Source organism: Nocardioides marmorisolisilvae (assembly GCF_031656915.1).
Lineage (GTDB): Bacteria > Actinomycetota > Actinomycetes > Propionibacteriales > Nocardioidaceae > Marmoricola > Marmoricola terrisoli.
Genome location: NZ_CP134227.1, coordinates 568,186 through 681,358 on the forward strand (window position 1 = coordinate 568,186; position 113,173 = coordinate 681,358).

Below are 113,173 nucleotides of genomic sequence, written 5' to 3' on the forward strand. Positions count from 1 at the left end.
CAGTCGCCGAGCACCCGAGCGCTCCGGTCGACCACGTCCGGCCAGCCCATCGCCTCGTGGTCGGCGTTGTCGGACACGTGCTTGACCAGACGTACCGGGATGTTGAACGCGCGACATGTCCAGGCCACGGCGTATCCCTCCATGTCGACCAGATCGGCCACCTGGGCAAGCCGCTCACGGACCCTGACGTCGGTGACGAAGGTGTCCCCCGACGCGAGCACGGTGTCGCGCCCCAGCGGGAGGTCGATCCACTCGACCGGGTCGTAGCCGAGGACCCGCAGCGCATCGGCGGAGATCTCGTGATTGAACACCGACCCGGGTAGATGCAACCCGCTGACGCCGGGACGCAGCGCGCCGGCCGTCCCGACGTTCACGACCTCTGTCACGCCGCCCTCAGTCAGCACGCCCGCGAGACGCGCCGCGGTCGCGGTCTTGCCGACACCGCTGATCAGCACCGGCAGTCCGTCGGGGATGTAGGCCGCTTCCTCAGGCGTCGCAGCAACGATCAGCGTGGTCACGACGTAGAGGGTAGGCCGCGGCGATGGCTCGTCCGCTCACCAGCCCCCGGGAAGGGGCCGACCCTCGTTGTAGCCGGCCGCCGACTGGATCCCCACGACCGCACGGTCCGCGAACTCGGTCAGATCGCGGGCTCCGGCGTACGTGCAGGCGGAGCGGACGCCGGAGCAGATCTCGTCGACGAGGTCCTCGATGCCGGGGCGCTCCGGGTCGAGAAACATCCGCGAGGAGGAGATGCCCTCCTCGTAGAGGCCCTTGCGGGCCCGCTCGAACGTGGAGTCGGCCGAGGTGCGCTGCGCCACCGCCCGTGCCGAGGCCATCCCGAAACTCTCCTTGTAGGCACGACCGTCGGCGTTGCGCTGCAGGTCGCCTGGCGACTCGTGGGTGCCGGCGAACCAGGAGCCGACCATCACCGCGCTCGCGCCGGCGGCGAGCGCCAGGGCGACGTCGCGGGGGTGCCGCACTCCCCCGTCCGCCCAGACGTGCTTACCGTGCTCACGGGCGGCCTGCGCACACTCGAGCACGGCGCTGAACTGCGGTCGGCCGACTCCGGTCATCATCCGGGTCGTGCACATCGCACCCGGCCCGACGCCCACCTTGACGATGTCGGCTCCGGCCTCGACGAGGTCGTGCACGCCGTCGGCCGAGACCACGTTGCCGGCCACCACGGGCACCGCGGGATCGTGCGCACGTACGGCGGCCAGCGCCTCGAGCATCCGTTCCTGGTGCCCGTGCGCGGTGTCCACCACCAGGGTGTCCACGCCGAGGTCGAGCAGCCGACGCGCCTTGCCACCCACGTCGCCGTTGACGCCCAGCGCCGCAGCCACCCGCAGCCTGCCGGTCGCGTCGACGGCCGGTCGGTAGATCGTCGAGCGCAGTGCACCGACCCGGGTCAGCAGGCCGACCAGGGCCCCGCCGGCGTCGACGACCGGAGCCAGCCGGTGCCGCGACGCCGCCAGGACGTCGAAGGCACCGCGCGCGTCGATGTCCGCGGTGAGGGTGACCATCTCGCTGGTCATCACGTGCCCGACCTGGGTGAACCGGTCGACGCCCAGGCAGTCGGCCTCGGTGATGATGCCGACCGGCCGGCCTGCGTCGACCACCACGGCGGCACGGTGCGCCCGCTTCGGGAGCAGCGCCAGCGCGTCGCTGACCGTCTGCTGCGGGGACAGCGTGATCGGGGTCTCGAAGAGCGGGTGCCGCTCCTTGACCCAGCCGACGACCTCCGCCACCACGTCGAGCGGGATGTCCTGCGGCAGCACCGCCATCCCGCCGCGTCGGGCGATCGTCTCGGCCATCCGGCGCCCCGAGACCGCGGTCATGTTCGCCACCACGAGGGGCATGGTCAGCCCGGTGGCGTCCGTCACCTCGAGGTCGACGTCGTACCTCGAGGTGACGGCTGACTGCCGCGGGACCATGAAGACGTCGTCGTAGGTCAGGTCGTACGGCGGCCGAGCGTCGTTGAGGAACTGCACACCGCGAGCGTACGTGACCTCGGGGCGGCGCTCATTTGCGCCGCCTCGAGGTCGTTTGGCTGCAAATTAGCGCCGCCTCGGCCTATTTGAGCTCGCTGGAGGACAGGCCCAGGATGCGTCGGGCGACGATGAGCTGCTGGATCTGCTGAGTGCCCTCGAAGATGTCGAGGATCTTCGAGTCCCGCGCCCACTTCTCGAGCAGCTCTGCCTCGCTGTAGCCCAGGGTGCCGCACAGCTCGACACAGCTCAGCGTGACATCGGAGCCGACCCGGCCCGCCTTCGCCTTGGCCATCGAGGCCTCCAGCGAGTTCGGCTTGCGGTTGTCGGCCATCCAGGCGGCCTGCAGGGTGAGCAGCAGGCCCGCCTCCCAGTCCGCCTCGAGCTGGATGAACTTGGCCGCGGCGGCGTGCTGGGTCTGAGCCGGCCTGTCGTAGTCGATCGTGACGCCGGCCTGCTCGAGCAGCTCGCGGGTGAGGTCCAGCGATGCACGGGCGCAGCCGACTGCCATCGAGGCGACCAGCGGACGGGTGTTGTCGAAGGTCGCCATCGCCCCGGCGAACCCTTGCTTGACGTCCACCTCGGGCGAGCCGAGGAGGTTCGCGGCCGGCACCCGGCAGTCGGTGAAGGTGATCACCGCCGTGTCGGAGGCGCGGATGCCGAGCTTGTGCTCGAGCCGCTCGACCTTCATCCCCGGGGTGCCCTTGGTGACCACGAAAGACTTGATCGCCGCCCGACCGGCCGCCTTGTCCAGCGTGGCCCAGACGACCACGCTGTCGGCGCGCTCGCCGGAGGTGACGAAGATCTTCTCGCCGTTGAGGACGTACTCGTCGCCGTCCTTGGTGGCGGTGGTGCTGATCGCCGCGGAGTCCGAGCCGAACGACGGCTCCGTGATGGCCATCGCGGCCCACGTCCCCTTGAACCGCTCGAGCTGCTCGTCGTCGGCGACCGAGGCGATCGCCGAGTTGCCCAGGCCCTGCCGAGGCATGGAGAGCAGCAGGCCGGTGTCTCCCCAGCACATCTCCGCGACGGATAGCACCGAGGCCAGGTTGGCGCCGTTCTTGACCGACGGCGCATCCTTCGAGGCGGCATCGTCCCCGTTGTCGCGGCGTACGCCGGTCGCGCCGGCGCCCTCAGATGCTCCGGAGTCGGACAGCCCGTCGATCATCGCCGCGAGCATGTCGAGCTCCTTGGGATACTCGTGCTCGGCGAGGTCGTACTTCCGGGAGATCGGCCGCAGCATGTTCATCGCGACCTGATGGGCCTGGTCGATGAGCGCGCGGTGCTTCTTGGGGGTCTCGAGATTGATCATGCCGTGGTTCCTGCCGTCTTCGGTCGGGATTCGTGGTTGTTGGTGCCTACGCGGGTTCCTCGCCTCACACCAGCACCGCACCTTCCGCGAGACCGATCGCACGCAGGTCGCGGTACCACCGCTCGACCGGGTGCTCCTTGACGAATCCGTGACCACCGAGAAGCTGGACACCGTCGAGACCGATCTGCATGCCCTTGGCCGCGCACAGGTTGCGGGCCAGGCCGACCTCTCGGCTGAAGTCCTTGCCCTGGGCGGCGCGCGCGGCCGCCTTGTAGGTCAGCAGCCGCATCGACTGCAGCTCGATCGCGATGTTGGCGACCATGAACGCCACCGACTGGCGATGGCTGATCGGCTCGCCGAACGCCTCACGCTCGTTGACGTACGGCGTCACGTAGTCGAGCACCGCCTGCGCCGTACCGACCGCGAGCGCGCACCACGCAAGGCGGGACAGCCGCACGCACTCGGCGTACGTCGTCCCGTCGGCGTCACCCAGGAGCGCATCGGCCGCCACCTGGACGTCCTTGAGATGAAGTGTGGTGAGCCCGGCGGCCCGGACACCCATCGACGGGTCGGCCTCGACGGTGAGACCACTGGTCGAGGACTCCACCAGGAAGAGGGCGGGCTTGCCGTCCACCGAGGCGCCCACCACGAACAGCTCCGCGTCGGCACCCCGCGGCACCATGGACTTCACGCCGTTGAGCACGTAGCCGTCGGCATTGCGGGTGGCCGTGGTCGCCGGGGAGAGGGCATCGAACAGCACGGCCGGCTCGCTCAGTGCAAGCGCGGCGGCGGCGACGTCGTCGCCGGTGAACGCCGGGAGGTAGGTCTGCTGCTGGGCATCGGTGCCCCACAGCGAGATCGCGGTGGCGACGGCCCCGGGCGCCAGAGTGGCCACGGCCAGGCCGAGGTCGCCCTTGGCGAGGGCCTCGGCGACCAGGGTGCCGGCCATCGCCGAGCGTTCCTCGGAGATGCCACCGAGCTTCTCGGGCACGCCCAGGATCGGCAGCCCGATCTCCAGGCTCGCCTTGAGCAGCTCCTCGGGAGCCGCACAGGCGGCGTCGGCGTCCGAGGCGGCGGGCCGGACCATCTCGGAGGCGAACTCGGAGACCACGTCGACGAGCATCTGCTCGTCCTCGGTGGGGGTCAGGTCGAAGACGCCCTTGCCGCTGGCGGCAGGGACGCGGACGCCGGCCTCGGACCTCTTCCCCTGGCGGGCGAAGGTCCGGTTCGCGGCGCCGATCGCGCGGAACCCGTTGCGGGTCGTGGTGAACACGACCTGCTCGGCGGACTTGCGGAGCTTCAGCCGGTCGATGAGCTCGCTCTGGGCGAGGGTGTTGAGGGCGGCCACTGCGTAGCCGATCGGGTCGCGGCTCTCTCGGGAGGACAAGCCATGCTTGCCGCCTGGCGAGAGGGCGTCCTTCGCGTTCTTGATCACGGACATGCGATAACTGTAACTGTGAGTTACACGTAGCGCCACAGAGCACCGCCGTGTCCCGCACCACAGCCACGGCGGCGCCGCTGCGCCTCGTAGGATCCCTCCCATGCCCGCGCTACCGCCGGACGGCGAGATCCGTCCGATCACCCGCTGGGGCGAGGACGTCATGCACCGTCGCGCCCGGTCCGTGACGGAGTACGACGACGACCTCAAGGCCCTGGTCGCGGACATGGCCGCGACGATGTACGCCGCCGACGGCGTCGGCCTGGCCGCATGCCAGATCGGTGTCGACCTCGCCGTCTTCGTCTTCGACTGTCCGGACGCGGATAGCCAGCGACACCAGGGCGTGGTGTGCAACCCGGTCCTGGAGATCCCCGAGGGCAGGGACCGCCGTCTCGATGATGACGACGAGGGGTGCCTGTCCTTCCCGGGCGCGTTCGTGCCGTGCGCCCGTCCGGACCGGGCTCGGGTCACCGGACAGGACCTCGACGGCCACGATGTCGTGTTCGAGGGCACCGGTCTGCTGGCCCGGTGCCTGCAACACGAGACCGACCACACCGCCGGCACCGTCTTCGGCGACCGGCTCAGCACCCGGGCACGGAAGAAGCTGCGCAAGCAGATGGAGGCCGCGGCCGAGGACTATCCGTTGGACTGGCCCACCACTCGGACCGACTGACTCCCCGAGCCCGCGGCGAGCACCCCGGCACCGACCGCGCCGAGCGTGGCCGCCAGCCCGGCGTACCCCAGCGCGCGCAGTGCCCGCCGTCCCGGTCCTGCCGAGGGTCGTTTGAGGTAGTAGCCACGCTCCGGCCTCGCCCCCGCGGGCCCGTTGCGGCCGTGGTCGCGGGCCATCGCCATCACCTGGGCCAGGTGCAGGGCGCGGCGCCTGGTGCGGTCCTCGATCTGGGTCTTGCAGGAGAACCCGTCGGCGACGACGAGCGTGTCGTCGTCGGCCTCGCGCACCGCGGGCAGAAGTGCCTGCTCCCCGCAGTCGACCGAGATCTCGTACTTCCCCCGCTCGAAGCCCCATGCGCCTGCGAGCCCACAGCAGCCGCCCTCGACGGACTCGCTGCTCACCCCCATCCGCTCCAGCACCGACGCATCGGGGTCCACGCCGCCCGTCGCACGCTGGTGGCAGTGGCCCCACAGGATCGCCTCGCGCTCCAGCGCCGGCACCTCGACGTCGAAGGTCTCGAAGAACTCACCGAAGTGGTAGCAGTTCTTCGTCAGCCGGATCGCATCGTCGTCGTGCGGCAGCATCCTGGTCAGCTCGTCCTTGAAGACCGCCAGGCAGCTGGGCTCCATGCCCACCACGGGCGTGCCCGCGCGGATCTCCTCACGCAGCACCTCCAGCACCCGATGCAGGTAGCGCTCGGCCTGGTCGAGGAACCCGTAGTCGTAGAGAGGCCGACCGCAGCACAGGTGCCCCGACGGCATCACCACCTGCCAGCCGGCCGCTTCGAGCGCCTCCACGCAGGCCACGCCCACGTCGGTGTGCAGGTGGTTGTTGAAGGTGTCGGGGAACAGCACCACCCGCCGGCCGTTGGGGTTCCGGGTCCCCCCACGCCGCGCGAACCACTGCTGCAGCGTGACCGGCGCGAAGGTCGGCAGCTCCCGGTGTCGGTCGATGCCGCCGGCGAGCCGCGCAACGGCGCGCAGGCCCGGCGTCTGGGTGACCAGATTGACCAGGCCCGGCATCAGTGACGCCAGCCTGGAGGCCTGGTCGATGAACCCGAAGGCGTAGGCGTAACGCGGGCGTCTGCGCTTCCATGAGTCGTAGTGGTGGTACCGGAACTCCGCCTTGTAGGACGGCATGTCCACGTTGACCGGACAGTCGCTCGTGCAGCCCTTGCAGGCCAGACACAGGTCCAGCGCGTCGGCGACCTCCTCGGACTGCCAGCCGTCGGTGATCACCTCGCCCTTGAGCATCTCGAACAGCAACCTCGCCCGGCCGCGGGTGGAGTGCTTCTCCTCGTGGGTGACCTGGAAGCTCGGGCACATCGTGGTCTGTGCCTCCGGCACGCGACACTTGCCCACGCCCACACAGCGCAGCGCGGCGTGCGCGAAGTCGCCGCCGTCCTCGGCCCAGTGCATCTTCGTCGTCGGCCGCGGGGGGTTGTAGTCGACACCCAGCCGCAGGTTCTCGTCGAACCGGTAGGGGTCGACGACCTTGCCCGGGTTCATCTTCCAGTCCGGGTCCCAGATCTGCTTGAACTCGCGCATCGCCTGCACCAGGGTCGGGCCGAACTGGCGCTCCAGCAGCTCTGCGCGCTGCTGGCCGTCGCCGTGCTCACCTGAGAGCGTGCCGCCGTACGACGTCACCAGGTCGGCCGCGTCCTCCAGGAACGCCCGATAGGTGCTCAGTCCCCGCGGGCGGCGCAGGTCGAAGCTGATCCGGGAGTGAATGCAGCCCTCGCCGAAGTGGCCGTACATCGCGCCCTTGAGTCCGTGGCGCGAGTAGAGGTCCTGCAGGTCACTGAGGTAGGGGCCGAGCTTGTCCGGCGGCACCGCCGAGTCCTCCCAACCCGGCCAGTGGTCGATGTCGCCCGGTGGGAACGCGGTGCTGCCGAGCCCGCCCTCGCGAATCTCCCAGATCTTGTCGCTGCTGCCGCCTTCCTGGACGCTCTTGGTGACCTTGACGCGGTCGGCGTCGTAGCCCAGCACGTCGGTGAGGTGCTTGGCGAAGGCCTCCGCACGGGCGACGGACTCGGTCTGGCTGTCGTCGCCGAACTGCACCAGCAGCCACGCGTGCTCCGGACCCAGCTTGGGCAGCTCGTGCAGGCCCTGCGTGTGCATGTCCTGCTCGCTCTGGTCCTCGATCAGCTGCCAGTCGAGGCCCTCGAGGGCGATCGGCTTCCACTTCATGATCTCGCCGACGTGGGTGGTCGCATCGACGAGCGTCGGATACTCGACCGCCACGGTGGTGCGCTCCAGCAGCGCCGGAGTGAGCAGCAGGGTCGCGTTGAGCACCGTCGCGCAGGTGCCCTCGGTGCCGGTCAGCGCGCGGGCGACGTTGAAGCCGCGCTCGGGCAACAGCTCGTCGAGGTTGTAGCCGGACACGCGTCGGGGCAGCACGTCCACGGGCTGGAAGCCGGCGCGGATCTCGTCGGCGTACTTGTCCCTCAGGGCGCGCAGCGCCGCGTAGATCTCGCCCTTGCGGCCGCCCTCCGCGATGATGCGGTCGAGGTCCTTCTCCTCGTCGACCCCCACCCAGAACCTGCTGCCGTCGTAGGTCACCACCTCCAGGGCGTGCACGTTGTCCGACGTGCGTGGCCCGGGGCCGTAGGCCGCGGACTGAACCGAGTGCACCCCGCACGAGTTGTTGCCGACATTGCCGCCGATCGTGCAGCGCGAGTGTGACGACGGGTCGGGGCCGAAGACGAGGTTGTCCTCACCCGTGACCTTGTTCAGCTGCTCGTTGATCACACCGGGCTCGGCGGTGACCCGTTGGTTGCGGGTGTCGACCTCGCCGATGCCGGTGAGGTACTTGCTGAAGTCGATGACCACCGCGACGTTGACGGTCTCGCCGGACAGGCTGGTGCCCCCGCCCCGGCTGAGCAGCGGCGCCCCGTACTTGTGACAGGCGACCGTGGTGGCGACGACGTCGTCGAGCGTCTTGGGGATCACCACCCCGATCGGCACCTGCCGGAAGTTCGAGGCATCCGAGGCATACATCGCGCGGGTCGCGGAGTCGAAGCGCACCTCGCCCTTGACGTGGCGACGCAGGTGCTTCTCCAGACCCGCGACGTTGACGGTGTCGAGGGCCACCATCCCGGTCGAGAACCGGGGATCCGGATGCGCCGGAACTTCGATCGTCGAGGCGCCCATCAGTCGTTGCCGCCGGGAAGGGACTGCTTCACCGACTCGGTGAACTCGTGCATCTTCTGCTTGGCGCCCTTCGTCGCCATGCCGGGCATGTCAGAGTCACCCTTCTTGAGCGCCTTGGCCACCTTCTTGGCCTGCATCTTCTTGATGTGTGGCGGGATCGGTGGGACCTCCCGGTCGACCACGACCTCGAGCACCACCGGCTTGTCCGAGGCGAGCGCCTCGTCCCAGGCGTTGCCGATCTTCTTCGGGTCGTCGCATCGGATGCCGGTGAGGCCGAGCAGCCGTGCCCATTCCGCGTAGGGCGCATCCGGGATCGCCTGGGTCTCGGGGTTGCGCGGGTCGCCGGCCATCGCCCGCTGCTCCCAGGTGACCTGGTTGAGGTCCTGGTTGTTGAAGACGCAGAACACGAGCGGCGAGCCGGACAGGCGGTCGAGGTAGCGCTTGACGGTGATCATCTCGGCCAGCCCGTTCATCTGGAACACGCCGTCGCCCACCATCGCGATGACGGGCCGGTCCGGATAGGCGAGCTTGGCGCTGATGGCGTACGGCGTGCCGGGGCCCATCGTCGCCAGGTTGCCGGCCAGGGAGGCCTGCATTCCCGTGCGCAGCCGCAGGTGACGTGCCCACCAGTTCGCGGCCGTGCCGGCGTCGGTGGTGATGATCGCGTCGTCGGGGAGCCGCGCGGACAGCTCGTGGGCGACGAGCTCGGGGTTCATCGGGTCGGCCTTGTCGTGGGCCCGGTCGTCGAGCACGTCCCACCACTCACGCACCTCCGCCTCGATGTCCTCGCGCCAGGACCGGTCCTGCTTGCGCTTCAGCTTGGGGATCAGCGCCTTCAGGGTCTCCTTGGCGTCTCCGACCACGTGGGCGTCCATCGGGTAGCGGATCCCGATGTACTTGCCGTCTATGTCGATCTCCACGCCCTTGCACTGGCCCTCCTCGGGGAGCCACTCGGCGTAGGGGAAGCTGGTGCCGACCATGAACAGCGTGTCGGCGTTCATCATCATGTGGTGGCTCGCCGTCGAGTCGAGCAGACCGATCGGCCCGGTCACGTAGGGCAGGTCGTCGGGCAGCACCGCCCGTCCCAGGGATGCCTTCGCGACGCCTGCGCCGAGCAGCTCGGCGACTTCCACGAGCTCGTCGGCGGCCTTCGCGGCGCCCTGGCCGACCAGCATCGCCACCTTGTCGCCGGCGTTGAGGATCTCCGCCGCCTTGTCCAGCTCGGCGTCGTCGGGCAGCACCCGTGGCTGGGTCCATCCGACGCTGGTGTAGACGGCGCCGTGCTCGCGGGGCGGCGAGGGCACCGCCGGCGACTCGGCGACGTCGTCGGGCACGATGATGACCGCGACCGTGCGGTTGGTGAGCGCCACCTTGCACGCCCGGTCCACGAGTTGGCGCGCCTGGGCCGGCACCATGCACGTCTGCACGAAGTCGGCGCCCACGTCCTTGAACAGGGTGTTGGGGTCGATCTCCTGCTGGAAGGCCGCACCCATCGCGATCCGCTTCTGCTGGCCGACGATCGCGACCACTGGCTGGTGGTCGAGCTTTGCGTCATAGAGCCCGTTGAGCAGGTGGATCGCACCGCCTCCCGAGGTGGCGATGCAGCACCCGATCTCGCCGGTGAACTTCGCGTGCGCGGTCGCCATGAACGCGCCCATCTCCTCGTGCCGGGGCTGGATCAGCTCCGGATCGCCGTCCGCGCGGTCCAGCGCACCGAGGAACGCGTTGATGCCGTCGCCGGGATATCCGAAGATCCGGTGGATGCCCCACTCGCCGAGTCGCTGAAGGATGAAGTCGGCCGTTTGCATGCTGCGCCTTCCGATGTCGAGATGGAGGAGTGTGCGTTTGACGGGCGTACCCGAGGGCACCACCACAAAACGCGTCGTAACACGACGTATCCGTGCAGTCGGAGAAGGAGGTCCGGGTGAGCAGTCGCGTGGCGGACCAAGTGAGCATCGAGTCGCTCGAGGCGTCGGCGTACACGATCCCGACCGACGCCCCGGAGTCCGACGGCACCCTCGAGTGGGACTCGACCACCCTGGTCGTGGTCCGGGCACATGCCGGTGGCGAGACAGGTCTGGGCTACACCTATGCAGGCGCGGCTGCCGCCCAGGTCGTCGCGGGGAAGCTCGCCGACGTCGTGCAGGGGCAGGACGCGCTCACGCCGGTGGCGCGCTGGGCCGAGATGCAGCACCAGGTGCGCAACCTCGGCAAGCCCGGCCTGGTCGCGGAAGCGATCTCGGCGGTCGACGTGGCGCTGTGGGATCTGCACGCCCGACTGCTGGGTGTGTCGTTGCCGGTCGCACTCGGGGCGGTGCACGACGGTACGCCGGTCTACGGCAGCGGCGGCTTCACGTCGTACGACGACGACCAGCTGGCCGAGCAGCTCTCGAACTGGGCCACGGCCGGCATCCCGCGCGTGAAGATGAAGGTCGGTCGCGACCCGTCCCGCGACGAGCACCGGCTCGGGGTCGCCCGGGATGCGATCGGACCCGACGTCGAGCTGTTCGTCGACGCCAACGGTGCCTACAGTCGCAAACAGGCGCTCGTCTGGGCGGAGCGCTTCGCCGAGCACGACGTGCGCTGGCTCGAGGAGCCGGTGAGCTCCGACGACCTCCAGGGGCTGCGGCTGCTCCGCGACCGGGGCCCGGCCGGCATGGACGTCGCCGCCGGGGAGTACGGCTACCACCTGCCCTACTTCGAGGCGATGCTCGCCGCGGGCGCGGTCGACTGCCTCCAGGCCGACGTGACCCGCGCGCTCGGGGTCAGCGGGGTGCTGCGTGTCGCAGCACTGTGCGACGCCAGGTCGCTCGACCTCTCCTTGCACTGCGCGCCCCAGGTCAGCGCGCACGTCGGCACGGCGATCTGGCACCTGCGCCACCTGGAGTACTTCCATGACCACATCCGGATCGAGGGCCTGGCCTTCGACGGGGTGATCTCACCGGAGCCGGACGGCGTGCTCCGTCCGGACCGCTCGCGCCCGGGCCTCGGCCTGGAGCTGAAGGAGCAGGATCTCGAGCCCTATCGCGTCCGCGCGACGTAGCAGGCCACCGCCGTGGCCGCGGCGACGTTGAGCGAGTCGATCCCGGCCCCCATCGGGATGACCGCGCAGCGGTCGGCCGCGTCCGTCCAGCGTGGGGAGAGACCGTGACCCTCCGTCCCCACAACGAGCGCGAGTCGATCGACGCCGGCCAGCGCCTGCTCGACAGGCATGGCCCCCTCGGCCAGTGTGAGGGCGACGGTGGTGAAGCCCCGGCGGGACAGATCGGGAAGCGCGTCGTACCAGTCGCCGACGCGGGTCCAGGGAAGTGCGAAGACCGCTCCCATCGCCACCTTGACCGCCCGTCGGTAGAGCGGGTCCGCACACCGCGGCGCGAGCAGCACGGCGTCCACACCCAGAGCGGCCGCCGAGCGGAAGATCGCACCGACATTGGTGTGGTCCACCACGTCCTCGAGCACCACGACGGTGCGGGCGTGGGCCAGCACCTCGTCGACGGACGGCAGCGGCCGGCGATGCAGCGACGCCAGGGCGCCGCGGTGCACGTGGAACCCGGTGACCTGCTCGGCGAGCTCCTCGGAGACGACGTAGCAGGGGGCGTCGGAGCTGTCGAGGACGTCGACCAGTCCGTGTAGCCAACGACGCGCCATCAGGAAGGACCGTGCCGCGAAGCCCGCTTCGACGGCGCGCCGGACGACCTTCTCGCCCTCGGCGAGGAACAGCCCGTGCTCGGCCTCCAGGCTCTGCCGCAGCCGTACGTCGCGCAGGTCGCGATAGTCGGCCAGCCGGGGGTCTGCCGGGTCCGTGACCTCGACGAGCTCAGCCACCGACGGCGTACCGCTCCGGATGCGCAACCGCCACGACGTCGCCGATCACGATGATCGCGGGGGGCCGGACGGCATGGGCGACCAGGTCGGCCGCGAGCTCCCCCAGCGTGCTCAGCACCGTGCGCTCGGTGGGCATGCTGCCGTCGCACACGACGGCCACCGGCGTGCTCGCTGCCCGATCCCCTGCCAGCAACGCCTCGGCGATCTGCGGGGCGTTCTGCACAGCCATCATCAGCACGAGCGTGCCACGCGTCCGGGCCAGCGCGTCCCAGGCCACCAAGGAGCCGGGATCGCCCGGCGGCAGGTGGCCGGAGATCACCGTGAACTCGTGGGTGATGCCGCGATGCGTCACCGGGATACCGGCGATCGCGGGCACCGCGATGGGCGAACTGATCCCCGGGATGACCGTCACCGGGACGCCCGCCTCGCGGCAGGCGATCACCTCCTCGAAGCCCCGACCGAAGACGAAGTTGTCACCGCCCTTGAACCGGACCACCCGCTTGCCCTCCCGGGCCCGGTCGACGATCAGCCGGTTGATCTCGACCTGCTGTGCGGACCGACCCCGCGGCAACTTGGCCACGTCGATCAGCTCGACGTCCTCGGGCAGGTCGCCGAGCAGCTCGCGCGGGGCGAGCCGGTCCGCCACCACCACGTCGGCACCCATCAGCGCCCGCCGCCCGGCGACCGAGATCAGGTCGGGGTCGCCGGGGCCACCACCGACGAGGATCACCCCCGGCACCGCCTCGCCGGGTTGCAGCGTCGATCGAGTCGAGGGCGAGCTCAGCGCTCCCTCGCGCAGGCCGTGCAGCACCGCGTCCCGCAGCGCCGCCGTGCGTCGCGGGTCGATCCGCTCGCCTCCGTCACCGAGCACGGCGACGGTGACCTCGTCGTGCCGACCGACGGCCGGAGTCCACGCCGTGGCCGCTGCAGCGTCGTCGCTGCGCACGCAGAAGGTGTGCCGTGCCTCGGCGGCGTCGCCGACGGCAAGGTTCACTTCAGGTACGTCGGTCGCCGCGACGACGTACCACGCGGCGTCGAGGTCGGACTCCTCGAAGGCACGCTCCACCCAGGTCACCTCGCCCGCAAGGGCCAGGCCTTCGAGTGCCGGTCTCACGGACGGGGAGACGACATACACGTCGGCGCCGGCGGCGACCAGCGCGGGTACCCGGCGCTGTGCGACGTGGCCTCCGCCCACCACCACGACCTTGCGTCCGGCCAGCCGCAGACCCGAGGGGTACGTCGCGAAGTCAGTCACCCGCCCATCTTGGCCGACCCCGACCCATCGGCGGGTGACGGGAGTTCACCCCTCGGACTAGGTTGGCCCCATGACGCTCGATCGCCCGGTCCACCCGGACCCCTACACCCTGTTGCCGGCGGTGCCCTCGTTCACCGTGACCAGCGCCGACGTGACCGATGGACAGCCGCTGAAGGACGACCAGGTCGCCGACGCCGGGAACACGTCGCCGCAGCTGTCCTGGAGCGGCGCCCCCGAGGGCACCAAGAGCTTCACGGTCACCTGCTTCGACCCCGATGCGCCCACACCGAGCGGGTTCTGGCACTGGGCGCTCGTCGACCTGCCCGCCGATGTCACCTCGCTCGACTCCGGCGCCGGCGCGCAAGGAGCCGACCTGCCAGGCAATGCCTTCATGCTCCGCAACGACGGCGGCCAGCACGCGTTCATGGGCGCTGCTCCCCCGCCGGGCGACCAGGTCCACCGATACTTCTTCGTGGTGCACGCCGTGAACGAGGACACCCTCGGCATCGACGCGGACGCCTCGCCTGCGGTGATGTCGTTCAACCTGGCGTTCAAGACCGCCGGGCGCGCGATCATCCACGGCACCTATGCCCACTGAGCCGGCCTACCGGACCGACGTCCTCGGGGAGCCCTACCGGAGCACCACCTTCACCCTCGCCCCGGATGCGGACGGCGAGTTGACTGCCACCCTGGTGCGGCGACGAGCGGCCACCGCGACACGCAGGGCGGTGCTCTCCGTGCACGGGTTCTCGGACTACTTCTTCAACACCGCCGCCGCGGACCACTGGGTGAGCCTCGGCTACGACTTCTATGCTCTCGACCTGCGCCGCTACGGACGGTCCATGGGACCTCACCAGCGCAAGGGCTACGTCGCCGACCTGGCGGAGTACGACGAGGAGCTCGACCTCGCCTGGGAGGAGATCACCCGCGAGCACGACCACGTGGTGCTCAGCGCGCACTCCACCGGCGGGCTGACCGTGCCGCTGTGGGTGGACCGCCGACGCGAAGCGATGGCCGGAACCCTGAAGGGGATGGTGCTCAACGCGCCGTGGCTCGACCTCCAGGGCGGAGCCCTGCTCCGTCGAGTCGGTGCGCCGGCCATCGCGCTGCTCGGACGGCTCCAGCCGCTCTACGAGATCCCGCGCAAGGCCGACGGGTTCTACACTCGGGCGCTGCACCGCGACCACCAGGGCGAGTGGGAGTTCGACCTGGCGATGAAGCCGGTCGAGTCGTTCCCGATCCACGCCGGCTGGCTGCGCGCGGTCCTGCGCGGGCAGGCGCGGCTCGCGCGGGGACTTGACGTACCTGTTCCGGTACTGGTGCTGTGCTCGTCACGCAGCGGACACCCGACCTCCATCGACGACGCCTCTCTGCGCACCACCGACGTCGTGCTCGATGTCGAGCAGATCCGGCGCCGGGCCCCGCTGATCGGCCGCCACGTCACCGTGGCGATGATCGCGGGAGCCATCCACGAGGTGATGCTCTCCGCCGAGCCGGTGCGCAAGGTCGTCTTCGACGAGGTGGACCGGTTCTGCGCGGCGTACGTCGATCGGTGATCGCCCGATGCACCCGCCACGGCCGTTCGCGTAGGTTCGGGTCATGAACTCCGTCACCGGACTGTCCCTCGGCCGCATCGCCATCGGTGCGACGGCCCTCGCCTCTCCCGAGCTCGCGGCGAAGCTGTTCCGCCTCGACCTCCCGGGCAACCCGCAACTGCCGTACATGAGCCGGATGTTCGGCTCCCGCGAGGTCGCCCTCGGTCTGGCGACGGTCCTCGCGCGGGGGCGCTCCCGTCGAGCTCTCACCGCACTCGGGGTCGCCGTGGACGCCGCCGATGCCTACGCCGGTGTCGAGGCCGGGCGGTCCGGGAGCGTGACCACCTCGACGAGCGGGTTCCTCACCGCTCCGGCGGTGTTGGCGGTCGCGGCCGGCCTGGCCGGACTGCTCTCCCGCGGCGGTCGGTCCGTCGCGGCCGGCTGACCGCCGCCCCAGGATCGGACGAATGTCTCTGTCCACCTCCCAGTGCCTGACCGCCATCGAGCAGCACAGTCGTTGGCTCGCCCGGGTGGCCCGGCGCGACCTCGCCGCAGCTGTCGAGCACTGCCCGAGCTGGGACGTGGCCGATCTGGTCCGGCATGTCAGCGCGGTGCATCGCTTCTGGGGGGCGATCGCCGAGCACCGGTTGACCCGTCCGCCGGACTTCGCCGAGCCGCCTCCTGTCGACAGCGATCACCTGGTGCCCTCGTTCCTCACCGGTGTGGCCCACCTGGTCGACGTGCTGCGCTCGGCAGACCAGTCCGCCCATGTCTGGACCTGGTATCCGCCACGCCAGGACATCGGCTTCATCACCCGCCACCAGGTGCAGGAGGCGGCCGTGCACCACTGGGACGCCGCTCACGCGACGGGCGCCGCGTGGTCCATGGAGCCGGCCGCTGCTGCCGACGCCGTCGAGGAGTTCCTGACCTGCTCGCTGGCCGATGCCGACGACGCAGCCCGGATCGGCGCCACCCTCCCCGGCGCGTTCACCCTCGAAGCCCAGGACACCGGCAACTCCTGGACGGTGCGCCAGGCGGGACCAGGCGCGGCACTCCTCTGGGAGCCGGGCTCCGAGGCGCCGACGGTTCGGGCCGACGCGGCCGACCTGCTGCTGTGGATCTATCGACGGGTGGAACTGCCGGTGCGCGATGCCCGGCTGGTCGCTGCGTTCCGCGCGCTCTCCAGCACCGACTGACCAGGGTGGACACGGCCGCTCAGGCCACGAACGAGACGATCGCGACGACCCCCACCACCACGATCACGCCGCGCAGCACGACAGGTGGGAGCCGCCGCCCGACGGTGGCTCCGATCTGTCCCCCGACGACCGAGCCCACCGCGAGCAGCCCGACGGCGCGCCAGTCGACGTGCGCGACCGCGATGAACACGACCGCGGCGACGCCGTTCACGAGCGCCGCGAGCACGTTCTTCAGCGCGTTGTGGCGCTGCATGGTGTCCGCGACCCCGATGCCGAAGACGGCCATGAGCAGCACGCCCTGGGCGGCCCCGAAGTAGCCGCCGTACACGCCGGTCCCGAACACCGCCGGCCACACCCAGTGGTTGCGGCCCTCGTGCGCGTGCACGTGCCGGCCGATCCAGGGGCCCAGGACCACGAGAACCACGCCGAGCCCGATCAGAACGGGGACGATCTCCTTGAACGCCGAGGACGGCAGCACCAGCAACAGCACCGCGCCGAGGATCCCGCCCAGCGTGCTGGCCGGGATCAGCCATCGCATCCGCGACAGCTGCCCGCGCAGCTCGCGACGGTAGCCCCAGGCACCCGAGACGGAGCCGGGAACCAGACCGACGGTGTTCGACACGTTCGCGGCCACCGGGGGCAGGCCTACGGCGAGCAGCGTCGGGAACGTGACCAGGGTGCCGGACCCGACGACGGTGTTGATCGTGCCGGCTGCTGTGCCCGCCAGGAGGACAGCGACCGCCTCCCAGGCGGTGTCGATCATTCGGCGGCGTCGCTCCCGGCCGCCTCGTCCGGGGCATCGACGGCAGGCTCACGACGAGGCAGGTGCGGATCTGTCCCGGCCGACTCCTCGGCCGCGGCGATCGCCTCCTTGACCGCCTCGTTGGCGTTCGACAGCGTCGGGTCCTGCACGGTCAGGGGCTCCGTGGGGCCCATGTCCACCCGGACCCGCGGTCCACCGGTGTGCTGCGGGATCCCGGCGACCTCGTGCACCGCCGAGCCGAGACCCTCCAGTGCCTTGGTGATCTCGGAGGGCACCACCCACACCTTGTTGGCGTCCCCCTCGGCGATCTTCGGCATCATCTGGAGGTACTGGTAGGCGAGAAGGGCCTGGTCGGGCTGGCCGTCGTGGATCGCCTGGAAGACGGTCTGGATGGCCTGTCCCTCGCCCTGCGCGCGCAGGATCGCGGACTCCCGCTCCGCCTGGGCCCGGAGGATCAGCGCCTCACGGTCGCCCTCGGCGGTCAGGATCGCGGCCTGCTTGTTGCCCTCGGCGGTGAGGATCGAGGACTGCCGCTGGCCCTCCGCGGTGAGGATCGCTGCCCGCTTGTCACGGTCGGCGCGCATCTGCTTCTCCATCGAGTCCTTGATCGACGGCGGCGGGTCGATGCCCTTGAGCTCCACCCGGTTGACCCGGATGCCCCACTTCCCCGTGGCCTCGTCAAGGACGCCACGAAGCCGGTTGTTGATCTCGTCCCGGCTGGTCAGAGCCTGCTCGAGGTCCATCCCACCGACAATGTTGCGCAGCGTGGTCATGGTGAGCTGCTCCACTGCGGAGATGTAGTTGGCGATCTCGTAGGTCGCCGCCACCGAGTCGGTCACCTGGAAGTAGATCACCGTGTCGATCGACACCACCAGGTTGTCCTCGGTGATCACCGGCTGCGGCGGGAACGACACCACCTGCTCGCGCATGTCGATGACATAGCGCACCCGGTCGACGAAGGGCGTGACGATGTTGAGGCCCGGAGACAGCGTCGCGCGGTACTTGCCGAACCGTTCGACGATGCCGGCCCGTGCCTGGGGGATGATCCTGATCGTCTTCGCAAGCACGACGATCACCACCAGCGCGAGGACAGCGAAGACGATGCCTACAACCACGAGGACTCCCTAGTTACCGATGCTCTGCACACGGAGAACGTACGCCGTGGCTCCCTTGATCTGCACGACGTCGACGATCTCGCCCGCCGCGATCGTGTCGCCCTCGTCGTACGGCAGCGCGGTCCACTCCTCGCCGCCGATCTTGACCCGGCCGGGCGCGTGAGCGGTCAGCCCGCTCAGCACGGTGGCCCGGGTGCCGATCAGGGCGTCCGTGCCGGTGCGCAGGTTCGGGCCGCGGTGCAAGGACTTCACCACCCCGGGCCGAAGCACGGCCAGCAGCCCGACCGCGGTCGCCAGCGCGAGCAGCACCGCCACCGCCCCGGGGGCGTGCAGCGCGGCCGCCACCCCGCCCACCAGCGCCCCGCCGGCGAGCATGATGAAGATCAGGTCCAGGCTGACCAGTTCGAGGACGGCGAGCACACCGGCGGCGATCAGCCAGGTCTCCCACGCATGATCCCCGACCCAGCCCATGACGTGAGCCTACCCAGTCATGGGTGGTGCTTGCTGACCCGGCGTCGCGCGGCGTACCGCCCATCCTCGTGGGCCACCTGCAGGGGCATCCCGAAGGTCGCCGAGAGCAGCTCCGGGGTCATGACCTCGTCCAACGGACCCGCGGCAACGACGCCTGCCTGTCGGAGCATCAGCGCGTGCGTGAAGCCCGGCGGGATCTCCTCGACGTGATGGGAGACCAGCACCGTCGCCGGCGACATCTCATCGTTCGCGAGCACCGACAACGTGGACACCAGGTCCTCGCGCCCGCCCAGGTCGAGTCCGGCCGCCGGCTCGTCGAGGATGAGCAGCTCGGGGTCGGTCATCAGGGCACGGGCGATCTGCACACGTTTGCGCTCGCCCTCGCTGAGGGTGCCGAAGGTGCGGTCGGTCAGGTGCCCTGCGCCCACCTCCACGAGCAGCTCGCGGGCACGATCGTGGTCCAGCTCGTCATAGTGCTCGCGCCAGCGCCCCACGACGCCGTACGACGCCGAGACGACCACGTCGCCGACCCGCTCGTCGCGCGGGATCCGCTCGGCGACCGCGGCGCTGGTGTAGCCGATTCGGGGCCGGAGCTCGAAGACGTCGACCGCCCCGAGTTCCTCGCCGAGGATCGCGGCATGGCCCTCGCTGGGGTGCAGTTGCGCGGAGCAGACCTGCACCAAGGTCGTCTTGCCGGCCCCGTTCGCGCCGAGGACCACCCAGCGCTCGTCCTCCTCGACGACCCAGCTGACCCGGTCGAGCAGTGTGTTGGCGCCACGGCGGACGGTGACGTCCTCGAGCTCGAGCACTGCGATCATGCGCCCAACCTACCGGCCCGCCACCGGCCGCAGGTGCGACACAGCGGCGACTCGCCCTACCCTCGCGGGATGAGCCAGACGCTTCCTCGCGCACCGCTGCTCGCAGCATGGGCGGGCGCCTGGATCAGGGGCGAGGCCGCGCTCGACGACCTGTTGTCAGGCCTGGGCCCCGAGCACCAGGTGGTGGTCGCGATGCCCGGTACCGACGGTGCCGAGCCTCTCGGCCTCGCGCTCGGGGCGCTGCGCCGGGCCGGTGCCACCGGCTTCAGCGCAGCACTGCCGGTGCCCGGTGACCCGATCGGCCTCGGCGGACCGGTGCACTTCAACGCCGCTGCCGTCGACGCCGGTGAGGCGGTGCTCGTCGAGGCCGTCGGTCTGGGCCTGGTCCCTGTCCAGGTGGGCTCCGCCGTGGAGTGGCGCTGCTCCCCTGCTGCGGCCGCTCCGTGGGTTGACCTTGACGAGGCTGCACTGGTCCTGCGACAGACACTCCTCGACGTGACCGCCTGTCTGGTCGCCCTGGACGTGGCCACCTGGCAGCCGGAGATCCCCGATGCCCTCATGAACCTGAGACACCGGCCACCACCACCGCTGCCCAGGACGTACGACGGCCGGCGCATCGAGACTGTCGAACGCGCGCTGCTCTGCCTCGACATCGTCGACCTGGCCAGACGGGTCGAGCCCGGTGCGGTGACCGCCATGGAGGCAGACGCCCGCCGTGCCGCCCTGGTCGACCTGGACCGGGCGGCACGCCGGGCACTGGTCGCCGCCTGCCGATGACGCGTCCGGGCCGGCGCCCACCCGACCGGAAACCTGGTCGGCGACCACCTCGGGCCGTCGTCCCGATAGCCTCGCTCCGTCATGAGCCCCACCCACCAAGGCCCCAGCACGCTGCTGGTCACCCTCACCGGCAAGGACCGGCCGGGGGTGACGTCGCTCGCCTTCGACACCCTCGCGCGGTTCGGGGTCGATGTGCTCGACATCGAGCAGATCGTGCTGCGCCGCCGGCTCGTCCTGGGGCTCCTGGTCAGTGCACCGCGGGACTGGCAGCGGCTGCGTGATGCTCTCCAGGAGGTGGCCACCGCGCTCGACATGAGCCTGGAGGTGCAGCCCGGCTCGGGCGACAACCGCGCGCGTCCCCAGGGACGCAGCCACGTGACCGTGCTGGGCACCCCGCTGCCGTCGGCGGCGGTCGCCGCGATCACCGGCCGGATCGCCGACACCGGCGCCAACATCGACCGGATCGAGCGGATGGCCCGCTACCCGGTGACCGCGATCGACCTGCACGTCTCGGGCACCGACACCGACCGGCTGCGCCCACTCCTCGCTGCCGAGGCGGCGCGCCAGGGCGTCGACATCGCTGTCCAGCCCGCGAACCTGCTGCGGCGCGGGATGCGACTCATCGTGATGGACGTCGACTCCACCCTGATCCAGGGCGAGGTCATCGAGATGATCGCCGCGCACGCCGGCTGCGAGGCGGAGGTCGCCGCGGTCACCAGCGCAGCGATGAACGGCGAGCTCGACTTCGCTGAGAGCCTGCGCTCCCGGGTTGCACTGCTCGAGGGCGTTCCCGAGTCCGCCCTGGACCAGGTGTACGACGAATTGGTGCTGGCCCCGGGCGCGCGCACCACCGTGCGCACGCTGAAGCGGCTCGGCTACCGATTCGCCATCGTCTCCGGAGGGTTCACCCGGATCACGGACCGACTCGCTGCGGACCTCGGCATCCACTACGCCGCCGCCAACGAGCTCGAGGTCGTCGACGGGCGGCTCACCGGCCGGTTGGTGGGTGACATCGTCGACCGGGCCGGGAAGGCGGCGGCGCTGCGCCGCTTCGCCGAGCAGCTGGGCCTGCCACTCGCCGCCACCATCGCGATCGGCGACGGGGCGAACGACCTCGACATGCTCAACACGGCGGGCCTCGGAATCGCCTTCAATGCCAAGCCGATGGTCCAGAGGGCGGCGCCCACAGCGGTCAACGTCCCCTACCTGGACGCGATCATGTACCTGCTCGGCATCACCCGCGAGGAGATCGAGGCCGCCGATGCCGCGGCCGGGATCACGACGCCGGCACCGCCGCTCGACTGAGCCCGAACCGGCCGCCGAGCCGGCTCCCGGCTCAGGTGACCGCCGGCGTGCCGCCGTGGCCGATGTGGAAGGCAGCGATATGCGCCGTCCCCTCATCGAGGTCGGCCCACGCCACGGGCACGTCCAGCACGGTGAGCGCGGAGGTCGGATAGCCCTCGCTCATGTCGCGGAACGCGGCCGCATCGGGCTCACCGTCGTCCAGCATGTGTGCGAGATAGGCCGCCGTCGGGTTGTGGCCGACGAACACCACGCACCGCGCGTCGAGCGGCGCCGTGCGCAGCAGCTCGAGCGCCGTCTCGGGGCTCGCCGAGTACAGCCCGTCGTCGATCACCACCTCCGCCGTGCTGCGCAGCCCGTGCGCGAGGGACTCCCAGGTCCCCACCGTGCGGGCCGCCGACGACACGAACGCGTGGTCGGGCACCGTCCCGGTCGACGCCAGCCATAGCCCGGCCTCGACCGCGTCACGTCGTCCGCGCTCCGTCAGTACCCGCGCATGGTCGTCCTGCGCGAAGCCCTCCGCCTTGGCATGACGCATCACCACCAAACGCCTCTGCTCCGCCCTCACAGGGCAACTGTGACATCCCTTAGGTTGTCTGTCATGAGCAACCCAGGCGAGGCCGATCCCGAGGCTCCCCGACGGGGAGACCTGGTGGTGATCGGCGGCGCCGAGGACAAGCTCCACCGACGCACGGTGCTCCGCGAGTTCGTGTCCCGCAGTGGTGGGAGCGATGCCCGCATCGCGCTGATCCCGACCGCATCGTCGCTGGGCGACGAGGTCGTCGAGGTGTACGACGCGGTCTTCGCCAAGCTCGGCGTCGCGGAGGTGATCCCGGTTCGACCGGGCTCCCGGGATGACGCCTCGTCGCCGGCGTACGTCGACCTGCTCGAGCAGGCGACCGGCATCTTCATGACCGGCGGGAACCAGCTCAAGCTCTCCGCGGTGGTCTGCGGAACTCCCCTCGGAGAGGCGATCAAGGTGGCGCACCTGCGTGGGGTCACCGTCGGGGGCACGTCCGCGGGAGCCAGCATCCAGAGCAGCCACATGGTGGCCTTCGGTCCGGGCGGGGCGACCCCGAAGCAACGGATGACCCAGGTCGCAGCCGGCCTCGGCCTGCTCGAGGGCGTGGTGGTCGACCAGCACTTCGACCAGCGCAACCGCTACGGCCGGCTCCTGATGATCGTCAGCCAGAGCCCCCAGCTGCTCGGCATCGGGATCGACGAGGACACCGCCGCGGTGGTGACCCACTCCGCCGGCAGCCGCACGCTCACCGTCGCCGGGCGGGGCTCGGTGACCGTTCTCGACCCGGCGCGGATGGTCACCAATGCGTACGAGGCACCCGGACGCCGGCCGATCCTGGCCTCCGGCGTCGTTCTGCACGCGCTGCCGTCCGGCAGCAGCTTCGACCTCGACGCCCGCCTGCTGGTGACCGACGGCGCCGATCGCGGCGCGGGCGCGGAGGAGGCCGCCGAGCACGTCGAGGCGAGAGGCGACCTGCGTCGCCTGGTCCGTGACGTGGCCGCCGCCGACACCTCGCCCTCGGCGCTCCGCCGCCGACTCGCCCGACGCAGCAAGGGAGCCTCCTGACATGGCCGACAAGCCCGAGCCCGACCTTGAGATCGTCGAGACCCGCGTCTACCGCGGCGCGAACATCTGGTCCTACGAGCAGGCGATCCACCTCGTCGTCGATCTCGGCAGCCTGGAGTCGTTCCCGACCAACACGATTCCCGGCTTCACCGACAACCTGCTGGCCGCATTGCCCGGCCTGCGCGAGCACTCCTGCTCCCGCGGCCGCCGGGGCGGCTTCGTCGAACGGCTCAACGAGGGCACCTGGCTCGGCCACGTCGCCGAACACGCCGCCCTGGCGCTCCAGCAGGAGGTCGGCCACGACATCCGGCGCGGCAAGACTCGGCAGGTCAAGGGCCATCCCGGTCGCTACCACGTGATCTATGGGTACGTCGACGAGCAGGTCGGTCTGACCGCTGGTCGCCTCGCCGTACGCCTCGTGAACCACCTGGTCCGTCCGGATCCCGAGTTCGACTTCGAGGACGAGCGCGAGCGATTCATCCTGCGAGCCGAGCGCACCGCCTTCGGGCCGTCGACCCAGGCGATCCTCGACGAGGCGGTGTCCCGGGACATCCCATGGCTGCGGCTCAACCAGTACTCCTTGGTCCAGCTGGGCCAGGGCGTGCACGCCAAGCGGATCCGCGCCACGATGACCTCCGAGACGAGCTCGATCGCGGTCGACATCGCCAGCGACAAGGACCTCACCACCAGGCTGCTGGGTGCCGCCGGGCTCCCCGTGCCGCGCCAGGAGACGGTGCGCAGCGCCGACCAGGCGGTCCGGATGGCCGAGCGGATCGGCTACCCGGTCGTGGTCAAGCCGCTCGACGGGAACCACGGTCGCGGAGTCTGCCTGGACCTCGTCGACGCGGACGGGGTGCGCAACGCGTTCCCGATCGCCCAGGAGCAGTCCCGGCGGGGCTCGGTGGTGGTGGAGTCGTTCATCACCGGCAAGGACTACCGCTGTCTGATCATCGACGGCCGGATGGTCGCGATCGCCGAGCGGGTGCCGGCCTCGGTGACCGGTGACGGGACCAGCACCGTGCAGCAGCTGGTCGACCTGACCAACGCCGACCCGCGGCGCGGCGTCGGGCACGAGAAGGTGCTCACCCGGATCAAGGTCGACGATGCGGCCCTGGACGTGCTCGCCGGCCAGAAGCACACCCTGGAGTCAGTGCCCGCCGAGGGCGAGGTCGTCAAGCTCGCCCTCACCGGGAACATGTCCACCGGAGGCATCTCGATCGACCGCACCTTCGAGGCGCACCCCGAGAACGTGGAGGTCGCCGAGGAGGCGGCACGGATGATCGGGCTGGACATCGCCGGCATCGACTTCATCTGCCCCGACATCACCCAACCCGTCCGGGAGACCGGCGGTGCGATCTGCGAGGTCAACGCGGCCCCGGGATTCCGGATGCACACCCATCCCACGATCGGCGAGCCGCAGTTCATCGCCAAGCCCGTGGTCGACATGCTCTTCCCGCCCGGCACCCCGGCGCGGATCCCGATCGTCGCCGTCACCGGCACCAACGGGAAGACCACCACCGCACGGATGATCAGCCACATCTTCAAGGGGATGGGGCGCAAGGTCGGCATGACCTCGACCGACGGCGTGGTCATCGATGAGCGGCTGGTGATCCGTGCCGATGCGTCCGGACCGCGCAGCGCCCGGATGGTGCTGCAGAACCCTCGCGTCGACTTCGCCGTCTTCGAGGTCGCCCGCGGCGGGATCCTCCGCGAGGGCCTGGGCTACGAGCGGAACGACGTCGCGGTGGTGCTCAACGTGCAGCCCGACCACCTCGGCCTGCGTGGAATCGACACCGTCGAGCAGCTGGCCGACGTCAAGGCGGTCCTCGTCGAAGCGGTGCCACGCGACGGACACGCCGTGCTCAATGCGGACGACCCACTCGTCCGTGAGATGCGCCGGCGCTGCTCGGGGCAGGTCGTGTGGTTCTCCATGGCCCAGCGCGACACACCGGAGGGCGCCGAGGTCCGGGACCTGATCGACGCGCACTGCCGTCGCGGTGGGAAGGCGCTCGTCCTGGAGTCGACCGAGCGTGGCGAGATGATCGTCGTCCGGCACGGCCGCCGTGACATGCAGCTCGCCTGGACGCACCTGCTGCCCGCCACCTTCGGCGGCCGGGCCCGGATGAACGTGCAGAACTCGCTCGCCGCGGCAGCGGCCGCCTTCGCCTCGGGTGCCCCGCTGCACGACATCCGACAGGGGCTGCGCACGTTCTCCACGAGCTACTACCTCTCCCCCGGCCGGCTCAACGAGGTCGAGGTGAACGGCGTCAACGTGATCGTCGACTACTGCCACAACGCGCCCGGGATGCGCATGCTCGGCGATTTCGTCGACCGTGTGGGTGAGAGCCTCGACTCTGCCAGCGATCTGGGCAAGCCCTCCCGGATCGGCGTGATCGCCACGGCAGGCGACCGTCGTGACGAGGACATGCGTGAGCTGGGGGAGGTTGCCGCCCAGCACTTCGACGTCGTGGTCGTCCGCGAGGACGTCGCGCTGCGTGGCCGCGAGCGCGGCGACACAGCGGCACTTGTCGCCGAGGGCGTGCGGCTCAGGATGGACGCCGGTGGCCGGTGCAAGCAGGTCGAGGTGATCCTCGAGGAGATCGAGGCGGTGCGGCACGCCATGGCGCGCGCCAACCGAGGTGACCTCGTCGTCGTCTGCGTCGACAAGCACGCGGCAGTGATGGCGGAGCTGGAGAACTGGTCGCGGCAGGCCCACGCCGGCTCGGCGGCGTACGACGAGGCACCGGTGGGCGACCCCGACTACACACCGCGGGACTGATCAGTCCGTACGTGCGCTCGCCTTTTTGGCGGTCCTTGCACCGGCTGCCTTGGTGCCTGGCGCCTTGCTTGCCCTGCCCGCGCCGCGGCCGGTCTCTCCGGTCGCCTTGCGCCGTGCCTTGGGCCGCGCCCACAGCTGGCCGCGTCCGGGGGCGTCGCCCGACCACTTGACCTCGACGTAGCCCAGTGAGCTGACCAGGTCGCTGAGCTTGCCGAACCCGAAGCTGCGCGAGTCGAACGAGGGCTGGCTCTTGATCAGGTAGCTGCCGATCTCGCCGAGAGGCGACCAGCCGTCGTCGCGGGCGGTCTGGTTGAGCGCCTTGGTGACCAGGCTCTCCAAGGCACCGTCGGCCGCGGGAGTCGGGTCCACCGCAGCCTCGTGAGTGAGGTTCTCGAGGTAGGTGAACTGGTCGCAGGCCTCGACGAACGGCTTCGGGGTCTTGCGCTGGCCGACCCCGTAGACCTTCATCCCCGACTCCTTGAGCCGGGTCGCCAGCCGCGTGAAGTCGCTGTCGCTCGAGACGATCACGAAGCCCTCGACGTTGCCCGAGTAGAGCAGGTCCATCGCGTCGATGATCAGCGCGGAGTCCGTCGCGTTCTTTCCGGTGGTGTAGGCGAACTGCTGGATCGGCGAGATCGCGTGCGCGAGCAGGTGGTCCTTCCACCCGGCCAGCTGCTGGGTCGTCCAGTCGCCGTAGGCGCGCCGTACCGTCAGCGCGCCGTAGCGGGCGAGCTCCTCGAGCATCTCGCGGACCTGCTTGGGTGAGGTGTTGTCCGCGTCGATCAGCATGGCCAACCGGCTCTGGTCACCGGAGGTGGTGGTCGTCATGAGTCTCCCGTCATCGTGGTCAGAGTCTGCCGCACACCGTGCTCACGGAGCCCGAACCATGACACCACACCGCCGATGAGCAACAGCAGGGCGCACACCACCTGGCCGCGCTGGTACCCCGCGGTGAGGCTCCCGGGGCGGTGGTAGTCGGCGCCGGCCAGCCCGACGAGCGCCGGGATCGCGGCGACGGCGATCAGCGAACCGGTCCGCGCCACCGCGTTGTTGATCCCGCTGGCCAGGCCGGCCTGGCGGTCCGGCGCGGCAGCCAGCACCGCAGCGGTGAGCGGGGCGACCAGCATGCTCAGCCCGAACGCGAAGATGCTGATCCCCGGGAAGACTCGGCTCCAGTACGGCGCATCTGCGCCGACTCCTGCCAGCAGGAGATAGCCGACCGCGCACACCACCGGGCCCACGCTCATCCAGATCCGCGGCCCGGTGTGCTGGGAGATCACCGCGAAGCGCGAGGAGAGCAGCAACATGGCGAGCACGATCGGCAGAGAGGCGACCCCCGCCTCCACCGGCCCGTAGCCCGATGTCACCTGCAGCTGCAGCGCGAGCAGGAACTGACCGGCTCCGAGGGCGCCGTACACCAGGAACGTCATCCCGTTCGCCGCGGAGAAGACCCGTGAGGCGAACAGGCCGAGGTCCACCATCGAGCCGGGTCGCCGCTCCAACCGCACGAAGGCGTACGCCGAGGCCGCAGCGACCGCCAGCACCACGGCGCTCACGCTGCCCGGCAGGGTCCGCCATGACGTCGATGCGTAGGTGGCGGCGCCGAGCAGCGCGACACCGGCCGCCGCACCGGCGATGTCGAACCGACCGGCGCGGGACTCGTCGCGGGACTCCGGGACGAACCGCGCCAGCCAGAGCACGAGGGCGCAGATGGGGAGGTTCAACACGAAGATCCAGCGCCAGCCGCCGTGGTCGATGAGGTAGCCGCCGACCACGGGGCCGAGTGCCGCAGCGATCCCGGAGACCCCCGCCCACCGTCCGATCGCCCACGCGCGGTCCTCGGGCCGGAAGCTGGACTGCAGGATGGCCAGCGAGCCCGGCGTCAGGAGCGCCGCGAAGACGCCCTGGAAGACGCGCAGCACGATCAGCTGGGTCGGCGTCTGGGCGAGCGCGCACAGCCCGCTGAGCACCCCGAACCCGGCCACCCCCAGGGTGTAGACACGCCGCCGGCCGATCCGGTCACCCAACGAGCCGCCGACGAGGATCAGCGCCGCGAGGCTGAGCAGGTAGCCGGTCACTACCCACTGCACCTGAGCCAGGGAGGCGTGCAGGTCGACGCCGATCCACTTCACCGCGACATTGACCACCGTGCCGTCGAGCAGGGCGACCCCCGAGCCCAGCGTCACCGTGGCAAGGGTGAGCCGTCCGCGCGGGGACGAGCGAGCGAGCAGTTCCGGCACGGGCCAACGCTAGGGCACATCATTGCGGGGCACATCGATCTGGGGCATCGCCGACCGGGGCACGTCCGTGCCGCCGGTCGCGGCTCGCACCTTCTCGCGCAGGACCTCCGGCGCGTCGGCGGTCCCGCCCTGGTCGATGATCCACTGGTGCACCTGCTCGCGCTCGGCGTGGCACATCAGCCCGATCACGTCGCCGGGGCGGGACCGCCGTACCAGCTCCTGCAGGGCGGCGAGCTCGGTCGGGTACGCCGGCACCTCCCCGACCCCCACCCGTGCAGCACCGGCCCGGAACAGGGCGTCGAGCTCCTCCGTGGTCCGGCCGCGGAGATAGTGCTCCTTGTGCCCGATCACGACCTCGTCGGAGTCGCGCGCCCCGATCTCGCCCAGCATCTCGACGAGCTCGTCGGTGCGGTCGCCGACGGCACCGAGTCCGAGCAGCAGCCTCCCGCCCGCCGTACGCAGGCCGCGCAGGATCTCGACGAGCGCGGCCAGCCCGGCCTCGTTGTGCGCGAGGTCCATGACGACAGTGCGTCCGTCGAGGCTGAACACGTTCATCCGCCCGGGGTTGTGCTCGGCATCGGGTCGGAACGACCGCAGCCCGGCCACCACGTGCTCGGACCCGATCCCGGCCGCCAGCGCGGCAGACGTCGCCGCCAGCGCGTTCTCGACGTTGAAGTGCGAGAGGCCCGCGAGCGTCATCGGCACGTCGGCGAGCTCCAGCAGTGGCTCGACCCCCGGGTCCCGGACCACGATCCAGCCGTCCACCACGGTGGTGGCCCGTCCGCCGGCGTTCAGCACCTCGCGGACGGCGGGCGAGTCCGGGTCGCGGGTGAACAGCCATGGACGCGCCTTGGTGACCGCGCGCATCGCGAGCACGCGGGGGTCGTCGGCGTTGAGTACCGCCCAGCCGGCCCTCCGGGTGATCCGAGGCACCACCGACTTGACCTCGGCCAACTGATCCACCGTGTCGATGCCCTGCAGCCCGAGGTGGTCTGCGGTGACGTTGGTGACCACCGAGACGTCGTTCCACAGCACCCCGATGCCCTTGAGGAGGATCCCACCGCGGGCGGTCTCGGTGACCGCGAAGTCCACCTCCGGGTGGGCGAGCACCCGGCCCGCCCCGGACGGTCCCGAGTAGTCGCCGGGCTCGACCAGGACGCCGTCGACGTACACGCCGTCGGTGTTGGACCACCCGACCAGGTGGCCCTCGGTCCGAGCGATGTGGGCGATCATCCGGCTGGTGGTCGTCTTGCCGTTCGTGCCGGTGACCGCGACCACGGGGACCCGCGGCCGGATCGTCGTCGGAGCAGGACCGGGCAGCGTGCGGGTGACCTCGGCGGCTGCCGCCTCCACGCTGCTGCCGTCCAGGACCGCGGCCACCGCCTCACCCAGGGCCCGTGCCCGGTCGCGGTGTCGCCACGGGTAGGCCACCACGAAGACGTGCGGGTCCCGCGTCGGCCGTACCCGTACGGCGAGCCGGTGGGTGCCTGCCCGGTTGGCGAGCTCACGGACCGTTCCGGCCAGCCGCCGCATCAGCGTCGGCGCCGCGAACGGGTCGACGTCAGCGCCCGCCCACTCGGTGACGTCGACGGTCACCTTGATCGCGGCGCGCGGGAAGTAGAGGTTGGGGCCCTCCAGCACGCGGAGCTCCACCAGCGACGTCACCGGGTCACGCTATTACGTGCGGGCTCCTGCGGGCATGCGGACATCACCGCCCCGACGTGGGCATCGGCCCCACAGACCCGGCGTACGCGACATCGCGCACGGTCGTCGCGGGTCGGTCCTCAGGCGCCCATCGCGTGGTAGCCGCCGTCGACGTGCACGATCTCGCCGGTCGTGGCCGGGAAGAAGTCGGACAACAGCGCGACGACGGCCCTGGCGGTCGGGGTCTGGTCGGCGTTGTCCCAGCCGAGCGGCGCCCGACCCGCCCAGCCCTCGTCGAGGTCCTCGAAGCCGGGGATCGCCTTGGCGGCCAGCGTCTTGAGCGGTCCGGCGCTGACGAGGTTGGCCCGGATCCCCTGCGGCCCGAGGTCGCGCGCGAGGTAGCGCGAGCACGACTCGAGCCCGGCCTTGGCCACGCCCATCCAGTCGTACGCCGGCCAGGCCACCGTGGCGTCGAAGGTCATCCCGACCACGGCGCCGCCGGCGCTCATCATCGGCAGGCAGGCGCGGGTCAGTGACATCAGGGAGTACGCCGAGACCTGCACCGCCTGGGCCACGTCGGGCCAGGGACCCTCGAGGAACTTGCCCCCCAGCAGCGTCTCGGGGTTGCCGAAGGCGATGGAGTGCACGACCCCGTCGAGGTGGTCGAAGTGCTCGCCGAGAAGCGCGGGAAGCCGCTCGAGGTGCTCCTCGTCGGTGACGTCGAGCTCGAGCACCGGAGGCTCGGTGGGCAGCCGCTTCGCGATCCGCCGGGTGATGCCCATCGCCCGCCCGAAGTTGGAGATCACCACGTTCGCGCCCTGCTCCTGGGCGACCCTGGCGACCGCGAATCCGATCGAGCTGTCCATGGTGACACCGGCCACCAGGATGTTCTTGCCGTCGAGGATGCCCATGTCAGTGCCCCATTCCCAGTCCGCCGTCCACCGGGATGACCGCTCCGGTGACGTAGCCCGCCTGTTCCGACGCCAGCCAGGTGATCGCGCCGGCGATCTCGTCCGTCGTCGCGAACCGCTGCAGTGGAATCTGCGCGCGGTACGCCGTCTTCTGCTCCTCGGGGAGTGCGTCCGTCATCGCGGTCTCGACGTAACCGGGAGCGACCACGTTCGCCGTGATGCCACGGCTGCCGAGCTCGCGGGCGATCGAGCGCGCCATCCCGACCAGGCCCGCCTTCGAGGCCGCGTAGTTCACCTGCCCCGGGGAGCCGAGTAGCCCGACGACGCTCGACACCAGCACGATCCGGCCACGACGCATCCGGAGCATGCCCTTCGCGGCTCGCTTCACCAGCCGGTAGGTGCCGGTGAGGTTGGTCTCGAGGACCACCGACCAGTCGTCCTCGGACATCCGGAGCAGCAGGGTGTCGCGGGTGATGCCTGCATTGGCCACCAGCACCTCGACGGGCCCCTGGTGCTCCTCGACGCTGTCGAACGCGGCGGTCACCGACGCGGGGTCGGTGAGCTCGCAGGCGACTGCGTACGCACCCTCGGGCGCGTCACCGCTGCGGCTCGTCACCGCGACCCTGTCGCCCTGAGCGAGGAACGCCTCTGCTGTCGCACGGCCGATGCCGCGGTTGCCGCCGGTCACCAGCACCGATCTGCCCGTCGTGTCCACGTGCCCCGACGCTAGTGATTACCGAGGGGTACGCGAAACGAGCGAGGCCGGACCGAGCTTGCTCGTGTCCGTGCCGAGCGAGCGAGCGTTGAGGCGCGCAGCGCCGATCACGCGAAACGAGCGAGGCCGGACCGAGCTTGCTCGTGTCCGTGCCGAGCGAGCGAGCGTTGAGGCGCGCAGCGCCGATCACGCGAAACGAGCGAGGCCGGCCCGAGCTTGCTCTTGTCGGGCTCAATCCGACAGCGACGCGTCGTCCTCGAGGCGGAACCCGATCTTCAGGCCGACCTGGAAGTGCTCGACGGTGCCGTCCTTGGCCTGCCCGCGGACCTGGGTCACCTCGAACCAGTCGATATGGCGGAGCGTCTCGGAGGCTCGCTGGACGCCGTTGCGGATGGCCGGTTCGATCCCGTCGGGTGAGGTTCCGACGATCTCGGTGACGCGGTAGGTGCGGTTCGACATCGGTGCTCCTCGTGGGGGTGGTGACGCCCTGACGGGAACCACCCTGCCACGACGTACTCTGGACAGCATGGCGCGGGATCGCAGGCATGAGGAGGTTGCCCGCATCACGACGGCCGCAGAGAGCCCCAAGGCCGACATCGACCATCGCGAGAAGCGCTACATCATCTCGATGACGATCCGCACCCTGTGCTTCATCGGCGCCGTCTTCGCCCGGCACATCCCGTGGCTGTGCGGCATCCTGATCGTGGCCTCGTTCCTGCTCCCGTACGTCGCCGTGGTGATGGCCAACAGGGCCAGCCCGATCCTGCCGGGCGACCCGTTCGAGGGCCCGGACCACAAGGAGATCGAGTGACCGAGCCGATGATCTGCTCGGCGCGCGGCTGCACTGCGCCCGCGTCCTTCGAGCTCCGCTGGAACAACCCGAAGCTGCACACCCCGGATCGGCGCAAGACATGGTTGGCCTGCCCTGAGCACCGCGACTCGCTCTCGGACTTCCTGCGGGCGCGCGGGTTCCTCAAGGAGATCGTGCCCGCGTCCGTCGATGAGGCGGACTCAGCCGCCGATCGCTGACATCGGGCGGGTCGGCTGCAGGAAGCTCTCGTCGTCGATGCCGTGGCCGGCGCGCTTGACCCACATGGCCTTCACCCACCGCTCGGCGATCTCGACGTCGTCCGCGCCGGAGCGCAGCGGCGCGCGCAGGTCGGACTCCTCGCGAGCAAACAGACAGTTGCGGATCTGGCCGTCCGCGGTCAGGCGCACCCGGTCGCAGTCGCCGCAGAACGGCCTGGTCACCGAGGCGATCACCCCGACGGTGGCCGGTCCGCCGTCGACGACGTACTCCTGGGCGGGCGCGCTCCCGCGTGGCGTGGGGCTGACCTCGAGGGAGTACGCCGAGGCGAGCGAGGCCAGGATCTCGTCCGCGGTCACCATGTCGTCGCGCCGCCACTCCCCCTGCGCGTCCAGCGGCATCTGCTCGATGATCCGGAGCTGGTAGCCGCGCTCGAGGCACCAGCCGAGCAGCTCGGGAGCCTGCTCGTCGTTGACGCCGCGCATCAGCACCGCATTGACCTTGACCGGGGTGAGCCCCGCCTGCTGCGCAGCGTCGAGCCCGTGGATGACGTCGTCGAGCCGGTCGCGCCGAGTGATCTCCGCGAACGTGTCGCGACGCACGGTGTCGAGGCTGACGTTGACCCGGTCGAGTCCGGCGTCGGCGAGCGCGTCGGCCACATGGGCCAGGCCCAGCCCGTTGGTGGTCAAGGAGACCTCCGGCGACGGCGAGAGCGCCTTGGTGCGGCGCACGATGTCCACGAGGCCCTTGCGGAGCAGCGGCTCACCGCCGGTGAACCGGACCTCGGTGACGCCCAGCTCCTCGACCGCGATCCGCACCAGGCGGACCACCTCGTCGTCGGTGAGAACCTCCTCGCGGGGCAGCCATTCGAGGCCCTCCGCAGGCATGCAGTAGTGGCATCGCAGGTTGCAGCGATCGGTCAACGACACGCGCAGGTCGGTGGCGATCCTTCCGAAGCGGTCTGCCAGTGGAGTGCTCACCCTCATGAGTCTAGGTTGTCGCGCCCGACTACTCTCGCGCCGTGAGGTTCCTGCTGTCCCGACGCTGGCTGATCTTCGCGATCCTGGTGGCGTTGGGGGCCTGGGGCGCCTGGCTCCTGGGCCAATGGCAGTTCCACCGGCTGGAGGAGCGCAGGCAGTCCAACCACCAGATCGCCAGCAACCTCAACGCGCCCCCGGTGCCCGTCGACATGCTGCTGAAGCCGGGTCGGGCTCCGTCGGCAGAGATCGAGTGGCGAAGGGTGACCGTGCACGGGACCTACGACGACGCCCACGCGGTCGTGCTCAAGTACCAGACCCGCAACGGAGCGGCGGGCGTCGACGTCGTCACGCCGCTGCGCACCGCGTCCGGCGCCGCCGTTCTCGTCGACCGTGGCTGGATGGGCACGGAGAACTCCGGCGCGACCCGTCCCAAGCTGCCCCCGTCGACGCCGGGGACCGTCACCGTCACCGGCTTCGTGCGGCAGAACGCCAGTGGCGGGGCCACCGACATCGGGGACATGTCCACGCGGGCGGTGAGCAGCGTCAGCATCGGCCACGTGGTCCCCTACCCGCTGTACGGCGGCTTCGTGGACCTGGCCCACCAGGCTCCCCGCCCTGCCAAGGCCCTCGCCGGGGCCGAGCTCCCCGACGACACGAGCGACGGTCCGCACTTCTTCTACGGGCTGCAATGGTGGTTCTTCGGTGCGCTGGCGATCTTCGGCTTCTTCTTCTTGATGTACGACGAGTGGCAGCAGATCAGGAACGGGACCTGGCAGAAGCCGTCAGAGCGCCCGAAGCATCCCACCGTCGACGGGCAGCATCGCCCCAGTGACGAATGAGGCCCGGGGGCTGAGCAGGAACGCCGCAGCGGCGGCGAACTCTGCTGGCTCGCCGTAGCGTCGCAGCGGGATCCCCTCGATCGCCCGACGTCGCGCCGCCTCGGCGTCGCCCGTGCTCTCGTCGAGCTCGGCCACCCGCTCGGTGCCCACTCGGCCCGGCAGCAGCCCGTTGACGCGGATCCCGCGGGGGCCGAGCTCGTCAGCCAGCGTCTTGGCCGCCATCGCGAGACCGGGACGCAGACCGTTGGAGACCGCCAGGTCCGGGAGCGGTGCCCGCACGGACGAGGAGAGCACGAAGGCGAGGGAGCCCGGGCCGTCCACCGCCGAGGCCACCGCACGCGCGATGCGCAACGCACCGACGAAGACCGACTCGAACGCTCCGCGCCAGGTCTCGTCGCTGGTGTTCATGATGGTGCCCGTCGGCGGGCCCCCGACGGACACCAGTGCGCCGTCGAGACGGCCGAACGAGTCGTGGGCCACAGCGACCAGGAGATCCTCCGAGCCCGGAACCGCGTTGTCGGCGACCACACCCACAGCACGGTCCCCCAGGTCGTGCACGGCAGCGTCGAGCGACTCCTCGGAGCGACCCGAGATCACCACGCGCGCCCCTTCGGCCACGAGCAGGTCGGCGGTGGCACGCCCCAGCCCACGGGCGCCCCCCGTGACGACGAAGACCAGGTCCTCGAGCCCAAGATCCATGAGCCGAATCTAGACCGGTTCGGGTTGGCTGTCGTCGAGGAACTGGGTCCGATAGAGCTCGGCGTAGGTCCCTCCGGAGGCCAGCAGCTCGGCGTGGGTGCCGCGCTGCACCACCCGTCCCCCCTCGACGACCAGGATCAGATCGGCGTTCCGCACGGTGGAGAGCCGGTGAGCGATGACCAGTGAGGTCCGCCCCTCCAGAGCGCGGTCCAGGGCCTCTTGCACGGCGTGCTCGGACTCCGAGTCGAGGTGGGCGGTGGCCTCGTCCAGGACCACGACCGCGGGAGCCTTGAGCAGCAGTCTGGCGATGGCGAGCCGTTGGCGCTCCCCGCCCGATAACCGGTAGCCGCGGTCACCGACGACGGTGTCCAGGCCGTCGGGCATGGCGCGCACCACGCTGCTGATCTGGGCAGCGGCGAGCGCCTCCCAGATGTCCTCGTCCGAGGCAGCGGGCCGGGCATAGCGGAGGTTCTCCCGGATGGTGTCGTGGAACATGTGCGCGTCCTGGGTGACGTAGCCGACCACGTTCTCCAGGGACTGCAGTGTCACGTCGCGTACGTCGTGGCTGACCTCGGCACTCGTCCCCACCCGGACCGAGCCCGAGGTGACGTCGTACAGCCTGGCGACCAGGTGCGTGATGGTGGTCTTGCCGGCACCCGACGGCCCCACCAGGGCGACCATCTGACCGGGCTCGGCGGTGAAGGAGATGCCGCGCAGGACCGGTCCGTGGTCCCGGCTCTCGACGCGCGCGATCGTCTCCAGGCTGGCCAGGCTCACCTCCTCGGCCCGCGGGTAGGCGAAGGAGACGTCGTCGAACTCGACCCGGGCCGCGTCGACGGGCAAGGGCACCGCGTCCGGCCTCTCCTGCACGGTCGACGGCAGGTCGAGCACCTCGAAGACCCGGTCGAAGCTGACCAGCGCGGTCATCACGTCGACCCGCACGTTCGAAAGGCCCTGCAGCGGAGCGAGCAGCCGGAGTAGCAGCGTCGCGAGTGCGGTCAGGGTGCCGATGGTGAGCACGTGGTCGATGACCAGCCGCCCGCCGATGCCGTAGACGAGCGCCGTCGCGAGCGCGGGGATCAGCATCATCGAGGCCATGAAGACCCGGGTCACCAGGGCGATCCGGACCCCGAGGTCCCGTACGACGGCCGCCTTCTCGGCGTACCGGGTGTCCTCCTCCTCCCGACGTCCGAACAGCTTGAGCAGCAGCGCGCCGCCGACGTTGAACCGCTCGGTCATCATGTTGCCGAGATCGGCGTTGCCGTTCATCTGGTCACGGGTCAGGCCACTGATCCGGCGACCGACCCAGCGGGAGGCGACGAGCAGCAATGGGAAGAGCACCAGGCAGGCGAGGGTGACCTGCCAGCTCAGGGCGAACATCGTCACCCCGACGACCAGCACGCTGATCGCGTTGGAGACCGCGCTCGACAGCGTCGAGGTGAAGGCCCGCTGGGCGCCGATCACGTCGTTGTTCAGCCGGGACACCAGTGCACCGGTCTGGGTGCGGGTGAAGAAGGCCAGGGCCATCCGCTGGACGTGGCCGAAGACCTTGGTGCGCAGGTCGTAGATGAGGTTCTCGCCGATGCGCGAGGACAGGTAGCCGTTGACCACGCCGAGTCCGGCGTCGACCACGGAGGTCCCCGCCATCGCCAGTGCCAGCCAGACGACCAGTGACGGGTTCCCAGCGATGATGCCGTCGTCGAGGATGTGCTGGATCAGCAGCGGGTTGACGATCACGATCGCCGCATCGATGACGACGGCCACCAGGAAGACTCCGATCAGCCGACTATGCGGCCGGGCGAACTCGACGATGCGGCGCCGCGTCTCGCGGGTGACGCCCTGCTGGACCACGCTCCGGTCCGCCCGCATCGCCCGCATCATCGGGCCCATCCGCTGCATCTCGCTCACTGCGGACCCCCTTCCTAGGAACCTCTGAGCTCCACGAACCGCCTCAACTGCGCCTCACGCTCGAACCTGCGCTGCTCGTCCAGGCTCCGGTCCCCTGCGCCGAGCAGCAGCGCCTTGGTCTCACGGACCGCTCCGGCCGGTGTCGCCAGCAGCGCGGCGACGAGGTCGTCGACCGCGCCGTCGAGCTCGTCACGAGGTACGACGACCGTCGCCAGTCCCATCCCGCGTGCCTCTGCCGCGCCCACGAACCTGCCGGTGGCACAGATCTCCATCGCTCTGGAGTAGCCAACACTGTCGACCAGCAGCTTTGTTCCGCCCAAGTCCGGCACGATGCCGAGCGCAGGCTCCTTCATGCACAGTTGCGCGTCCTCGGCCACGACGCGCAGGTCGCAGTGCAGCGCGAGCTGGAACCCACCGCCGATGGCGTGTCCCTGCACGGCGGCGACGGACACGAACCGGGGGTCGCGCAGCCACGCAAAGCCACGCTGGAAGCCCGCGACCGTATCGAGGATGGTGTCGTCGCTCTCGGCCATCAGCGCCGGGATGCTCTGCTCGCCACGCAGCCCGACCCCCGACAGCAGGTCACGGTCGAGGCCGGAGGAGAAGGACTGTCCGGCGCCGCGCACCACCACCACACGGACCTCGGGTGGCAGCGCGTCGCCGATGTCGGCCAGGGCCGTCCACATCCGCGGGGTCTGGCTGTTCCGCCGGTCGGCCTTGTCCAGCACCACGGTGGCCAGCGGTCCGGCGACGTCGAGGTGCAGGCCGGCTGCGGCGAGCAGGGCTGGTGCGGGAAGGTCCGTCATGGCGGCATCCTCGCAGGTGGGTCCTCCGCGGCAGCGGGCCCAGCCGGTCAGGCCAGTGCGACCAGGTCGGCGTAGTCCGGTGACCAGAGGTCCTCGACGCCGTCGGGGAGGATCAGCACCCGGTCCGGCTCGAGGGCGTGCACCGCGCCCTCGTCGTGGGTGACCAGCACGATCGCCCCGGCGTAGGAGCGGATCGCGCCCAGCACCTCCTCGCGAGAGGCCGGATCCAGGTTGTTGGTCGGCTCGTCGAGCAGCAGCACATTGGCCGAGGACACCACCAGGATGGCCAGCGCGAGACGGGTCTTCTCCCCGCCAGACAGCACGCCGGCCGGCTTCTGGGCGTCGTCGCCGGAGAAGAGGAACGACCCCAGGACCGAGCGCGCCTCGGTGTCGGTGAGCTGCGGCGCCGACGCGTGCAGGTTCGCCAGCACGGTCCGGTCCGTGTCCAGGGTCTCGTGCTCCTGGGCGTAGTAGCCGACCTTGAGTCCATGGCCGGGCACCACCATCCCGGTGTCCGGCGCGTCGACCCCGGCCAGGATCCGCAGCAGCGTCGTCTTCCCGGCCCCGTTGAGCCCCAGGATCACGACGCGGGAGCCCTTGTCCACGGCCAGGTCGACGTCGGTGAAGACCTCCAGCGAGCCGTAGGACTTCGACAGGCCCTCGGCGGTGAGCGGAGTCCGCCCGCAGGGGGCCGGCGAGGGGAACTTGATCCGGGCGACCCTGTCGGCCCGACGCTCCCCCTCGAGCTCGCCGAGCATCTTCTCGGCCCGCTTGAGCATCGACTGCGCTGCCTTCGCCTTGGTGGCCTTGGCGCGCATCGTGTTGGCCTGGGCCAGCAACGCGTCGGCCGCCTTCTCCGTGTTGGCCCGCTCGCGCCGGCGCCGGTGCTCGTCGTTCTCCCGCTGCTGGAGGTAGTTCTTCCACGTCATGTTGTAAACGTCGATCTCGGAACGGTTGGCGTCCAGGTGCAGCACCTTGTTGACGCATGCCTCGAGCAGGTCCACGTCGTGGCTGATGACGACGAGGCCGCCCTTGAAGGTGCGCAGGAACTCGCGCAGCCACACGATCGAGTCGGCGTCGAGGTGGTTGGTGGGCTCGTCGAGGAGCAGGATCTCCGCGCCGGAGAAGATGATCCTTGCCAGCTCCACGCGACGTCGCTGACCGCCGGACAGCGTCCGCAGCGGCTGGCCGAGCAGCCGATCCTCGATCCCGAGCCCGGCAGCGATCTGGGCTGCCTCCGCCTCCGCCGCGTAGCCGCCGGCGGCGTGGAGGTCCGCGTCGGCCCGCTCGTATCGACGCATCGCGCGTTCGCGGACGGCAGGGTCGTCGCTGCCCATCTCCCCCTCGGCCGCGCGCAGCCGGCGTACGACGTCGTCGAGGCCGCGCGCCGACAGGATCCGGTCCCGTGCCAGGGTGTCGAGGTTGCCGGTCCGCGGGTCCTGCGGCAGGTAGCCGAGGGTGCCGTTGTTCGACACCGTCCCCGATGCGGGCAGCGTCTCGCCCGCCAGGATGCGGGTCAGGGTGGTCTTGCCCGCCCCGTTCCGGCCGACCAGGCCGACCTTGTCACCGGCGGCCACCCGGAAGGTGACGTCCTGCATGAGGAGACGTGCCCCGGCGCGTACCTCGAGGTGCTGGACGGAGATCACAAGGGCATTACTGTACCGGTGTCACCTCCCGGGAAAGGCCGCGCATGCGATTCAACCCCAAGGCCCGTATCGACGAGAGCCAGATCGAGAACCGCGAGGGGCGAGGCGGTGGCGGCCTCGGCGGTGGGCTCGGAGGCGGCAGCGGGATGCGGCTGCCGATCCCGACCGGTGGGGGCGGCCGGATCGGCGTCGGCACCATCATCGTGATCGTGCTGTACGTCGTGGTGCAGATGTGCGCCGGCAACAGCGTGGTCCCCGGGACCGGCGACAGCAATAGCGCCGGCACCGGCCAGGCCGTCGCCGGCACCTGTCGCAACGGTGCCGACGCCAACAAGAACATGGACTGCGCCATCGACCTGCTGACGAACTCGGTGCAGGCCTTCTGGGCCACCGCGCTTCCCGCACAGGCCAACATCGCCTACCAGCCGATCAAGACGGTGAAGTACACCGGCCAGACCTCCTCCGGATGCGGCACCGCCCAGAGCGCGATGGGGCCCTTCTACTGCCCCAACGACAAGCGTGTCTACATCGACCGTGACTTCATGAGGCAGATGCTCCAGGGCGAGCTCGGTGCGAAGGGCGGCCCGTTCGCGCTCGGCTACGTGCTGGCCCACGAGTACGGCCACCACATAGAGGACCAGCTCGGCATCCTCGGCCAGATGCGAACCCAGCAAGGTCCGAAGAGCGACTCGGTCCGGGTCGAGCTGATGGCCGACTGCCTGGGCGGCGTGTGGGCGAAGTCGGCGACCACGACGAAGGACGCGGACGGCAACGTGCTGATCAGCGACCTCACTGCGGACGACATCGCCCGTGCCGTCGACGCGGCCCGGGCCGTCGGCGACGACCGGATCCAGAGGGAGACCTCCGGCCGGGTCAACGAGGAGTCCTGGACGCACGGTTCCAGCGCCGAGCGGACCCGCTGGTTCGACACCGGGCTGAAGCAGGGCAGCATCGCCGCCTGCAACACCTTCAAGACCGAAAGCCTCTGAGACCGGACGCAGCGTCCACCGTCCAGACGAGAGCGCGTCACCCCGCCCGCAGCAGGCACAATGGCGGTCATGAAGCCCCGCTCGTCGGCACGCGACCTTGCACTGATCGCCACCTTCACCGGTGTGGTCGCGGCCCTGGGCGTGGTGCCGGCGTTCTACCCGGCGGGGATCCCGGTCCCGATCACCGCCCAGTCACTGGGCGTGATGCTGGCGGGCGCGGTCATCGGCGCCCGCCGCGGCGCGGCGTCGCTGGTGCTGCTGCTCGCCCTGGTCGCCGTCGGACTCCCGCTGCTGGCGGGCGGACGTGGCGGTCTGGGCGTGTTCGCCGGCCCGAGCGTCGGCTACCTCGTGGGCTACCCGGTCGCGGCGTTCGTGGTCGGCTGGATCACCGAGAAGGGCGGCGCGCCGTACCGGCTGTCCTGGGGTGTCGTGGCCAACCTCGTCGGCGGCATCGTGGTGCTCTACGCGCTCGGCATCCTCGGCACAGCCTGGCGCGCGCACCTCTCCGTCCCGGCGGCGGTCGCCAGCGCCGGCTGGTACGTCGTCGGCGACCTCGCCAAAGTGGTGATCGCCGCGCTGGTCGCCCGGGGCGTGCACGCTGCCTACCCCGGGTTGCTGCCCGCGGCCACACGTCGGGCCGACCGGGACCGCCGGCATGAGCACCCGATCAGCACCTGAGCCCGTCGCCCCGGACCGCAGCGCCGACCCCGTCGCCGCGGTCCTGCGGGCACACCGGACCGGCGCCGACCTCGTGCTACGCACGTCGGGGAGCAGCGGCACCGCACAGCCGGTGGTGCGCAGTACCCAGTCCTGGTGGGCTTCCTTCGGGCCGTACTCGGACCTGACCGGGGTCTCGGCGGGTGCCCGGGTGTGGGTGCCCGGACCGCTGAGCGCGACGATGAATCTCTTCGCGGCCGTGCACGCCCGTGCGGTCGGGGCGATCCTCGTCGACCGGCCCGCCGACGCCTCGCACGCCTGCCTGACCCCGGCCCTGCTCGACCGTCGCGCCGACGACCTTCGACCGGGCACCCATGTCGTGGTGGCCGGCGCCGCACTACCGCCCGGTCAGCACGCCGTGGCCAGTGCGAGCGGTCTCGAGGTGGTCAGCTACTACGGCGCCGCCGAGCTGTCGTTCGTGGCCGCCGGGCCGCACGCGGAGTCGCTGCGCGCCTTCCCGGGCGTGGAGGTCGAGGTGCGCGCCGGGGCGATCTGGGTGCGATCGCCGTACGTCGCTGCAGGGGGCAACCAGTGGGCGACGGTCGGCGACCGCGGCCGACTGGCGGACGGCGTCCTCACCGTTCTCGGCCGACCGGGCACGGTGACCACCGCCGGCGCCACCGTCCGCATCGCCGATGTGGAGGCGGCGTTGCGTCCCGCAGCGACCTCCGAGTTCGTCGTCGTCGGGGCACCGCACCCCGTGCTCGGCGAGGTCCTCGCCGCCGCGGTGACCTCCGTGGGCGACAGGGACCGGCTCCGCGCCTTGGCCCGGACCGCGCTGCCGGCAAGCCACCGACCGCGGCTGTGGCGGGTGCTGGATCAACTCCCGCTCACCGCTGCTGGCAAGGTTGACCGAGCCCGCATCGCCGACGACCTCTGAAGGACGGAGCAACGATGGCCAGCCGCAAGGACGCTCCCGTCATCGTGGCTGCGCTGCGTACCCCGATCGGCACCGCCGGCAAGGCTCTGGCGTCCGTGGATGCGGCCCACCTCGCCGCGTCCGTCCTGGCCCGGGTCGGCGCCGATCTGCCCGCGCCGGCCGATGTCGTCCTGGGCAACTGCACGGGGCCCGGCGGCGACGTGGCCCGGGTCGCGACACTCGCGGCGGGGCTGCCCGACACGGTGCCCGCCGTGACGGTCGACCGCCAATGCGGCAGCGGACTGGCCGCCGTGGAGCTGGGCGCGGCCCTGGTCCGGGAGCGCGATGCGGTCGTGCTGGCGGGCGGCGTCGAGAGCGCCAGCACCGCCCCGTGGCGGTTCTGGCCACCGGCGGACGGTGCAGCCCCTCGGCGCTACCAGCGAGCGCCGTTCTCGCCGGAGCCGGAAACCGATCCGGACATGGGCCTGGCCGCCGACCTGCTCGCCGAGGAGGCAGGGGTCTCCCGCGCCCGGCAGGACGCATACGCGGCCCGGTCGCACCAGCGCGCCTGGGCCGCGATCGAAAGCGGCCGCTTCGGGGACGAGATCGTCCCGGTCGCCGGGATCTCCCGCGACCAGCGGCCCCGGCCGGGGATGACTCCCGACCGGCTGGGCCGACTACCAGCCGCCTTCCGGGAGGGCGGCAGCGTCACGGCCGGCAACTCCTGCGGCATCAGTGATGGTGCCGCCGTGGTGGCGATCGCGCCGGCGTCCACGCAGTTGCCAGGCCTGCGGGTGCTGGCCACAGCGAGCGCGGGGGTCGATCCGCGGCGCCCTGGGATCGGACTGGTCCCGGCCGTCACCCGTGCTCTGAAGTACGCGGCCCTCCGCCTCGGCGACATCGACGTGATCGAGCTCAACGAGGCGTTCGCCGGGCAGGTGCTGGCCTGCTGTGACGCCCTGGCGCTGGATCCAGAGCGGGTCTGCCGGCAGGGCGGCGCGCTGGCCCTCGGGCACCCGTGGGGCGCCAGCGGCGCTGTCCTGGTGGTCAGGCTCTTCACCCAGATGGTCCGCGAGGGGAGCGGTCGGTTCGGGCTGGCGGCGATCGCCGTGGGCGGCGGCCAGGGGGTGGCGATGGTGGTCGAGGCATGCCGCTGATCGAGCTGGAGGGCGTGGGGCACACCTACGGCGTCGGTACGGCGGCCCGGGTGGTGCTCCGTGACCTCGACCTGCGCCTGTCCGAGCATCGGATCGGGGTCATCGGCGGCAACGGGTCGGGCAAGTCCACCTTCGCCCGGCTGCTCAACGGGCTGCTGGTCCCGGACCGGGGCACGGTCCGGGTGGACGGTCTCGACACCCGCCGCGAAGCCCGTGCAGTGCGGCGCAAGGTCGGCTTCTGCTTCACCGACCCCGACGCCCAGATCGTGATGCCGACCGTGGCCGAGGACATCGGCTTCGGCCTGCGCAGGCGGGGGCTGCCGAGGCCGGAGGTCGAGGAGCGCGTCTCCGTGGCGTTGGAGCGCTTCGGCCTGGCCGACCACCGGGACCATCCCGCCCACCTGCTGTCGGGCGGGCAGAAGCAGCTGCTGGCGCTGGCCGCCGTACTCGTGACCGAGCCCGAGTTGCTGGTGATGGACGAGCCCACCACGCTCCTGGACCTGGCGAACACCCGCCGGGTGGGCGACCTGGTGGCAGGCCTGCCCGAGCAAGTGCTGCTGCTCACCCACGACCTTGACCTGCTCGTCGACTTCGACCGGGTCCTGGTCTTCGACGGCGGCCGGGTCGTTCACGACGGCAGTCCTGCCGAGTCCGTCACCCACTACCGCAAGCTGCTGGACTGAGCACGCGATGGGCGGCCGCGCGGACCTCTGGGGTCTCTACCAGCCGGGGCGCTCGGTGCTGCACCGGGCGCCGGCAGGGATGAAGCTGCTCCTGCTCGTCGCCGCAGCCGTCGGCACGCACTGGCTCGATCGACCCTGGCGGGTCGGAGCGGGCCTGCTCGGCGTCCTCGCCCTGTACGGCGTCGCGCGGCTGCCGCTGCGGGTGCTCACCGCGCAGCTCCGGTCGTTGGCCGCCCTGGTGCTCGTCCTCGCCGGCTTCCAGTGGCTGGTGAGCGGTTGGCGTACGGCGGTGGTGGTCGTGGGGGTGCTGGTGCTCCTCGTCCTGCTGGCCGGTCTGGTCACGCTGACCACCCGCACCACGGCGATGATCGACACGGTGACGAGGCTGTGCCGCCCGCTGCGTCGGGTCGGCGTCGACCCTGAGCGGATCGGTCTGATCCTGGCCCTGGGGATCCGGTCGGTGGCGGTGGTGGCCGGGCTGGCTCACGACGTACGCGAGGCACAGCTGGCACGTGGCCTGGGCAGCAGCCCGACCGCCTTCGCCGTACCGCTGGTGGTCCGGTCGCTGCGTCACGCGGACGCGTTGGGCGACGCGCTGGTGGCCCGCGGGGTCGACGACTGATCCACGGGCTCTGGAAGGATCGCGGTCATGACCACCGCGCTCCCCCACCGGATCCTGGTCCGTTCGGACCGGATCGTTCTCGGCCTCGCTGCGGCGCTGTGCGTGCTCGCCGGCCTGGCCCATTACGGAGGCTGGAACACCACCGTCGCCTTCGTGGTCAGCGCGGCAGCGGTCGCGGTCCTCGCCTCGCTGGTCGGCCGTAGCGTCGACCAGCTCGGCGACAGGTTCGGCCCCGGCGCCACCGGGGTGCTGCAGTCGGCGCTGGGGAACCTGCCCGAGCTGTTCATCTCGATCTTCGCGCTCAAAGCCGGTCTCGACTCGGTCGTCCGCTCGGCGCTGGTGGGGTCGATCCTCGCCAACCTGCTGCTCGTCCTCGGTCTCGCGTTCCTCGTGGGCGGACTGCGCAACGGGACCCAGCAGCTCGGCTCGGAGCGGGCCCGGACCCTCAGCGTGCTGATGCTCCTCTCGGTGGTCGCGATGGCTTTCCCGTCGCTGGCGCATTGGGTGCACAGCCCCGCCCAGGACCACGAGAAGGCGTTCTCGACGATCGTCTCGATCATCCTGATCGCCGTGTTCGTGCTGTCGCTCCCCTTCTCGCTGCGCCGAGACACGCAGGGAGCCTCGCCGGAGGCGGAGCCGCCACGGTGGCCGATCGCCCTTGCGATCGGCATGCTGGCCGCCTCGGGTGCGCTCGCCGCCTTCGTCTCGGACTGGTTCGTCGCCGCGCTGCAGCCTGCGATGGAGTCACTGAACATCTCTCAGGCGTTCGCGGGCCTGGTCGTGGTGGCGATCGCCGGCAATGCGGTCGAGAACGTGGTGGGCGTCCAGCTCGCCGCAAGGGGCAACTCGGAGTACGCCTTCTCCGTGGTGCTCAACTCGCCGCTTCAGATCTCCCTGGTTCTCGCCCCGGTGCTCGTGTTGATCAGCACCATCTTCGGGCTCGGCTCGCTGACCCTGGTCTTCAGCCCGTTGCTGGTCGCGGCGCTCCTCGCGGCGGTGATCCTGGCTGCGTTGATCTCGGTGGACGGCGAGTCCACCTGGCTGGAGGGCGCGACCCTGATTGCGCTGTACGTCGTCATCGCGACCTCCTTCTGGTGGGGCTGAGGTCCGCAGACTCAGCGGCGCCGGAGCGTCCGCCAGCGCTCGACCAGCCCCTCCATCTCCTCGGCCATGAACTCGAGGAAGTCCTTGGTCTCCCCCACCCGGTCCCGACCGCGCTCGGAGAGGCCTTCGCCGTCCAGGGCCCTGGCACACAGTCGCGACAGCGGCCCATACGCTGCGATCTCGGCCTCGAACACCGGAGTCCACACATCGTCGCCCAGCCCGAATCGGTCCACCCGCTCGCCGCGCACCCTGGTCCGTCGAATCAGGTTGAGCTGACTGAGGTAGCGCACCGCGCCACTGATCGCCGCCGGGCTCACCTGCAGACGCTCGGCGAGCTCGCGCGCCGTCAAGGACTCCTCAGGCGCCGCCAGCGCCGCGGTGAAGACGCGTGCCGGCATCCGGGGGAACCCGATCTGGGACAGCGCCAGTGCGAAGTCCTCAACGAACTGGGCGGCGGCATCGGGGGTCGGCATGGCGGCAAGGATACTCGCGGTTCACCCATCTCAGCATTTTCATGTTTCTGTGAACGATGTGTAGGGTGGAGCCTCGCGTCCGCGCCCGAGACGGGGACCCGATGCCGTGCACCGCGGGGAAGTGCACGGTCTCCGGGGTCCTCTCCCCCAGCGCAGCCCGCTCAGGGCACGACGGACAGGAGCGCCTCGACCTGCGGGAGCTGGCGCTGCAGGGCACGCAGATGCGGCGCCACCGCGGGGTGCCGGAACTTCGCCTCGAGCGGTCCCTCGCCCCGTGCCACCCGCGTCAGCGCCCACTCGGCGCGGGCCAGCACGGTGTGCACGGCGACAAGCCTGGCCGCGAACGCGACGTCCTCGACATCCACCGGAACGCCCACCTCGGCCAGTGCCGTGCAGTAGCCCTCCAGCAGCACGTCGAACCCGTCGCGGCACGACAACGCGAAGTAGCCGAGGTCGGCTCCGGCAGGCGCTAGGCCCAGTAGGCCCCAGTCGACGGTGATCACGTCGTCGCCCTGCCTGGTGAGCAGGTTGGCCGGAACCACGTCGCCGTGTGCCGGCACGACGGGCAGCCCCTCGAACCGGGTGAGCAGTGCCGCGCGCGCGCCCCAGACGGTGTCGGTGAGCGCGGCGACCGGCGTACGCCGCAGGGTCGGCCACCCGCCCCGCGCCTCCGCCCGGCCGAACCGCTCGTGCAGCAGCGATCGCACCGCACTCACCTCGGACGGGACCGTGGTCTCGGCGAACCGACCCAGCGCCCGTGCCACGAACAGGGCCGGCAGTACATCGCGCGGGAACGCCTCGGTCCACAGGGTGAAGCCGTCGGGGTCCTCCTCGAGCCGCCGTACCGCCGGGGGCACCAGCCCGGTCGAGGCGCGGAGCGCCTGGGCCACCTCCGCCTCGCGGTGCCAGTACGCCGGCCTGCCGGGATCACTCAGCTCAGGGTCGTCTCCCGGGGCGGGGGCGCGCACCCGCTTGACCACCCAGGTGCGCCCCTCGGCTCGGGTCCGCCACACGCCGACCGTGCAGGCGCCGCCACCGCCGGGGATCTGCTCCCAGTCGGGCTCGGGCTGCCACACGACGTCTCCCGCGGCTCAGGCGTTGGTCACGCTCATCCTGACAGAGCGCGCCTCCACCACGGCCTCCTCGAAGACGCCACGGCGCGGCTCGCGGACGTCCGGCATCACGTCGACCACGACCGCGGCCAGTCCAGCCAGGTCGAGCACCATGTCCAGACCGATCCGATCACCGCCGGTGACCAGCACCGGTACACCGCCGAGCAGTCGCTTCGCGTGCCCGGCCGCGGCCTCGTAGGCGACCCGGGCCTGGTTGTCCCGACGACGTGCGAAACGCTGCTGGGACTGTCCGCCCGCCTTGGTGCGCCCCTGGACGTGCCGTTGGCCGACCTTGCTCTCAACCACCCGCTCCGCCGAGATCCGCGCCACCGCGAAACCGCCCTTGCGGACCAGCAGCAACCCCCAGTCCGCTGGCGGTGCGGCCGCCTCGATGAACGAGCCGTTGTCCGCCGGGCCGTCGTACTCGCGGCCGAACGGCAACCGGGCCTCGAAGTGCGAGCCGTCCTGGGCGAACCCGACCAGGGCGCCGCCGATGACGTTGACGGCGGTCGGCCCGTGGCGGCTGAGGAAGTTGACCGTCCAGCGGTCCAGCCGCGACGGCAGCACGTGGACCTCGGCCATCACCGTGTCGTCACTCGGCCGCGTAGCGGACCACGAACCGCTCGAGGACGACCGGCATGTCGGCTGTGAAGTCATGGCCGCTGGCGCCGTGGTCGGTGAAGAACCGCTCGTGTGCCTCGCGCCACTGCGTGAGCGACCGGTCGCCCTCCCCCTCGAGCCGGGCGTGCTCGGCGTCGACCTCGTCGAACGGGCGGACCTCGACGGCGGTCGTCTCCAGCAGGGCGCGAGGTACGCCGTGCGAGTCGAGCACGATGCTGAGCGCACCCGGCTCGGGCAGCGGCTCGTCCTCGGCCTCGTAGTCCCACAGCGCGCTCGCGGTCGCTGTCTTCGCGCCGTCGAGCACGAGCGCGAGAAGCTCGTCGGCGTGCGCCGCCGTGGCCCCGAACGACCACGCGGGCGGCGTCACCGACTCCCGCGCGGACGGCCCGAAGTAGCCGGGCACGGTCTCCAGGTCGCAGTGACGTCGTGCCAGGCGCCAGAAGCTCTCGATCCCCGCTTCCGGACCGGGCTCAGACATTGAAGCCGAGCGCGCGAAGCTGCTCCCGGCCGTCGTCGGTGATCTTGTCCGGGCCCCACGGCGGCATCCAGACCCAGTTGATGGTGACGTCGTTGACCATGCCCTCGAGCGCGGAGTTGGTCTGGTCGGTGATCACGTCGGTCAGGGGGCAGGCCGCCGAGGTCAACGTCATGTCCAGTACGACGTCGTTGCCGTGCAGATGCACGTCGTAGACCAGGCCGAGGTCGACGACGTTGATCCCGAGCTCGGGGTCGACGACGTCCTTCATCGCCTCGGTCACATCGTCGGTGGTCAGGGTCGCGGTTCCGCCTCCGAGGTCGACCTCGGGCAGGTCGTTGGTCCCCTCGGGGCCTGTCGAAGCGTCAGTCATGAGTGGTTCTCCTCCTGGAGTGCTTGCGCGGTCGCGTCCTTCATCGCCATCCACGAGAGCAGAGCGCACTTCACCCGGGCGGGGAACTTCGCCACCCCGGCGAACGCGATGCCGTCCTCGAGGACATCCTCGTCCGGCACCACCTTGCCCTTGCCCTGCATGAGCTCGAGGAACTCCTCGTGGATGACCATCGCCTCGTCGACGGTCCGGCCGATCACGAGGTCGCTCATCACCGAGGCCGCGGCCTGGCTGATCGAGCACCCCTCGGCGTCGTACGAGACGTCCTCGACGATGCGACTCCCGTCGGCCCCGTCCGAGACGTGCACGCGCAGGGTGATCTCGTCACCGCAGGTCGGGTTGACGTGGTGCACCTCGGCCTCGAACGGGTCCCGCAGGCCCTTGTGCAGCGGATTGCGGTAGTGGTCGAGGATGATCTCCTGGTACATCGCGTCCAGGTCGCCGGACATCCCTGTGCTCACTGCGTTCACACCACCTTGAAGTACTTCTGGGTGTACCTGATTCCCTCGATCAGCGCATCGATCTCGGCAGGCGTGGTGTAGAGGTACGACGACGCCCGCGTCGAACTCTGCACGCCGTAGCGTGCGTGCGCCGGCTTGGCGCAGTGGTGGCCGGCCCGCACGGCGATGCCGCGCGAGTCGAGCAACTGGGCGACGTCGTGCGGGTGCACGCCTGCGACCTCGAAGGAGACCGCGCCGCCGCGCAGGGAGACGTCCCGGGGCCCGAGGACCGTCACCCCGGACACCGAGGCCAGTCCTTCGAGCAGGTGGGCGGTGACCGCCTGCTCATGGGCGTGGATCGCCTCAAGCCCGAGATGGCCGAGATAGTCAACGGCGGCACCCAGACCGACCGCCTCCACGATCGGGGGTGTGCCGGCCTCGAACTTGTGCGGCGCCTTCGCGTAGGTCGAACGCTCCATCGTGACCGTCTCGATCATCTCGCCGCCACCGAGGAACGGCGGCAGCTCGTCGAGAAGGTCCGCGCGGCCCCAGAGGACCCCGATGCCGGTCGGCCCGGTCACCTTGTGGCCGGTGAACGCGAGGAAGTCGGGGCGTTCCTCGACCGGCATCGCAGCGAGGTCGATCGGCAGCTGTGGGGCGGCCTGCGAGGCGTCCACCACGACCACGGCACCGGCCTGGTGAGCGCGCGCGGCCAGCTCCGCGACGGGGTTGACCGTGCCCAGCATGTTCGAGACCCAGGTGAACGCCACCACCTTGGTGTGCTCGTCGACCAGCCGGTCGATCGCGGACAGGTCGAGCTGTCCGTCGTCGGTCAGCCCGAACCAGCGCAGCTCGGCGCCAGACCGCTCGCAGGCGAGCTGCCAGGGCACGATGTTCGAGTGGTGCTCCATCTCGGTGATGACGACGTTGTCGCCCGCGGCCAGCGGCATCACCCGGGCCACCAGGTTCAACGCCTCGGAGGCGTTCTTGGTGAAGATCACCTCGTCGCGAGAGGGTGCTCCCAGGAACGCAGCGACCTTGTCCCGAGCGGACTCGAACGCCTCCGACGACTCCGCGCCGAGCTGGTGCATCGCACGCGCGACGTTGGCGTTGTGCCTCTCGAGGTGGTCGACCATGGCGTCGATCACCACCTGCGGCTTCTGCGAGGTGTTCGCCGAGTCGAGATAGACCAGCGGCATCCCGTCGGCGAGCACGCGCTCGAGGATCGGGAAGTCCTTGCGGACCACCTCGAGCTCCGGCAGCAGCCCGTCCATCAGACCGCCGCGGCCTTCACGTACTTGTCGTAGCCCTCGGCCTCCAGCTGGTCGGCGAGCTCGGGTCCACCCTGCTCGGCGATCCGCCCGGCGACGAACACGTGCACGAAGTCCGGCTTGATGTAGCGCAGGATCCTCGTGTAGTGGGTGATCAGCAGGACGCCCTTGTCGCTGTCCTCCTTGAACCGGTTCACGCCCTCGGAGACGATCTTGAGCGCGTCGATGTCGAGGCCGGAGTCGGTCTCGTCGAGGATCGCGACCTTGGGGTCCAGGAGCTCGAGCTGGGCGATCTCGTGGCGCTTCTTCTCGCCACCGGAGAAGCCCTCGTTGACCGAGCGCTGCGCGAAGGTCGGGTCGAGGTCGAGCTTCTCCAGCGCCCCGTTGACGTCCTTGACCCAGGTGCGGAGCTTGGGCGCCTCGCCGTCGATGGCGGTCTTCGCGGTGCGCAGGAAGTTGGCTACCGACACGCCGGGCACCTCGACGGGGTACTGCATCGCGAGGAACAGCCCGGCGCGTGCCCTCTCGTCGACCGACATGGCCAGGACGTCGGCACCATCGAGGGTGACCGTGCCGGAGGTGACGGTGTACTTCGGGTGGCCGGCGATCGAGTAGGCCAGTGTGGACTTGCCGGAGCCGTTGGGTCCCATGATCGCGTGCGTCTCGCCGTCCTTGATGGTCAGCGTGACGCCCTTGAGGATCTCCTTGTGACCGCTGCCGTCCTGGGCGTTGTCAGCGACGACCGACACGTGCAGGTCGTTGATCTCGAGCGTGCTCATCTCTCTCCTTCTGGAAAAGCTTCTGTTGGGCGTCAGCTGGGTCGGACGCCGTTGAGGGTGGAATCGGTGTCGACGTACACATCGCCATCACGTACGTCCACCGGGAAGGTGGACACCGGCTCGGTGGCCGGCAGCCCGGTGGGCTTGCCGGTGCGCAGGTCGAAGCGGGATCCGTGCAGGAAACACTCGATCTCGCACCCGGCCACCTCGCCCTCGCTGAGCGCCACCGCCTGGTGGGAGCACAGGTCCTGGAGGGCGTAGAAGTCGTCGCCGTCGCGGCACACGACAAGGTCGTATCGCCCGAGGGTGACGGCCGTGCCTTCGTCGGCGGCGACGTCGCTCACGGCACAGGCACGTTCGAACGCCATCACACCTCCTTGAGGACGTTCTTGGCGAGCTCGGCCTCCACCGTGGCGACCAGCCGCTCCTCGATCGCAGGGACGTCGATCCGGCGGATCAGGTCGTTGAAGAACCCGTGCACGACCAGGCGTCGCGCCTCGGCCTCGGAGACGCCGCGCGAACGCAGGTAGAACAGCTGCTCGTCGTCGAACCGGCCGGTCGCCGAGGCGTGCCCGGCGCCCTTGATCTCGCCGGTCTCGATCTCCAGGTTGGGCACGGAGTCGGCCTGGCAGCCGTCGGTGAGGACGAGGTTGCGGTTCTCCTCGTAGGTCTCGATGCCCTCGGCAACCTTGCGGATCAGCACGTTGCCGATCCACACGGTGTGGGCACCCTCGCCCTGCAGCGCACCCTTGTAGACGACCTTGCTCTTGGTGTTCGGCGCGGTGTGGTCCACGAAGAGGCGGTGCTCGATGTGCTGGCCCTCGTCGGCGAAGTAGAGGCCGAGCATCTCAACCGAGCCACCGGGGCCGGCGTACTCGGCAGTGGTGTCGTGGCGCAACAGGTCGCCGCCGAAGCTCACGTCGACGTGGCGGAAGGTGGCGTCGCGACCCACGCTCGCGTGGCGGTAGCCCACGTGCACGGCGTCGTCGGCCCAGTCGTCGATGTTGACCACGGTCAGCTGGGCGCCGTCGCCGACGACCATCTCGACGTTGTCGGCCAGCGTCGCCGAACCCTCGAACCGGAACACCACGGTCGCCTTGCTGTGCGCCTTCGCGTCGATCACGACGTGCACGGCGCCTGCACCGTCGACGTCGACGCCGACCACGGTCACGAAGACCGGCGCGCTCGGCGCGGTCTCAGCGGGGATCACCACCGACAGGGTCTCGGTCGCGGCCGCCAGGGCACGGGCGGAGATCCGGTCCACCGGGACCAGTCCGCTGACGCCCTTGAGGCCGCCATCCTCGACGTGCTCGACCTCGACCCCGGCCGGAGCCTCGACCCGGGTCTGCGAGCCGGCTCCGGACATCGGGATGTCCTGGTGGAGACCACGCAGCCGCTTGAGCGGGGTGAACCGCCAGACCTCCTCGCGCCCCGTCGGGACCGGGTGGTCGGAGACCTCGAAGGAGCCGGTCGGGTGCAGGTGCGACTCGACATGCTCCATCTCGAGCGCGTCGCGAACGCTCGCAGCATTCTCAGCAGTGACAGTCATCGTTGCTTTCTCGGTTGGACGGGACGACGGGCCTGCGGGCGGACCCCGGTTTCCGGTGCTGGTCGGTGCTAGCCGACGGCACCTTCCATCTGCAGCTCGATCAGGCGGTTGAGCTCGAGGGCGTACTCCATCGGCAGCTCCTTGGCGATCGGCTCGACGAAGCCACGCACGATCATCGCCATCGCCTCGTCCTGCTCCATGCCGCGTGACATCAAGTAGAACAGCTGGTCGTCGCTGACCTTGGAGACGCTGGCCTCGTGGCCCATCGACACGTCATCCTCGCGGATGTCGACGTACGGGTAGGTGTCGGAGCGACTGATCTGGTCGACCAGCAGGGCGTCGCACAGCACGTTGGACTTGGAGCCGTGCGCGCCCTCGTTGATCTGGATCAGGCCGCGGTAGGAGGTCCGCCCCCCGCCACGGGCCACCGACTTGCTCAGGATCGAGCTCGAGGTGTTCGGCGCGGCGTGCACCATCTTGGCGCCCGCGTCCTGGTGCTGGCCCTCGCCGGCGAAGGCGATCGAGAGGGTCTCGCCCTTCGCGTGCTCGCCCATGAGGTAGACCGCGGGGTACTTCATCGTCACCTTGGAGCCGATGTTGCCGTCGACCCACTCCATCGTGGCGCCGGCATCACAGGTGGCCCGCTTGGTGACCAGGTTGTAGACGTTGTTCGACCAGTTCTGGATGGTCGTGTAGCGGCAGCGGCCGCCCTTCTTCACGATGATCTCGACCACGGCCGAGTGCAGCGAGTCGGAGCTGTAGATCGGCGCGGTGCAGCCCTCGACGTAGTGCACGTAGGCGTCCTCGTCGACGATGATCAGGGTCCGCTCGAACTGGCCCATGTTCTCGGTGTTGATCCGGAAGTAGGCCTGCAGCGGGATGTCGACGTGGACACCCTTGGGCACGTAGATGAACGAACCGCCCGACCAGACGCTGGTGTTCAGCGCGGCGAACTTGTTGTCGCCGACCGGGATCACCGTGCCGAAGTACTCCCGGAAGAGCTCTTCGTGCTCGCGCAGCGCGGTGTCGGTGTCGACGAAGATGACGCCCTGCTCCTCGAGGTCCGCGCGGATCGAGTGGTAGACGACCTCGGATTCGTACTGCGCGGCGACCCCGGAGACCAGCCGCTGCTTCTCCGCCTCGGGGATGCCGAGCTTGTCGTAGGTGTTGCGGATGTCCTCGGGCAGGTCGTCCCAGGTCGCGGCCTGCTTCTCGCTGGACCGCACGAAGTACTTGATGTTGTCGAAGTCGATCGTCGACAGGTCCGAACCCCAGGTCGGCATCGGCTTGCGGTGGAAGAGCTTGAGGCCCTTGAGGCGCAGGTCGAGCATCCACTGCGGCTCGCTCTTCTTGCTCGAGATGTCGCGCACCACCTCCTCGTTGAGGCCGCGCTGTGCAGCCGCACCGGCCACGTCGGAGTCGGACCAGCCGAACTCGTACCGACCGATGCCCTTGAGCTCGGGGTTCAGTTCCTCGATCGAGGTCATCTCGCCACCTTCTTGTTGTGGGGCTTCGTGTTGCTCTTCTGATAGGGACTGGGGATGCACGTCGTGCACACGCCGTCGCCGTGTGCGATCGTCGCGAGCCGCTGCACGTGGCTGCCGAGGACCCGGCCGATCGCCTCGGTCTCGGCCTCGCAGAGCTGGGGGAACTCGTGGGCGACGTGGGAGACCGGGCAGTGCTGCTGACAGAGCTGGTCGCCGACGCTCTGCCCGTCCAGCAGGGGGAGCTGGCGCACCGTCGCGGCGTACCCCTCGTCGTTGAACACCTGGGCCAACACCTCGACGGGGGTCTTGTCCGGGTCGGACTCGCTCACACCGGCGAACTCACGCTCGATGAACTCCATCCGGCGCTCGGCGAAGGCCTTCACGGCGGCCTCGCCGCCGGTCTCGGCCAGGAAGCGCATCGCCTGCCGGGCGAGATCGTCGTACTGCTGCTCGAAGTGGCCGCGTCCGGCATCGGTGATCGCGAAGACCTTGGCCGGACGGCCCCTGCCGCGGACGCCGGAGAGCCGCTGGTCGCGTGCTTCGATGGTGCCCTCCTCGACCAGCTGGTCCAGGTGTCGGCGCACCGCCGCGGGCGTCAGCGCCAGACCGGCGGCCAGGGCCGCTGCCGTCGACGGTCCGTTGACCAGGATGGAGCGCACGACGCGCTGGCGCGTCGTCTCCTCCAGCCGGTTCATTTCCACAACAACAGTGTGCCGTTAATGCCCGGCCACTTTCAACGAAGGGTCACCTAACCTCGTTGGCGGCTGCTTGCAGAGCCGGGAAAGCCGCTGGCGGGTGCCGTGTGGTCCTAGGCTGCGAGCATGCCTGGCTCACTTCTCGGCACCCGGGTCCGCCGGGTCGAGGACCCCGACCTGATCACCGGACGCTCGACCTTCGTCGACAACCAGCACGTGCCTGGCAAGGCCCATGCGGTCTTCGTCCGCTCCCCTGTCGCGCACGCTCGGATCGCCTCGATCGACACCGCCGAGGCCCGGTCGGCGCCCGGTGTGCTCGCGGTGCTCACCTCCGACGAGCTCGGCCGTGAGCCCGCCCCGGCCTTCGCCGTGGTCAACCCGGCGTGCGGTCGGGCACCGCTGGCCCACGGAAAGGTGCGCTACGTCGGCGACCCGGTCGCCCTCGTCATCGCCGAGACCCGGGCCCAGGCGGTCGACGCCGCCGAGCTCGTGGACGTGGACTACGAGGACCTTCCCGTGGTGGTCGACGTCGAGGCGGCGCTGGCTGACGATGCCCCGCGCCAGTTCGAGGATCTCGGCACCAACATCGCGGCCGGCGTGCGCGACGCCGACGACTCCGACCCGTTCACCGGTGCGGCCCACGTCACCCGACTGCGGATGGAGAACCAGCGGCTTGCCACCTCGCCGATCGAGGGCAACGCGATCCTGGTCCAGCCCACCCACGACGAGCACGGCGACGGCGTCACCGCATGGGTCTCCACCCAGCATCCGCACATGGCACGCGACCAGCTCGCCCGCGCCACCGGCCTGGCGCCGGAGCGGGTCCGCGTGATCGCGCCTCACGTGGGCGGCGCGTTCGGGGGCAAGGCCGGCATCGGCGCCGAGCACTGCGCCGTCGCCATGGCGGCCCGCCGGCTCGGCCGCCCGGTCGGCTGGACCGAGACCCGCAGCGAGTCGATGTTGTCGATGCACGGCCGCGGACAGGTGCAGTACGGCGAGCTCGGGCTCGACGCCGACGGCCGGGTCGTCGGCCTCCGACTGCGCGTGCTGGGCGAGTCCGGGGCGTACGCCGGCTTCGGGGGCGGCCTGGCCATCGGGCCGTCGTACCTCCTGGCGCCGGGCCCCTATCGGATCCCGCAACTGCGCTACGACGCGATCGCCGTGCTCACGAACACCGCGCCGGTGGGTGCCTTCCGTGGTGCCGGCCGGCCGGAGGCGGCCGCCGCGATCGAGCGGCTGATGGATCTGGCCGCCGCCGAGGTCGGACTCGCGCCGGAGGAGATTCGTCGGCGCAACCTGCTCGTCCCGGACGACTTCCCCTATGTCACGGTGACCGGAGCACGCTACGACACCGGCGACTACGACCTGCCGCTGCGCGAGGCGTTGCGGATCGCCGACGTCGAGGGCGCGCGTGCCGAGCAGCGGCGCCGCCGCGAGGCCGGCGAGGTTCGCCAGCTCGGCATCGGGATCGCCGTCTACGTCGAGATCACCGGCTTCGGCGGCACCGAGTACGGCGCGGTGCACATCCAGCCGGACGGCTCGGCGGTCATCATGGCGGGCACCTCGGCGCACGGGCAGGGCCACGCCACCTCCTTCGCGATGCTCGCCTCCGACCGGCTGGGTATCCCGATCGAGAACATCACCTACCAGCAGTCCGACACCGGTGAGGTACGCAGTGGTGGGGGCACGGGCGGGTCACGGTCGCTGCAGATGGGTGGGAACGCGGTCGCCCAGGCCAGTGACGAGCTCCGCGAGAAGGCCCTCGCCGTCGCCGCCCGACTCCTGGAGACCGCCCCCGCCGACGTCACCTTGGAGGACGGTCGCTTCGCGGTGGCCGGCGTGCCCGGCGTCGCCGTCGGGTGGGCGGAGGTCGCCGCCTACGCCCACGAGCACGATGGCGGGCTGGGCGTGGACACCGACTTCAGCCAGGAGGGCGCCACCTTCCCGTTCGGTGCTCACGTGTCGATCGTCGAGGTCGACACCGAGACCGGGCACGTCGTACCGCTGCGGCACGTCGCGGTCGACGACTGCGGTCGGGTGCTCAACCCGCTGATCGTCGAGGGGCAGCAGCACGGCGGGGCCGTCCAGGGCATCTCGCAGGCGCTCTGGGAGCAGATGGTCTACGACGAGGACGGCAACCCGATCACCTCGACGTTCGTCGACTACGCGATCCCTACCGCCGCCGACACCATCTCGCTGGAGGTGTCGAACACCGAGACCACGACTCCGCTGAACCCGCTGGGCGCGAAGGGGATCGGAGAGTCCGCCACCGTCGGCTCCACGCCGGCGGTGCAGAACGCCGTCGTCGATGCGCTCAGCCACCTCGGGGTCCGACACGTCGACCTGCCGTGCACTCCGCGGCGGGTGTGGGCCGCGATCGAGCGGGCACGCCGTGGCCAGGAGACCGAGCTCTGGCGCGAGCCGCCCGCCGCGTTCGCGACGCTTCCGGTGCGAGGCGAGCAGGCCGCCGCCGAGGGCGGCGCGGAGATCTGAACGGCGCGTTCCTAGAATGTGCGCGTGCCCTCATCCGCAGCAGGCGTGGAGATCGGCGGCCTCGTCATGCGGTACGGCGACAAGGTCGCGGTCGACGGACTCGATCTCCGGGTCGACCGCTCGACCGTCACCGCGGTGCTCGGCCCCAACGGCGCCGGCAAGACCACCACGCTGGAGACCTGCGAGGGCTACCGCAAGCCGCAGCGGGGCACCGTGCGCGTGCTCGGACTGGACCCGATCGCGGATCGGGCCGACCTGCTTCCGCGCATCGGAGTGATGCTGCAGTCCGGTGGCGCCTGGAGCGGTGTCCGCGCGATGGAGATGCTGCGCCATGTCGCCTCGCTGCACGCCCACCCGCTCGACGTCGCCATGCTCGCGGAACGGGTGGGCCTCGGCGACTGCGGTCGCACGCCGTACCGGCGGCTCTCAGGCGGCCAGCAGCAACGGCTGTCGTTGGCGATGGCGGTCGTCGGGCGGCCGGAGATCGTGTTCGTGGACGAGCCGACGGCAGGAATGGACCCGCAGGCCCGGCGTACCACCTGGGAGCTGCTCCGCGAGCTGCGGCAGGACGGTGTCACGGTGGTGCTCACCACGCACTACATGGACGAGGCCGAGCAACTCGCCGACCACATCCACATCATCGACCACGGCCGGTTGATCGCCTCGGGCACGCCGCTCGACCTCACCCGCGGCAGCGCTCCGGGAACGGGCTCGGCGACGATCCGGCTCGTCGTCACCGAGCCCTTCCCACCAGAGGCGCCGGCCTCGCTGCAGCGCGCGCTCGGCGCCAGCGTGGAGGTCCGACCGATCGACGACCGCAGCCTGCTGATCACCGGCACCGCCGACTCCACGACTCTCGCGACGGTCTCGAGCTGGTGCGAGCAGCAGGGCGTGCTGCCGGAGTCGCTGAACCTCGGGCAGCGCAACCTCGAGGACGTCTTCCTCGAGCTCACCGGACGGGAGCTGGCCACGTGAGCATGCAGACCACCACAGGCACCTTCGCGCCGGCTCCGGGCGCCGCCCCACTGGCCAGGCAGGTGCTCGCCCAGGCACGGATGGAGTCCCGGCTGATGCTGCGCAACGGCGAGCAACTGCTGCTCGCCGTCGTGATCCCGGTGATCGTGCTGGTCGGCTGCGTCGAGGGCGCGAAGCGACTCGGCCACCACTTCAGCCACCCGCCGGTCGACGTGTTCACCCCCGGAGTGCTTGCCCTGGCGGTGATGTCGACCGCATTCACCTCGCTGGCGATCGCCACCGGCTTCGAGCGGCGGTACGGCGTGATCAAGCGGCTCGGGTCCTCACCACTCCCCCGCTCCGGACTGCTGCTCGGCAAGGTCGGCGCGCTGCTGTTCGTCGAGGCGCTGCAGATCGTGGTGCTGTGCGTCATCGGCCTCCTGCTGGGTTGGTCGCCGGAGCCGGGCGTCGCACCCGCGGTGCTCGCGATCGTGCTGGGCACGGCTGCGTTCGCGGCTCTCGGGCTGTTCGTCGCCGGGGTGCTGCGCGCGGAGGCGACGCTGGCGGCCGCGAACCTGATCTACCTGCTGCTGATGGCCGGCGGTGCCGTCGTCCTCCCGGCGACGTCGTACGGCGCCTGGGGGCAGGTGGCCCGGTGGCTGCCGTCGGGGGCGCTCGGTCATGCGATGCGCTCCGCCTTCCTCGACAACGCGGTGGCGTGGAGCAGTCTCGGGGTGCTCGCGGGGTGGGCGGTCCTGGGCACGGTCCTGACTGCGCGGACCTTCAAATGGGAATGAGCAATGTGACGATGACGACGATGCCGGTCGCTCGAATGGGCACCGACCGGTGGCTGCGCGGCGTGGGCTGGGCGAGCGTCGCGGCGAACTGCCTGCTGGTGGTCACCGGCGGCGCCGTACGCCTCACCGGGTCGGGACTGGGCTGTCCGACCTGGCCGCGGTGCCACGGCTCATCCTTCACCCCGCACGGTGAGATGAACATCCACTCGGCCATCGAGTTCGGCAACCGGACGCTCACGTTCCTGCTGGCGGCGGTCGCTGTGGTGACCTTCGTCGCTGCGTGGCAGTCCGGCCGGCGGGAGCTGCGCTGGCTCGCCTTCTGGATGGCGATGGCGATCCCGGCCCAGGCCGTGATCGGCGGGATCACCGTGCTCACCCACCTCAACCCGTGGGTGGTGTCGTTCCACCTGCTGTCCTCCTTCGCGATCATCACGGTGGCGGTGCTCTTCCTCTGGCGGATCGACAGGCCCCTGCCCCGGCCCAGCGTGATGGGCTGGGCGACCTTCGCGGCGGCGTGGGGCGTCCTCTACATCGGCACCGTAGTGACCGGTTCGGGCCCGCACGCAGGCGATGCGCGGGCACCACGCAACGGCCTCTCACCACTGCAGACGTCCCAGTTCCACGCGGACCTGGTGTTCCTGCTGGTCGGGCTCACCCTGGCCATGCTGATCGCCGCGCGCACCCGCTCGGTGGTCTGGCTGCTCGGCCTCGAGGTCGCCCAGGGCGCCGTCGGGTTCGTGCAGTACTTCACCGGCCTGCCGATCGTGTTGGTCGGCTTCCACATGCTCGGCGCCGCCCTCATCGCCGCCGCCACGGCGTGGGTGCTCTACGACTCCGACACGCGGGGATCCGGGGCCGACCCCGGATCGGCCCCGGCTGCGCGGCGCGAGCCGTCGGGCACCGTGTCACGCTGAGGCGCGTGCTTGAATCGGGCCATGGCCACCGACGACACGCGGGTGAGCACAGCCAGCGCAGACATCGCCGCACCCGCCGACCGGATCTTCGCGTTGATCGCCGACCCGGCGCTGCAGCCACAGTGGGACGGCAACGACAACCTGTCCGAGGCCGCGCCCGGCCAGCGGGTCAGGGCCACCGGCGAGGTCTTCACCATGACCACGACCCGGGGCAACGTCCGCGAGAACCACGTCATCGAGTTCGAGGAGGGCGCCCGGATCGCCTGGCGTCCGGCCGAGCCCGGGCAGGAGCCGCCCGGCCACCTCTGGCGTTGGGAGCTCGAGCCGCTGAGTGCGGACCGCACGCGCGTCACCCACACCTACGACTGGACCGAGCTCGCCGACGAACAGCGGTTCGCCCGCGCCCGGGCGACCACCCCGGATCGCCTCCGGGCCTCGATCGACCGCCTCGCCGCGCACGTCGGGAGCGCGCATTGAGACCTCAGCCCTGAGGCGACACAGCGGATGCGGCGTCGGCGTCAGCGGATGAGGAGGGGCTCCAGCGCCACCGCGACGAACAGCAGCGAGAGGTACATGTTCGACCAGTGGAACAACCGCATCGGTCGCACCACCGAGAGCTCGTCGCTGCGGCGCGCGCGCGACCACATCAGGTGCGCCTCGACCAGGAAGGCGCCACCGAGCACGGCGGCCACGACGGGATAGACGATCCCGGTGTCCGCGACCGGCCAGAGGATCAGGGAGGTGGCGACCATCACCCACGAGTAGACGACGATCTGGCGGGCGACGGCCTCGGCGTTGCGACGCACCGGCAGCATCGGCACGTCGACCAGCGCGTAGTCCTCGCGGTAGCGCAGGGCCAGCGCCCACGTGTGCGGCGGGGTCCAGAAGAACACCACGAGGAACAGCACGAACGGCGCCCAGTCGAGCCGGTCCGTGACCGCGGTCCAGCCGATCATCGTCGGGAAGCAGCCGGCGATGCCGCCCCAGACGATGTTCTGCGTGGTGCGGCGCTTGAGGAACATCGTGTAGCCGAACAGGTAGAACGCACTCGCGGCCAGCGCGAGCCCGGACGAGAGCCAGTTCACGAAGAAGCCGAGCATCAGCGTCGAGGCGAGGATCAGCAGCAGGCCGAACACCAGTGCGTTGCGCGGCGAGACCATGTGCCGCGGCAGCGCCCGGCGACGGGTGCGACGCATCTGCTCGTCGATGTCGCGGTCGTAGACGCAGTTCAGCGCGTTGGCGGCTCCGGCGGACATCGTCCCGCCGACGACCGTGGCCACCACCAGCCCGAGAGAGGGCACGCCACGCTGGGCGAAGAACATCACCGGCACGGTGGTCAGCAGCAGCAGCTCGATGACCCGCGGCTTGGTGAGACCGACGTACGCCGCGACGACGTCCCGCAGGGTGGCAGCGCCGGTCAGGGAGCCGGCCCCGTCTCCGGAGACCGACACCTCGGAGTCGACCGCTGTCACGGGGCTCGCCTTCGTCGTCGCTGATGTGCCGCACCGAGTGTATCCGCGACGTGAGTAGGCTCGATACCGTGACTCGAGTGACCAACCGCACCCTTGACTGGACCGACCTCGACGACCGGGCGGTGGACACCGCGCGCTGCCTGGCCATGGACGCCGTGCAGAAGGTGGGCAACGGCCACCCCGGTACGGCGATGAGCCTGGCCCCGGCGGCGTACCTGCTCTTCCAGAAGCGGATGCGCCACGACCCGGCCGACCCGAGCTGGTCGAACCGTGACCGCTTCGTGCTCTCCTGCGGCCACTCCTCGATCACGCTCTACACCCAGCTCTACTTCGGCGGCTTCGGCCTCGAGCTGGAGGACCTCGAGAGCCTGCGCACCTGGGGCAGCAAGACCCCGGGGCACCCCGAGCACGGCCACACCGTCGGCGTGGAGACCACCACCGGGCCACTGGGCCAGGGCGTTGCCAACGCGGTCGGGATGGCTCTCGCCGCGCGTCGTGAGCGCGGCATGTTCGACCCGGACGCGAAGCCCGGTGAGAGCCCCTTCGACCACCGCATCTACGCGATCTGCAGCGACGGCGACCTCGAGGAGGGCGTCAGCGCCGAGGCGGCGTCCATCGCGGGCCACCAGGGTCTGGGCAGCCTGACGATGATCTACGACCTCAACCGGATCAGCATCGAGGGCGACACCAACATCGCCTTCACCGAGGACGTGGGCAAGCGCTTCGAGGCCTACGGCTGGCACGTCCAGCATGTCCACTGGGCCAAGCGCGACCAGCAGGCGGACCATCCGCTCGACACGTCCGGATACCACGAGGACATCCCAGCGCTGTGGGAGGCGCTCAACCAGGCCGAGGCCGTCATCGACAAGCCGAGCCTGATCGTGCTGCACACCGTCATCGCGTGGCCCGCACCGGACGCGCAGAACACCGGCGCCGCGCACGGCTCGGCACTTGGCGAGGACGAGGTCCGAGCCACCAAGAAGGTGCTCGGATTCGACCCCGACCAGCACTTCGCGGTCGAGCCCGAGGTGATCGAGCACACCCGCAAGCTGCTCGAGCGCGGCAAGGAGTACGGCGCCGCCTGGGACGAGCAGTACGCCGCCTGGGCGCAGACCAACCCCGAGCGGGCCGAGCTGATGCACCGGATCCGCGAGCGCCGGCTGCCGGACGGCTGGACCGACGCGCTGCCGACCTTCGAGGCCGATCCCAAGGGCCTGGCCACCCGCAAGGCATCCGGCAACGTGATCAATGCGCTCGCCCCGGTGCTGCCCGAGCTCTGGGGCGGCTCGGCCGACCTGGCCGAGTCCAACAACACCTCGATCGAGGACGCTCCCAGCGTGACCCCCACCGAGTGGCAGACCGAGGCGTGGAAGGGCTCGCCGTACGGTCGGGTGCTGCACTTCGGCATCCGCGAGCACGCCATGGCCTCGATCATGAACGGCATCACCGTGCACGGCGGGACACGCGTCTTCGGCGGCACGTTCCTGGTGTTCTCCGACTACATGCGGCCCGCCGTGCGACTCGCGGCGCTGATGGGGCTGCCGGTCACCTACGTGTGGACCCACGACTCGATCGGCCTCGGCGAGGACGGCCCGACGCACCAACCGGTCGAGCACCTCGCCGCGCTGAGGGCCATCCCCGGGCTCGACGTCGTCCGCCCTGCCGACGCCAACGAGACCGTCGCTGCATGGCAGACCGTGCTCGAGCACACGGACCGGCCCGCCGGCCTGGTGCTCACCCGACAGAACGTTCCGACGTTCCCCCGCGGCCTCGACGACGATGGCCAGAAGTGGGGCGACACCGGTGGCGTCGCGAAGGGCGGCTATGTGCTGCTCGACACCGAGGGGCAGCCCGACGTGGTGCTGGTCGGGACCGGGTCGGAGGTGCAGCTCGCGGTCGAGGCGCGCCAGCGGCTCGCCGCGGACGGCATCGCGGCGCGCGTGGTCTCGATGCCGTGCCGGGAGTGGTTCGCCGAGCAGACCCAGGCCTACCGCGATTCAGTCATCCCGCCGGGGGTACGAGCCCGCGTGAGCGTGGAGGCAGCGGTCGCCCAGGGTTGGCGGGAGGTGGTCGGGGACGCCGGCCGAACGATCTCCCTGGAGCACTTCGGTGCCTCGGCCGACTACGCCCGGATCTTCGCCGAGTTCGGCATTACCGCCGACGCCGTCGTCCAGGCCGCCAAGGACAGCATCGAGAGCGCCCGGAAGACCGCCTGACGAGCTCCGCCCGAGGACATCCACCACAGAGAGGTTGGCACCACATGGCAACTCGACTTCAGCAGCTCTCGGACGCGGGGGTCTCCATCTGGTTGGACGACCTGTCCCGCGAGCGCATCGAGACCGGCAACCTGACCGACCTGATGAAGAACAGCTCGGTGGTCGGCATCACCAGCAACCCCTCGATCTTCGCCAACGCACTCGAGGAGGGTGAGCGGTACGACGAGCAAGTGCGTCACCTCGTCGCAGCGGGCGCAGACGTCGAGTCGGTCGTGCAGGAACTGACCACGACCGACGTGCGCGACGCCTGCGACATCTTCCGGCCGGTCTTCGATGCCACCAACGGCGTCGACGGGCGAGTCTCGATCGAGGTCTCCCCCGGGCTGGCCCACGACACGACGGCCACGGTCGCGCAGGCCGCCGAGCTGTGGCGCAAGGTCGACCGGCCCAACGCCTACATCAAGATCCCCGGCACCAAGGAGGGCTGCCCGGCGATCGCTGAGACCCTTGGTGCCGGCATTCCCGTCAACGTCACCTTGATCTTCGGGCTCGACCAGTACCAGGACGTGATGAACGCCTACTTCGACGGGCTCGAGAAGGCCCTCGACAACGGCCATGACATCTCGGGGCTGCACTCGGTCGCCTCGTTCTTCGTGTCCCGGGTGGACACCGAGATCGACAACCGCCTCCAGGCCGCCGGCGGACATGACGACCTGCTCGGCAAGGCCGGCATCGCCAATGCACGACTCGCGTACCAGGCCTACGAGAAGTTCTTCGCCGGCGAGCGGTGGGAACGTCTGAAGGGCGCCGGCGCCAACACGCAGCGGCCGCTGTGGGCGTCGACCGGCGTCAAGAACCCGGCCTACCCCGACACGATGTACGTCGTGGATCTGGCAGTCGCCGACACCGTCAACACGATGCCGCAGAAGACCCTCGACGCGGTCGCCGACCACGGTGACATCAAGGGCGACCAGGTGCACCCGTTCTACGACGACGCCGCCACCGTGATGGCCGACCTGGCGAAGGCCGGGATCGACTACGACGACGTGATCGCGGTGCTCATCAAGGAGGGCGTCGAGAAGTTCGTCAAGGCCTGGGACGACCTCTACGCCACGGTGCGAAAGCAGATGGGCGCAACCGGAGGCTCGGAAGCGTGAGCACCGAGTGGAACACCGTCTCGGGTGCGGGTTCTGCTCCGGGCGACATTGCTGACGACGGCTGGCAGCTCTTCTTCGGCTACCGCGACGAGGAGTCCTTCGCCTCCACGGTCGAGCAGCTGGCCGCCGATCGGGTCGGCTCCGGCATCGCCGGACGCAACCCCGCTCTCTGGGGCCCCGACGCCGAGGCCGAGGCCGGCAAGAGGCTGGCCTGGGTCGGTCTCCCCGAGGAGTCCCGCCCTCTCGTGCCTCAGATCGAGCAGCTCCGCGACCGACTCAACGCCGCTGGCCTCGACCACGTCGTGCTCTGCGGCATGGGGGGATCATCGCTCGCGCCAGAGGTCATCTGCCGCACCCACGGTGTGGAGCTGACAGTCGTGGACTCCTCCGACCCCGACTACGTGCGTGCTGCACTCGCCGACCGCCTCGAGCGCACCATCGTGGTGGTGTCTAGCAAGTCGGGAAGCACGGTGGAGACCGACAGCCAGCGCCGGGTCTACGAGAAGGCGCTCAGCGACGCCGGACGTGACCCCAAGGACCACCTCGTCATCGTCACCGACGCCGGCTCGCCGCTGGACGAGTCCGCACGCGCGGACGGCTACACCGTCTTCAATGCCGACCCGGACGTCGGCGGCCGCTACTCGGCGCTCACCGCGTTCGGGCTGGTCCCCAGCGGACTCGCCGGCGCGGACATCGGGCGGCTGCTCGACGAGGCGGCGGCGATCCAGCCGGCGCTCGAGGCCGACGACCTCGACAACCCCGGCCTGCGGCTGGGTGCCCTGCTCGGCGTCGCGAATGTGGGCGGCGCCGACAAGGCCGTGCTGGCCGAGCACCACTCCGGTCTGGTCGGCTTCGGCGACTGGGCCGAGCAGCTGATCGCGGAGTCCACCGGAAAGAACGGTCGAGGTATCCTGCCGGTCGTCGTGCCCGACGTCACCGCACCGAACTTCGACCCCAGCACGAGCGACGAGGTGCTGGTGACGCTCGGCGAGCCCGACGGCGCGCCGCCGGCCTCCGGCTGGGGAGCCTCGGTGCACGCCCCGCTCGGTGCGGCGATGCTGCTCTGGGAGTACGCCGTGCCGGTGGCCGGCCGGCTGATCGGAATCAACCCGTTCGACCAGCCCGATGTCGAGAGCGCCAAGCAGGCCGCCCGGGACATGCTCGAGGGAGGCGGCCAGCAGCCCGATCCGGTCTTCACCGACGGTGCCGTCGAGGTGTTCGCCACCGACGGACTCCTCGACGGCCAGCAGTCGGTGGCCGAGGCCGTCGAGTCGCTTCTCGGGAGGATCGACGATCAACATGGTTACCTCGCCGTGATGGCCTATCTCGACCGACGCCGCAACGCGCACCTCGCCCACGTCCGCGAGGGCCTCGCTGCGCAGACGGGCCGGCCCACGACCTTCGGCTGGGGCCCGCGGTTCCTGCACTCGACCGGTCAGTACCACAAGGGCGGGGCACCCACGGGAGTGTTCCTCCAGATCACCGCCGAGCCCCGCGAGGACCTCGAGATCCCGGGCCGGCCCTTCACGTTCGGGCAGTTCATCAAGGCCCAGGCGATCGGCGACGCATCGGTGCTGGCGAGTAAGGGCCGGCCCGTCCTGCGGCTCCACCTGACCGAGCAGACCGCCGGCTTCGACGTACTGCGCACATCATTGGGCAAGGGGCTGCGTTGACCGCACCGGTCAACCCGCTGCGGGACCCGCAGGACCGACGGCTGCCCCGGATCGCGGGGCCGTCGGGCCTGGTGCTGTTCGGGGTCACCGGCGACCTGTCCCGCAAGAAGGTGATGCCGGCGATCTACGACCTGGCCAACCGAGGACTTCTCCCGCCCGGCTTCAGCCTGATCGGGTTCGCTCGCCGCGGCTGGGCCGAGCAGGACTTCGCCCAGATCGTCCACGACTCCGTGCGCGAGCACGCCCGCACCGAGTTTCGCGAGGAGGTCTGGCACCAGCTCTCCGAAGGCTTCCGATTCGTCCCCGGCGACTTCGACGACGACGCGGCCTTCGACCAGCTCCGACGCACGATGGACGAACTGGACGCCGTGCGCGGCACCGGCGGCAACTTCGCGTTCTACCTGGCGATCCCGCCGTCCTTCTTCGGCGCGGTGGCCGGACAGCTCAAGAAGCATGCCCTGGCGCAGCCCGGCACGGACTCGTGGCGCCGGGTCGTGGTGGAGAAGCCGTTCGGTCACGACCTGGTCTCCGCCCGCGAGCTGAACGCGATCCTCGACCAGGTCTTCGCGCCCGAGGCGATCTTCCGCATCGACCACTATCTGGGCAAGGAGACCGTCCAGAACATCCTGGCGATGCGGTTCGCCAACAACCTCTTCGAGCCGATCTGGAACTCCAACTACGTCGACCACGTGCAGATCACCATGGCCGAGGACATCGGCATCGGCGGGCGCGCCGGCTACTACGACGGCGTCGGCGCGGCCCGCGACGTCATCCAGAACCACCTGCTCCAGCTGATGGCGCTCGTCGCGATCGAGGAGCCCACGTCGTTCGCGGCCGACAGCCTGCGGGTGGAGAAGCTGAAGATCCTGCGCTCGGTGGCCAGGCCCAGCCGCCTCGACCAGACCACAGCGCGGGGCCAGTACGCCGCCGGGTGGGCCGGTGGCGTCCACGTGCCCGGGTTCCTCGAGGAGGAGGGCATCTCCGGGTCGTCGACCACCGAGACGTTCGCCGCCGTACGTCTCGACATCCAGACCCGCCGTTGGGCCGGGGTGCCCTTCTATCTGCGCACCGGCAAGCGCCTGGGTCGCCGGGTGACCGAGGTGGCCGTGGTGTTCAAGAAGGCGCCGTACCAGCCCTTCGGCGCCACCTCGACCGAGGAGCTCACCGAGAACGCACTCGTGGTCCGGGTGCAGCCCGACGAGGGGATGACGATCAGGTTCGGCGCGAAGGTGCCCGGCACCGCCATGGAGATCCGGGACGTCAACATGGACTTCGCGTACGGCGGCACCTTCACCGAGGCGTCCCCGGAGGCCTACGAGCGATTGATCCTCGACGTGCTGCTCGGCGACCCGCCGCTGTTCCCGCAGCACGAGGAGGTCGAGCTGTCCTGGCGGATCCTCGACCCGATCATCGAGCACTGGGCACGCAAGGGCAGCCCGGAGAGCTACCCGGCGGGCAGCTGGGGGCCGGAGTCGGCAGTGCGGATGCTCGCCCGCGACGGCCGGACCTGGAGGCGCCCATGACCCGCATCGAGCTGACCGACACCAACTCCGCCGCCATCGCGGCCGAGTTCGTCCGGGCACGGATCCACGCCGGCAGCCCGGCGATGGGCATGGTGATGACCCTGATCATCGTGGTCGACGAGGAGCGGGCGGCCGAGGCGATGTCGGCCGCGCAGCAGGCCTCCCAGGAGCACCCCGCGCGGGTCCTCGGGGTGATCCTCGGCGACGGACGTGGTCACGCGGTGGTCAATGCCCAGGTCGGCACCGGTGCCGGCTGGACCGGGGAGTCGGCGATGATCCGCCTCAAGGGCGAGGTGGTCAGGCACGCCGCCTCCGTCGTACTCCCCCTGCTGCTGCCCGACTCCCCCGTCGCCGTGTGGTGGCCGTGCGAGCCGCCCGAGGACCCCGCTGCGGACCCGCTCGGGGCGCTCGCCCAGCGGCGCATCACCGATGCCGCCGCCGCGAGCCGCGGGAAGTCGCGGGCGCTCCTCGACCAGTGCCGGAACTACTCCCGCGGCAACACCGACCTGGCCTGGACCCGGATCACGCCGTGGCGTGCGCTGCTGGCGGCGGCGCTGGACCAGCAGCCGTTGAAGGTCCGCTCGGCCTCGGTGAGCGCCGAGCGGATCAGCCCGAGCGCCGATCTGCTGGCCGCCTGGCTCGTCGACCGGCTGCGCGTGAAGGTGACCCGGCACAGCTCACCCGGCCCCGGGATCACCGAGGTCGTGATGGACACCCGCGGCGGACCGATCCGCATCACCCGCACTGACGGCAAGCTGGCCACGTTCTCCTCCCCCGGTCGGCCGGATCGACCGGTGGCCCTGAAGCGCCGCTCGCTTCCCGAACTGCTCGCCGAGGAGCTGCGGCGCCTCGACGAGGACAACATCTACGCGGCCGCGACCCGCAGATTGGTGACGATGCAATGAACCCGCCCGCACAGGTCGTCCGTCACGAGGACCGCGCCGCCCTGGCCACCGACGTGGCCCATCGGTTCGTCGACCTCCTCGCCGACGCGCAGGCATCAGGACGCATCCCGCACGTCGCGCTGACAGGTGGGGGGATCGCCGACGAGATCCATGCTGAGATCACCCTGATCGCGGACGCCTCCGGCGTCGACTGGTCCGCGGTGGAGTTCTGGTGGGGCGACGAGAGGTTCGTTCCCGCGGACTCCGAGGATCGCAACGCGCTCCAGGCGCGACGGGTGTTCCTCGACCGTGTGCACGCAACCCGAGTCCACGAGATGCCGGCCTCCGACTCCGGCGCCGGGCTCGACGAGGCGGCACGCTCCTACGGCGCCGAGATCCGGGCGTCCGGGGCGGGAGTCTTCGACGTGGTGATGCTCGGCGTCGGGCCCGACGGACACATCGCGTCGCTGTTCCCGGGCTTCCCGCAGCTGGAGGTCGACGACATCGCGGTGCCGGTCACCGGCTCGCCCAAGCCGCCCCCCGAGCGGATCAGCCTCACGCTTCCGGCGCTGAACCATGCCACCGAGGTGTGGTTCGTCGCGGCGGACACCACCCCGGGCGGCAGCAAGCACGACGCGGTCGAGAAGGCCCTCGCCGGCGATCCCTCAGTCCCCGCGAGCCACGTCCACGGCCGCGGGTCGACGACCTGGTTCCTCGCCTGAGCTGCGTTCGCCCGGTACGCGACCCTGGCTCAGAAGATGACTTCGCCGTTCTTGCGGCGGGTGCGCAGGGTCTGGAGCGCCTCGTCGAGGATGTCCTTGGCCTCCGCGTCGGAACGGCGCTCCTTGACGTAGGCGAGATGAGTCTTGTACGGCTCGATCTTCGGCGGCGGAGGCGGGTTGTCCGAGTCCAGGCTCGCGGGGAGTCCACAGCGGGGGCAGTCCCACGAGTCGGGGACCTGGGCCTCGACCGCAAACGCGATCATGGTCCGGTGCTCCTGGGAGCAGAAGTAGGAGACGTTCTGGCGCGGCGCGGACTCGCCCCGCTCGGCCTCGCCCATGGGTCCGGCGCCGACTCGGCTACCCCTGATCGCATTTCCTCCGCCAGCCACGCCCGAACTCCTCCGTCAAGTGAGAGTGATCAGTTACCGGCCTTGAGCAACAGCCCCAGGCCGACCACACATGCAGCCCAGACCACGCCGATGCCGACGGTGATCCGGTCGAGGTTGCGCTCGGCCACGGACGATCCGCCCAGACCGCTGGAGACGCCGCCTCCGAACATGTCCGAGAGACCGCCGCCCCGCCCCTTGTGGAGGAGGACCAGACCGATCATGAGCAGGCTCGTGATGACGAGCAGGATTTCAAACAGCAGTACCACGGCGGGAAGCCTAACTGATCAGCGGTGATGTTCAGATCGCGGGCATGTCGTAGAAGCGACAGATTCCGCCGAACTCGTCCGCCTGGAGGCTCGCTCCCCCCACCAGCGCACCGTCGACGTCGGGTTGCCGCATGATCCCCGCGATGTTGGATGCCTTGACCGAGCCGCCGTACAGAACGCGTACGCCGGCGCCGGCAGCCTCACCGTGCACCTCGGTGATCCGGGTGCGGATGGCGGCGGCGACCTCCTGGGCGTCCTCGGGGGTGGCGACCTCGCCGGTGCCGATCGCCCAGACGGGCTCGTAGGCGATGACCAGTGCGGCGACCTGCTCCGCGGTGAACCCGGCCAGCGAGCCGTCCACCTGGGCGAGGGTGAAGTCGACCTGGCCACCCGCCTGACGCACGTCCAGGCCCTCGCCCACGCACACGATCGGGGTCATCCCGGCGCCGAGCGCCTTGTGTGCCTTGGCGTTGACCTCGGCGTCGTCTTCGGCGTGGTAGGCGCGGCGCTCGGAGTGGCCGACCACCACGTAGGAGCAGCCCAGCTTGGCCAGCATCCCGGCGGAGATCTCACCGGTGAACGCGCCGGTGTCGTGGGTGGAGACGTCCTGGGCGCCGTACCGGATCTGCAGCCGGTCGCCGTCGATGAGCGTCTGCACGCTGCGCAGGTCGGTGAACGGCGGCACCACCACGACCTCCGCCTTGGTGTAGTCGTGCTTCTTGTCCGCCAGGGTCAGCGCGAGCTTCTGCACCAGGTGAACCGCCTCGAGATGGTTCAGATGCATCTTCCAGTTGCCCGCCATCAGCGGGGTACGTGCGGTCTTCGCCATCAGGACTCCTCGAGTACGTCGATGCCGGGCAGCGCCTTGCCCTCGAGGTACTCGAGGCTGGCACCGCCGCCCGTGGAGATGTGCCCGAAGGCGGAGTCGGCGAAGCCGAGCCGGCGTACGGCGGCAGCGGAGTCGCCACCGCCGACGACCGACAGGCCGTCGATCTCGGTGAGGGCCTGCGCGACCGCACGGGTGCCACTCGCGAACGCGTCGAACTCGAAGACGCCCATCGGCCCGTTCCAGAAGACCGTGCGGGCCGGCCGGATCGCTGCTGCGAAGGCGGCCGACGACTCCGGGCCGATATCGAGCCCGATCTGGTCGTCGGGGATCGCGTCGACGGCCACGACCGTGGGCGTGGCGTCGGCGGCGAACTCGGGCGCCACCACGACGTCGGTGGGCAGCACCAGCTCGACGCCGGTGTCCGCGGCACGGCGGAGGTACTCGCGGCAGGTGTCCACCTGGTCCTGTTCGAGCAGGCTGCGGCCGACGCCGTGTCCCTGGGCGGCGAGGAAGGTGAACACCATCCCGCCGCCGACCAGGAGCGCGTCAGCCTTGCCGAGCAGGTTGTCGATGACGGCGAGCTTGTCGGACACCTTCGAGCCGCCGAGCACGACGACGTAGGGCCGCTCGGGGTCCTCGGTGAGACGGCGCAACACGTCGATCTCAGCAGCAACCAGCCCGCCCATCGCGTGCGGCAGCCGCTGCGCGACGTCGTACACACTGGCCTGCTTGCGGTGAACCACCCCGAACCCGTCGCTGACGAAGGCGTCGGCCAGCGACGCCAGGTCGACGGCGAAGGCGCCCCGCTCGGCGTCGTCCTTGCTGGTCTCGCCCGGGTTGAACCGGACGTTCTCGAGCAACGCGACCTGGCCATCACGTAGTTCGGAGACGGTGTCGTGGGCCGACTGGCCGACGGTGTCGTCGGCGAAGTAGACCGGGTTCCCGAGCAGCTCGCCGAGCCGCTCGGCCACCGGCCTCAGCGAGTACGCCGGGTCCGGGGCACCTTTCGGCCGGCCGAGATGGGCGGCCACCACGACCCGGGCGCCCGCGTCGGCCAGCGCCTTGATGGTGGGGACACTCGCCCGGATCCGGCCGTCGTCGGCCACGCGGACCTGGCCCTCCTCGCCGTCCTCGAGAGGCACGTTCAGGTCGGAGCGGACCAGCACCCGCTTGCCGCGCAGGCTGCCCCCGACCTTCCCGGCCAGGGCGTCGATGCCGACCGCCACGTCAGAGCGTCGCGCCCACGTGGGCGATCAGGTCGGCAAGGCGGTTGGAGTAGCCCCACTCGTTGTCGTACCAGCCGACGACCTTGACCTGGTTGCCGATCACCTTGGTCAGCGGGGCGTCGAAGATGCACGACGCCGGGTCGGTGACGATGTCGGAGGAGACGATGGGGTCGGTGCTGTACTTCAGGAACCGGCCGTCGGCAGCCTTCTGCACCGCGGCATTCACCTCATCGACGCTGGTCTCGCGGCCGGCCTCGAAGGTCAGGTCGGTGGCCGATCCCGTCGGCACCGGGACCCGGACGGCGTAGCCGTCCAGCTTGCCCTTCAGCTCGGGCAGCACCAGCCCGATCGCCTTCGCGGCACCGGTCGAGGTGGGGACCAGGTTGATCGCGGCCGCGCGGGCGCGGCGCAGGTCCTTGTGGATGTTGTCCTGCAGGTTCTGGTCGGCCGTGTAGGCGTGGATGGTCGTCATCAGACCCTTGACGATGCCGAACTCGTCGTTGAGCGCCTTCGCCATCGGCGCCAGGCAGTTGGTCGTGCACGACGCGTTGGAGATGACGGTGTGCTTCGCCGGATCGTAGAGGCCGTCGTTGACGCCCATCACGATGGTGATGTCCTCGTTCGAGGCGGGCGCGGAGATGATGACCTTCTTGGCGCCGGCATCGACGTGGGCGCGTGCCTTGGTCGCGTCGGTGAAGAAGCCGGTCGACTCGACGACGACGTCCGCGCCGATCTCGCCCCACTTGAGCTGGGCCGGGTCGCGCTCCTCGAAGGCCGCGATCTCCTGGTCGCCGACCTTGATCGAGGTGTCGGTGTAGGTGACGTCGGCATCGAGACGTCCCAGGATCGAGTCGAACTTGAGCAGGTGCGCGAGCGACTTGTTGTCGGTGAGGTCGTTGACACCGACGATCTCGATGTCTGCTCCCGAGGCGCGCACAGCGCGGAAGAAGTTGCGGCCGATGCGGCCGAAGCCGTTGATACCAACGCGGACGGTCACGATTGCTCCTGGCTAGCTGTCAAAGGTCACCACGACCCTATCGCGGGAACCAGAGCCGGCAGCCAGCGCCTCAGAGCCCGAGCTCAGGCCTCGTCGACGAGCATCTCCGGGGTCAGCGAGGCCTCGGTGTCCGGGATGCCGAGCTCGGCTGCCCGCTTGTCCGCCATCGCCAGCAGCCGGCGGATCCGGCCCGCGATCGCGTCCTTGGTGAGCACCGGGTCGTGCAGCTGGCCGAGCTCCTCCAGCGACGCCTGCTTGTGCTCGAGCCTGAGCTGGCCCGCCTGCCGCAGGTGATCGGGAACGTCATCGGCGAGGATCTCCAGCGCTCGCTCGACCCGGGCGCCGGCCGCCACCGCCGCGCGCGCGGAGCGGCGCAGGTTGGCGTCGTCGAAGTTGGCCAGCCGGTTCGCGGTCGCACGCACCTCGCGGCGCATCCGGCGCTCCTCCCAGGCGAGCAGGGTCTCGTGGGCGCCCAGCCGGGTGAGCATCTGGCCGATCGCGTCACCGTCGCGGATCACCACGCGGTCAACCCCTCGGACCTCACGCGCCTTCGACCCGATCCCGAGTCGGCGGGCGGCGCCGACGAGTGCGAGCGCCGCCTCCGGCCCCGGGCAGGTGACCTCCAGCGAGCTCGACCGGCCGGGCTCGGTCAGGGAGCCGTGCGCGAGGAACGCCCCCCGCCAGGCTGCGACCGCGTCGCAGCCCGACCCGGAGACGACCTGCGGAGGCAGGCCACGGACCGGGCGGCTGCGCTGGTCGATGAGGCCGGTCTGCCGCGCCAGCGCCTCGCCCTGGCGGGCGACCCGGACGATGTAACGGGTCCCGCGGCGGATGCCGTTGCCCTTGAGGAGTACGACCTCGGACTCGTGGCCGAACATGTCGGCGATGTCGGTGCGCAGCCGGCGGGCGGCGGCCCCGGTGTCGAGCTCGGCCTCGATCACCACGCCACCGTTGACCAGGTGGAGCGAGTCGGCGAACCGGAGCATCGAGGAGACCTCGGACTTCCGGCAGCAGGCCTTGGTGACCTTGGTGTTGGCAAGTTCCGCCTTGACCTGTGCCGTCATCGCCATGCTCGCACCCTATGTCGCGCTCACCAAGGACGCATAGGCGTGGGCGAGTTTCTCCGGATTGTGCCGCCCCGGCAGCGCCTCGTCGCGCACATCGACCAGGTCGAGCACACCGCCGCACTCGCGCGCGAGCCGGTCCAGCTCGTCGGCCCGGGTGAGGCCGGCCGGATTGGCCAGGACGTGGTCGATGCGGAGATCGGGTGCGTGCCGGCGAAGCGCCTCGAGGTGGTCGACCGGGTCCAGGCCCTCGGTCTCGCCCGTCTGGGCGACGAGGTTCATCGTCACGATCACGCTGGCCGACGTGCGGCACAGCGCCGTCCGCAGGTCCGGGACCAGCAGGTGCGGGATCACGCTGGTGAACCACGACCCGGGACCGAGGACGACGTGGTCGGCCTCCTGCACGGCCCGGACGGCCTCGGGGCAGGCGGGCGGAGCGGGTGGGTCGAGCTCCACGGCGACGAGCCCGGGCGTGGTGGCGACCTGCACCTGGCCGCGCACCCAGGTGGTCCGCTCGGGACTGTCCGCGTCCAGTCCGCGCGCCTCGGCGACGATGTCCAGCGGCACTGTCGACATCGGGAGCACCCGTCCGCGAGCCCCGAGGAGGCCGGCGACCCAGTCCAGACCGAGGACGTGGTCGCCGAGCAGCTCCCACAGCGACACGATCAGCAGGTTGCCCATCGCATGACCATCCAGGTCGCCGTCGGAGGCGAAGCGATGCTGCAGCACGCGCGCCCACGTCTGCCCCCACCGGTCGTCGCCGCACAGTGCAGCGAGCGCCATCCGCAGGTCGCCCGGAGGAAGGACGCCGAACTCTGAGCGCAGCCTCCCCGACGAGCCCCCGTTGTCAGCGACGGTGACCACCGCGGTCAGCTCGGTGGTGACCCGGCGGAGCGCCTCCAGCGACGCTGCCAGGCCGTGGCCGCCGCCGAGCGCCACGATGCGGGGCTCGCCGGCGCCGACCAGCGCCCCGGTCACTCCCGCCCCAGGTCGCGGTGCGCCGCGCGGGCGTCCATGCCTCGCGACCGCAGCAGCGCGACGATCCGCTCCGCCATCGCCACGCTGCGGTGCTTGCCCCCGGTGCAGCCGATCGCGACCGTCATGAACCGCTTCCCCTGCTCGAGATACCCCTCTCCCACGGTCTCGATCACCGGGACGTACCTGTCGAGGAACTCCACCGCCGCCGGGTTGGACAGCACGTACTGGGCCACGTCGCCATCTCGGCCGGTGTGCGGCCGCAGCCCGGGGACCCAGTGCGGGTTGGGCAGGAACCGCATGTCGGCCATCAGATCCGCGTCGACGGGCACGCCGTACTTGAAGCCGAAGCTCAGCACGGTCACCTGCAGTGCGACCGACGTCGGCGACCCGAAGGCGTCGGCCACCCGTGCGCGCAGCTCATGGGGGGCCAGCGACGTCGTGTCGATGACCAGCTGGGCGTCCCCCCGGAGCTGCTCGAGGACCTTGCGCTCCCGGTGGATCCCGTCGAGGAGTCGGCCGGTTCCCTGCAGCGGGTGTGGCCTGCGCGCGGCGTCCTGCCGGCGTACCAGGATGTCGTCGTCGGCCTCGAGGAACAGCAACGTCGTGCGTCGCGACGGGAACCGGCGTACCAGGGCCTCGGTGAGCGCCGCGAAGAACTGCCCCGCGCGGACGTCCACGACGGCTGCCACCGGCTGGTCGATGCCCTGCTTCTCGTCGACCAGGCGCACCACGTCGCCGACCAACTCGGGCGGCACGTTGTCGACGACGAAGTAGCCGAGGTCCTCCAGCTCCTTGGCCGCCGTGCTGCGGCCGGCCCCGGTCATCCCCGTCACGACGACGAGCTCACCCTGCTGCATCGCTCAGTGCTCCTCGAGGATCTCGCCGGTCGCGGTGTTCACAGAGACAGTCTTGCGGGTCGCTGCGTGCTCCGCGACCGCCGCCACCACCGCCTCGGCGATGCGCGGTCCGATGCCAGGCACCTCGGCGATCTCCTCGGCCGAGGCGCTGCGCAGCCGCTTCAGCGACCCGAAGTGCCGGATCAGCGCCTTGCGTCGGACCTCGCCCAGCCCCGGAACGTCGTCGAGGATGCTCTCGACCATCGACTTCGAGCGCCGTCCCCGGTGGTGGGTGATCGCGAAGCGGTGTGCCTCGTCGCGGACTCGCTGGAGCAGGTAGAGGCCTTCGCTCGTGCGCGGCAGGATCACCGGATCCTCCTGGCTGGGGAGCCACACCTCCTCGAGCCGCTTGGCCAGCCCGCAGACCGGGATGTCGTCGATGCCGAGCTCGTCGAGCGCCCGCTGTGCGGCCGCGACCTGCGGGGGGCCGCCGTCGACGACGACGAGACCCGGCACGTAGGCGAACTTGCGCTGCTGCCGACCGATCTCCTCGGACGTCTCCTGGCCGAGCTCCGGCAGCTCCATCCGCTCGTCGAGCATCCGGCGGAACCGGCGGGTGACCACCTCGTGCATGGACGCCACGTCGTTCTGTCCCTCGACGCCGCGAACCACGAACCGGCGGTACTCGCTCTTGCGGGCGAGCCCATCCTCGAAGACCACCATGGAGCCGACCACCTCGGTGCCCTGGAGGTTGGAGATGTCGTAGCACTCGATGCGAAGCGGTGCCGTGGTCAGCTCGAGCGCCGACTGGATCTCCTCCAGTGCCTGGTTGCGGGTGGTCAGGTCGCTGGCCCGCTTGGTCTTGTGCAGCGCGAGCGCCTGCCCGGCGTTCTGCGCCACCGTCTCCTGGAGCGACCGCTTGTCGCCGCGCCGGGGCACTCGGATCGCGACCCGGGTGCCCCGCGCCTCGCTGAACATCTCCTCGTAGGTGGCCACGTCGGGCGGGAGCGCCGGTACCAGGATCTCTCGCGGGATCGCCTCGCGCTCCTCGCCGGCGTACAGCTGGAGCAGGAAGTCGCCGACGAGCTGGGCGGTGTCGGTGTCTTCGACCCGATCGGCCACCCAGCCGCGCTGGCCACGGATCCGCCCGGTCCGCACGTGGAACACCTGGACCGCCACCTCGAGCTGGTCCTCAGCGAGGGCGACCACGTCGGCGTCGGTGCCGTCGCCGAGGACCACGGCCTGCTTCTCCAGCGCCTTGTGCAGCGCGCCCAGGTCGTCACGGAGCCGCGCTGCGCGCTCGTAGTCCTGCTCGGCGGACGCGGCGTACATCTCCTTCTCCACGCGGCGCATGAACGCGTCGGTGCGGCCGGCCATGAAGTCGCAGAAGTCCTCCGCGATCCGACGATGCTCGTCTGCGTCCACGCGGCCGACACAGGGCGCCGCGCATTTGTCGATGTAGCCGAGCAGACACGGCCGCCCGATCTGCTGGGAGCGCTTGAAGACCCCGTTGCTGCAGGACCGCATCGGGAAGACCCGAAGCAGCGTGTCCACAGTGTCCCGGATCGCCCAGGCGTGGCCGTACGGCCCGAAGTAGCGCACCCCCTTCCGCTTCGCGCCGCGTCCCACCATCACGCGGGGGAACTCCTCGTGCAGCGTCACCGCGAGCCAGGGGTAGGACTTGTCATCGCGGTACTTGACGTTGAAGCGCGGGTCGAACTCCTTGATCCAGGAGTACTCCAGCTGGAGCGCCTCGACCTCGGTGCCGACGACCGTCCAGTCGACGCGCGCCGCAGTCGTCACCATCGTGGCCGTGCGGGGGTGCAGGTGGGCGACGTCCTGGAAGTACGACGACAGCCGCGCCCGCAGGTTCTTCGCCTTGCCGACGTAGACGACCCGGTCGTCCTTGTCGCGGAAGCGGTAGACGCCCGGCTGCGTCGGGATCGACCCCGGCGCCGGTCGGTACGTCGAGGGATCAGCCACGAACCCAGCCTACGGGCGAGGTCCGACGGCTTCGCGTCAGATGAGGCGGATCTCGCCGCCCTTGACAGCGATCTTCTTCGCAGCCAGGGGCGCGCTCGCTGGCCCGACGACGACCGAGCCGTCCTTGGCCGAGAACTGGCTGCCGTGGCAGGGGCAATGGATCACGTCCGCGCTGACGGTCGAGACGAGGCATCCCTGGTGGGTGCAGATCGCCGAGAACGCCTTGAAGTCCCCCTGGGTCGGCTGGGTGACCACGACCTGCTCGGAGCCGAACACCTTGCCACCCTCGAGGGGGATCTCGGAGGTCGGGCCCAGCACGGTGCCGCCACCCTTGCCCTTCGAGGCGCCGTGTGTGCTGCCCGCGGCGGGCGTCCGGGCCGCGCCACTCGGCGCAGTCGTCCCCGCGCTGCCGCACGCTGCGATCAACGGCACCGCCACGCTGCCGGCCGCGAGACCCGCGACGAGGGTGCGTCGACTGGGCTGTTCCTGGGACATGCTGCTCTCCTCGCTCGTCACGGCTCTGAGGCTAGGTCGCCGAGATGAAGGATCCGTGAAGGTTCTCTGTGCGGGACGAACGAGCGGCCCTCCGGGTTCAATCGAGCGAGCTCTCCAGCAGCGGGCCCAGGAACTCCCCGGTGAAGCTGCCCGCCTGCTTCGCGACGTCCTCGGGGGTGCCCTCCGCGATAACGGTGCCGCCCTTGTTGCCGCCGGCCGGGCCCATGTCGATGATCCAGTCCGCGGTCTTGATCACGTCGAGGTTGTGCTCGATCACCAGCACCGTGTTGCCCTTGTCCACGAGGCTCGAGAGCACCCCCAGCAGCTTCCGGATGTCCTCGAAGTGCAGCCCCGTGGTCGGCTCGTCCAGGACGTAGACGGTCCGCCCGGTCGAGCGCTTCTGCAGCTCGCTCGCCAGCTTGACCCGCTGGGCCTCGCCGCCGGACAGGGTAGTGGCCGGCTGGCCGAGCCGCACGTAGCCCAACCCCACCTCGACCAGGGTCCTCAGATGACGCGCGATGGCCGGGATCGCCGCGAAGAAGTCCGCAGCCTCCTCTATGGAGAGCTCAAGGATCTCCGCGATGGTCTTTCCCTTGTAATGCACCTCGAGCGTCTCGCGGTTGTAGCGCGCTCCGTGGCACACCTCGCAGGGCACGTAGACGTCTGGCAGGAAGTTCATCTCGATCTTGATCGTCCCGTCGCCGGAGCAGGCCTCGCAGCGGCCGCCCTTGACGTTGAACGAGAACCGCCCCTGCAGATAGCCGCGCATCTTCGCCTCAGGGGTCGAGGCGAACAGCTTGCGGATGTGGTCGAAGACCCCCGTGTACGTCGCCGGGTTGCTGCGCGGCGTACGCCCGATCGGCGACTGGTCCACGTGGATGACCTTGTCGACGTGCTCGGTGCCGGTGATCCGGGTGTGCCGGCCGGGGACCGCTCGGGCGTTGTAGATCTGCTTGGCCAGCGCGGTGTAGAGGATGTCGTTGACCAGCGTCGACTTGCCGGACCCACTGACCCCGGTGACCGCCACGAAGCAGCCGAGCGGGAAGGACACGTCGATGTCCTTGAGATTGTTCTCCTTCGCGCCGCGGACGGTGAGCGCCAGGCTGGGCGTGGGAGGACGGCGTACGGCGGGCAGCGGGATCGACTTGCGGCCGGACAGGTAGAGGCCCGTCTCGGAGTCGGGGTGCTTGAGCAGCTGCTTGACCGTGCCGGAGTGCACCACCTGGCCGCCGTGCTCGCCCGCACCCGGCCCGATGTCGACGACCCAGTCGGCGGTGCGGATCGTGTCCTCGTCGTGCTCGACCACGATGAGGGTGTTGCCGAGATCCTTGAGCCGGACCAGGGTCTCGATCAGCCGCTGGTTGTCCCGCTGGTGCAGCCCGATGCTGGGCTCGTCGAGCACGTAGAGGACCCCGACCAGACCGGCTCCGATCTGGGTCGCCAGCCGGATCCGTTGGGCCTCCCCGCCCGAGAGCGTCGCCGACGCACGGTCCAGCGAGAGGTAGTCCAGGCCGACGTCGAGCAGGAACCGCAGCCGCTCCTGGATCTCCTTGAGCACCCGCTCGGCGATCTGCCGCTCCCGCGCGCTGAGCTCGAGGTCGGCCAGCAGCTCCGCGGCACCGTCGATGGGAAGCGCGCACAGCTCGGCGATCGACCACTGCTTGTGGTCACGCCCGGCAGTGAGCGTGACGGCACGGGAGACCGGCTTGAGCCGGGTCCCCTGGCAGGCGGGACAGGGCACTTCGCGCATGAAGCCCTCGAAGCGCTCCCGGCTGGTGTCGGTCTCCGCCTCGCGGTGTCGGCGCTCGATATAGGGACGGACGCCCTCGAAGTTGGTGTAGTAGGACCGCTGCCGTCCGTATCGGTTCGTGTGCACCACGTGCACCTTGGTCGGGTGGCCCTCCAGGATCGCCTTGCGCGCCTTCTTCGGGAGCTTCTCCCACGGCGTGTCGATGTCGAACCCGAGCTCGTCACCGAGAGCCGAGAGCAGCCTGATGAAGTAGTCGGCCACGTGGGCGCCCGACCACGGCTGGATCACGCCCTGCGCCAGCGTCGCCGAGGGGTCGGTGACCACCAGCTCGGGGTCCACCTCCATCCGGGTCCCGAGCCCGTGGCACTCCGGGCAGGCCCCGAAGGGCGAGTTGAACGAGAACGACCGCGGCTCGAGGTCGTCGGTCTCGATCGGGTGCTCGTTGGGGCAGGCCATCTTCTCCGAGAACCGAAGCTCGCGGCCGGGATCCGCCGCGTCGAGATCGACCAGGTCCAGCACGACCAGGCCTGAGGCGAGGTTGAGCGCCGTCTCGACCGAGTCGGTGAGCCGGCGCTTCGCGCTCGCCTTGACGGCGAGCCGATCGACGACGACCTCGATGGTGTGCTTCTTCTGCTTGTCGAGCTTCGGCGGGCCGTCCTGGGTCATCTCCGCGAGCTGGACGGTCTCGCCGTTGACCCGGGCACGGCTGAAGCCCTGCGACTGCAGCGACCGGAAGAGCTCGACGTACTCGCCCTTGCGAGCGCGGATCACCGGGGCGAGGACCTGGAATCGGGTGCCTTCGTCCAGCTGCATCACCCGGTCGACGATCTGCTGGGGGGTCTGCCGCTCGATGGGGGCACCGCAGGTCGGGCAGTGCGGCCTGCCGGCGCGGGCATAGAGGAGCCGGAGGTAGTCGTAGACCTCGGTGATGGTGCCGACGGTCGACCGCGGGTTCTTCGAGGTCGACTTCTGGTCGATCGACACCGCCGGGGACAGCCCCTCGATGAAGTCCACGTCGGGCTTGTCCATCTGCCCGAGGAACTGCCGGGCGTACGCCGACAGCGACTCGACGTACCGTCGCTGTCCCTCGGCGAAGATCGTGTCGAACGCCAGCGAGCTCTTCCCGGACCCGGAGAGCCCGGTGAAGACGATCAGGGAGTCTCTGGGCAGGTCGAGCGAGACGTCCTTGAGGTTGTGCTCACGCGCGCCCCTGATGACGAGCTGGTCTGCCACGATGTCCCCTGCTTGGTCGGATCGAACACATGTTCGTCCATTCTACGGGCCGGATCAACCCGCCACGCAGGGGCCGCGACCTGCTACCTGGTCAGCTGATCGCCAGGAAGAAGTCGTGGAAGGAGGCGTTGTAGCTGTCGAGATCCGTCGTCACCCAGGCGTGGGTGCGCCGGTGCACTGCGTAGGAGTCGACGTACCGGTCGCTGGTCAGGCGCAGTGCCCGGGTGGCACCGGACTGGCTCACCAGAAGCGTGGTCGGCGCCATCTGTGCCGTGGTGCGCCGGCACATCGCCGTCAGGCACTTGCTGAACCAGGTACGGCCCGACATCTGGTGGTGCAGAACGCTGCGCAGCGAGCGCTCCCTGTTGTTCAGGTGCTTGTCGGTCAGCAGCACCTGAACGTACACGCCTCGTCGGTGGGCGCGCAGCAGGGCGCGGTAGACGACGCCGTCGCTGAGGTTCCCGGTGGCCAGGTGGACCGCGGACCCGGCGGGGGCCGCGTTGAGCACCTGTTTGACCATCCTGGGCACGGCGCGCCGCTGCTGCCGGTTGTGCGGGTGGTTGACCATCGTGCCGGGCGAGAACCGGGCGCCGTCGGGCGGCGGGACCGGGCTCGGCCCCTGGTTGAGGAAGATCAGCCCGACCACCACGCCGCGGTGGTCGCTGCGGAAACCGGGCACGATCTGGCCGCTCACGGGGGCGAGGCCGCCGTCCTTGAGGGTCATCAGGTAGTCGAGCTCGGTGTTGCCGTGGTCGTAGGTGCGGCCGATCGGCATATCGAAGTCGACGATCGGGCCGAGCACGTCGGTCGGCAGCCCGGGCAGCTTCAGGTGCCGATCCCGCATGTAGTTGACGTTGAGGTCTCCGGTCGCGATCACGTTCTGGGAGCCCGCGGCAGCCTGCTGGATCGCAGTGCGCAGCATCCGGAGGTGCTTCTTGAGCTTGGGAGTGCGGGAGTTGGGCTTGAGACCCGCGTCCACGGCACCACGGTTGATCGTGTGCGTGTTCACGATCGTGACCTGGCGGTCGGTGCCCACCTGGCCCAGGACCACCATGTTGATCCACCGGTCCGGGGTCACGCCGCGCTCGCGGGAGAGCACCTTCACCGTGCTGCCGCTGACGAAGTAGAACTTCGAGGCGTTCCAGGCGACCGGGTTGCCGCCGCCGCCCACGGCCGGGTACCACATGTCCCAGCCCTGCCCGTGCAGCATCGCCTCGAGTGCGTCCCGGTCGGGCTGCTGCTCGGCCTCCTGCAACGAGAGGATGTCGGTCATGGTCGTCGCCCGTTGCGCATCCGCCGCCCAGGCCCCGGAGGGCAGGGTGACCTTGATGTTGAGGGTCATGACCCGGAAGTCCGGCGAGACGTCGCCCTTCGCCTGGGCAGGCGTCGTCAGCCCGACCAGTGGGAGCGCCAGCACGGCGCTCAGCAGCACTGCGAGCACGATCGACCTGCGTGGGCGCGACATGCGTCCTCCTTGGACCCCGGGACGGGAACTTTGACACCTTTGAGCACACACATCCCACCAGTATCAAGCGCAACACGCAATCGGATCCGACTAATTTCAGTGCTGTAACTCGTCGCGGGCCGTCCTCGGGCGGTCACTAGGATCGGCTCCATGACGACCTACACCGGCAACGTGAAGCCCGGGGGAACCCCCGACACCCGCGAACTCGGCGAGCTGGTGGTGACGAAGGTGGCCGTGGACCCGGAGATGTCCAACAACTGCTACCTGCTGCGCTGCCGAGCCACCGATGAACAGGTGCTGATCGACGCCGCCGCCGAGTCCGAGGTCCTGCTCCGGCTGATCGGCGACGCCGGCCTCACCAAGGTGGTCACCACCCACCAGCACTGGGACCACCACCGCGCACTCGCCGACGTCGTGTCCGCTACCGGTGCCGTCGTGGTCGCCGGCGAGGCCGACGCGGACGCGATCACGGAGCAGACCGGCGTACCCGTCGACGACCGGGTGGCCGACGGTGACACCGTCGAGTTCGGCCGCTGCCGCCTCGAGGTCATCCACCTGACCGGCCACACCCCTGGCTCGATCGGGCTGCTGTACGACGACCCCGAGGGTACTCCGCACCTGTGGACCGGAGACAGCCTCTTCCCGGGGGGCGTCGGGAACACCTTCGGCGACCCCTCCGCGTTCAGGACGCTCATCGACGACGTCTCCACGAAGCTGTTCGACCGGCTGCCCGACGAGACCTGGTTCTACCCCGGCCACGGGGACGACTCCACCATCGGCGCTCAACGACCCCACCTGGCGGAGTGGCGCGAACGGGGGTGGTGAGTCGATGACCGTGCGGCTCCGGGGCGCCCGGGTACTGCTCACCGGCGCCACCGGCGGGATCGGCCACGCCCTTGCCCGGATGCTGCACGCGTCCGGCGCAGACCTTGTGCTGACCGGGCGGCGGACGGACGTCCTCAAGCCGTTGGCGGCCGAGGTGGGCGCCGCCGCGATCGCCTGCGACCTTGCTGATCCGGATCAGGTCGAGCGGCTGCTCGCCGAGGCCGGTGAGGTCGACGTCCTGGTGGCCAATGCCGCCCTCCCGGCCAGCGGCCGGTTCGAGGAGATGACCGCTGACACGGTCGCGCGCATGCTCGATGTGAATCTGCGGGCACCCGTCATGCTCACGCACGCCCTGCTCCCGGGGATGCTCGGGCGCCGTCGCGGGCAGGTGGTGCTGATCGGCTCGCTGTCCGGGCTGGTCGCGTCGCCGGGCAGCACGCTGTACAACACAGCGAAGTTCGGCCTGCGCGGCTTCGCGACCTCGCTCCGCCAAGACCTCCATGGCACCGGCGTGGGCATCTCGATCGTTGAACCCGGCTTCGTCAGCGAGGCGGGGATGTTCGTCAACAGCGGCATGCAGCTGCCGCGCGGGACGCGGTTCGTGACACCGGAGCAGGTCGCCGCCGCCGTACGCCGGGCCATCGCCCGCGACCGTGCCGAGGTCCTCGCCGCGCCGTTCGAGCTCCGGCTCGGGGCGCGGATCGGTGCGGTGGCGCCCGCGCTCAGCGCGACGATCCAGCGCCGCGCCGGTGCCGCCGACATCGTCGCCCAGCACCGCGGGTAGCCGCCAGCTCACCCGTGGTGGTCTCGCTCCGCGCTCAGCCGCTGTAGGTGATCCGGAGCTTCTCGCTCGCGGGCATCGACTGGCAGGCCAGTCGGATGCCGTCGGCGAGGTCCTCGGCGTCGAGGACCTCGTTGTTCCGCATGGTCACCTCGCCCTCGAGGACCATGCAGGCACAGGCGCTGCACTGGCCCTCACGGCAGGAGAACGGCGCGTCCAGGCCCTTGTCCTCGAGGAACTCCAGCAACGGCTTGTCGCCCGCCCAGTCATCGAAGGTGTGCTGCTCGCCGTCCAGCTCGACCTCGACAGTGACCGGGCCGGTGACGACGGCCGCTCCGGGCTCGTCGCCCTCCTCGTCCCCGTCGTCGACCTCGTCCAGCACCGCCTGTGCGGCCAGCACCTCCTCGACCTCGCCGAACGGGTTGCCGCCCAGGGACACGAACTTCTCCTGGTGCCGACGCGCCCGGGGAAAGTCCAGCTCCTTGAGCGAGTCGGTGACCGCCTTCATGAAGGGCGCCGGGCCGCAGACGAACGCGGTGTACGTCGTGAAGTGCGCAGCGAACGCCTTGAGCTGTGCCGCGGAGGGCAACCCCTGCACGGACTCCAGCCAGTGCACGACGACCAGCCGGTCGGCATAGCGGGCCGCGAGCTCCTGGAGGGCGCCGGCGAAGATCACCGAGCGCTCGTCGCGGTTCGCGTAGAACAGCACGACCTGTCCTGAGCCCTTCTCCAGCGCCGAACGGGCGATGGACATCACCGGGGTGATCCCGGAGCCGCCGGCGAAGAGCAGGAAGTCGTCGTCGAGGTCCTTCGGCGAGAAGATCCCGCTCGGCGGCAGCACCCGCAGGGTGTCGCCGGCGCGGAGGTTGGCGTGCAGCCAGTTCGAGGCGTACCCGTCGACGGTGCGCTTGACGGTGATCTGGTGGCGGCCGGAGTGGGGGGTGCTGGACAGGGAGTAGCACCGCGCGACGAGGCCGGTGCGCTCCGACGGAACCGCGACGGTGAGGAACTGGCCCGGGACGTAGGCGAAGGTGTCGGTCAGCTCCGGCGGAACCTCGAACACGATCGAGCGCGCGTCTTCGGTCTCCTCGATCACCTCGGTGACCGTGAGCAGGTAGGAGTCAGTGGTCATCAGTATCCATCTTCGGCGCCGACCGAGAGGTTGCCCTCGGCGACCGCGCGCTCGATCGACGCCCTCAGTCGAGGGCAGGACGCGTGCACCGGACGGCCGCCCGGCTCAGCGGACATCCTTGCGAACTCCTGGCACTGCCCGAGCGCCTCGCCCGTCCATTGGACAGAGGTGTGGTGATCGCTGTTCTTCTTGACCTTCACCCGAGCGAGGCAGTCCAGGCAGGCGACCTCCGCGAGGCGCGCGTCGAGGTAGAGCCGCTGGTCCTCGGCGGTCTGCTCGGTGGTCGCCCCGAAGGAGAGCATCAGGCGTGCGCCTCTGCGGCGCTGGTCGCACCGTCCTCCTCGGCTCTGCGCTTGAGGTTCTCCTCCACCTCCGCACGCCAGAACTCGTTCGCCTTGCTGGTGTCCACCTCGAACTCGAACCGTTCGACCATCTCCGGGGCGACGTCGGCCCTGTCCACGTAGAACTGCTCGTACCAGCGGCGCAGCTGGTAGACCGGGCCGTCCTCCTCGCACAACAGAGGGTTCTGCACAGGCGCCTTGTTCAGCCAGATGTGCACGTCCTGCAGGAAGCCTTGGCCGAACATCTCGGTGTACCGCGTGCCGATGTACTCGGTCGTCTTCTCGTCGACGCCCTGCGGCTTCTTCACCTTCAGCCCGTACTGGAGCACGAACGAGTTGTCACCGGTGGGCACATGGCAGTTCACCAGCACCACGTCGGTGATGAAGCCCTTATAGTCGTTCTTGATCCAATTGACCATGAAGGCGGGCCCGAAGTACGTCGCCTCGGACTGCAGGGTGAGGCTCTCGTCGCCGTACCCCTCCCCCGCCATGTCGGGCCGGCCGGTCGACTCCATGAACTGCGTGGCCATGTGGCCCTCGAAGACGTTGCGGAAGTGCGTCGGGAACGCGAAGTGGATGTAGAAGAAGTGCGCCATGTCGACGACGTTGTCGACGATCTCCCGGCAGTGTGCCGACGGCACGTCGAGGGTGTTCCAGGTCCAGTCCGTGTAGACCTCGGGATCCATGATGTCGTCGAGCGCGGGCGGCAGGATGTCCATCTCCGGCTCGGACCCTTCGACGTCGTGCCACACCATCAGCAAGCCATTGCGCTCAACCGCGGGGTACTTCTGGGTCCGGGCGCGCATCGGGACCCGGCGGGCGTACGGGATCGCCTTGCAGCGTCCGTCGCCACCCCAGCGCCAGTCATGGAACGGACAGGCGATCTCGTCGCCCTTGACGGTGCCCTGGGTGAGGTCGCCGCCCATGTGCCGGCAGTAGCCGTCCAGGACGTTCAGGCCGCCCTGGGAGTCGGCCCAGACCACCAGCTTGCCGTCGAAGGCGCGCACCTCGTGCGGCCGTCCGTCGCGAAAGGAGTCCGCGACACCGAGGCAGTGCCAGCCGCGCGCGAACCGGTCCGGCGGCGCTCCGCGGTCCAGGGTGCGGGACTCGCTGCTCGTGGTGCCCGTCATGTCATTCCTCCAGTCGACCTTCGTACCGGCGTCCGGCTGGGCGCCCAGACTAGAACAGGTTATAGTTTTGCACGAAGCCCGGCCATAGTCACGCAGCCCGGAAGGATGGTGGCATGCGCATCGCGCTCACCGAGGAGCAGGAAGCCCTCCGCAAGCAGCTCCGGCACTACTTCACCGAGCTGGTCACGCCCGAGGTCCGAGCCGGTCTCGCTGCGGCGACCGGCGAGTTCGGCGACGCGGGCGTCTACAAGTCTGTGATCCGGCAGATCGGATCCGACGGGTGGTTGGGCATCGGCTGGCCCGAGGAGTACGGCGGCCAGAACCGTCCGATGATCGAGCAACTGCTGTTCACCGACGAGGCCGCGATCGCCGGCGTACCGATCCCCTACCTCACCTTGAACACCGTCGGTCCGACGATCATGCGATTCGGCACCGACGCTCAGAAGCAGGAGATCCTGCCGAAGATCCTCACCGGAGACATGCACTTCTCGATCGGCTACTCCGAGCCGGAGTCAGGCACCGACCTCGCATCGCTCAAGACCCGCGCGCGCCTCGACCCATCGACACGTCAAGCTCCGGACGGCGCGGACCCGGGACGCGGGGGCGAGTGGGTCATCAACGGGCAGAAGATGTGGACCTCGCTGATCCAGTACGCCGACTACGTCTGGCTGGCCTGTCGGACGGACCCCGACCTGCCGCGCCACAAGGGGCTCTCGATCATCCTGGTGCCGACCGACGCACCCGGCTTCTCCTACACCCCGGTGCACACGGTCGCGGGAGTGAGCACCAGCGCGACCTACTACGAGGACGTGCGCGTCCCCGAGGGCAACCTCGTCGGGGAGCTCAACGGCGGCTGGGCCCTGATGACCAACCAGCTCAACCACGAGCGGGTCGCGCTGACCTCGGCCGCGCCGATGCTGCACTCGATCGAGCTGGTCACGCAATGGGCCCGGACCACCCGGGAGCCCGACGGCAGCCGGGTGATCGACTCCGAGTGGGTCCAGGTGCTGCTGGGCCGAGCGACGGCGCGGGCGGAGATGCTCAAGCTGCTGAACTGGAAGCTCGCGACCGCGACCACGGACCTCTCCCCCGCCGACGCCTCGGCGACCAAGGTCTACGGCTCCGAGACCGCCACCGAGGTCTATCGCGCCCTGATGGAGGTCGTCGGCCCGACCGCGCTGGTGCATGCCGACTCCGCCGGCGCCGAGCTTCACGGCCGGCTCGAGCGTTTCCACCGGTCGTCGCTGGTGATGACCTTCGGTGGCGGCACCAACGAGATCCAGCGCGACATCATCGGCTACACCGGCCTCGGCCTGCCCGCCGCCAAGCGTTGAGCACGGAAGGAACGCGATGAACTTCGACCTGCCGACCGAGGCCACCGACGCCGCCGGGCTCGCGGCGACCATCCTGGCCGACCACTGCACCCCGGCGCGGCTGCGCGAGGTCGACGCTCTCGAGGAGCGCATCGACCGATCCCTCTGGGCGGCTCTGGGCGAGGCCGGGCTTCTGGGGCTGGCGGTCCCGGAGGACGCGGGAGGCGCCGGGCTCGGCCTTCTCGAGGTGGCGGCGGTCCTCGTGGAGGCCGGGCGCGCGGTCGCGCCGGTGCCGATCGGCACCCACGCTGTCGCTGCGATGACGCTCGCCGAGGTCGGCGACAGCCACGTGCGAGAGACGTGGCTTCCCCGGGCCGCAAGCGGAGAGGCGCTGCTCACCGCGGCGGTCGATCGCGACCGGGCCGGGTCGTTCAGCGTGGTCCAGGCGGGTACCGCGGCCGACGCGTTCGTGCTGCCGACGCCCGACCGGTCAGGCCTGGTCCTCCTCACCCCGGACGCCCCGGGGGTGCGGATCGAGCCCCAGCGGATCACCGATGGCGACCTCGCGGCCCGGATCACCGTCGACGCCGATGCTTTCGACGACCGACCCACGCTCGGCGGCCCCGAGGCCGTCGACCGACTCGCCGACCGACTCGCGGTCGCCGAGGTGGCGCACCAGGTCGGCGTCGTCGACGGCGCGCTGGCGCTGACCGCGCAGTACGCCCGCAGCCGGGAGCAGTTCGGCCGTCCGATCGGCACGTTCCAGGCGGTGTCGCAGCGGCTGGCCGACGGCTACATCGACGTCCTCGGGGCCCGACTGGTGCTGTGGCAGGCCGCCTGGCGACTGTCCGAGTCACTGCCGGCCACCGTCGAGATCGCAGCGGCACGCATGTGGGCCGCCGACGCCGGACACCGACTCGCGCACACCGCAGTCCATGTGCACGGCGGCGTCGGGATCGACCTCGACGGGGAGACGCACCGCTATTTCACCGCTGCTAAGTGCAGCGAGTTCCTTCTCGGCGGGAGCACGGCAGCAGCACGGCGGATCGGCGCGGAGCTGGCCGCTTCCGGGGCCTGACCGATGTCCACGGTCCGCGATGAGCTCCTCGTCTTGGCCGACTCCGACCGCCCGGCACTGCGCTGGCGCGAGGGTGCGGCGCTGCGCGAGCTGACCTGGACCGAGTACGTCGCCGCCGCCCAGGCCCTGGCACACCGACTCGAGGCCCGACTCGACCCGGGACGGCCGCCGCACGTCGGCGTACTCCTCGACAACGGCCCCGACCTGGCCATCCACCTGCCTGCGGCCGGCCTCGGCGGGCACGTGCTGGTCGGGCTGAACACGACCCGTCGCGGGGACGCACTGGCCGCCGACGTCCGCAAGGCCGACTGCCAAGTCCTGGTCACCGACTCCGCCCACGCCGGGCTGTTGGACGACCTCGACCTCGGCGACGTCGAGGTCGTGTTCGGCGATGCGCTCGACCGGCCCGAGCGGATACCCCTGATCCACACGCCTGTCGCGGGGCTGACCGAGGACTCGCTGTTCATGCTGATCTTCACCTCCGGCACCAGCGGCGACCCCAAGGCGGTCCGAGTCACCCACCGCAAGGTGACCGAGCCCGCGGCGTACGTCGCCGAGCGGCTCGGGCTCACCCCCGACGACGTGCACTACGTCTCGATGCCGTTGTTCCACTCCAACGGCGTGCTGGCGGGGTGGGCACCTGCCCTCCATCGCGGCGCGACGATCGCCCCCGCCGTCTTCTCGGCACGCGGCTTCCTCGACGACGTCCGCGCGCTCGGGGCGACGTACGCGAACTACGTCGGCAAGCCGCTGAGCTACGTGCTCGCCACCCACGAGCGACCGGACGACGCCGACAACCCGCTCCGCCTGGTGTTCGGCAACGAGGCCGGCGACCGGGACACCGCGGAGTTCGGTCGCCGCTTCGGCTGCCGGGTGATCGATGGCTTCGGCTCGACCGAGAACGCCGTGGTGATCAGCCGGATCGAGGGCACCCCTGCCGGATCCCTCGGCCGACCGCTCGACGGCGTGGCGGTGCTCGATCCGGCCACCGGGCAGGAGTGCCCGCGGGCTAGGTACGACGCGGACGGCCGAGTCGCCAACCTCGACGACTGCGTCGGAGAGCTGGTCAACACGACGGGTGCCGGCCAGTTCGCCGGCTACTACAACGACCCCGAGGCGACCGCGGAGCGGATGCGCGGCGGGATGTACTGGAGCGGGGACCTCGCCTACCGCGACGCCGACGGCTGGGTGTTCTACGCCGGCCGCACCAGCGACTGGCTGCGGGTCGACGGAGAGAATCTCGCGGCCGCGCCCATCGAGCGCATCCTGTTGCGGCACCCAGCCATCGCCGAGGCCGCTGTGTACGGGGTGCCCGACCCGCTGTCCGGGGACCAGCTGGTGGCCGCACTGGTGCTCCGTGGCCCGCTCACCCCCGAGGACTTCGGGCTGTTCCTGGCCGGGCAGGCCGACCTCGGCACGAAGTCGTGGCCACGGCATGTGCATGTGCTCACGGCTCTCCCCCGAACGGCGACGAACAAGGTGCTCAAGCGGGCCCTGCAGGCTTGCGGTATCGGCGGATCGACCTGGCTGCGCGAGGAGCGCGGAACCCGTTACACGGCGGCAGGCTGACACAGGTCCCCTAGGGCCGAGGCCAGCAGCGCCAGCGCCGCGCGCAGGTCCGCGATCCGTGTGGCCGAACCCGCGAGCGTCCCGGACATGTGCCTATACCATCGAACACACATACGATATCCAAGAGATTCGCGGACCCGTGGACGGTGGACCTGTGGAGGTGACTTCACCGATGAATCCCTACCTGGCGGCGTCATCTCGTGCTTGGGCGTCCTCGTCGATCCGAGATCTGGTAGCCATGGGGTCGACGCAACTGATGCGGGAGTTGTCACGTCGACCTGTCGTATCGATGCGAACCCGTTCGTGGTGAGGGTGAGAGGCGGTCGCCGGGACCGCCCGCAACTGTGGAGGACACAATGACGCACTACTTGATGACCGTGCACGGGCCCGCCGACCGCGACGAGTTCGGCAACTACGGTTCGAAGGAGGAGATGGAGGCGGCCTTCGCAGCGACCGGCGTCTTCAACGACAGGCTGCACGCCGAGGGCTACTGGGTCTTCGCCGGCGGTCTGGAGCCGGCATCCACCGCCACCGTCGTCGACGGTCAGGGCGAGACCCCCGTGCTCACCGACGGCCCCTACCTGGAGACCAAGGAGGTCATCGGAGGCTTCTGGGTGATCGACGCTCCCGACCTCGACGTGGCGCTCAGGCTCGCCGCCGAGGGGTCACGCGCGTGCCGTGGCAAGGTCGAGGTCCGACCGTTCGAGGGCATCGCCTGAGCTGCTCGGACCCGAACCCATGATGCAGAGCAGGACGGCGGCCGTCGAGCAGGTCTTTCGCGAGGAGTACGGCCGCCTGATCGCCTCGCTGGTACGCCGGTTCGGCGACATCGACCTCGCCGAGGACGCGGCGAGCGAGGCTCTCGTCGCGGCGCTGGAGAGATGGCCGACTGCCGGCGTACCGCCCAACCCGGGCGGCTGGCTCACCACGACCGCGAGCCACCGCGCGATCGACCGAATCCGCCGCGAGAACAAGCGCGACGCGAAGCACCAGGCGGCTCTGATGATCCACGACGACACAGCGCACGAGCCCACCGGCATCATCGAGGACGACCGCCTCCGGCTCATCTTCACCTGCTGCCATCCTGCGCTCGCGCCGGAGGCCCGGATCGCCCTGACGCTCCGTCTGCTCGGCGGACTGACCGTGGCGGAGATCGCGCAGGCGTTCCTCGTGCCGGAGACCACGATCGCGCAGCGCATCACCAGGGCCAAGAGGAAGATCGCCGCGGCGAAGGTGCCCTACCGGGTGCCCGAAGCAGCCGATCTCGCAGAACGGCTCGGCGGCGTCCTGACCGTGCTGTACCTCGTCTTCAACGAGGGCTACCTCGCGACCGGGGACGGCAGCCCGATTCGTGCCGAGCTGACCGGCGAAGCCATCCGGTTGGCCCGGACCCTCCGCCAATTGATGCCCGCCGAGCCCGAGGTTGCCGGCCTCCTCGCGCTGCTGGTGCTCACCGAGGCCAGGCGCGAGGCCCGGGTGCGCAACGGGCAGCTGGTCCCGCTCGCCGAGCAGGACCGCGCCGGCTGGGACCACCGGCTGATCGCCGAGGGCCACGCCCTGGTCCGTGAGTGCCTCGCCATCAACCGGCCCGGTCGCTACCAGATCCTGGCCGCGATCAATGCCGTGCACACCGATGCACGCTCCGCAGCCGACACCGACTGGTCACAGGTCGTCGCGCTCTACGACCAGCTGCTCCGGTTCGACCCGTCGCCGATCGTGGCCCTCAATCGCGCGGTCGCGATCGCGGAGCTCGACGGTCCCGAGGTCGCTCTCGCGCTGGTCGATCGGCTGCCGCTCGACGGCTACCACGCGTGGCACGCAACGCGGGCCGACCTGCTGCGCAGACTGGGCCGGAGCGCCGAGGCGAGGGCGGCGTACGGCGAAGCCATCGCTGCCACCCAGAACTCCGCCGAGCGGGCCTATCTGGGTCGCAAGCGTGGCGAGCTGGTGTGAGCCGTCGTCTCGTCCACGGCCGTTGTCAGTGACCCCGACCGGCTCACTCGATGACGTCGATGAGCACCTTCCCGACCGCTCCGCCCTCGACCGCAGCGTGGGCCTTCGCGGTGTCGGCCAGGGAGAAGTGGTGCAGCGGAAGCCCGTGGTCCGCACCGACGCCGACGGCCCGGTCCTGGACGGCCGCGGCGATGTCCTCGAGCGCCCGGCGTCGCCACCCGGCGGGCGCGGTGTAGAGGAGCACGAACTGCCAGCGGGCATTGCGCGTCATCAGTTCACGGACGGGCAGGGTCAGCTCATCGTCGGGGGTGCCGGCGTACGCCGCCACGCAACCACCGTTGGCGACCAGCTGGGCGTCGAGGGCCGCGTTGGCGGCCGGCGCCACCTCGACGATCGTGTCGGCACCGTGCGGAGCGATGCCGCCGACGACCGCGACGACGTCCTGCCGGGTGTAGTCGACGACGTGATCGGCGCCCGCCAGTCGGGCGAGCGTGGCCTTCTCCGGGCTGCTCACCGTCGTGATCACGGTCGCGTCCGACCATCGGGCCAGCTGGATCGCGGCGTTGCCGACCGCACCGGCTCCCCCGGCCACCAACACCGTCCGTCCCTGCAGCGTGCCCGGGCCGAGCCGCTGCGGACCGTCCTCCCCCACCGTGAGGCACCGGTGCGCCGTCATGAAGGGGACGCCGAGGCTGGCACCGAGGTCGTACGACGCGGTCTCGGGCAGCGTGATCGCATGGGTCGCCGGAATCACGGCGTACTCCTGGGCGGTGCCGCCGTGGGGACGGTCGTGGGCGCCCTCCCAGATCCAGACCCGCAGTCCCAGCAGAGCAGCCTCGACACCGGGACCGACCGCGTCGACCTCGCCGGCACCGTCCTGGTTGGGCACCTGGGGATGCTCGAGCGCCGCGCCCGGTGCCGCGCCGCGTCGGGACTTCCAGTCGGTCGGGTTGACCCCGGACCGGTGCACCATCACCCGGACCTCACCCGGGCCCGGCTCCGGTAGGGGACGCTCCTCGACGGTGAGCACGTCGGTCCCGCCGGTCACGGTGTAGAGCACGGATCGCATGCTTGAGACGTTACCCACTCACTCGGTGGCGAGACGGACCCCGAAGCCGATGAAGACCAGTGCCGTTGCGGTGTCGATGCGCCGGCGGACCGCGGGGGTGCTCATCCAGCGCGCCACCCGGCCGGCCAGACCGAGCAGCACCACCCAGTAGGCGGCGGTCAGCACCACGAAGATCGCCCCGAACAGCAAGGACATCCAGCCGACCGGGTCGCCCTTCGGGATGAAGCCCGGCAGGAAGGCGACGAAGAAGACGCCCACCTTCGGGTTGATCAGGTTGGTGAGGATCCCAGCCCGGAAGCCCGTGCCGAGGACGCCGGCACGCGGCTTCGCGGGCGTCTCCACCTGACCGCGGGACCGCCAGGCCTGGATGCCGAGCCAGGCGAGGTAGGCAGCTCCGACGACGCGCAGCGCGTCGTACCCGATCTCGCTGGCCTTGAGCATCGCGGCCAGGCCGAGCGCCGCAGCGATCACCCAGACGGTCAGGCCGCACAGGTTCCCGAGGGCGGTGAGCACGCCCTGGCGTCGGCCGCCGCGCAGGATGCTGCGTACGACGACAAGCGTGTCCGGACCGGGCAGCAGCACGACCAGCAGCGCGGCCACGGTGAACGCGGCAAGGGAGACCAGCACACCGGCAGGGTACGCCGCAAGGAGGGAGTCCGGCGGCGTGTGCTCAGCCGCGAATCTTCTCGAGCCGGGCGACGGCCTCGTCGTACTCCGCGACGAGCTGGGCCATCACCTCGGCCACCGGCCTGACCTCGTTGGTGCGTCCGATGATCTGGCCGGCGGGCATCGACACGGTGTCCGGGTCGTCGCCGGTGTTCATCCGGTTGTGCGCATCGGCGACGAGCAGGTTCTGCAACGGCATCGGCAGCGGCTCGGGCGCATCGGGGGCCTCCCAGGCATCGGTCCACTTCGTCCTGAGCAGCCGGGCCGGCTTGCCGGTGTAGACGCGGGTCCGCACGGTGTCGCCCGACCCAGCCCGGAGCAGTGCGTCGCGGATGCCCTTGCCGGCGGACAGGTCGTACTCCTCGACCGTCAGCCACAGCGAGCCCGTCCAGACGCCCTGCGCACCCAGGGCGAGCGAGGCGGCCACCTGGCGGCCGCAACCGATCCCTCCGGCCCCGAGGACCGGTACGTCGGGCCCGACCGCGTCGACGATCTCCGGGGTGAGCACCATGCTGGCGATCTCTCCGGTGTGGCCGCCGGCCTCGTAGCCCTGGGCGACGATGATGTCCACGCCGTTGCGCACGTGGGAGAGGGCGTGCTTCGCGGCCCCGGCGAGCGCCGCCACCTGGACCCCGTGCTCATGCGCCTTCTCGATCACGTCGACCGGCGGCGAGCCGAGCGCGTTCGCGATCAGCACCGGACGGTGCGCGAGCGCGACATCGACGTGCGAGCGGGCGATCGAGTGCAGCCAGCCGAGCACGCCCTCGCGCCCCTCGCCCTCGGGCAGCGGCGGGACGCCGAGCTTGCGCAGGGTGTCGTCGACGAATGCCTTGTGAGCCTCGGGGATCATCGCGGCGAGGTCGACGGCCTTGCCCTCGGTCGGGATCTTCATCGGCATCACGACGTCGACGCCGTACGGCTTGCCGTCGGTGTTGTCGTCCAGCCAGGTCAGCGTCTGCTCGAGCTCGTCTGCGTCGTTGAACCGGACACAGCCGAGGACGCCGAGACCGCCGGCGCGCGAGACCGCTGCGGCGACCTTCTCCGACGGAGTGAACGCCAAGATCGGGTACTGGATCCCGAAGCGCTCGCAGAGCTCGGTGCGCATGCTCACTGCTCCCTCACCGCATCTCGAGCGTCCTCCCGGCCCGCGGCGGCGAGGGCCTTCGCCGCGGGGTAGTTCGCCTTTCCGGTCGCACTGCGCGGAATCTCGTCGACGTTCGTCAGCGACCGGGGCAGCTTGTAGCCGGAGAGCAGCGGTCGCAGGTAGTCCTGCAGGTCCGCCAGCTCAGGGCGCCTGCCCTCCCGGGGCTGAACCACGGCGGACACGTGCTGGCCGTACTTGTCGTCGGCGACGCCCACCACGAGCACGTCGTACACGTCGGGGTGGCCCTTCAACGCCATCTCGACCTCTTCGGGATAGACCTTCTCGCCACCGGTGTTGATGCAGTTCGAGCCGCGGCCGAGGAGGGTGACCTTCCCGTCCCCCTCCATCCGTGCGAAGTCGCCGGGGATCGAGTAGCGCACCCCGTCGATCTCCACGAAGGTCTTCGCCGACTTCTCCGGGTCCTTGTAGTAGCCGAGCGGCACGCTGCCGGCGCGCGCCATCCGGCCGATGGTGCCGACCGCACTCGGGTCGATCACCCGGTTGTCGTCGTCGAGGACGACCGCCTCCGCGCCCAGGGACACCACCGGGCCCTCGCCCTTGATGTTCTCGCTGTCCTGCAGCCCGGTGCCCGAGAAGCCGGTCTCCGAGCTGCCCACCGAGTCGGTGAAGAACGCGTTCGGGAACGTCGCCATCCAGCGCTCCTTCACCGGCCGGCTGAAGATCGCAGCGCTGCTGGCGACCACGACCAGGCTGCTGGCGTCGTAGCTGCCGGCGTCGTAGGCCTCGATCAGGGGGCGTGCCATGGCGTCACCGGTCATGAAGATGCCCTGCACCTTCTCGCGCTCGACGATCCGCCAGGTCTCTGCCGGGTCGAACCTCGGCGCGAGGACGGTAAGCGCACCACCGAACAGATGCATCAGCAGCGCAGCCTGCGCGCCGCCATGCATCAACGGGCTCAGTGGGAACATCACCATCGGGTTCTCGGTGGCTGCCGCCTGCTTGGACTGGTCGTACTCCTCGAGCCGCTCCCCGGACATGAAGTCGATGCCGCCGCCGAGCACCCGCCAGAAGTCCTCGTGGCGCCACATCACGCCCTTGGGGAAGCCGGTGGTGCCGCCGGTGTAGACGATGTAGACGTCATCGGGCGAGCGTGGTCCGAAGTCGCGCTCGGGCCCCTGATCGGCCAGAGCGTCGGTCCAGGTAAGCCCCGCGAAGGCGTCGAGCTCGGTATCGCAGGTCGGCTCGGTGGGATCGGGCATCGCGACCAGCGTGGTGAGCCGCGCGTGCTTGGGCGCGGTCCTGGCGACGAGCGGCGCGTACGGCCGCTCGAAGAGCAGCGCCACGATGTCGGAGTTCTCGAACAGGTAGTCCAGCTCGCCCTCGACGTACCGGTAGTTCACGTTGACGGCCACCGCCCGCACCTTGAACACGCCGAGCAGCGCGACCACGTGCTCGATGCTGTTCTTGGCGTAGATGCCGACGTGGTCGCCCTTCCCGATGCCACGCGACGTGAGGAAGTGGGCCAGCCGGTTGGCATCGGCCTCCAGCTCCGCATAGGTGACCGTCCGGTCCCCGACGACGAGGACGGGACGGTCGGGTACGGCGTCGACGGCGTGCTCGAAGAGGTCTGCGATGTTCAAGGCCACGGAGGCAAGACTAGAACACGTTCTTGTTTCTGACTAGCATCGCGTGCATGACCGACACCGTGCCTGCCCCCCATTGCCTGGTCGAGCTGCAGGGCCACACCCTGGTGGTGACCATGAACCGGCCCGAGGCGCGCAACGCGCTGTCCGGCGAGATGCTGGCGATCATGGAGCGGGCCTGGGAGCGCGCGAACAGCGATCCTGAGGTTCGTGCGGTGATCCTCACTGGTGCCGGTGGCGCATTCTGCGCCGGCGCGGACCTCAAGGCGATGTCGGCCAAACCGCCGTCGGAGTCGTTCGAGTCCGGCGAGTACGACCCGACGGTGATCAGGTCGCTGCTCAAGGGCTACCGCCTCACCAAGCCCCTGATCGCCGCCGTCGAGGGACCGGCGATCGCCGGCGGGACCGAGATCCTCACCGCGACCGACATCCGGATCGCCGGCGAGTCCGCCCGGTTCGGGGTCTCCGAGGCCCGCTGGAGCCTCTACCCGCTCGGCGGATCCGTGGTGCGGCTCCCTCGGCAGGTGCCCTACACCGTGGCGATGGACCTGTTGCTGACCGGCCGGCACATCAAGGCGCCCGAGGCCAAGGAGATCGGCCTGATCGGGCACGTCGTACCCGATGGCCAGGCGCTCGCCAGGGCACGCGAGATCGCCGAGATGATCTGCGCGAACGGCCCACTCGCGGTGCAGGCGATCCTCCACACCGTGCGCGCCTCCGAGGGCCGGCACGAGGACGACTGCTGGCGCGACGACGCGGCCACCGGTGCGGCCGTCTTCTCCTCCGAGGATGCCAAGGAGGGCCCGCGCGCGTTCGCGCAGAAGCGCCCACCGCAGTTCACCGGACGCTAGCCCGACGGCAACGGTCCCTCGAGAAGACCCAGGCCAAGGAGCTCCCGCCCGGATAGTCTCCGGCGCATGACCCTGATCATCGGCCTCGTCGTCGTCGGCCTCCTGCTCGTCGTCGGCCTCGCCGTGCTCGCCCATCGAGCAGCGCAGAAGCGCCGAGAGGCCTTCGCGGCACTGGCCGTCAGCAAGGGCTGGACCTACGCGGTGGACGACGACCGCTGGGTGCAGGCGTTCGACGGCGCCCCGTTCGGACTCGGCCACGGCCGCTCCGCCGGAAACGTCCTCACCGGCTCGTCCGGGAATCGGCCCTTCGTCGCCTTCGACTACTCCTACCGCACCACCGAGACGAGCACCGACGCCCAAGGGCACACGTCCACGCACGAGGAGACGCACACGTTCTCGGTGTGCGCCCTGCAGGTCAGCTGCACCTTCCCGGACCTCCACGTGCGACCTGAGAACTTCCTGTCCCGCGCCGTCGGCCACCTCACCAACCGCGACATCGAGCTCGAGTCGGAGGCCTTCAACCGTGCCTTCACGGTCACCTGCTCGGACCGGAAGTTCGCCTCCGACGTGCTCCACCCGCGCCAGATGGAGATGCTCCTCGCTCACACCCACCTGGACTGGCGCTTCGACCGCGACTGGGTGCTCTCCGTCTCCACACGGACCCTCCGACCGGAGGAGGTCGAGCCCTCCCTCGGCGTGGTCGGCGCCCTCGTCGACAACATTCCCGACTTCGTGTGGCAGGACCACGCCGGTCCGGCCGCGCACGGATAGGGTCCGCTTCCATGGTGGTCGTCTACTGCATCGTCGCGGTCGTCCTGGTCCTCGGCCTCGCGCTGGTGGTGATGTACAACCGGTTCGTCCGGCAGCGGACGCTCGTGGACGAGTCGTGGGGCCAGATCGACGTCGAGCTCACCCGCCGCCATGACCTGATCCCCAACCTGGTCCGGACGGTGCAGGGGTACGCCGAGCACGAGCGCACCGTGCTCGCCGAGCTCACCGCAGCGCGTGAGCAGGCCCAGACCCACCGGGCCGACTCCCCTGCCGAGCGGGCTCCTGTCGAGGACGCGCTCGGCAGGGCGGTGACCACCGTCCTCGCCCGGGCAGAGGCATATCCCGACCTGAAGGCGAGTGCGAACTTCCTCGAGCTGCAGCAGCAGCTGGCCACGACGGAGGACCGGATCGCCGCCGCCCGCCGGTTCTACAACGGCAACGTGCGTGCGCTGAACACCCGGATCTCGACGTTCCCGTCGAACATGGTGGCCTCGGCATTCGGGTTCACCGCGCGCGACTTCTTCGAGGTGTCCGACCCGGGTGAGCGCGCCGTACCGTCCGTGGAGCTGTGAGGGCGGGGCTCAGCCGACCGCACGGTCCCCGGTCCAGAACCGGGCCCGCAGCGCCTTCTTGTCGGGCTTGCCCAGGCCGGTCAGCGGCAGCGCGTCCACTGCGATCACCTGCTTGGGGGCCTGGACGGACCCCTTGCGTTCCTTGACCATCTGCTGGATCTCGGCAACGACCTCGTCCGTCAGCGCGTGCCCATCGCGCAGTACGACGACCGCGGTGACCGCCTCGCCGAACTTCTCGTGCGGGGTGCCGATCACGCCCACCTGGGCCACGCCGGGGTGCGCGGCGATGACGTCCTCGACCTCGCGCGGGAAGACGTTGAAGCCGCCGGTGACGATCATGTCCTTGGTGCGGTCGACGATGTACCAGTAGCCGTCCTCGTCCTCGCGAGCCACGTCCCCCGTGTGCATCCAGCCGTCCTCACGGAAGGTCTCGGCGGTCGCCTCCGGGAGATTCCAGTAGCCGCCGGCCAGCAGTGGGCCGGCGACGCAGATCTCACCGGGCTCGCCGGCCGCGACCGGTCGCCCGTCCTCGCCCAGCAACGCCGTGCGAAGGAAGGCGCTCGGCCTGCCGCACGACGCCAGCCGCTCCGGGTGCCCGACCGGGTCGTGGTCGCGCTTGGCGAGGTAGCTGATCACCATCGGGGCCTCGGACTGGCCGTAGTACTGCGCGAAGATCGGGCCGAAGCGCTCGATCGCCTCCTTCAACCGCACCGGGTTGATCGGGGACGCTCCGTAGTAGACGGTCTCGAGACTGCTCAGGTCGCGGGTCCTGGAGTCGGGGTGGTCCATCAGCGCGTAGAGCATCGAGGGCACCAGCATCGTGGCGGTGATCTGCTGCTCCTCGATCGTCCGCAGCACCTCCGCGGGGTCGAACTTCGGCAGCACGTAGAGCGAGCCTCCCTTGATCACCGTCGGCACGAAGAAGGCCGCGCCCGCATGGGACAGCGGGGTGCACATCAAGAACCTGGGCTCCTCGGGCCACTCCCACTCGGCGAGCTGGATCTGAGCCATCGTCGCGAACGCACCGGCCGTGCCGATGACGCCCTTGGGCTTGCCGGTGGTTCCGCCCGTGTAGGCGATCGAGGTGATGTGGTCGGGCGGCAGCAGCACCGCCGACAACGGCTGCGGGGCGAACTCGGCGGCCTTGGCTGCCAGGTCCGTGCCGATGTCCGCCAGCTCGGCGGGCACCGGGCCGATGGTGAGCACCTGCTGCAGGCCCGGGCAGCGCTCGAGCAGGCCGACCGCGCGCTCGACGAACATCGGCACAGGGTCGATCACCAGCGTGGTGATGGCCGCGTCGTTGATCACGTACGCGTGGTCCTCCAGCGACCCGAGCGGGTGCAGCGAGGTACGCCGATAGCCCTGCGTCTGGCCCGCGCCGAGGATGTAGAGCACCTCGGGCCGGTTGAGGGCAAGCAGCGCGCCGGGAGCCTCACGACCGGCGCCCAGTGCCTCGAATGCCTGGACATACTGGCTGATCCGGTCGGCGGTCTCCGCCCCGGTGAGGGTCAGCGTCTCGCCTCCGGCCGACTGCGGGAGCAGCCGCACCACCGGCTTGTCGTGATGGCGGCGCAGCGCCGCTGCCATGAGATGCCCGTTGTGGGTACCGGTCCTGAGGTCCGTGTCCGTCACAGCAGCGAGACTAGAACGTGTTTCAGTTCGCGGCAAGGCGACAATGGCATCCATCCGACCAAAGGACGCACGTGATCGCTGGAAGGTATGCGCCGGACCGAGAGATCGGTCGCGGCGGCTCGGGGCCGGTCTGGCTCGGCCGCGACGAGGTCCTCGGCCGCCCGGTCGCGCTCAAGCAGCTCGGCCTGCTGCCCGGCGCGCAGGGAACCGATCTGTCCCGCGCCGAGCGCGAGGCACGCTTGGGAGCACGGTTGAACCACCCGAACGTGGTCGCCGTCTTCGACGTCGCGGTCGACGACACGACCGGAGCCTGGTGGCTGGTCATGGAGTACGTCGAGGGGCGCGACCTGGGCCGGCTCGTCCGCGAGCGCGGACCGTTGACGGCCGGCGAGGCGGCGCTGTTGCTGCGCCAGACCGCCGATGCGCTGCTCGCCGCCCACGCCGCCGACATCACCCACCGGGACGTGAAGCCGTCGAACATCCTGGTCGACGACCGCGGCCAGGTGAAGCTGACCGACTTCGGCATCGCGCGGGTCACCACCGATGCGACCCTGACCGCGACCGGGATGGTCACCGGATCCCCGGCGTACCTCGCCCCGGAGGTGGCCGCCGGTGGTCGGGGCGACCAGGCGAGCGACGTCTGGGCGATCGGTGCGACGGCGTTCTACCTGCTCGCCGGCCGGCCGCCGTACGAGGTCGGTGACAACGTGCTGGGGACCCTCTACCGGATCGTGAACGAGGAGCCGCCCCGCCTGGAGGGAGCCGGACCACTGGCGTCGCTGCTCGAGGGCACCATGGTGCGTGACCCCGCGCGACGCTGGTCGATGCAGCAGGTACGCGACTTCCTGGCCCGCGTCGCAGCCGAGCCGACCGAGGCGACCCGCGCCCTGACGACCGTGCGAGCAGCGACGCCGGCCACGGCGACGACGGTGGCCGCGCCGGTCGTCGTCGCCGGAGCATCCCATGCGACCACGGCCACCCAGGCGGTGCCCACGGCCCCGGCGCCCGAGCCCGCGGGCGAGCGTGCCCGGACCCGGTGGACCCGTGGTGCAGCGGCGTTCGCCGTGCTCGCTGCGCTCGTCGTGCTGGCCGCTCTCGGCTTCGGCCTCCACGCGCTCCTCGGCGGCGAGTCGGACAGCCCCGCCGCTCGGGACACACCCTCCGGACAGAGCTCCGGCCCGAGCACGCCCCCCACCAAGCCGACCGAACACGGCATGAAGGCCTTCATCCGCGACTACGTCGCGACCGTGTCCGACGACCCGGCGGCGGCATGGACGATGCTCACCCCGAGCTTCCAGCGAGCGAGCGGCGGCTGGGCGACCTACCACCGCTTCTGGGAGGGGGCCACCAACGGCCGGGTGCTCAGCATCTCCGCGAACCCGAGCGACCTGTCGGTGAGCTACCAGGTGCACTTCGACCACTTCCACAACGGCCCGGGCCCGACCGTCCTCGACCTGGCGTTCGATCACGGGCGGTACCGGATCGCCGCCGAGCACACCAAGGGCTTCGTGCCGGCCGATTGAACCGAACCTGGGCCGACCGACTTTCCCAGGTTGAGAGCCCATGCGTCACCTTCACCCAGCAGAGTCGGTGTGTGAAGAAGGACCTTCCTGGGTGAAGTACGGCGGGCCGGCCCCGCTGCCCGGTCAGGCCAGCAGTGCGGCCACCTGGCGCACCTCGTCCGCCGAGCGCAGGCTCAGCAGCAGCGTCGTGACCCCGGTCTCCTCCCAGGCCGCCACCCGCTCGCGTACGTAGCCCGCATCGCCGACGATGTGCATGTCGTCCACGAGCTCGTCGGGGATCAGCGCCGCGGCCTCGTCCCGCTTGCCGGACAGGAAGAGCTCCTGGACCCGGCCGGAGATCGAGTCGTAGCCCATCCGGTCGAAGACGTCCTTGTGGAAGTTCTGGTCCTTGGCGCCCATCCCACCCATGTAGAGCGCGATCACCGGCTTGAGCCCGTCGACCACCGCCCGCCGCTGGTCCTCCCCGGCGGTGATCTGCAGGTGGCAGGTCGCGGCGATCTCGAAGTCCGCCCTGGTACGACGAGCGCCCGGCCGCGCGAAGCCCTCGTCCAGCCACGGCTGGTACATCCCGGCAGTCTTCGGCGTGTAGAAGATCGGGATCCAGCCGTCGGCGATCTCCGCGGTCTGGGCGACGTTCTTCGGGCCCTCCGCTCCCAACCAGATCGGCACGTCGGCACGCAGAGGATGCACGATCGACCTCAGCGGCTTGCCCAGGCCGACCGCGCCGGGTCCGTCGTACGGCAGCGGATGGTGGGGCCCCGGGTTGGTGACCGGTTCCTTGCGAGCCAGCACCCTGCGGATGATCTCGACGACCTCGCGGGTGCGCGCCAACGGCTTGCTGAACGGCTGCCCGTACCAGCCCTCCACGACCTGGGGTCCGCTGACGCCCATCCCCAGCACCACGCGACCTCCGGAGAGGTGGTCGAGCGTGAGCACGTGCATCGCGATCGAGGTCGGCGTGCGCCCCGACATCTGCACGATCGAGGTGCCCAGCCGCAGCCGGCTCGTCTCACGCCCCCACCACGCCAGCGGCGTGAACGCGTCCGAGCCCCACGCCTCCGCGGTGAACAGCGCGTCGAACCCGGCGCTCTCGGCAGCGGCCACGAGCTCGGCCACCCCGTCGGGCGGCTGCGCTCCCCAGTAGCCCAACTGCAGACCCAGCTTCACGATTGCCTCCTTGGGACCGTCGGATTGCGGCCCGGCGCTTGTCGGAAATACTAGAACGTGTTTCACTTCTGAGTCATGACGCAGACCCAGGCACTGCACGCCCGGATGCAGGTGGACTTCGACTACACCCGATCCCTCGGGCCGGTGCTCTCGCGGTTCATGACAGCACTCACCCAACACCAGATCCTCGGTGGTGTCCTCTCCGACGGCCGGGTCGTCGTACCCCCGCTCGAGTACGACCCCACCACCCACGACCAGATCAACGAGCTGGTCCCGGTCGCGAGCGAGGGCGTCGTCGAGACCTGGTCGTGGGTTCCGGAGCCGATGGACGGCCAGCCGCTGGACCACCCCTTCGCCTTCGCCCTGGTCCGACTGGACGGCACCGACGCCGCCCTCCTGCACGCGGTCGACGTGCCCTCCCCCGACGACATCCGCAGCGGGATGCGGGTCCGCGCCCGGTGGCGGCCCGAGCCGCAGGGACGGATCACCGACATCGTCTGCTTCGAGCCGGCCGACCGGCGCGCGGACGGCGACGCTGCCGCGGCCGCGTCCGGGGACGACGTGACCGTGACGACGACCCCGGTCCGTCTCGGGTATGACTACGCGGCATCGCCTGAGGAGTCCGCGTTCGGCCGGGGCCTCAAGGAGGGCCGGATCCTCGCCCAGGCCTGCCCGGTCTGCCACAAGGTCTACGTGCCACCGAAGGGCGCGTGCCCGGTCGACGGAGTGCCGACCGATGAGCCGCACGAGCTCCCGGACACCGGCATCGTGACGACGTTCTGCATCGTGAACGTGCCCTTCCTCGGCCAGAAGATCCAGCCGCCGTACGTGTCGGCGTACGTGCTCCTCGACGGCGCCGACATCGCCTTCCTGCATCTCATCCTGGGCTGCGACGCGGCGGACGTCCGGATGGGGATGCGGGTCAAGGCCGTCTGGAAGCCCGAGGACGAGCGGACCTACTCGCTGGAGAACATCAGCCACTTCGAGCCCACCGGGGAGCCCGATGCGGACTTCGACACCTACCGCAAGCACCTGTAGAGGAGCGCACTGATGCGAGACGTTGCGGTCGTGGGCTTCGCCCAGCGACAGACGATGGAGTTCGACGGCTCCCCCAACTGTGTCGAGCTGCTCGTCCCGATCCTTGCCGAGCTGTGGCAGCAGACCGGGTGGACCAAGGACGACATCGGCTTCTGGTGCTCCGGCTCCAGCGACTACCTGGCCGGCCGGTCGTTCAGCTTCGTGACGGCGATCGACGCGATCGGCGCCGTCCCCCCGGTCAGCGAGTCGCACGTCGAGATGGACGCCGCATGGTCGCTGTACGAGGGGTGGCTGAAGATCCAGACCGGTGAGGCCGACTCCGCGCTCGTCTACGGCTTCGGCAAATCGTCGGCCAGCCCGCTGCGCCGCACCCTCGCGCTGCAGCTGGACCCGTACACGGTCACGCCGCTGTGGCCCGACACCGTGTCGATCGCCGGGCTGCAGGCCCGGCTCGGGATCGAGCACGGGCGTTGGGATGAGAGGGCGATGGCGGAGGTGGTGGCCAGGTCACGCACCGCCGCCGCGGACAACGAGTACGCCGTCCTCAAGGGCGCGACCACCGTCGAGGACGTGCTGGCCGAGCCGCTCTTCGCCGACCCGCTGCGTCGCTCGGACTGCGCGCCGGTCACCGACGGCGCGGCGGCGATGATCATCGCCGCGGCCGACTCCCCGCGCTTCCGATCCCTGAGCCTGTCGACAGGCGGCGCCGCCTGGATCACCGGCTTCGAGCACCGCATCGATCCGATCGGGCTCGGTAGCCGTGACCTGCTCCGCTCCCCCAGCGCACACGTCGCGGGGGTCGCCGCCGGAGCGTCCTCGGTGCAGCTCGCCGAGCTGCACGCGCCGTTCAGCCACCAGGAGATCCTCCTGCGCGACGAGCTCGGGCTCGCCGACGACGCCGTCGTGAACCCCTCGGGCGGGGCGCTCTGCGGCAACCCGATGTTCTCGTCCGGGCTGGTCCGCATCGGCGAGGCAGCGAAGCGGGTCTGGGCCGGCGAGGTCGACCGGGCACTGGGGCACGCCACCAGCGGCCCGGCGCTGCAGCAGAACCTCGTGTGCGTGATGGATGCCTCGACAGGCCGAGCAACCGGAGGAAGGGCATGAGCAAGCAGCTCGCCGCCGTCGTCGGCGTCGGCCAGACCCACTACCGCGCCAAGCGAGAGGACGTGTCCATGCCGGGCCTGCTCCGTGAGGCGATCGACCGGGCGCTGCAGGACGCGGGGATGACCTTCGAGGACATCGACGCCGTCGTGGTCGGCAAGGCACCGGACCTGTTCGAGGGCGTGATGATGCCCGAGCTCTTCCTCGCGGACTCGATCGGAGCCGCAGGCAAGCCGCTCCTGCGGGTGCACACCGCCGGCTCCGTAGGCGGCTCGACCGCCATCGTGGCCGCGTCGCTGGTGCAGTCCGGAGTGCACGAGCGGGTGCTCACGGTCGCATTCGAGAAGCAGTCGGAGTCGAACGCGATGTGGGCGCTCAGCGTGCCGGTGCCGTTCACGATGCCGGTGCATGCCGGCGCCGGCGGCTACTTCGCACCCCACGTCCGCTCCTACATCCGCCGCTCCGGCGCCCCGACCGAGGTGGGCGCGATGGTGGCCGCCAAGGACCGCCAGAACGCGTGCAGGAACCCGTACGCGCACCTGCGCAACGAGGGGACGACGGTCGAGACCGTGCTGGCCTCGCAAATGCTGTGGGACCCGGTCCGGTACGACGAGACCTGCCCCTCGTCCGACGGTGCCTGCGCGCTGGTCATCGCCAGCGAGGGCGCCATAGCCAGGTCGGGCGTCGAGAACCCCGCGTGGATCCACGGCCAGGTGATGCGGTCGGAGCCCCTGGCCTACTCCGAGCGCGACCAGGTCAACCCCCGCGCCGGCCGCGACGCCGCGGCCTACCTCTGGAAGCGGACCGGGATCACCGACCCGCTCGCCGAGGTCGACTGCGCCGAGATCTACGTTCCGTTCTCGTGGTTCGAGCCGATGTGGATGGAGAACCTGGGCTTCGCCGGCGACGGCGACGGCTGGAAGCTGACCGAGTCGGGGGCCACCGCCCTGGACGGCACGCTGCCGGTGAACATGAGCGGTGGCGTGCTGTCCTCCAACCCGATCGGCGCCTCGGGGATGATCCGCTTCGCCGAGGCAGCGCTGCAGGTGATGGGAGAGGCCGGCGAGCACCAGGTCGACGGCGCCCGGCGAGCCCTCGGCCACGCGTACGGCGGCGGCTCGCAGTTCTTCGCGATGTGGCTGGTGGGCGCCGACAAACCGTCCTGAGCCGGACCGTACCCTCGACGACATGATTGAGCTGCACTCCCCCCGCGAAATCGAGCAGATGCGTCCGGCCGGGCGCTTCGTCGCCGAGGTGCTGACCGCGCTGCGTGACAAGGCCGCGGTCGGCGTGAACCTGCTCGAGCTCGACGCCCTGGCGCACCAGATGATCCGGGAGCGGGGCGCGGAGTCGTGCTACATCGACTACCACCCGTCGTTCGGGGCATCGCCCTTCGGCAAGGTCCTGTGCACGTCCGTCAACGACGCGGTCCTGCACGGCCTGCCGCACGACTATGTGCTGCGGGACGGGGACCTGCTCAGCGTGGACTTCGCGTGCGCGGTCGACGGCTGGGTCGCCGACTCAGCCCTCAGCGTCGTGGTCGGGACGGCGGACCCGAAGGATCTCGCGCTGATCGCCACCACCGAGCAGGCGCTCGCGGCGGGCATCGAGCAGGCGGTGGTCGGCAACAAGCTCGGGGACATCAGCCACGCGATCGGGGAGACCGCCCGGGCTGCGGGGCTCAGCGTGAACCTGCAGTTCGGCGGTCATGGCGTCGGTCGCACCATGCACCAGGACCCGCATGTCACCAACGACGGCCGCCCCGATCGGGGCCTGCGACTGCGCCCCGGCCTGGTGATCGCGATCGAGCCGTGGTTCCTGCATACCACTGACGAGATCTACACCGATGCCGACGGCTGGACGATCCGGAGCGCGGACGGCTCGCGCGGCGCCCACAGCGAGCACACCATCGCCGTCACCGAGGGCGGACCGCTCGTGCTCACTGCTCGTGGCTGATCAGCACGCAGCAGCGGCCCTCCGCGGGGTCGAGGTGGGCCCGGGCGTGGCAGCAGCCGAGCCCCTCGATCACACCGCTGACGTAGTCGTGGTTGACGCCGCACACCAGCGCCGTGTGCTCGCGCGCCAGTGCGTCGAACGGGCAGTTGTGCAGCACCAGGGTGTCGCCGGTGCGGGTCGGCTCGTAGCCACGCTCGCCGAGCACCTGCGCGGTACGACGGAGCTCGTCCTCACTGCGTGACGTGCCCAGTCCGGCCCCGTCGGACCGCCCCACTGCCCGGGCCTCCTCGGCGAGCGACTCGGCGAGCGGAGCCCCGTCGAGCGACCGCTCCACGGCGGCGGCGAAGACCCTGCCGACCAGGTCGTACCCCCGGGCGGGCACGGAGACGGACACCTCGCCGGCCGCACGCCGGTAGACCTTCGCCGGACGCCCGGCGCCCGGCCCGGACCGGCCCGAGAGCCGCTGGTAGTCGGCCTCCAGGAGGCCCTCCTCGACGAGCCGGTCGAGGTGGAACCGTGCGGAGTGCACGGGGATGCCGAGCGCCTCGGCAGCCGGCTCGCGACCGACCGGCTGGTCGCAGGTCGCGACGTACTCGTAGAGCCGACGACGCACCGGGTCCGCCAGCGCACCGATGGCGGCGATCGCCTCATCCCTGCCCATCGCTCTCCCCTCGTTCGATCGGGCCCTTGACTCGCCATGTTCTAACAGTCAGGATAGCCTCACTTAGACATATCGTCCAGAGCACACCAGGAGTCCCGATGTCAGAGGCGGTCCAGTCACCCCCCGAACCGCGCTGGCGGCCGCGGGTCACCCACGAGCCGGCGCCGGTCGACCTCGCCACCGCCGAGCGCGCGGCCGCGGACATGCTGGCCGCGCTCGGGCTTCCCGTCGACAGCGAGGACATGTTCGAGACGCCCAGGCGCCTGGTGCACGCCTACGCGGAGATGCTCACCGTGCCCGAGTTCGACCTGACCACCTTCGCCAACACCGCAGGGTACGACGAGCTCGTGCTGGTCTCCGACATCCCGGTGCGCTCGCTGTGCGAGCACCACATGCTCCCCTTCACCGGGGTCGCCCACGTTGGCTACCTGCCGGGTGAGCGCATCCTCGGACTGTCCAAGTTCGCCCGCACCGTCGAGTTCTACGCCCGACGCGCGCAGACCCAGGAGCGGCTGACCACGCAGGTCGCCGACCACCTCCAGGAGCGGCTCGCACCGGTCGGCGTGGGCGTGGTGATCGAGGCCGAGCACTCCTGCATGAGCCTGCGCGGGGCGCGCGCCGAGGGGGCCCGCACGGTCACCTCGACCCTGCGCGGCCGGCTCCACGACGACCCGTCGGCCCGAGCCGAGTTCCTGTCCCTGACCCGCAACCGGAGGAGTGCATCATGAGCGACCCGATCGTCCTGGTGGGAGGCGGCCTCGCCGCCGGTACCGCCGCCACCGAGCTGCGGGCGGGCGGGTACGACGGCCCGGTGCTGTTGTTCACCGAGGAGTCGCACCTGCCCTACGAGCGGCCTCCGCTGTCGAAGTCCTACCTGATGGGCAAGGACCCGGCGGACAAGGCGGCGGTGCACGATCAGGCGTGGTACGACGAGCACGACGTGGAGGTCCGCACCGGGACCCACGTGGACTCGGTCGACCCCACCCGCAAGGTGGTCGTCGCAGGCGGCACGGAGACGCCGTACGCCGGACTGCTGCTGGCCACCGGGGCCGCACCGCGGCACCTCCCTCTGGCCGATGACAGCGGTGTCCGCCCGACCTACCTGCGCACCCTCGACGACTCCACCGCGCTGAGGGAGCACCTGCAGCCCGGCCGCCGGATCGGCATCATCGGGGGCGGCTGGATCGGCCTGGAGGTCGCCTCCGCCGCCCGCGAGGCGGGAGCCGAGGTCGTGGTACTCGAGGCCCTCGAGCAGCCGCTGCTGCGCGTGCTCGGCCCGGAGGTCGCCGCGATCTTCGCCGACCTGCACCGCGAGCACGGCGTGGACCTGCGCACCGGCGTACAGGTGACCGGCATCGCGAACCGCGGGGACGGCGCCAGGATCGCCCTGGGCGACGACTCGGTCGACGTCGACCACCTCGTCGTCGGCGTCGGGGTCGCCCCCAACACCGCGCTCGCCGAGGCCGCCGGGCTGAGCATCGACAACGGCATCCGCGTCGACGCGGGACTGCGCACCTCCGCTCCGGGCATCTGGGCCGCCGGCGACGTCGCCAACGCCGACCACCCCGGCCTCGGCTACCCGCTGCGGGTCGAGCACTGGGACACCGCGATCCAGCACGGGAAGGTCGCGGCCGCGAACCTGGCCGGCGGGTCGGCCACGGCCGAGGCGTTGCCGTACTTCTTCACCGACCAGTACGACCTCGGCATGGAGTACGTCGGCAATCCCGGGCCCGAGGGCTTCGACCGGGTGGTGCTCGAGGGCGACGTGCCCGGGAGGGTGTTCCGGGCGTGGTGGGTGCGCGGCGACCGGGTGGTCGCCGGGATGCACGTCAACGACTGGGACGCGATCGACGACGTCCGCGCCCGCGTCGGTCAGCCCTTGTAGCTGACCGGCAGCTCCTTGATGCCGTTGATCCACGCATGCCGCAGCCGGCGCGGGTCACCCGTCCGACGAATGTCGGGCATCTTGTCCGCGATCGCGTTGAACATGATCTCGACCTCGAGCCGGGCGAGGTTGGCGCCGATGCAGTAGTGCGCGCCGTGCCCGCCGAAGGACAGGTGCGGGTTGGGGTCCCGCATGATGTCGAAGCTGTCAGGGTCGTCGAAGACGTCCGCGTCGTGGTTGCCGCTCGCGTAGAAGATGCCCACGCGCTGGCCCTTCCTCACCAGCTGCCCACCGACCTCGACGTCGTTGAGCGCGGTGCGCTGGAAGACGGTGACCGGGGTGGCCCAGCGGATGATCTCGTCGACCGCGGACCTCGGGCGCTCCTTCTTGTAGAGCTCCCACTGGTCCGGGTGGTCGAAGAAGGCCATCATGCCGTGGGTGATCGCGTTGCGGGTGGTCTCGTTGCCCGCCACCGCGAGCAGGATCACGAAGAACCCGAACTCGTCGTCGGTCAGCGCGCCGTGTCCGTCCACGTCCGCGGTGATCAGCTTGCTGATGATGTCGTCACCAGGGTTCTGGCGGCGCTCGTCGGCCAGGCCCATCGCGTAGCCGAGGATCTCGGCTGCGGCGGTCTCGGGATCGGCGTTGTAGTCGGGGTCGTCGTAGGCCAGCATCTGGTTGGACCAGTCGAACAGCTTGCGCCGGTCCTCCTGCGGCACCCCGAGCAGGTCGGCGATCGCCTGCAGCGGCAGCTCGGCGGCGACCTCGAACACGAAGTCGCCATCCCCGCGGGCGATGGCGTCGTCCACGATCGTCTCGGCCCGCTCGACAAGGGTGTCGTGCAGCGCACCGATCGCCTTGGGGGTGAAGCCGCGGCTGACGATCTGGCGCAGCTTCGTGTGGTCGGGCGGGTCCTGGTTGATGAGCATCACGCTCTGGACCTCGACCTGCTCGCGGGTCATCTGCGGGGCGAACCGGATGATGGCGCCGTTCTCGTTGGTCGAGAAGTCCTTGCTGTTCTTCGACACCGCAGCGACATCGGCGTGCTTGCTCACCGCCCAGAACCCGGTGTCGAGGAAGCCGGCGCGGGCCTCGGGCTTCTGTTCGACCCACCAGACCGGCGCGGTGCGGCGCAGCTCGAGGAACTCCTGGAGTGGGATCCCGGCCTCGTTGAGGACCGGGTCGGTCGGGTCGAAGTCGGGGGGAACGTTGGGCTGAGCGGTCACGGGGGCCTCCGAATCTGGAACACGTTCTAGTTCGCTAGACTACATACTCTCGGTTTGTTTAGGAAGTCCCACACGACGAGAACGTGTTCTAGTTCTGCGCTACGCTGGCGTCATGGGCAACCCGGTGATCATCGATGCGGTCCGCACCCCTCTCGGCAAGCGGAGGGGCGGTCTGGCCGGCGTACATCCGGCCGAGCTCCTCGGTCACGTCCAGCGCGAGGTGCTCGCCCGCGCCGGCGTCGACCCCGACCTCGTCGAGCAGGTGATCGGCGGCTGCGTCACCCAGGCCGGCGAGCAGTCCAACGACATGGTGCGGCGCGCCTGGCTGCATGCCGGACTCCCCCAGCACACCGGCGGCACCGTCATCGACGCCCAGTGCGGCTCGGGCCAGCAGGCGGCCCACCTCGTCAACGACCTGGTCCGGGCGGACACGATCCGCGCCGGCGTGGCCTGTGGCGTCGAGTCGATGTCACGCATCCCGCTCGGGGCCAACGTGCCCCCGGGTCTGGGCGATCCGCGACCCGAGTCGTGGAGCATCGACATGCCGAACCAGTTCGAAGCCGCCGACCGGATCGCTCAGAACCGCGGGCTGTCGCGCCGTGACCTCGAGGAGTTCGGACTGGCATCCCAGCGCAAGGCACGCATCGCTCAGGACGAAGGGCGGTTCAAGCCCGAGATCGCTCCGCTGACCGCTCCGGTCATCGACAGGGACTCCGGTGAGCCCACCGGCGAGTCACGGCTGGTGGACGCCGACGAGGGGATCCGCGAGACCACTCTCGAGGGACTGGCTGGCCTGCGCACAGTGCTGCCCGAGGGGATGCACACCGCGGGAACGTCGTCCCAGATCACCGACGGCGCCGCCGCCGTCCTGGTCATGGACTCAGACCTCGCCGCTGAGCTCGGGCTGACCCCCCGAGCCCGGATCGTGCGCCACACGCTGTACGGCGCAGACCCGTACTACCACCTCGACGGGCCGATCGACGCGACCCGGGCGGTGCTCGACAAGGCCGGGATGACCCTCGACGACGTCGATCTGTTCGAGG

109 protein-coding genes (2 of these 109 running past the window's edge) are annotated in these 113,173 nt (G+C 70.4%); 49 read left to right on the forward strand and 60 right to left on the reverse strand.

The features are described from left to right. The 4 genes from Q9R13_RS02750 to Q9R13_RS02765 all read right to left on the reverse strand — a co-directional run. Positions 1–518, reverse strand: partial view of a nucleosidase gene (locus Q9R13_RS02750; protein ID WP_310963522.1) — the 5' portion only. The gene continues 25 nt to the left of window position 1, outside the view; only the first 518 of its 543 coding nucleotides appear in the window; its start codon is at positions 516–518; its stop codon lies off the left edge, out of view. A gap of 36 nt (positions 519–554) precedes the next feature. Beyond that, positions 555–1,991 carry a GuaB1 family IMP dehydrogenase-related protein gene (locus tag Q9R13_RS02755; protein ID WP_310963523.1) on the reverse strand — a complete coding sequence of 479 codons (1,437 nt, stop codon included), beginning with the start codon at positions 1,989–1,991 and terminating at the stop codon, positions 555–557. A gap of 82 nt (positions 1,992–2,073) precedes the next feature. After that, positions 2,074–3,300, reverse strand: coding sequence for an acyl-CoA dehydrogenase family protein (locus Q9R13_RS02760; RefSeq protein WP_310963524.1), 1,227 nt, complete (start codon positions 3,298–3,300; stop codon positions 2,074–2,076). Between the two features lie 64 nt (positions 3,301–3,364). Next, on the reverse strand, positions 3,365–4,741 hold the full coding sequence (locus tag Q9R13_RS02765; protein ID WP_310963525.1) for an acyl-CoA dehydrogenase family protein: 1,377 nt from the start codon (positions 4,739–4,741) through the stop codon (positions 3,365–3,367). A gap of 100 nt (positions 4,742–4,841) precedes the next feature. Here Q9R13_RS02765 and def point away from each other — a divergent pair, with 100 nt between their 5' ends. Beyond that, positions 4,842–5,411 carry a peptide deformylase gene (gene def / locus Q9R13_RS02770; protein WP_310963527.1) on the forward strand — a complete coding sequence of 190 codons (570 nt, stop codon included), beginning with the start codon at positions 4,842–4,844 and terminating at the stop codon, positions 5,409–5,411. Here the strand turns inward: def and Q9R13_RS02775 are convergent. Together Q9R13_RS02775 and Q9R13_RS02780 are read right to left on the reverse strand one after the other, a co-directional pair. Continuing rightward, entirely contained in the window at positions 5,375–8,563 is a 3,189-nt protein-coding gene (locus tag Q9R13_RS02775; RefSeq protein WP_310963528.1) for an FAD-binding and (Fe-S)-binding domain-containing protein, read from the reverse strand. The two genes, def and Q9R13_RS02775, sit on opposite strands and share 37 nt — an antisense overlap. Beyond that, the gene (locus Q9R13_RS02780) at positions 8,563–10,371 is read right to left on the reverse strand and encodes a thiamine pyrophosphate-requiring protein (protein WP_310963529.1); all 1,809 of its coding nucleotides are present in this window, start codon (positions 10,369–10,371) and stop codon (positions 8,563–8,565) included. The genes Q9R13_RS02775 and Q9R13_RS02780 overlap by 1 nt, the downstream gene beginning before the upstream one ends. A 116-nt stretch (positions 10,372–10,487) precedes the next feature. Between Q9R13_RS02780 and Q9R13_RS02785 the strand changes: the two genes are divergently transcribed. Further along, positions 10,488–11,606 (forward strand): enolase C-terminal domain-like protein, encoded by a 1,119-nt coding sequence (locus Q9R13_RS02785; RefSeq protein ID WP_310963530.1) that lies wholly within the window; start codon positions 10,488–10,490, stop codon positions 11,604–11,606. On the opposite strand, the gene Q9R13_RS02790 is transcribed toward Q9R13_RS02785, so the two are convergent. Further along, complete coding sequence (locus Q9R13_RS02790) at positions 11,585–12,388, reverse strand: TrmH family RNA methyltransferase (RefSeq protein WP_310963531.1); 804 nt, start codon at positions 12,386–12,388, stop codon at positions 11,585–11,587. The genes Q9R13_RS02785 and Q9R13_RS02790 overlap by 22 nt on opposite strands. Beyond that, entirely contained in the window at positions 12,381–13,643 is a 1,263-nt protein-coding gene (gene cobA / locus Q9R13_RS02795) for a uroporphyrinogen-III C-methyltransferase (RefSeq protein WP_310963532.1), read from the reverse strand. The genes Q9R13_RS02790 and cobA overlap by 8 nt, the downstream gene beginning before the upstream one ends. 70 nt (positions 13,644–13,713) lie before the next feature. Here cobA and Q9R13_RS02800 point away from each other — a divergent pair, with 70 nt between their 5' ends. The 4 genes from Q9R13_RS02800 to Q9R13_RS02815 are packed head-to-tail and all read left to right on the forward strand — an operon-like array spanning position 13,714 to position 16,374. Next, the gene (locus tag Q9R13_RS02800; protein WP_310963534.1) at positions 13,714–14,241 is read left to right on the forward strand and encodes a YbhB/YbcL family Raf kinase inhibitor-like protein; all 528 of its coding nucleotides are present in this window, start codon (positions 13,714–13,716) and stop codon (positions 14,239–14,241) included. Further along, positions 14,231–15,199 carry an alpha/beta hydrolase gene (locus Q9R13_RS02805; RefSeq protein WP_310963535.1) on the forward strand — a complete coding sequence of 323 codons (969 nt, stop codon included), beginning with the start codon at positions 14,231–14,233 and terminating at the stop codon, positions 15,197–15,199. The genes Q9R13_RS02800 and Q9R13_RS02805 overlap by 11 nt, the downstream gene beginning before the upstream one ends. 43 nt (positions 15,200–15,242) lie before the next feature. After that, positions 15,243–15,623 carry a DUF4267 domain-containing protein gene (locus Q9R13_RS02810; RefSeq protein WP_310963536.1) on the forward strand — a complete coding sequence of 127 codons (381 nt, stop codon included), beginning with the start codon at positions 15,243–15,245 and terminating at the stop codon, positions 15,621–15,623. Positions 15,624–15,645: 22 nt separating this feature from the next. Beyond that, positions 15,646–16,374 carry a maleylpyruvate isomerase family mycothiol-dependent enzyme gene (locus Q9R13_RS02815; RefSeq protein ID WP_310963537.1) on the forward strand — a complete coding sequence of 243 codons (729 nt, stop codon included), beginning with the start codon at positions 15,646–15,648 and terminating at the stop codon, positions 16,372–16,374. 19 nt (positions 16,375–16,393) lie between these two features. Here the strand turns inward: Q9R13_RS02815 and Q9R13_RS02820 are convergent, their stop codons facing one another. The 4 genes from Q9R13_RS02820 to Q9R13_RS02835 are packed head-to-tail and all read right to left on the reverse strand — an operon-like array spanning position 16,394 to position 19,541. Continuing rightward, entirely contained in the window at positions 16,394–17,137 is a 744-nt protein-coding gene (locus Q9R13_RS02820; RefSeq protein ID WP_310963538.1) for a sulfite exporter TauE/SafE family protein, read from the reverse strand. After that, a complete protein-coding gene (locus Q9R13_RS02825) occupies positions 17,134–18,252 on the reverse strand; it encodes an SPFH domain-containing protein (RefSeq protein WP_310963539.1) in 1,119 nt (372 codons plus the stop codon). The genes Q9R13_RS02820 and Q9R13_RS02825 overlap by 4 nt, the downstream gene beginning before the upstream one ends. 9 nt (positions 18,253–18,261) lie before the next feature. Beyond that, positions 18,262–18,723, reverse strand: coding sequence for an NfeD family protein (locus Q9R13_RS02830; RefSeq protein ID WP_310963540.1), 462 nt, complete (start codon positions 18,721–18,723; stop codon positions 18,262–18,264). A 17-nt stretch (positions 18,724–18,740) separates the two neighbouring features. Beyond that, a complete protein-coding gene (locus Q9R13_RS02835) occupies positions 18,741–19,541 on the reverse strand; it encodes an ABC transporter ATP-binding protein (protein ID WP_310963541.1) in 801 nt (266 codons plus the stop codon). Between the two features lie 69 nt (positions 19,542–19,610). Here Q9R13_RS02835 and Q9R13_RS02840 point away from each other — a divergent pair, with 69 nt between their 5' ends. Together Q9R13_RS02840 and serB are read left to right on the forward strand one after the other, a co-directional pair. Beyond that, entirely contained in the window at positions 19,611–20,318 is a 708-nt protein-coding gene (locus Q9R13_RS02840) for a hypothetical protein (RefSeq protein WP_310963542.1), read from the forward strand. 81 nt (positions 20,319–20,399) lie between these two features. Continuing rightward, entirely contained in the window at positions 20,400–21,623 is a 1,224-nt protein-coding gene (gene serB / locus Q9R13_RS02845; RefSeq protein WP_310963544.1) for a phosphoserine phosphatase SerB, read from the forward strand. Between the two features lie 31 nt (positions 21,624–21,654). On the opposite strand, the gene Q9R13_RS02850 is transcribed toward serB, so the two are convergent. Continuing rightward, positions 21,655–22,161, reverse strand: coding sequence for a SixA phosphatase family protein (locus Q9R13_RS02850; RefSeq protein ID WP_310963545.1), 507 nt, complete (start codon positions 22,159–22,161; stop codon positions 21,655–21,657). Between the two features lie 60 nt (positions 22,162–22,221). Between Q9R13_RS02850 and Q9R13_RS02855 the strand changes: the two genes are divergently transcribed. After that, positions 22,222–23,208: a cyanophycinase gene (locus Q9R13_RS02855; protein ID WP_310963547.1), complete on the forward strand. Its 987-nt coding sequence runs from the start codon at positions 22,222–22,224 to the stop codon at positions 23,206–23,208. 1 nt (position 23,209) lies between these two features. Next, on the forward strand, positions 23,210–25,987 hold the full coding sequence (cphA, locus tag Q9R13_RS02860; protein WP_310963548.1) for a cyanophycin synthetase: 2,778 nt from the start codon (positions 23,210–23,212) through the stop codon (positions 25,985–25,987). On the opposite strand, the gene Q9R13_RS02865 is transcribed toward cphA, so the two are convergent. The 6 genes from Q9R13_RS02865 to Q9R13_RS02890 form a co-directional block, all read right to left on the reverse strand. Beyond that, the gene (locus tag Q9R13_RS02865) at positions 25,988–26,815 is read right to left on the reverse strand and encodes an NYN domain-containing protein (RefSeq protein WP_310963551.1); all 828 of its coding nucleotides are present in this window, start codon (positions 26,813–26,815) and stop codon (positions 25,988–25,990) included. Continuing rightward, complete coding sequence (locus Q9R13_RS02870; RefSeq protein ID WP_310963552.1) at positions 26,812–28,227, reverse strand: MFS transporter; 1,416 nt, start codon at positions 28,225–28,227, stop codon at positions 26,812–26,814. Before Q9R13_RS02870 ends, Q9R13_RS02865 begins: the two co-directional genes overlap by 4 nt. Positions 28,228–28,236: 9 nt before the next feature. After that, positions 28,237–29,892 carry a Mur ligase family protein gene (locus tag Q9R13_RS02875; protein ID WP_310963553.1) on the reverse strand — a complete coding sequence of 552 codons (1,656 nt, stop codon included), beginning with the start codon at positions 29,890–29,892 and terminating at the stop codon, positions 28,237–28,239. A gap of 119 nt (positions 29,893–30,011) precedes the next feature. Further along, a complete protein-coding gene (fabI, locus tag Q9R13_RS02880) occupies positions 30,012–30,782 on the reverse strand; it encodes an enoyl-ACP reductase FabI (RefSeq protein WP_310963554.1) in 771 nt (256 codons plus the stop codon). Position 30,783: 1 nt separating this feature from the next. Further along, a complete protein-coding gene (locus Q9R13_RS02885; protein WP_310963555.1) occupies positions 30,784–31,497 on the reverse strand; it encodes a beta-ketoacyl-ACP reductase in 714 nt (237 codons plus the stop codon). Positions 31,498–31,728: 231 nt separating this feature from the next. Continuing rightward, positions 31,729–31,956, reverse strand: a complete 228-nt coding sequence (locus Q9R13_RS02890) for a dodecin (RefSeq protein ID WP_310963556.1) — start codon at positions 31,954–31,956, stop codon at positions 31,729–31,731. A 67-nt stretch (positions 31,957–32,023) separates the two neighbouring features. Between Q9R13_RS02890 and Q9R13_RS02895 the strand changes: the two genes are divergently transcribed. Beyond that, a complete protein-coding gene (locus Q9R13_RS02895) occupies positions 32,024–32,308 on the forward strand; it encodes a DUF3099 domain-containing protein (protein WP_310963557.1) in 285 nt (94 codons plus the stop codon). 8 nt (positions 32,309–32,316) lie between these two features. Next, positions 32,317–32,526, forward strand: coding sequence for an acetone carboxylase (locus tag Q9R13_RS02900; protein ID WP_310965022.1), 210 nt, complete (start codon positions 32,317–32,319; stop codon positions 32,524–32,526). Here Q9R13_RS02900 and moaA read toward each other — a convergent pair. Continuing rightward, positions 32,509–33,510 (reverse strand): GTP 3',8-cyclase MoaA, encoded by a 1,002-nt coding sequence (gene moaA, locus Q9R13_RS02905; RefSeq protein WP_310963558.1) that lies wholly within the window; start codon positions 33,508–33,510, stop codon positions 32,509–32,511. The two genes, Q9R13_RS02900 and moaA, sit on opposite strands and share 18 nt — an antisense overlap. 35 nt (positions 33,511–33,545) lie before the next feature. Between moaA and Q9R13_RS02910 the strand changes: the two genes are divergently transcribed. Next, positions 33,546–34,343, forward strand: a complete 798-nt coding sequence (locus tag Q9R13_RS02910) for an SURF1 family cytochrome oxidase biogenesis protein (RefSeq protein ID WP_310963559.1) — start codon at positions 33,546–33,548, stop codon at positions 34,341–34,343. On the opposite strand, the gene Q9R13_RS02915 is transcribed toward Q9R13_RS02910, so the two are convergent. From Q9R13_RS02915 to Q9R13_RS02930, 4 genes are read right to left on the reverse strand one after another with little or no spacing between them, the layout of a single operon-like run. Then, positions 34,287–35,042 carry an SDR family oxidoreductase gene (locus Q9R13_RS02915; protein WP_310963560.1) on the reverse strand — a complete coding sequence of 252 codons (756 nt, stop codon included), beginning with the start codon at positions 35,040–35,042 and terminating at the stop codon, positions 34,287–34,289. The two genes, Q9R13_RS02910 and Q9R13_RS02915, sit on opposite strands and share 57 nt — an antisense overlap. A 9-nt stretch (positions 35,043–35,051) precedes the next feature. After that, entirely contained in the window at positions 35,052–36,941 is a 1,890-nt protein-coding gene (locus Q9R13_RS02920; protein ID WP_310965023.1) for an ABC transporter ATP-binding protein, read from the reverse strand. Positions 36,942–36,964: 23 nt separating this feature from the next. Then, the gene (locus tag Q9R13_RS02925; protein ID WP_310963561.1) at positions 36,965–37,756 is read right to left on the reverse strand and encodes an enoyl-CoA hydratase/isomerase family protein; all 792 of its coding nucleotides are present in this window, start codon (positions 37,754–37,756) and stop codon (positions 36,965–36,967) included. A 47-nt stretch (positions 37,757–37,803) separates the two neighbouring features. Beyond that, positions 37,804–39,402, reverse strand: a complete 1,599-nt coding sequence (locus tag Q9R13_RS02930; RefSeq protein ID WP_310963562.1) for an ABC-F family ATP-binding cassette domain-containing protein — start codon at positions 39,400–39,402, stop codon at positions 37,804–37,806. Between the two features lie 44 nt (positions 39,403–39,446). Here Q9R13_RS02930 and ypfJ point away from each other — a divergent pair, with 44 nt between their 5' ends. From ypfJ to cax, 7 genes are all read left to right on the forward strand, one after another. Further along, positions 39,447–40,391, forward strand: a complete 945-nt coding sequence (ypfJ, locus tag Q9R13_RS02935; protein ID WP_310963563.1) for a KPN_02809 family neutral zinc metallopeptidase — start codon at positions 39,447–39,449, stop codon at positions 40,389–40,391. 69 nt (positions 40,392–40,460) lie between these two features. Beyond that, complete coding sequence (locus Q9R13_RS02940) at positions 40,461–41,069, forward strand: biotin transporter BioY (RefSeq protein ID WP_310963564.1); 609 nt, start codon at positions 40,461–40,463, stop codon at positions 41,067–41,069. Next, on the forward strand, positions 41,047–41,988 hold the full coding sequence (locus Q9R13_RS02945; protein ID WP_310963565.1) for an AMP-binding enzyme: 942 nt from the start codon (positions 41,047–41,049) through the stop codon (positions 41,986–41,988). Before Q9R13_RS02940 ends, Q9R13_RS02945 begins: the two co-directional genes overlap by 23 nt. A gap of 14 nt (positions 41,989–42,002) precedes the next feature. Continuing rightward, positions 42,003–43,124 carry a thiolase family protein gene (locus Q9R13_RS02950; RefSeq protein WP_310963566.1) on the forward strand — a complete coding sequence of 374 codons (1,122 nt, stop codon included), beginning with the start codon at positions 42,003–42,005 and terminating at the stop codon, positions 43,122–43,124. After that, a complete protein-coding gene (locus Q9R13_RS02955) occupies positions 43,115–43,807 on the forward strand; it encodes an energy-coupling factor ABC transporter ATP-binding protein (RefSeq protein WP_310963567.1) in 693 nt (230 codons plus the stop codon). Before Q9R13_RS02950 ends, Q9R13_RS02955 begins: the two co-directional genes overlap by 10 nt. A 7-nt stretch (positions 43,808–43,814) precedes the next feature. Then, complete coding sequence (locus tag Q9R13_RS02960; protein ID WP_310963568.1) at positions 43,815–44,429, forward strand: energy-coupling factor transporter transmembrane component T family protein; 615 nt, start codon at positions 43,815–43,817, stop codon at positions 44,427–44,429. 27 nt (positions 44,430–44,456) lie between these two features. Continuing rightward, positions 44,457–45,533, forward strand: coding sequence for a calcium/proton exchanger (cax, locus tag Q9R13_RS02965; protein WP_310963569.1), 1,077 nt, complete (start codon positions 44,457–44,459; stop codon positions 45,531–45,533). Positions 45,534–45,544: 11 nt separating this feature from the next. Here the strand turns inward: cax and Q9R13_RS02970 are convergent, their stop codons facing one another. The 12 genes from Q9R13_RS02970 to Q9R13_RS03025 form a co-directional block, all read right to left on the reverse strand. Beyond that, the gene (locus tag Q9R13_RS02970) at positions 45,545–46,006 is read right to left on the reverse strand and encodes a GbsR/MarR family transcriptional regulator (RefSeq protein ID WP_310963571.1); all 462 of its coding nucleotides are present in this window, start codon (positions 46,004–46,006) and stop codon (positions 45,545–45,547) included. A gap of 161 nt (positions 46,007–46,167) precedes the next feature. Further along, the gene (locus tag Q9R13_RS02975; protein WP_310963572.1) at positions 46,168–47,082 is read right to left on the reverse strand and encodes a phosphotransferase family protein; all 915 of its coding nucleotides are present in this window, start codon (positions 47,080–47,082) and stop codon (positions 46,168–46,170) included. Positions 47,083–47,097: 15 nt separating this feature from the next. Beyond that, positions 47,098–47,700 (reverse strand): acVLRF1 family peptidyl-tRNA hydrolase, encoded by a 603-nt coding sequence (locus Q9R13_RS02980; RefSeq protein WP_310963573.1) that lies wholly within the window; start codon positions 47,698–47,700, stop codon positions 47,098–47,100. 10 nt (positions 47,701–47,710) lie between these two features. Then, entirely contained in the window at positions 47,711–48,217 is a 507-nt protein-coding gene (locus tag Q9R13_RS02985; protein ID WP_310963574.1) for an ASCH domain-containing protein, read from the reverse strand. Then, a complete protein-coding gene (locus tag Q9R13_RS02990; protein ID WP_310963575.1) occupies positions 48,210–48,587 on the reverse strand; it encodes a metal-sulfur cluster assembly factor in 378 nt (125 codons plus the stop codon). Before Q9R13_RS02990 ends, Q9R13_RS02985 begins: the two co-directional genes overlap by 8 nt. Then, the gene (gene sufU / locus Q9R13_RS02995) at positions 48,584–49,054 is read right to left on the reverse strand and encodes a Fe-S cluster assembly sulfur transfer protein SufU (protein WP_310965024.1); all 471 of its coding nucleotides are present in this window, start codon (positions 49,052–49,054) and stop codon (positions 48,584–48,586) included. Before sufU ends, Q9R13_RS02990 begins: the two co-directional genes overlap by 4 nt. A 17-nt stretch (positions 49,055–49,071) precedes the next feature. After that, entirely contained in the window at positions 49,072–50,319 is a 1,248-nt protein-coding gene (locus Q9R13_RS03000) for a cysteine desulfurase (protein ID WP_397218882.1), read from the reverse strand. Next, complete coding sequence (gene sufC, locus Q9R13_RS03005; RefSeq protein ID WP_310963576.1) at positions 50,319–51,095, reverse strand: Fe-S cluster assembly ATPase SufC; 777 nt, start codon at positions 51,093–51,095, stop codon at positions 50,319–50,321. The genes Q9R13_RS03000 and sufC overlap by 1 nt, the downstream gene beginning before the upstream one ends. Before the next feature lie 32 nt (positions 51,096–51,127). Then, positions 51,128–51,463 (reverse strand): non-heme iron oxygenase ferredoxin subunit, encoded by a 336-nt coding sequence (locus Q9R13_RS03010; protein WP_310963577.1) that lies wholly within the window; start codon positions 51,461–51,463, stop codon positions 51,128–51,130. Next, on the reverse strand, positions 51,463–52,644 hold the full coding sequence (sufD, locus tag Q9R13_RS03015; RefSeq protein ID WP_310963578.1) for a Fe-S cluster assembly protein SufD: 1,182 nt from the start codon (positions 52,642–52,644) through the stop codon (positions 51,463–51,465). Before sufD ends, Q9R13_RS03010 begins: the two co-directional genes overlap by 1 nt. Positions 52,645–52,712: 68 nt before the next feature. Continuing rightward, complete coding sequence (sufB, locus tag Q9R13_RS03020) at positions 52,713–54,131, reverse strand: Fe-S cluster assembly protein SufB (protein ID WP_310963579.1); 1,419 nt, start codon at positions 54,129–54,131, stop codon at positions 52,713–52,715. Further along, positions 54,128–54,826, reverse strand: a complete 699-nt coding sequence (locus Q9R13_RS03025) for a helix-turn-helix transcriptional regulator (RefSeq protein ID WP_310963580.1) — start codon at positions 54,824–54,826, stop codon at positions 54,128–54,130. The genes sufB and Q9R13_RS03025 overlap by 4 nt, the downstream gene beginning before the upstream one ends. Positions 54,827–54,952: 126 nt before the next feature. Here Q9R13_RS03025 and Q9R13_RS03030 point away from each other — a divergent pair, with 126 nt between their 5' ends. The 5 genes from Q9R13_RS03030 to Q9R13_RS03050 are packed head-to-tail and all read left to right on the forward strand — an operon-like array spanning position 54,953 to position 60,461. Beyond that, complete coding sequence (locus Q9R13_RS03030; RefSeq protein WP_310963581.1) at positions 54,953–57,319, forward strand: xanthine dehydrogenase family protein molybdopterin-binding subunit; 2,367 nt, start codon at positions 54,953–54,955, stop codon at positions 57,317–57,319. Positions 57,320–57,343: 24 nt separating this feature from the next. Then, the gene (locus Q9R13_RS03035; RefSeq protein ID WP_310963582.1) at positions 57,344–58,294 is read left to right on the forward strand and encodes an ABC transporter ATP-binding protein; all 951 of its coding nucleotides are present in this window, start codon (positions 57,344–57,346) and stop codon (positions 58,292–58,294) included. 2 nt (positions 58,295–58,296) lie between these two features. Then, positions 58,297–59,070 carry an ABC transporter permease gene (locus Q9R13_RS03040; RefSeq protein ID WP_310965027.1) on the forward strand — a complete coding sequence of 258 codons (774 nt, stop codon included), beginning with the start codon at positions 58,297–58,299 and terminating at the stop codon, positions 59,068–59,070. A gap of 20 nt (positions 59,071–59,090) precedes the next feature. Continuing rightward, entirely contained in the window at positions 59,091–59,984 is an 894-nt protein-coding gene (locus tag Q9R13_RS03045; protein WP_310963584.1) for a COX15/CtaA family protein, read from the forward strand. Between the two features lie 21 nt (positions 59,985–60,005). Next, complete coding sequence (locus tag Q9R13_RS03050) at positions 60,006–60,461, forward strand: SRPBCC family protein (RefSeq protein ID WP_310963585.1); 456 nt, start codon at positions 60,006–60,008, stop codon at positions 60,459–60,461. Between the two features lie 41 nt (positions 60,462–60,502). Here Q9R13_RS03050 and Q9R13_RS03055 read toward each other — a convergent pair whose 3' ends face one another. After that, positions 60,503–61,435 carry a heme o synthase gene (locus tag Q9R13_RS03055; protein WP_310965028.1) on the reverse strand — a complete coding sequence of 311 codons (933 nt, stop codon included), beginning with the start codon at positions 61,433–61,435 and terminating at the stop codon, positions 60,503–60,505. A gap of 89 nt (positions 61,436–61,524) precedes the next feature. On the opposite strand from Q9R13_RS03055, the gene tkt reads away from it, so the two are divergent. The 6 genes from tkt to pgl are packed head-to-tail and all read left to right on the forward strand — an operon-like array spanning position 61,525 to position 69,631. Continuing rightward, the gene (gene tkt, locus Q9R13_RS03060; RefSeq protein WP_310963586.1) at positions 61,525–63,672 is read left to right on the forward strand and encodes a transketolase; all 2,148 of its coding nucleotides are present in this window, start codon (positions 61,525–61,527) and stop codon (positions 63,670–63,672) included. Between the two features lie 44 nt (positions 63,673–63,716). Continuing rightward, positions 63,717–64,829 carry a transaldolase gene (gene tal / locus Q9R13_RS03065; protein ID WP_310963587.1) on the forward strand — a complete coding sequence of 371 codons (1,113 nt, stop codon included), beginning with the start codon at positions 63,717–63,719 and terminating at the stop codon, positions 64,827–64,829. Continuing rightward, positions 64,826–66,502 (forward strand): glucose-6-phosphate isomerase, encoded by a 1,677-nt coding sequence (locus tag Q9R13_RS03070; protein ID WP_310963588.1) that lies wholly within the window; start codon positions 64,826–64,828, stop codon positions 66,500–66,502. Before tal ends, Q9R13_RS03070 begins: the two co-directional genes overlap by 4 nt. Then, entirely contained in the window at positions 66,499–68,025 is a 1,527-nt protein-coding gene (gene zwf, locus Q9R13_RS03075; RefSeq protein ID WP_310963589.1) for a glucose-6-phosphate dehydrogenase, read from the forward strand. Before Q9R13_RS03070 ends, zwf begins: the two co-directional genes overlap by 4 nt. Beyond that, the gene (locus Q9R13_RS03080) at positions 68,022–68,930 is read left to right on the forward strand and encodes a glucose-6-phosphate dehydrogenase assembly protein OpcA (RefSeq protein WP_310963590.1); all 909 of its coding nucleotides are present in this window, start codon (positions 68,022–68,024) and stop codon (positions 68,928–68,930) included. Before zwf ends, Q9R13_RS03080 begins: the two co-directional genes overlap by 4 nt. Further along, entirely contained in the window at positions 68,927–69,631 is a 705-nt protein-coding gene (gene pgl, locus Q9R13_RS03085) for a 6-phosphogluconolactonase (RefSeq protein ID WP_310963591.1), read from the forward strand. The genes Q9R13_RS03080 and pgl overlap by 4 nt, the downstream gene beginning before the upstream one ends. Positions 69,632–69,660: 29 nt before the next feature. Here pgl and Q9R13_RS03090 read toward each other — a convergent pair whose 3' ends face one another. From Q9R13_RS03090 to Q9R13_RS03145, 12 genes are all read right to left on the reverse strand, one after another. Further along, positions 69,661–70,020 carry an RNA polymerase-binding protein RbpA gene (locus Q9R13_RS03090; RefSeq protein WP_310963592.1) on the reverse strand — a complete coding sequence of 120 codons (360 nt, stop codon included), beginning with the start codon at positions 70,018–70,020 and terminating at the stop codon, positions 69,661–69,663. Positions 70,021–70,049: 29 nt separating this feature from the next. After that, entirely contained in the window at positions 70,050–70,286 is a 237-nt protein-coding gene (secG, locus tag Q9R13_RS03095; RefSeq protein ID WP_310963594.1) for a preprotein translocase subunit SecG, read from the reverse strand. A gap of 31 nt (positions 70,287–70,317) precedes the next feature. Then, positions 70,318–71,115: a triose-phosphate isomerase gene (gene tpiA / locus Q9R13_RS03100; protein ID WP_310963596.1), complete on the reverse strand. Its 798-nt coding sequence runs from the start codon at positions 71,113–71,115 to the stop codon at positions 70,318–70,320. Beyond that, positions 71,115–72,341, reverse strand: coding sequence for a phosphoglycerate kinase (locus tag Q9R13_RS03105; RefSeq protein WP_310963597.1), 1,227 nt, complete (start codon positions 72,339–72,341; stop codon positions 71,115–71,117). Before Q9R13_RS03105 ends, tpiA begins: the two co-directional genes overlap by 1 nt. A 1-nt stretch (position 72,342) precedes the next feature. Further along, positions 72,343–73,338: a type I glyceraldehyde-3-phosphate dehydrogenase gene (gene gap / locus Q9R13_RS03110; RefSeq protein WP_310963598.1), complete on the reverse strand. Its 996-nt coding sequence runs from the start codon at positions 73,336–73,338 to the stop codon at positions 72,343–72,345. 83 nt (positions 73,339–73,421) lie between these two features. After that, a complete protein-coding gene (whiA, locus tag Q9R13_RS03115; protein ID WP_310963599.1) occupies positions 73,422–74,408 on the reverse strand; it encodes a DNA-binding protein WhiA in 987 nt (328 codons plus the stop codon). Between the two features lie 9 nt (positions 74,409–74,417). Continuing rightward, positions 74,418–75,380: a gluconeogenesis factor YvcK family protein gene (locus Q9R13_RS03120; RefSeq protein ID WP_310963600.1), complete on the reverse strand. Its 963-nt coding sequence runs from the start codon at positions 75,378–75,380 to the stop codon at positions 74,418–74,420. Further along, a complete protein-coding gene (gene rapZ / locus Q9R13_RS03125; protein WP_310963601.1) occupies positions 75,377–76,237 on the reverse strand; it encodes an RNase adapter RapZ in 861 nt (286 codons plus the stop codon). Before rapZ ends, Q9R13_RS03120 begins: the two co-directional genes overlap by 4 nt. A gap of 3 nt (positions 76,238–76,240) precedes the next feature. Next, positions 76,241–78,199: an excinuclease ABC subunit UvrC gene (uvrC, locus tag Q9R13_RS03130; RefSeq protein WP_310963602.1), complete on the reverse strand. Its 1,959-nt coding sequence runs from the start codon at positions 78,197–78,199 to the stop codon at positions 76,241–76,243. Positions 78,200–78,235: 36 nt separating this feature from the next. Beyond that, positions 78,236–78,715 carry a Rieske (2Fe-2S) protein gene (locus tag Q9R13_RS03135; protein ID WP_310963604.1) on the reverse strand — a complete coding sequence of 160 codons (480 nt, stop codon included), beginning with the start codon at positions 78,713–78,715 and terminating at the stop codon, positions 78,236–78,238. Between the two features lie 76 nt (positions 78,716–78,791). Continuing rightward, entirely contained in the window at positions 78,792–81,677 is a 2,886-nt protein-coding gene (gene uvrA / locus Q9R13_RS03140) for an excinuclease ABC subunit UvrA (RefSeq protein ID WP_310963605.1), read from the reverse strand. 91 nt (positions 81,678–81,768) lie between these two features. Next, on the reverse strand, positions 81,769–83,142 hold the full coding sequence (locus Q9R13_RS03145; RefSeq protein WP_310963606.1) for an endonuclease/exonuclease/phosphatase family protein: 1,374 nt from the start codon (positions 83,140–83,142) through the stop codon (positions 81,769–81,771). A 150-nt stretch (positions 83,143–83,292) separates the two neighbouring features. Between Q9R13_RS03145 and Q9R13_RS03150 the strand changes: the two genes are divergently transcribed. After that, positions 83,293–83,967: an MBL fold metallo-hydrolase gene (locus Q9R13_RS03150; RefSeq protein ID WP_310963608.1), complete on the forward strand. Its 675-nt coding sequence runs from the start codon at positions 83,293–83,295 to the stop codon at positions 83,965–83,967. A gap of 4 nt (positions 83,968–83,971) precedes the next feature. Then, complete coding sequence (locus Q9R13_RS03155) at positions 83,972–84,751, forward strand: SDR family NAD(P)-dependent oxidoreductase (protein WP_310963609.1); 780 nt, start codon at positions 83,972–83,974, stop codon at positions 84,749–84,751. Between the two features lie 34 nt (positions 84,752–84,785). Here the strand turns inward: Q9R13_RS03155 and Q9R13_RS03160 are convergent, their stop codons facing one another. From Q9R13_RS03160 to Q9R13_RS03170, 3 genes are read right to left on the reverse strand one after another with little or no spacing between them, the layout of a single operon-like run. Beyond that, on the reverse strand, positions 84,786–85,880 hold the full coding sequence (locus tag Q9R13_RS03160) for a ferredoxin--NADP reductase (RefSeq protein WP_310963610.1): 1,095 nt from the start codon (positions 85,878–85,880) through the stop codon (positions 84,786–84,788). After that, positions 85,880–86,182, reverse strand: a complete 303-nt coding sequence (locus tag Q9R13_RS03165) for a hypothetical protein (protein WP_310963611.1) — start codon at positions 86,180–86,182, stop codon at positions 85,880–85,882. Before Q9R13_RS03165 ends, Q9R13_RS03160 begins: the two co-directional genes overlap by 1 nt. After that, positions 86,182–87,351 (reverse strand): Rieske 2Fe-2S domain-containing protein, encoded by a 1,170-nt coding sequence (locus Q9R13_RS03170; RefSeq protein WP_310963613.1) that lies wholly within the window; start codon positions 87,349–87,351, stop codon positions 86,182–86,184. Before Q9R13_RS03170 ends, Q9R13_RS03165 begins: the two co-directional genes overlap by 1 nt. A gap of 113 nt (positions 87,352–87,464) precedes the next feature. Between Q9R13_RS03170 and Q9R13_RS03175 the strand changes: the two genes are divergently transcribed. From Q9R13_RS03175 to Q9R13_RS03195, 5 genes are all read left to right on the forward strand, one after another. After that, positions 87,465–88,685: an acyl-CoA dehydrogenase family protein gene (locus Q9R13_RS03175; protein ID WP_310963614.1), complete on the forward strand. Its 1,221-nt coding sequence runs from the start codon at positions 87,465–87,467 to the stop codon at positions 88,683–88,685. A gap of 16 nt (positions 88,686–88,701) precedes the next feature. After that, entirely contained in the window at positions 88,702–89,742 is a 1,041-nt protein-coding gene (locus Q9R13_RS03180) for an acyl-CoA dehydrogenase family protein (protein ID WP_310963615.1), read from the forward strand. Positions 89,743–89,745: 3 nt separating this feature from the next. Beyond that, the gene (locus tag Q9R13_RS03185) at positions 89,746–91,311 is read left to right on the forward strand and encodes an AMP-binding protein (protein ID WP_310963616.1); all 1,566 of its coding nucleotides are present in this window, start codon (positions 89,746–89,748) and stop codon (positions 91,309–91,311) included. 356 nt (positions 91,312–91,667) lie between these two features. After that, positions 91,668–92,030: a YciI family protein gene (locus Q9R13_RS03190; protein WP_310963617.1), complete on the forward strand. Its 363-nt coding sequence runs from the start codon at positions 91,668–91,670 to the stop codon at positions 92,028–92,030. Between the two features lie 22 nt (positions 92,031–92,052). Then, positions 92,053–93,264, forward strand: a complete 1,212-nt coding sequence (locus tag Q9R13_RS03195; RefSeq protein ID WP_310965029.1) for an RNA polymerase sigma factor — start codon at positions 92,053–92,055, stop codon at positions 93,262–93,264. Between the two features lie 43 nt (positions 93,265–93,307). On the opposite strand, the gene Q9R13_RS03200 is transcribed toward Q9R13_RS03195, so the two are convergent. The 4 genes from Q9R13_RS03200 to Q9R13_RS03215 are packed head-to-tail and all read right to left on the reverse strand — an operon-like array spanning position 93,308 to position 97,750. Further along, the gene (locus tag Q9R13_RS03200; protein ID WP_310963618.1) at positions 93,308–94,333 is read right to left on the reverse strand and encodes an NADPH:quinone reductase; all 1,026 of its coding nucleotides are present in this window, start codon (positions 94,331–94,333) and stop codon (positions 93,308–93,310) included. Positions 94,334–94,351: 18 nt separating this feature from the next. Continuing rightward, on the reverse strand, positions 94,352–94,960 hold the full coding sequence (locus Q9R13_RS03205; protein WP_310963619.1) for a LysE family translocator: 609 nt from the start codon (positions 94,958–94,960) through the stop codon (positions 94,352–94,354). A 43-nt stretch (positions 94,961–95,003) separates the two neighbouring features. Next, the gene (locus tag Q9R13_RS03210; RefSeq protein WP_310963620.1) at positions 95,004–96,104 is read right to left on the reverse strand and encodes an NAD(P)H-dependent flavin oxidoreductase; all 1,101 of its coding nucleotides are present in this window, start codon (positions 96,102–96,104) and stop codon (positions 95,004–95,006) included. A 2-nt stretch (positions 96,105–96,106) separates the two neighbouring features. Beyond that, complete coding sequence (locus Q9R13_RS03215) at positions 96,107–97,750, reverse strand: acyl-CoA synthetase (protein WP_310963621.1); 1,644 nt, start codon at positions 97,748–97,750, stop codon at positions 96,107–96,109. A 47-nt stretch (positions 97,751–97,797) separates the two neighbouring features. Between Q9R13_RS03215 and Q9R13_RS03220 the strand changes: the two genes are divergently transcribed. The 3 genes from Q9R13_RS03220 to Q9R13_RS03230 all read left to right on the forward strand — a co-directional run bounded on the left by Q9R13_RS03220 (position 97,798) and on the right by Q9R13_RS03230 (position 99,941). Beyond that, a complete protein-coding gene (locus tag Q9R13_RS03220) occupies positions 97,798–98,598 on the forward strand; it encodes a crotonase/enoyl-CoA hydratase family protein (protein WP_310963622.1) in 801 nt (266 codons plus the stop codon). Positions 98,599–98,664: 66 nt separating this feature from the next. After that, on the forward strand, positions 98,665–99,369 hold the full coding sequence (locus Q9R13_RS03225; protein WP_310963623.1) for a DUF3137 domain-containing protein: 705 nt from the start codon (positions 98,665–98,667) through the stop codon (positions 99,367–99,369). An 11-nt stretch (positions 99,370–99,380) separates the two neighbouring features. Continuing rightward, the gene (locus Q9R13_RS03230; protein WP_310963624.1) at positions 99,381–99,941 is read left to right on the forward strand and encodes a LemA family protein; all 561 of its coding nucleotides are present in this window, start codon (positions 99,381–99,383) and stop codon (positions 99,939–99,941) included. Positions 99,942–99,950: 9 nt separating this feature from the next. Here Q9R13_RS03230 and fadD8 read toward each other — a convergent pair whose 3' ends face one another. Further along, positions 99,951–101,573, reverse strand: coding sequence for a fatty-acid--CoA ligase FadD8 (gene fadD8, locus Q9R13_RS03235; RefSeq protein ID WP_310963625.1), 1,623 nt, complete (start codon positions 101,571–101,573; stop codon positions 99,951–99,953). A gap of 71 nt (positions 101,574–101,644) precedes the next feature. Between fadD8 and Q9R13_RS03240 the strand changes: the two genes are divergently transcribed. Next, positions 101,645–103,096 (forward strand): serine/threonine-protein kinase, encoded by a 1,452-nt coding sequence (locus tag Q9R13_RS03240; protein ID WP_310963626.1) that lies wholly within the window; start codon positions 101,645–101,647, stop codon positions 103,094–103,096. A gap of 123 nt (positions 103,097–103,219) precedes the next feature. Here Q9R13_RS03240 and Q9R13_RS03245 read toward each other — a convergent pair whose 3' ends face one another. After that, entirely contained in the window at positions 103,220–104,263 is a 1,044-nt protein-coding gene (locus tag Q9R13_RS03245) for an LLM class F420-dependent oxidoreductase (RefSeq protein ID WP_310963627.1), read from the reverse strand. Between the two features lie 75 nt (positions 104,264–104,338). Here Q9R13_RS03245 and Q9R13_RS03250 point away from each other — a divergent pair, with 75 nt between their 5' ends. From Q9R13_RS03250 to map, 4 genes are read left to right on the forward strand one after another with little or no spacing between them, the layout of a single operon-like run. Further along, positions 104,339–105,301 (forward strand): Zn-ribbon domain-containing OB-fold protein, encoded by a 963-nt coding sequence (locus tag Q9R13_RS03250; protein WP_310963629.1) that lies wholly within the window; start codon positions 104,339–104,341, stop codon positions 105,299–105,301. Between the two features lie 12 nt (positions 105,302–105,313). Continuing rightward, entirely contained in the window at positions 105,314–106,405 is a 1,092-nt protein-coding gene (locus Q9R13_RS03255; RefSeq protein WP_310963630.1) for a thiolase domain-containing protein, read from the forward strand. Continuing rightward, positions 106,402–107,568 carry a thiolase domain-containing protein gene (locus Q9R13_RS03260; RefSeq protein WP_310963631.1) on the forward strand — a complete coding sequence of 389 codons (1,167 nt, stop codon included), beginning with the start codon at positions 106,402–106,404 and terminating at the stop codon, positions 107,566–107,568. The genes Q9R13_RS03255 and Q9R13_RS03260 overlap by 4 nt, the downstream gene beginning before the upstream one ends. Before the next feature lie 22 nt (positions 107,569–107,590). Next, a complete protein-coding gene (gene map / locus Q9R13_RS03265; RefSeq protein ID WP_310963632.1) occupies positions 107,591–108,358 on the forward strand; it encodes a type I methionyl aminopeptidase in 768 nt (255 codons plus the stop codon). Here the strand turns inward: map and Q9R13_RS03270 are convergent. Then, positions 108,342–109,019 (reverse strand): helix-turn-helix transcriptional regulator, encoded by a 678-nt coding sequence (locus Q9R13_RS03270; RefSeq protein ID WP_310963633.1) that lies wholly within the window; start codon positions 109,017–109,019, stop codon positions 108,342–108,344. The two genes, map and Q9R13_RS03270, sit on opposite strands and share 17 nt — an antisense overlap. A 98-nt stretch (positions 109,020–109,117) precedes the next feature. Here Q9R13_RS03270 and folE point away from each other — a divergent pair, with 98 nt between their 5' ends. Together folE and Q9R13_RS03280 are read left to right on the forward strand one after the other, a co-directional pair. Further along, a complete protein-coding gene (folE, locus tag Q9R13_RS03275) occupies positions 109,118–109,747 on the forward strand; it encodes a GTP cyclohydrolase I (RefSeq protein WP_310963635.1) in 630 nt (209 codons plus the stop codon). Beyond that, entirely contained in the window at positions 109,744–110,904 is a 1,161-nt protein-coding gene (locus Q9R13_RS03280) for an NAD(P)/FAD-dependent oxidoreductase (protein WP_310963636.1), read from the forward strand. The genes folE and Q9R13_RS03280 overlap by 4 nt, the downstream gene beginning before the upstream one ends. Here Q9R13_RS03280 and Q9R13_RS03285 read toward each other — a convergent pair. Next, on the reverse strand, positions 110,892–112,130 hold the full coding sequence (locus Q9R13_RS03285; RefSeq protein ID WP_310963637.1) for a cytochrome P450: 1,239 nt from the start codon (positions 112,128–112,130) through the stop codon (positions 110,892–110,894). The genes Q9R13_RS03280 and Q9R13_RS03285 overlap by 13 nt on opposite strands. Before the next feature lie 112 nt (positions 112,131–112,242). Between Q9R13_RS03285 and Q9R13_RS03290 the strand changes: the two genes are divergently transcribed. Beyond that, on the forward strand, positions 112,243–113,173 hold the 5' portion of the coding sequence (locus Q9R13_RS03290) for a steroid 3-ketoacyl-CoA thiolase (RefSeq protein WP_310963638.1). It continues 236 nt past the right edge of the window; only the first 931 of its 1,167 coding nucleotides appear in the window; the start codon lies at positions 112,243–112,245; its stop codon lies beyond the right edge, outside the window.

Coding starts and splice junctions, on each gene's coding strand:
- Q9R13_RS03155 (WP_310963609.1), top strand. CDS start 83,972: ATGACCGTGCGGCTCCGGGGCGCCCGGGTACTGCTCACCGGCGCCACC.
- Q9R13_RS02955 (WP_310963567.1), top strand. CDS start 43,115: ATGCCGCTGATCGAGCTGGAGGGCGTGGGGCACACCTACGGCGTCGGT.
- sufD (WP_310963578.1), bottom strand. CDS start 52,644: ATGACTGTCACTGCTGAGAATGCTGCGAGCGTTCGCGACGCGCTCGAG.
- Q9R13_RS03185 (WP_310963616.1), top strand. CDS start 89,746: ATGTCCACGGTCCGCGATGAGCTCCTCGTCTTGGCCGACTCCGACCGC.
- ypfJ (WP_310963563.1), top strand. CDS start 39,447: ATGCGATTCAACCCCAAGGCCCGTATCGACGAGAGCCAGATCGAGAAC.
- Q9R13_RS02990 (WP_310963575.1), bottom strand. CDS start 48,587: ATGACTGACGCTTCGACAGGCCCCGAGGGGACCAACGACCTGCCCGAG.
- Q9R13_RS02985 (WP_310963574.1), bottom strand. CDS start 48,217: ATGTCTGAGCCCGGTCCGGAAGCGGGGATCGAGAGCTTCTGGCGCCTG.
- Q9R13_RS02800 (WP_310963534.1), top strand. CDS start 13,714: ATGACGCTCGATCGCCCGGTCCACCCGGACCCCTACACCCTGTTGCCG.
- Q9R13_RS03180 (WP_310963615.1), top strand. CDS start 88,702: ATGAACTTCGACCTGCCGACCGAGGCCACCGACGCCGCCGGGCTCGCG.
- sufU (WP_310965024.1), bottom strand. CDS start 49,054: ATGTCCGGCGACCTGGACGCGATGTACCAGGAGATCATCCTCGACCAC.
- map (WP_310963632.1), top strand. CDS start 107,591: ATGATTGAGCTGCACTCCCCCCGCGAAATCGAGCAGATGCGTCCGGCC.
- pgl (WP_310963591.1), top strand. CDS start 68,927: ATGAACCCGCCCGCACAGGTCGTCCGTCACGAGGACCGCGCCGCCCTG.
- Q9R13_RS02900 (WP_310965022.1), top strand. CDS start 32,317: ATGATCTGCTCGGCGCGCGGCTGCACTGCGCCCGCGTCCTTCGAGCTC.
- Q9R13_RS03220 (WP_310963622.1), top strand. CDS start 97,798: ATGACCGACACCGTGCCTGCCCCCCATTGCCTGGTCGAGCTGCAGGGC.
- Q9R13_RS03175 (WP_310963614.1), top strand. CDS start 87,465: ATGCGCATCGCGCTCACCGAGGAGCAGGAAGCCCTCCGCAAGCAGCTC.
- folE (WP_310963635.1), top strand. CDS start 109,118: ATGTCAGAGGCGGTCCAGTCACCCCCCGAACCGCGCTGGCGGCCGCGG.
- Q9R13_RS02940 (WP_310963564.1), top strand. CDS start 40,461: ATGAAGCCCCGCTCGTCGGCACGCGACCTTGCACTGATCGCCACCTTC.
- Q9R13_RS03050 (WP_310963585.1), top strand. CDS start 60,006: ATGGCCACCGACGACACGCGGGTGAGCACAGCCAGCGCAGACATCGCC.
- tpiA (WP_310963596.1), bottom strand. CDS start 71,115: ATGGCGAAGACCGCACGTACCCCGCTGATGGCGGGCAACTGGAAGATG.
- Q9R13_RS02765 (WP_310963525.1), bottom strand. CDS start 4,741: ATGTCCGTGATCAAGAACGCGAAGGACGCCCTCTCGCCAGGCGGCAAG.
- Q9R13_RS03170 (WP_310963613.1), bottom strand. CDS start 87,351: ATGACGGGCACCACGAGCAGCGAGTCCCGCACCCTGGACCGCGGAGCG.
- Q9R13_RS02775 (WP_310963528.1), bottom strand. CDS start 8,563: ATGGGCGCCTCGACGATCGAAGTTCCGGCGCATCCGGATCCCCGGTTC.
- Q9R13_RS02780 (WP_310963529.1), bottom strand. CDS start 10,371: ATGCAAACGGCCGACTTCATCCTTCAGCGACTCGGCGAGTGGGGCATC.
- serB (WP_310963544.1), top strand. CDS start 20,400: ATGAGCCCCACCCACCAAGGCCCCAGCACGCTGCTGGTCACCCTCACC.
- Q9R13_RS03025 (WP_310963580.1), bottom strand. CDS start 54,826: ATGAACCGGCTGGAGGAGACGACGCGCCAGCGCGTCGTGCGCTCCATC.
- Q9R13_RS03040 (WP_310965027.1), top strand. CDS start 58,297: ATGCAGACCACCACAGGCACCTTCGCGCCGGCTCCGGGCGCCGCCCCA.
- fabI (WP_310963554.1), bottom strand. CDS start 30,782: ATGGGCATCCTCGACGGCAAGAACATCCTGGTGGCCGGTGTCACCATG.
- def (WP_310963527.1), top strand. CDS start 4,842: ATGCCCGCGCTACCGCCGGACGGCGAGATCCGTCCGATCACCCGCTGG.
- Q9R13_RS02815 (WP_310963537.1), top strand. CDS start 15,646: ATGTCTCTGTCCACCTCCCAGTGCCTGACCGCCATCGAGCAGCACAGT.
- Q9R13_RS02760 (WP_310963524.1), bottom strand. CDS start 3,300: ATGATCAATCTCGAGACCCCCAAGAAGCACCGCGCGCTCATCGACCAG.
- Q9R13_RS02855 (WP_310963547.1), top strand. CDS start 22,222: ATGAGCAACCCAGGCGAGGCCGATCCCGAGGCTCCCCGACGGGGAGAC.
- Q9R13_RS03190 (WP_310963617.1), top strand. CDS start 91,668: ATGACGCACTACTTGATGACCGTGCACGGGCCCGCCGACCGCGACGAG.
- cphA (WP_310963548.1), top strand. CDS start 23,210: ATGGCCGACAAGCCCGAGCCCGACCTTGAGATCGTCGAGACCCGCGTC.
- Q9R13_RS03195 (WP_310965029.1), top strand. CDS start 92,053: ATGCAGAGCAGGACGGCGGCCGTCGAGCAGGTCTTTCGCGAGGAGTAC.
- Q9R13_RS03255 (WP_310963630.1), top strand. CDS start 105,314: ATGCGAGACGTTGCGGTCGTGGGCTTCGCCCAGCGACAGACGATGGAG.
- Q9R13_RS03045 (WP_310963584.1), top strand. CDS start 59,091: ATGCCGGTCGCTCGAATGGGCACCGACCGGTGGCTGCGCGGCGTGGGC.
- Q9R13_RS02920 (WP_310965023.1), bottom strand. CDS start 36,941: ATGCAGCGGATGGGCCCGATGATGCGGGCGATGCGGGCGGACCGGAGC.
- tal (WP_310963587.1), top strand. CDS start 63,717: ATGGCAACTCGACTTCAGCAGCTCTCGGACGCGGGGGTCTCCATCTGG.
- Q9R13_RS02970 (WP_310963571.1), bottom strand. CDS start 46,006: ATGCCGACCCCCGATGCCGCCGCCCAGTTCGTTGAGGACTTCGCACTG.
- Q9R13_RS03210 (WP_310963620.1), bottom strand. CDS start 96,104: ATGCGCACCGAGCTCTGCGAGCGCTTCGGGATCCAGTACCCGATCTTG.
- Q9R13_RS03200 (WP_310963618.1), bottom strand. CDS start 94,333: ATGCGATCCGTGCTCTACACCGTGACCGGCGGGACCGACGTGCTCACC.
- Q9R13_RS02945 (WP_310963565.1), top strand. CDS start 41,047: ATGAGCACCCGATCAGCACCTGAGCCCGTCGCCCCGGACCGCAGCGCC.
- sufC (WP_310963576.1), bottom strand. CDS start 51,095: ATGAGCACGCTCGAGATCAACGACCTGCACGTGTCGGTCGTCGCTGAC.
- Q9R13_RS02915 (WP_310963560.1), bottom strand. CDS start 35,042: ATGGATCTTGGGCTCGAGGACCTGGTCTTCGTCGTCACGGGGGGCGCC.
- Q9R13_RS03230 (WP_310963624.1), top strand. CDS start 99,381: ATGGTGGTCGTCTACTGCATCGTCGCGGTCGTCCTGGTCCTCGGCCTC.
- Q9R13_RS02895 (WP_310963557.1), top strand. CDS start 32,024: ATGGCGCGGGATCGCAGGCATGAGGAGGTTGCCCGCATCACGACGGCC.
- Q9R13_RS02840 (WP_310963542.1), top strand. CDS start 19,611: ATGAGCCAGACGCTTCCTCGCGCACCGCTGCTCGCAGCATGGGCGGGC.
- Q9R13_RS03165 (WP_310963611.1), bottom strand. CDS start 86,182: ATGCTCTCCTTCGGGGCGACCACCGAGCAGACCGCCGAGGACCAGCGG.
- Q9R13_RS02805 (WP_310963535.1), top strand. CDS start 14,231: ATGCCCACTGAGCCGGCCTACCGGACCGACGTCCTCGGGGAGCCCTAC.
- Q9R13_RS02820 (WP_310963538.1), bottom strand. CDS start 17,137: ATGATCGACACCGCCTGGGAGGCGGTCGCTGTCCTCCTGGCGGGCACA.
- Q9R13_RS03160 (WP_310963610.1), bottom strand. CDS start 85,880: ATGACCACTGACTCCTACCTGCTCACGGTCACCGAGGTGATCGAGGAG.
- Q9R13_RS03000 (WP_397218882.1), bottom strand. CDS start 50,319: ATGGACGGGCTGCTGCCGGAGCTCGAGGTGGTCCGCAAGGACTTCCCG.
- Q9R13_RS02960 (WP_310963568.1), top strand. CDS start 43,815: ATGGGCGGCCGCGCGGACCTCTGGGGTCTCTACCAGCCGGGGCGCTCG.
- Q9R13_RS03270 (WP_310963633.1), bottom strand. CDS start 109,019: ATGGGCAGGGATGAGGCGATCGCCGCCATCGGTGCGCTGGCGGACCCG.
- sufB (WP_310963579.1), bottom strand. CDS start 54,131: ATGACCTCGATCGAGGAACTGAACCCCGAGCTCAAGGGCATCGGTCGG.
- whiA (WP_310963599.1), bottom strand. CDS start 74,408: ATGGCGATGACGGCACAGGTCAAGGCGGAACTTGCCAACACCAAGGTC.
- moaA (WP_310963558.1), bottom strand. CDS start 33,510: ATGAGGGTGAGCACTCCACTGGCAGACCGCTTCGGAAGGATCGCCACC.
- Q9R13_RS02950 (WP_310963566.1), top strand. CDS start 42,003: ATGGCCAGCCGCAAGGACGCTCCCGTCATCGTGGCTGCGCTGCGTACC.
- rapZ (WP_310963601.1), bottom strand. CDS start 76,237: ATGCAGCAGGGTGAGCTCGTCGTCGTGACGGGGATGACCGGGGCCGGC.
- Q9R13_RS03030 (WP_310963581.1), top strand. CDS start 54,953: ATGCCTGGCTCACTTCTCGGCACCCGGGTCCGCCGGGTCGAGGACCCC.
- Q9R13_RS02925 (WP_310963561.1), bottom strand. CDS start 37,756: ATGACGGACCTTCCCGCACCAGCCCTGCTCGCCGCAGCCGGCCTGCAC.
- Q9R13_RS02835 (WP_310963541.1), bottom strand. CDS start 19,541: ATGATCGCAGTGCTCGAGCTCGAGGACGTCACCGTCCGCCGTGGCGCC.
- Q9R13_RS03250 (WP_310963629.1), top strand. CDS start 104,339: ATGACGCAGACCCAGGCACTGCACGCCCGGATGCAGGTGGACTTCGAC.
- Q9R13_RS03080 (WP_310963590.1), top strand. CDS start 68,022: ATGACCCGCATCGAGCTGACCGACACCAACTCCGCCGCCATCGCGGCC.
- Q9R13_RS03145 (WP_310963606.1), bottom strand. CDS start 83,142: ATGTCGCGCCCACGCAGGTCGATCGTGCTCGCAGTGCTGCTGAGCGCC.
- Q9R13_RS03225 (WP_310963623.1), top strand. CDS start 98,665: ATGACCCTGATCATCGGCCTCGTCGTCGTCGGCCTCCTGCTCGTCGTC.
- Q9R13_RS03260 (WP_310963631.1), top strand. CDS start 106,402: ATGAGCAAGCAGCTCGCCGCCGTCGTCGGCGTCGGCCAGACCCACTAC.
- Q9R13_RS02830 (WP_310963540.1), bottom strand. CDS start 18,723: ATGGGCTGGGTCGGGGATCATGCGTGGGAGACCTGGCTGATCGCCGCC.
- Q9R13_RS02810 (WP_310963536.1), top strand. CDS start 15,243: ATGAACTCCGTCACCGGACTGTCCCTCGGCCGCATCGCCATCGGTGCG.
- Q9R13_RS02865 (WP_310963551.1), bottom strand. CDS start 26,815: ATGACGACCACCACCTCCGGTGACCAGAGCCGGTTGGCCATGCTGATC.
- cax (WP_310963569.1), top strand. CDS start 44,457: ATGACCACCGCGCTCCCCCACCGGATCCTGGTCCGTTCGGACCGGATC.
- Q9R13_RS03150 (WP_310963608.1), top strand. CDS start 83,293: ATGACGACCTACACCGGCAACGTGAAGCCCGGGGGAACCCCCGACACC.
- Q9R13_RS03010 (WP_310963577.1), bottom strand. CDS start 51,463: ATGGCGTTCGAACGTGCCTGTGCCGTGAGCGACGTCGCCGCCGACGAA.
- Q9R13_RS02980 (WP_310963573.1), bottom strand. CDS start 47,700: ATGGCCGAGGTCCACGTGCTGCCGTCGCGGCTGGACCGCTGGACGGTC.
- Q9R13_RS03280 (WP_310963636.1), top strand. CDS start 109,744: ATGAGCGACCCGATCGTCCTGGTGGGAGGCGGCCTCGCCGCCGGTACC.
- Q9R13_RS02890 (WP_310963556.1), bottom strand. CDS start 31,956: ATGTCGAACCGCACCTACCGCGTCACCGAGATCGTCGGAACCTCACCC.